This is a genomic window from Tardiphaga sp. 37S4 (assembly GCF_021044645.1).
In the GTDB taxonomy this organism is placed as follows: Bacteria; Pseudomonadota; Alphaproteobacteria; order Rhizobiales; family Xanthobacteraceae; genus Tardiphaga; species Tardiphaga robiniae.
In genome coordinates this window covers 5,130,648-5,244,581 of sequence record NZ_CP088008.1, presented here as the reverse complement: position 1 = coordinate 5,244,581, position 113,934 = coordinate 5,130,648, and the positions used below count along the sequence as shown (strand labels likewise).

109 protein-coding genes, 2 tRNA genes and 1 riboswitch (2 of these 112 running past the window's edge) are annotated in these 113,934 nt (G+C 61.1%); of the genes, 67 read left to right on the top strand and 44 right to left on the bottom strand.

The genetic code is table 11. The features are described from left to right. Positions 1 to 15 carry the end of a hypothetical protein gene (locus LPB73_RS24825; RefSeq protein WP_089266485.1) on the top strand. The gene continues 363 nt to the left of window position 1, outside the view, so the window shows 15 of its 378 coding nt (coding positions 364-378); its start codon lies beyond the left edge, outside the window; its stop codon occupies positions 13 to 15. A gap of 75 nt (positions 16 to 90) precedes the next feature. Here the strand turns inward: LPB73_RS24825 and leuB are convergent, their stop codons facing one another. Further along, the gene (gene leuB, locus LPB73_RS24820) at positions 91 to 1,203 is read right to left on the bottom strand and encodes a 3-isopropylmalate dehydrogenase (protein ID WP_231078547.1); all 1,113 of its coding nucleotides are present in this window, start codon (positions 1,201 to 1,203) and stop codon (positions 91 to 93) included. A 138-nt stretch (positions 1,204 to 1,341) separates the two neighbouring features. Here leuB and LPB73_RS24815 point away from each other — a divergent pair, with 138 nt between their 5' ends. Further along, the gene (locus LPB73_RS24815) at positions 1,342 to 2,529 is read left to right on the top strand and encodes a YbfB/YjiJ family MFS transporter (protein WP_231078546.1); all 1,188 of its coding nucleotides are present in this window, start codon (positions 1,342 to 1,344) and stop codon (positions 2,527 to 2,529) included. Here the strand turns inward: LPB73_RS24815 and LPB73_RS24810 are convergent. The 3 genes from LPB73_RS24810 to LPB73_RS24800 form a co-directional block, all read right to left on the bottom strand. Then, positions 2,516 to 3,298, bottom strand: a complete 783-nt coding sequence (locus LPB73_RS24810) for a molybdopterin-dependent oxidoreductase (protein ID WP_184512662.1) — start codon at positions 3,296 to 3,298, stop codon at positions 2,516 to 2,518. The genes LPB73_RS24815 and LPB73_RS24810 overlap by 14 nt on opposite strands. A gap of 11 nt (positions 3,299 to 3,309) precedes the next feature. Further along, the gene (locus LPB73_RS24805; RefSeq protein WP_231078545.1) at positions 3,310 to 3,945 is read right to left on the bottom strand and encodes a cytochrome b/b6 domain-containing protein; all 636 of its coding nucleotides are present in this window, start codon (positions 3,943 to 3,945) and stop codon (positions 3,310 to 3,312) included. Positions 3,946 to 4,200: 255 nt separating this feature from the next. Further along, the gene (locus LPB73_RS24800; RefSeq protein WP_093757927.1) at positions 4,201 to 4,788 is read right to left on the bottom strand and encodes a fasciclin domain-containing protein; all 588 of its coding nucleotides are present in this window, start codon (positions 4,786 to 4,788) and stop codon (positions 4,201 to 4,203) included. A gap of 408 nt (positions 4,789 to 5,196) precedes the next feature. Here LPB73_RS24800 and LPB73_RS24795 point away from each other — a divergent pair, with 408 nt between their 5' ends. Further along, positions 5,197 to 6,711 (top strand): malonate--CoA ligase, encoded by a 1,515-nt coding sequence (locus LPB73_RS24795; RefSeq protein ID WP_231078544.1) that lies wholly within the window; start codon positions 5,197 to 5,199, stop codon positions 6,709 to 6,711. A gap of 74 nt (positions 6,712 to 6,785) precedes the next feature. On the opposite strand, the gene LPB73_RS24790 is transcribed toward LPB73_RS24795, so the two are convergent. After that, the gene (locus tag LPB73_RS24790; protein ID WP_414716822.1) at positions 6,786 to 7,646 is read right to left on the bottom strand and encodes a cation diffusion facilitator family transporter; all 861 of its coding nucleotides are present in this window, start codon (positions 7,644 to 7,646) and stop codon (positions 6,786 to 6,788) included. A gap of 232 nt (positions 7,647 to 7,878) precedes the next feature. Next, positions 7,879 to 8,727 (bottom strand): sulfite exporter TauE/SafE family protein, encoded by an 849-nt coding sequence (locus LPB73_RS24785; RefSeq protein WP_231078543.1) that lies wholly within the window; start codon positions 8,725 to 8,727, stop codon positions 7,879 to 7,881. A 246-nt stretch (positions 8,728 to 8,973) separates the two neighbouring features. Between LPB73_RS24785 and sdhC the strand changes: the two genes are divergently transcribed. From sdhC to LPB73_RS24740, 9 genes are all read left to right on the top strand, one after another. Further along, the gene (gene sdhC, locus LPB73_RS24780; protein ID WP_231078542.1) at positions 8,974 to 9,372 is read left to right on the top strand and encodes a succinate dehydrogenase, cytochrome b556 subunit; all 399 of its coding nucleotides are present in this window, start codon (positions 8,974 to 8,976) and stop codon (positions 9,370 to 9,372) included. Further along, positions 9,369 to 9,770, top strand: coding sequence for a succinate dehydrogenase, hydrophobic membrane anchor protein (gene sdhD / locus LPB73_RS24775; RefSeq protein WP_231078541.1), 402 nt, complete (start codon positions 9,369 to 9,371; stop codon positions 9,768 to 9,770). The genes sdhC and sdhD overlap by 4 nt, the downstream gene beginning before the upstream one ends. A gap of 3 nt (positions 9,771 to 9,773) precedes the next feature. Continuing rightward, on the top strand, positions 9,774 to 11,612 hold the full coding sequence (gene sdhA / locus LPB73_RS24770) for a succinate dehydrogenase flavoprotein subunit (RefSeq protein WP_089266499.1): 1,839 nt from the start codon (positions 9,774 to 9,776) through the stop codon (positions 11,610 to 11,612). A gap of 24 nt (positions 11,613 to 11,636) precedes the next feature. Continuing rightward, complete coding sequence (locus LPB73_RS24765) at positions 11,637 to 12,419, top strand: succinate dehydrogenase iron-sulfur subunit (RefSeq protein WP_068737894.1); 783 nt, start codon at positions 11,637 to 11,639, stop codon at positions 12,417 to 12,419. 203 nt (positions 12,420 to 12,622) lie between these two features. Continuing rightward, positions 12,623 to 13,639 (top strand): ABC transporter substrate-binding protein, encoded by a 1,017-nt coding sequence (locus LPB73_RS24760; protein ID WP_231078540.1) that lies wholly within the window; start codon positions 12,623 to 12,625, stop codon positions 13,637 to 13,639. A 30-nt stretch (positions 13,640 to 13,669) separates the two neighbouring features. Beyond that, the gene (locus tag LPB73_RS24755) at positions 13,670 to 14,458 is read left to right on the top strand and encodes an ABC transporter ATP-binding protein (protein WP_231078539.1); all 789 of its coding nucleotides are present in this window, start codon (positions 13,670 to 13,672) and stop codon (positions 14,456 to 14,458) included. After that, positions 14,455 to 15,228 carry an ABC transporter permease gene (locus LPB73_RS24750; protein ID WP_093757930.1) on the top strand — a complete coding sequence of 258 codons (774 nt, stop codon included), beginning with the start codon at positions 14,455 to 14,457 and terminating at the stop codon, positions 15,226 to 15,228. Before LPB73_RS24755 ends, LPB73_RS24750 begins: the two co-directional genes overlap by 4 nt. Positions 15,229 to 15,327: 99 nt before the next feature. After that, positions 15,328 to 17,457 carry a hybrid sensor histidine kinase/response regulator gene (locus LPB73_RS24745; RefSeq protein ID WP_231078538.1) on the top strand — a complete coding sequence of 710 codons (2,130 nt, stop codon included), beginning with the start codon at positions 15,328 to 15,330 and terminating at the stop codon, positions 17,455 to 17,457. A gap of 50 nt (positions 17,458 to 17,507) precedes the next feature. Continuing rightward, positions 17,508 to 19,481, top strand: a complete 1,974-nt coding sequence (locus LPB73_RS24740; protein WP_231078537.1) for an ABC transporter ATP-binding protein/permease — start codon at positions 17,508 to 17,510, stop codon at positions 19,479 to 19,481. Between the two features lie 37 nt (positions 19,482 to 19,518). Here the strand turns inward: LPB73_RS24740 and LPB73_RS24735 are convergent, their stop codons facing one another. Further along, entirely contained in the window at positions 19,519 to 19,905 is a 387-nt protein-coding gene (locus LPB73_RS24735; RefSeq protein ID WP_089266507.1) for an MAPEG family protein, read from the bottom strand. A 148-nt stretch (positions 19,906 to 20,053) separates the two neighbouring features. Here LPB73_RS24735 and LPB73_RS24730 point away from each other — a divergent pair, with 148 nt between their 5' ends. The 3 genes from LPB73_RS24730 to LPB73_RS24720 all read left to right on the top strand — a co-directional run bounded on the left by LPB73_RS24730 (position 20,054) and on the right by LPB73_RS24720 (position 23,019). Next, the gene (locus tag LPB73_RS24730) at positions 20,054 to 20,539 is read left to right on the top strand and encodes a pyridoxamine 5'-phosphate oxidase family protein (RefSeq protein ID WP_231078536.1); all 486 of its coding nucleotides are present in this window, start codon (positions 20,054 to 20,056) and stop codon (positions 20,537 to 20,539) included. Next, positions 20,540 to 20,779: a hypothetical protein gene (locus LPB73_RS24725; protein ID WP_089266509.1), complete on the top strand. Its 240-nt coding sequence runs from the start codon at positions 20,540 to 20,542 to the stop codon at positions 20,777 to 20,779. 197 nt (positions 20,780 to 20,976) lie between these two features. Next, a complete protein-coding gene (locus LPB73_RS24720) occupies positions 20,977 to 23,019 on the top strand; it encodes an OmpA family protein (protein ID WP_231078535.1) in 2,043 nt (680 codons plus the stop codon). 263 nt (positions 23,020 to 23,282) lie between these two features. On the opposite strand, the gene LPB73_RS24715 is transcribed toward LPB73_RS24720, so the two are convergent. Together LPB73_RS24715 and LPB73_RS24710 are read right to left on the bottom strand one after the other, a co-directional pair. Beyond that, a complete protein-coding gene (locus LPB73_RS24715; RefSeq protein ID WP_231078534.1) occupies positions 23,283 to 25,037 on the bottom strand; it encodes an alkaline phosphatase in 1,755 nt (584 codons plus the stop codon). Positions 25,038 to 25,146: 109 nt separating this feature from the next. Further along, on the bottom strand, positions 25,147 to 25,785 hold the full coding sequence (locus LPB73_RS24710; protein ID WP_231078533.1) for a TetR family transcriptional regulator: 639 nt from the start codon (positions 25,783 to 25,785) through the stop codon (positions 25,147 to 25,149). 90 nt (positions 25,786 to 25,875) lie between these two features. Here LPB73_RS24710 and LPB73_RS24705 point away from each other — a divergent pair, with 90 nt between their 5' ends. Beyond that, positions 25,876 to 26,538 carry an O-methyltransferase gene (locus tag LPB73_RS24705; protein ID WP_231078532.1) on the top strand — a complete coding sequence of 221 codons (663 nt, stop codon included), beginning with the start codon at positions 25,876 to 25,878 and terminating at the stop codon, positions 26,536 to 26,538. Between the two features lie 85 nt (positions 26,539 to 26,623). Here LPB73_RS24705 and argG read toward each other — a convergent pair whose 3' ends face one another. The 7 genes from argG to LPB73_RS24670 form a co-directional block, all read right to left on the bottom strand. Next, complete coding sequence (gene argG, locus LPB73_RS24700; protein WP_231078531.1) at positions 26,624 to 27,961, bottom strand: argininosuccinate synthase; 1,338 nt, start codon at positions 27,959 to 27,961, stop codon at positions 26,624 to 26,626. Next, positions 27,958 to 28,761 carry a phosphatase PAP2 family protein gene (locus LPB73_RS24695; protein WP_231078530.1) on the bottom strand — a complete coding sequence of 268 codons (804 nt, stop codon included), beginning with the start codon at positions 28,759 to 28,761 and terminating at the stop codon, positions 27,958 to 27,960. Before LPB73_RS24695 ends, argG begins: the two co-directional genes overlap by 4 nt. Before the next feature lie 45 nt (positions 28,762 to 28,806). Then, positions 28,807 to 29,283 (bottom strand): hypothetical protein, encoded by a 477-nt coding sequence (locus tag LPB73_RS24690; protein WP_231078529.1) that lies wholly within the window; start codon positions 29,281 to 29,283, stop codon positions 28,807 to 28,809. Between the two features lies 1 nt (position 29,284). Continuing rightward, the gene (locus LPB73_RS24685; RefSeq protein WP_231078528.1) at positions 29,285 to 30,244 is read right to left on the bottom strand and encodes a DUF2971 domain-containing protein; all 960 of its coding nucleotides are present in this window, start codon (positions 30,242 to 30,244) and stop codon (positions 29,285 to 29,287) included. Positions 30,245 to 30,251: 7 nt separating this feature from the next. Further along, positions 30,252 to 31,430, bottom strand: a complete 1,179-nt coding sequence (gene rlmN / locus LPB73_RS24680) for a 23S rRNA (adenine(2503)-C(2))-methyltransferase RlmN (RefSeq protein ID WP_089266898.1) — start codon at positions 31,428 to 31,430, stop codon at positions 30,252 to 30,254. Positions 31,431 to 31,633: 203 nt separating this feature from the next. Beyond that, positions 31,634 to 32,251, bottom strand: a complete 618-nt coding sequence (locus tag LPB73_RS24675; RefSeq protein ID WP_176454685.1) for an invasion associated locus B family protein — start codon at positions 32,249 to 32,251, stop codon at positions 31,634 to 31,636. Between the two features lie 202 nt (positions 32,252 to 32,453). After that, positions 32,454 to 33,293, bottom strand: a complete 840-nt coding sequence (locus LPB73_RS24670; RefSeq protein ID WP_231078527.1) for an SDR family oxidoreductase — start codon at positions 33,291 to 33,293, stop codon at positions 32,454 to 32,456. 119 nt (positions 33,294 to 33,412) lie between these two features. On the opposite strand from LPB73_RS24670, the gene LPB73_RS24665 reads away from it, so the two are divergent. Next, positions 33,413 to 34,387: an NADPH:quinone oxidoreductase family protein gene (locus LPB73_RS24665; RefSeq protein WP_231078526.1), complete on the top strand. Its 975-nt coding sequence runs from the start codon at positions 33,413 to 33,415 to the stop codon at positions 34,385 to 34,387. Positions 34,388 to 34,408: 21 nt separating this feature from the next. On the opposite strand, the gene LPB73_RS24660 is transcribed toward LPB73_RS24665, so the two are convergent. Both LPB73_RS24660 and LPB73_RS24655 read right to left on the bottom strand, forming a co-directional pair. Then, positions 34,409 to 34,792 carry a YkvA family protein gene (locus LPB73_RS24660; RefSeq protein ID WP_231078525.1) on the bottom strand — a complete coding sequence of 128 codons (384 nt, stop codon included), beginning with the start codon at positions 34,790 to 34,792 and terminating at the stop codon, positions 34,409 to 34,411. Between the two features lie 81 nt (positions 34,793 to 34,873). Further along, complete coding sequence (locus LPB73_RS24655) at positions 34,874 to 35,197, bottom strand: 4a-hydroxytetrahydrobiopterin dehydratase (protein ID WP_256461208.1); 324 nt, start codon at positions 35,195 to 35,197, stop codon at positions 34,874 to 34,876. Between the two features lie 200 nt (positions 35,198 to 35,397). Here LPB73_RS24655 and LPB73_RS24650 point away from each other — a divergent pair, with 200 nt between their 5' ends. Then, positions 35,398 to 36,816 (top strand): TAXI family TRAP transporter solute-binding subunit, encoded by a 1,419-nt coding sequence (locus LPB73_RS24650; RefSeq protein ID WP_089266522.1) that lies wholly within the window; start codon positions 35,398 to 35,400, stop codon positions 36,814 to 36,816. 60 nt (positions 36,817 to 36,876) lie between these two features. On the opposite strand, the gene LPB73_RS24645 is transcribed toward LPB73_RS24650, so the two are convergent. Beyond that, positions 36,877 to 38,325, bottom strand: coding sequence for a PepSY domain-containing protein (locus LPB73_RS24645; RefSeq protein WP_231078523.1), 1,449 nt, complete (start codon positions 38,323 to 38,325; stop codon positions 36,877 to 36,879). A 2-nt stretch (positions 38,326 to 38,327) separates the two neighbouring features. Then, positions 38,328 to 40,604, bottom strand: coding sequence for a TonB-dependent receptor (locus LPB73_RS24640; RefSeq protein WP_231078522.1), 2,277 nt, complete (start codon positions 40,602 to 40,604; stop codon positions 38,328 to 38,330). 101 nt (positions 40,605 to 40,705) lie between these two features. Beyond that, positions 40,706 to 40,895: riboswitch (cobalamin riboswitch) on the bottom strand. A 145-nt stretch (positions 40,896 to 41,040) separates the two neighbouring features. On the opposite strand from LPB73_RS24640, the gene LPB73_RS24635 reads away from it, so the two are divergent. Next, positions 41,041 to 42,594 carry an alkaline phosphatase D family protein gene (locus LPB73_RS24635; RefSeq protein ID WP_231078521.1) on the top strand — a complete coding sequence of 518 codons (1,554 nt, stop codon included), beginning with the start codon at positions 41,041 to 41,043 and terminating at the stop codon, positions 42,592 to 42,594. A 232-nt stretch (positions 42,595 to 42,826) separates the two neighbouring features. Continuing rightward, positions 42,827 to 44,650: a translational GTPase TypA gene (typA, locus tag LPB73_RS24630; RefSeq protein ID WP_089266528.1), complete on the top strand. Its 1,824-nt coding sequence runs from the start codon at positions 42,827 to 42,829 to the stop codon at positions 44,648 to 44,650. Positions 44,651 to 44,843: 193 nt separating this feature from the next. Here the strand turns inward: typA and maiA are convergent, their stop codons facing one another. Continuing rightward, positions 44,844 to 45,509 carry a maleylacetoacetate isomerase gene (gene maiA / locus LPB73_RS24625; protein WP_231078520.1) on the bottom strand — a complete coding sequence of 222 codons (666 nt, stop codon included), beginning with the start codon at positions 45,507 to 45,509 and terminating at the stop codon, positions 44,844 to 44,846. A gap of 93 nt (positions 45,510 to 45,602) precedes the next feature. Between maiA and LPB73_RS24620 the strand changes: the two genes are divergently transcribed. Then, positions 45,603 to 46,856, top strand: a complete 1,254-nt coding sequence (locus tag LPB73_RS24620; protein WP_231078519.1) for a flavin monoamine oxidase family protein — start codon at positions 45,603 to 45,605, stop codon at positions 46,854 to 46,856. Positions 46,857 to 46,864: 8 nt separating this feature from the next. Here LPB73_RS24620 and LPB73_RS24615 read toward each other — a convergent pair whose 3' ends face one another. Further along, positions 46,865 to 47,275 carry a thiol-disulfide oxidoreductase DCC family protein gene (locus LPB73_RS24615; protein WP_231078518.1) on the bottom strand — a complete coding sequence of 137 codons (411 nt, stop codon included), beginning with the start codon at positions 47,273 to 47,275 and terminating at the stop codon, positions 46,865 to 46,867. A 34-nt stretch (positions 47,276 to 47,309) separates the two neighbouring features. Continuing rightward, the gene (locus LPB73_RS24610; protein WP_231078517.1) at positions 47,310 to 48,194 is read right to left on the bottom strand and encodes an alpha/beta hydrolase family protein; all 885 of its coding nucleotides are present in this window, start codon (positions 48,192 to 48,194) and stop codon (positions 47,310 to 47,312) included. Positions 48,195 to 48,473: 279 nt separating this feature from the next. Between LPB73_RS24610 and LPB73_RS24605 the strand changes: the two genes are divergently transcribed. The 3 genes from LPB73_RS24605 to LPB73_RS24595 all read left to right on the top strand — a co-directional run bounded on the left by LPB73_RS24605 (position 48,474) and on the right by LPB73_RS24595 (position 51,154). Then, positions 48,474 to 48,983, top strand: coding sequence for a GNAT family N-acetyltransferase (locus tag LPB73_RS24605; RefSeq protein ID WP_068737851.1), 510 nt, complete (start codon positions 48,474 to 48,476; stop codon positions 48,981 to 48,983). A 103-nt stretch (positions 48,984 to 49,086) separates the two neighbouring features. Further along, entirely contained in the window at positions 49,087 to 49,641 is a 555-nt protein-coding gene (gene ppa, locus LPB73_RS24600; RefSeq protein ID WP_089266533.1) for an inorganic diphosphatase, read from the top strand. A 31-nt stretch (positions 49,642 to 49,672) separates the two neighbouring features. After that, entirely contained in the window at positions 49,673 to 51,154 is a 1,482-nt protein-coding gene (locus LPB73_RS24595) for a M20 family peptidase (RefSeq protein WP_231078516.1), read from the top strand. On the opposite strand, the gene folD is transcribed toward LPB73_RS24595, so the two are convergent. From folD to LPB73_RS24580, 3 genes are read right to left on the bottom strand one after another with little or no spacing between them, the layout of a single operon-like run. Next, positions 51,151 to 52,035: a bifunctional methylenetetrahydrofolate dehydrogenase/methenyltetrahydrofolate cyclohydrolase FolD gene (gene folD, locus LPB73_RS24590; protein ID WP_231078515.1), complete on the bottom strand. Its 885-nt coding sequence runs from the start codon at positions 52,033 to 52,035 to the stop codon at positions 51,151 to 51,153. The genes LPB73_RS24595 and folD overlap by 4 nt on opposite strands. After that, on the bottom strand, positions 52,032 to 52,379 hold the full coding sequence (locus tag LPB73_RS24585; RefSeq protein ID WP_231078514.1) for a DUF167 domain-containing protein: 348 nt from the start codon (positions 52,377 to 52,379) through the stop codon (positions 52,032 to 52,034). Before LPB73_RS24585 ends, folD begins: the two co-directional genes overlap by 4 nt. A gap of 15 nt (positions 52,380 to 52,394) precedes the next feature. Further along, a complete protein-coding gene (locus tag LPB73_RS24580) occupies positions 52,395 to 52,685 on the bottom strand; it encodes a YggT family protein (protein WP_068737841.1) in 291 nt (96 codons plus the stop codon). 196 nt (positions 52,686 to 52,881) lie between these two features. Between LPB73_RS24580 and LPB73_RS24575 the strand changes: the two genes are divergently transcribed. Continuing rightward, positions 52,882 to 52,957 (top strand) — tRNA-Ala (locus LPB73_RS24575). Positions 52,958 to 53,068: 111 nt separating this feature from the next. Here the strand turns inward: LPB73_RS24575 and LPB73_RS24570 are convergent. The 4 genes from LPB73_RS24570 to LPB73_RS24555 all read right to left on the bottom strand — a co-directional run bounded on the left by LPB73_RS24570 (position 53,069) and on the right by LPB73_RS24555 (position 57,629). Beyond that, complete coding sequence (locus tag LPB73_RS24570; RefSeq protein ID WP_089266539.1) at positions 53,069 to 53,848, bottom strand: SDR family NAD(P)-dependent oxidoreductase; 780 nt, start codon at positions 53,846 to 53,848, stop codon at positions 53,069 to 53,071. Positions 53,849 to 54,059: 211 nt separating this feature from the next. Next, positions 54,060 to 54,539 carry a TerB family tellurite resistance protein gene (locus LPB73_RS24565; RefSeq protein WP_089266541.1) on the bottom strand — a complete coding sequence of 160 codons (480 nt, stop codon included), beginning with the start codon at positions 54,537 to 54,539 and terminating at the stop codon, positions 54,060 to 54,062. 157 nt (positions 54,540 to 54,696) lie between these two features. Continuing rightward, on the bottom strand, positions 54,697 to 56,106 hold the full coding sequence (locus tag LPB73_RS24560; protein ID WP_089266543.1) for an adenylate/guanylate cyclase domain-containing protein: 1,410 nt from the start codon (positions 56,104 to 56,106) through the stop codon (positions 54,697 to 54,699). A 137-nt stretch (positions 56,107 to 56,243) separates the two neighbouring features. Then, positions 56,244 to 57,629, bottom strand: a complete 1,386-nt coding sequence (locus LPB73_RS24555; protein WP_231078513.1) for a cytochrome P450 — start codon at positions 57,627 to 57,629, stop codon at positions 56,244 to 56,246. A gap of 210 nt (positions 57,630 to 57,839) precedes the next feature. On the opposite strand from LPB73_RS24555, the gene LPB73_RS24550 reads away from it, so the two are divergent. Next, on the top strand, positions 57,840 to 58,670 hold the full coding sequence (locus tag LPB73_RS24550; RefSeq protein WP_089266546.1) for a hypothetical protein: 831 nt from the start codon (positions 57,840 to 57,842) through the stop codon (positions 58,668 to 58,670). 235 nt (positions 58,671 to 58,905) lie between these two features. On the opposite strand, the gene LPB73_RS24545 is transcribed toward LPB73_RS24550, so the two are convergent. Beyond that, on the bottom strand, positions 58,906 to 60,282 hold the full coding sequence (locus LPB73_RS24545) for a hydrolase (RefSeq protein ID WP_231078512.1): 1,377 nt from the start codon (positions 60,280 to 60,282) through the stop codon (positions 58,906 to 58,908). A gap of 163 nt (positions 60,283 to 60,445) precedes the next feature. Here LPB73_RS24545 and LPB73_RS24540 point away from each other — a divergent pair, with 163 nt between their 5' ends. Next, positions 60,446 to 62,131, top strand: a complete 1,686-nt coding sequence (locus LPB73_RS24540) for an MFS transporter (RefSeq protein WP_089266903.1) — start codon at positions 60,446 to 60,448, stop codon at positions 62,129 to 62,131. A gap of 69 nt (positions 62,132 to 62,200) precedes the next feature. Here LPB73_RS24540 and LPB73_RS24535 read toward each other — a convergent pair whose 3' ends face one another. The 3 genes from LPB73_RS24535 to obgE form a co-directional block, all read right to left on the bottom strand. After that, positions 62,201 to 62,422, bottom strand: coding sequence for a cysteine rich repeat-containing protein (locus tag LPB73_RS24535; protein ID WP_068737829.1), 222 nt, complete (start codon positions 62,420 to 62,422; stop codon positions 62,201 to 62,203). Positions 62,423 to 62,559: 137 nt separating this feature from the next. Beyond that, positions 62,560 to 63,690, bottom strand: a complete 1,131-nt coding sequence (gene proB, locus LPB73_RS24530; protein ID WP_092140564.1) for a glutamate 5-kinase — start codon at positions 63,688 to 63,690, stop codon at positions 62,560 to 62,562. A 51-nt stretch (positions 63,691 to 63,741) separates the two neighbouring features. Next, positions 63,742 to 64,791, bottom strand: coding sequence for a GTPase ObgE (gene obgE, locus LPB73_RS24525; RefSeq protein WP_093757957.1), 1,050 nt, complete (start codon positions 64,789 to 64,791; stop codon positions 63,742 to 63,744). Between the two features lie 162 nt (positions 64,792 to 64,953). Between obgE and LPB73_RS24520 the strand changes: the two genes are divergently transcribed. Then, positions 64,954 to 65,871, top strand: coding sequence for a DMT family transporter (locus LPB73_RS24520; protein ID WP_231081244.1), 918 nt, complete (start codon positions 64,954 to 64,956; stop codon positions 65,869 to 65,871). Between the two features lie 46 nt (positions 65,872 to 65,917). On the opposite strand, the gene LPB73_RS24515 is transcribed toward LPB73_RS24520, so the two are convergent. From LPB73_RS24515 to LPB73_RS24500, 4 genes are all read right to left on the bottom strand, one after another. Then, a complete protein-coding gene (locus tag LPB73_RS24515) occupies positions 65,918 to 66,508 on the bottom strand; it encodes a GNAT family N-acetyltransferase (RefSeq protein ID WP_231078511.1) in 591 nt (196 codons plus the stop codon). Positions 66,509 to 66,641: 133 nt separating this feature from the next. Then, complete coding sequence (gene rpmA / locus LPB73_RS24510) at positions 66,642 to 66,914, bottom strand: 50S ribosomal protein L27 (protein WP_068737821.1); 273 nt, start codon at positions 66,912 to 66,914, stop codon at positions 66,642 to 66,644. Between the two features lie 80 nt (positions 66,915 to 66,994). Further along, positions 66,995 to 67,489 carry a 50S ribosomal protein L21 gene (gene rplU / locus LPB73_RS24505; RefSeq protein WP_089266555.1) on the bottom strand — a complete coding sequence of 165 codons (495 nt, stop codon included), beginning with the start codon at positions 67,487 to 67,489 and terminating at the stop codon, positions 66,995 to 66,997. A 466-nt stretch (positions 67,490 to 67,955) separates the two neighbouring features. Beyond that, entirely contained in the window at positions 67,956 to 69,119 is a 1,164-nt protein-coding gene (locus LPB73_RS24500; protein WP_231078510.1) for a mandelate racemase/muconate lactonizing enzyme family protein, read from the bottom strand. Between the two features lie 130 nt (positions 69,120 to 69,249). Here LPB73_RS24500 and LPB73_RS24495 point away from each other — a divergent pair, with 130 nt between their 5' ends. Beyond that, positions 69,250 to 70,143, top strand: a complete 894-nt coding sequence (locus LPB73_RS24495) for a LysR family transcriptional regulator (RefSeq protein ID WP_231078509.1) — start codon at positions 69,250 to 69,252, stop codon at positions 70,141 to 70,143. Positions 70,144 to 70,240: 97 nt separating this feature from the next. On the opposite strand, the gene LPB73_RS24490 is transcribed toward LPB73_RS24495, so the two are convergent. Then, entirely contained in the window at positions 70,241 to 71,581 is a 1,341-nt protein-coding gene (locus LPB73_RS24490; RefSeq protein WP_231078508.1) for a TadE/TadG family type IV pilus assembly protein, read from the bottom strand. Between the two features lie 245 nt (positions 71,582 to 71,826). Here LPB73_RS24490 and LPB73_RS24485 point away from each other — a divergent pair, with 245 nt between their 5' ends. Both LPB73_RS24485 and LPB73_RS24480 read left to right on the top strand, forming a co-directional pair. Beyond that, positions 71,827 to 72,921 (top strand): ROK family protein, encoded by a 1,095-nt coding sequence (locus LPB73_RS24485; protein WP_120287815.1) that lies wholly within the window; start codon positions 71,827 to 71,829, stop codon positions 72,919 to 72,921. A 301-nt stretch (positions 72,922 to 73,222) separates the two neighbouring features. After that, positions 73,223 to 73,312, top strand: a tRNA-Ser gene (locus LPB73_RS24480). A gap of 121 nt (positions 73,313 to 73,433) precedes the next feature. On the opposite strand, the gene LPB73_RS24475 is transcribed toward LPB73_RS24480, so the two are convergent. The 3 genes from LPB73_RS24475 to LPB73_RS24465 form a co-directional block, all read right to left on the bottom strand. Then, on the bottom strand, positions 73,434 to 73,925 hold the full coding sequence (locus LPB73_RS24475; protein ID WP_231081243.1) for a GNAT family N-acetyltransferase: 492 nt from the start codon (positions 73,923 to 73,925) through the stop codon (positions 73,434 to 73,436). Between the two features lie 33 nt (positions 73,926 to 73,958). Further along, positions 73,959 to 75,062 (bottom strand): GlxA family transcriptional regulator, encoded by a 1,104-nt coding sequence (locus LPB73_RS24470; protein ID WP_231078507.1) that lies wholly within the window; start codon positions 75,060 to 75,062, stop codon positions 73,959 to 73,961. A gap of 169 nt (positions 75,063 to 75,231) precedes the next feature. Continuing rightward, on the bottom strand, positions 75,232 to 75,747 hold the full coding sequence (locus LPB73_RS24465; protein ID WP_231078506.1) for a prolyl-tRNA synthetase associated domain-containing protein: 516 nt from the start codon (positions 75,745 to 75,747) through the stop codon (positions 75,232 to 75,234). Positions 75,748 to 76,022: 275 nt separating this feature from the next. Here LPB73_RS24465 and LPB73_RS24460 point away from each other — a divergent pair, with 275 nt between their 5' ends. The 15 genes from LPB73_RS24460 (at position 76,023) to LPB73_RS24390 (ending at position 91,617) form a co-directional block, all read left to right on the top strand. Further along, on the top strand, positions 76,023 to 77,276 hold the full coding sequence (locus LPB73_RS24460) for a sarcosine oxidase subunit beta family protein (protein ID WP_231078505.1): 1,254 nt from the start codon (positions 76,023 to 76,025) through the stop codon (positions 77,274 to 77,276). Positions 77,277 to 77,292: 16 nt separating this feature from the next. After that, positions 77,293 to 77,586 carry a sarcosine oxidase subunit delta gene (locus LPB73_RS24455; protein ID WP_231078504.1) on the top strand — a complete coding sequence of 98 codons (294 nt, stop codon included), beginning with the start codon at positions 77,293 to 77,295 and terminating at the stop codon, positions 77,584 to 77,586. Continuing rightward, positions 77,583 to 80,573, top strand: a complete 2,991-nt coding sequence (locus tag LPB73_RS24450) for a sarcosine oxidase subunit alpha (protein WP_231078503.1) — start codon at positions 77,583 to 77,585, stop codon at positions 80,571 to 80,573. Before LPB73_RS24455 ends, LPB73_RS24450 begins: the two co-directional genes overlap by 4 nt. Then, positions 80,566 to 81,135, top strand: coding sequence for a sarcosine oxidase subunit gamma (locus tag LPB73_RS24445; RefSeq protein WP_092145248.1), 570 nt, complete (start codon positions 80,566 to 80,568; stop codon positions 81,133 to 81,135). Before LPB73_RS24450 ends, LPB73_RS24445 begins: the two co-directional genes overlap by 8 nt. Before the next feature lie 29 nt (positions 81,136 to 81,164). Further along, a complete protein-coding gene (locus LPB73_RS24440; protein WP_231078502.1) occupies positions 81,165 to 82,538 on the top strand; it encodes an L-serine ammonia-lyase in 1,374 nt (457 codons plus the stop codon). Between the two features lie 9 nt (positions 82,539 to 82,547). Beyond that, the gene (gene glyA, locus LPB73_RS24435) at positions 82,548 to 83,837 is read left to right on the top strand and encodes a serine hydroxymethyltransferase (protein WP_231078501.1); all 1,290 of its coding nucleotides are present in this window, start codon (positions 82,548 to 82,550) and stop codon (positions 83,835 to 83,837) included. Positions 83,838 to 83,901: 64 nt separating this feature from the next. Then, complete coding sequence (locus LPB73_RS24430; RefSeq protein WP_283805465.1) at positions 83,902 to 84,030, top strand: hypothetical protein; 129 nt, start codon at positions 83,902 to 83,904, stop codon at positions 84,028 to 84,030. A 102-nt stretch (positions 84,031 to 84,132) separates the two neighbouring features. After that, positions 84,133 to 84,984: a formyltetrahydrofolate deformylase gene (gene purU, locus LPB73_RS24425; protein WP_231078500.1), complete on the top strand. Its 852-nt coding sequence runs from the start codon at positions 84,133 to 84,135 to the stop codon at positions 84,982 to 84,984. 265 nt (positions 84,985 to 85,249) lie between these two features. Then, entirely contained in the window at positions 85,250 to 86,434 is a 1,185-nt protein-coding gene (locus LPB73_RS24420) for a branched-chain amino acid ABC transporter substrate-binding protein (RefSeq protein WP_175369500.1), read from the top strand. Positions 86,435 to 86,456: 22 nt separating this feature from the next. Next, on the top strand, positions 86,457 to 87,368 hold the full coding sequence (locus LPB73_RS24415) for a branched-chain amino acid ABC transporter permease (protein WP_068737795.1): 912 nt from the start codon (positions 86,457 to 86,459) through the stop codon (positions 87,366 to 87,368). Beyond that, entirely contained in the window at positions 87,365 to 88,531 is a 1,167-nt protein-coding gene (locus LPB73_RS24410) for a branched-chain amino acid ABC transporter permease (RefSeq protein ID WP_231078499.1), read from the top strand. The genes LPB73_RS24415 and LPB73_RS24410 overlap by 4 nt, the downstream gene beginning before the upstream one ends. Next, complete coding sequence (locus tag LPB73_RS24405) at positions 88,528 to 89,316, top strand: ABC transporter ATP-binding protein (RefSeq protein WP_231078498.1); 789 nt, start codon at positions 88,528 to 88,530, stop codon at positions 89,314 to 89,316. The genes LPB73_RS24410 and LPB73_RS24405 overlap by 4 nt, the downstream gene beginning before the upstream one ends. Continuing rightward, positions 89,313 to 90,032, top strand: coding sequence for an ABC transporter ATP-binding protein (locus tag LPB73_RS24400; RefSeq protein WP_089266582.1), 720 nt, complete (start codon positions 89,313 to 89,315; stop codon positions 90,030 to 90,032). Before LPB73_RS24405 ends, LPB73_RS24400 begins: the two co-directional genes overlap by 4 nt. 78 nt (positions 90,033 to 90,110) lie before the next feature. Then, the gene (locus LPB73_RS24395) at positions 90,111 to 91,088 is read left to right on the top strand and encodes a dipeptidase (protein ID WP_231078497.1); all 978 of its coding nucleotides are present in this window, start codon (positions 90,111 to 90,113) and stop codon (positions 91,086 to 91,088) included. 1 nt (position 91,089) lies between these two features. Further along, complete coding sequence (locus LPB73_RS24390; RefSeq protein WP_120287829.1) at positions 91,090 to 91,617, top strand: 4-vinyl reductase; 528 nt, start codon at positions 91,090 to 91,092, stop codon at positions 91,615 to 91,617. Between the two features lie 38 nt (positions 91,618 to 91,655). Here the strand turns inward: LPB73_RS24390 and LPB73_RS24385 are convergent, their stop codons facing one another. Further along, positions 91,656 to 92,900, bottom strand: a complete 1,245-nt coding sequence (locus tag LPB73_RS24385) for a hypothetical protein (RefSeq protein WP_231078496.1) — start codon at positions 92,898 to 92,900, stop codon at positions 91,656 to 91,658. Here LPB73_RS24385 and LPB73_RS24380 point away from each other — a divergent pair. The 13 genes from LPB73_RS24380 (at position 92,868) to LPB73_RS24320 (ending at position 103,987) form a co-directional block, all read left to right on the top strand. Beyond that, entirely contained in the window at positions 92,868 to 93,383 is a 516-nt protein-coding gene (locus tag LPB73_RS24380) for a hypothetical protein (protein WP_231078495.1), read from the top strand. The genes LPB73_RS24385 and LPB73_RS24380 overlap by 33 nt on opposite strands. Positions 93,384 to 93,728: 345 nt before the next feature. Continuing rightward, a complete protein-coding gene (locus LPB73_RS24375) occupies positions 93,729 to 94,391 on the top strand; it encodes an RNA polymerase sigma factor (protein WP_231078494.1) in 663 nt (220 codons plus the stop codon). Positions 94,392 to 94,527: 136 nt separating this feature from the next. Further along, complete coding sequence (locus LPB73_RS24370) at positions 94,528 to 95,352, top strand: flagellin (RefSeq protein ID WP_089266590.1); 825 nt, start codon at positions 94,528 to 94,530, stop codon at positions 95,350 to 95,352. A gap of 64 nt (positions 95,353 to 95,416) precedes the next feature. Continuing rightward, positions 95,417 to 97,102, top strand: coding sequence for a flagellar filament capping protein FliD (fliD, locus tag LPB73_RS24365; RefSeq protein WP_120287832.1), 1,686 nt, complete (start codon positions 95,417 to 95,419; stop codon positions 97,100 to 97,102). A 2-nt stretch (positions 97,103 to 97,104) separates the two neighbouring features. Continuing rightward, the gene (locus tag LPB73_RS24360; protein WP_120287833.1) at positions 97,105 to 97,500 is read left to right on the top strand and encodes a flagellar protein FliS; all 396 of its coding nucleotides are present in this window, start codon (positions 97,105 to 97,107) and stop codon (positions 97,498 to 97,500) included. Positions 97,501 to 97,693: 193 nt separating this feature from the next. After that, complete coding sequence (locus tag LPB73_RS24355) at positions 97,694 to 97,960, top strand: hypothetical protein (protein ID WP_120287834.1); 267 nt, start codon at positions 97,694 to 97,696, stop codon at positions 97,958 to 97,960. Between the two features lie 345 nt (positions 97,961 to 98,305). Next, the gene (locus tag LPB73_RS24350) at positions 98,306 to 98,968 is read left to right on the top strand and encodes a flagellar hook assembly protein FlgD (RefSeq protein WP_093757242.1); all 663 of its coding nucleotides are present in this window, start codon (positions 98,306 to 98,308) and stop codon (positions 98,966 to 98,968) included. 21 nt (positions 98,969 to 98,989) lie between these two features. Beyond that, positions 98,990 to 100,258, top strand: a complete 1,269-nt coding sequence (flgE, locus tag LPB73_RS24345; protein WP_231078493.1) for a flagellar hook protein FlgE — start codon at positions 98,990 to 98,992, stop codon at positions 100,256 to 100,258. After that, positions 100,255 to 100,539, top strand: coding sequence for a hypothetical protein (locus tag LPB73_RS24340; RefSeq protein WP_231078492.1), 285 nt, complete (start codon positions 100,255 to 100,257; stop codon positions 100,537 to 100,539). Before flgE ends, LPB73_RS24340 begins: the two co-directional genes overlap by 4 nt. 4 nt (positions 100,540 to 100,543) lie before the next feature. Further along, positions 100,544 to 101,002: a flagellar protein FlgN gene (locus tag LPB73_RS24335; protein ID WP_231078491.1), complete on the top strand. Its 459-nt coding sequence runs from the start codon at positions 100,544 to 100,546 to the stop codon at positions 101,000 to 101,002. Positions 101,003 to 101,029: 27 nt separating this feature from the next. Continuing rightward, positions 101,030 to 102,799 (top strand): flagellar hook-associated protein FlgK, encoded by a 1,770-nt coding sequence (flgK, locus tag LPB73_RS24330; protein ID WP_231078490.1) that lies wholly within the window; start codon positions 101,030 to 101,032, stop codon positions 102,797 to 102,799. A gap of 14 nt (positions 102,800 to 102,813) precedes the next feature. Then, entirely contained in the window at positions 102,814 to 103,725 is a 912-nt protein-coding gene (locus LPB73_RS24325; protein ID WP_231078489.1) for a flagellin, read from the top strand. 40 nt (positions 103,726 to 103,765) lie between these two features. After that, on the top strand, positions 103,766 to 103,987 hold the full coding sequence (locus LPB73_RS24320) for a helix-turn-helix domain-containing protein (RefSeq protein WP_349768815.1): 222 nt from the start codon (positions 103,766 to 103,768) through the stop codon (positions 103,985 to 103,987). A 128-nt stretch (positions 103,988 to 104,115) separates the two neighbouring features. Here the strand turns inward: LPB73_RS24320 and LPB73_RS24315 are convergent, their stop codons facing one another. Further along, on the bottom strand, positions 104,116 to 104,799 hold the full coding sequence (locus LPB73_RS24315) for a LuxR C-terminal-related transcriptional regulator (RefSeq protein ID WP_184512786.1): 684 nt from the start codon (positions 104,797 to 104,799) through the stop codon (positions 104,116 to 104,118). A gap of 642 nt (positions 104,800 to 105,441) precedes the next feature. Here LPB73_RS24315 and LPB73_RS24310 point away from each other — a divergent pair. The 8 genes from LPB73_RS24310 to LPB73_RS24275 form a co-directional block, all read left to right on the top strand. Continuing rightward, a complete protein-coding gene (locus LPB73_RS24310; RefSeq protein ID WP_231078487.1) occupies positions 105,442 to 106,242 on the top strand; it encodes a LuxR C-terminal-related transcriptional regulator in 801 nt (266 codons plus the stop codon). 557 nt (positions 106,243 to 106,799) lie between these two features. After that, complete coding sequence (locus LPB73_RS24305; RefSeq protein ID WP_089266608.1) at positions 106,800 to 107,522, top strand: sugar phosphate nucleotidyltransferase; 723 nt, start codon at positions 106,800 to 106,802, stop codon at positions 107,520 to 107,522. Positions 107,523 to 107,598: 76 nt separating this feature from the next. After that, positions 107,599 to 108,735: a DegT/DnrJ/EryC1/StrS family aminotransferase gene (locus tag LPB73_RS24300; RefSeq protein ID WP_089266610.1), complete on the top strand. Its 1,137-nt coding sequence runs from the start codon at positions 107,599 to 107,601 to the stop codon at positions 108,733 to 108,735. A 56-nt stretch (positions 108,736 to 108,791) separates the two neighbouring features. Beyond that, complete coding sequence (locus tag LPB73_RS24295) at positions 108,792 to 109,442, top strand: sugar transferase (RefSeq protein ID WP_231078486.1); 651 nt, start codon at positions 108,792 to 108,794, stop codon at positions 109,440 to 109,442. Between the two features lie 5 nt (positions 109,443 to 109,447). After that, positions 109,448 to 110,455 (top strand): SDR family NAD(P)-dependent oxidoreductase, encoded by a 1,008-nt coding sequence (locus LPB73_RS24290; protein WP_231078485.1) that lies wholly within the window; start codon positions 109,448 to 109,450, stop codon positions 110,453 to 110,455. Between the two features lie 119 nt (positions 110,456 to 110,574). Further along, positions 110,575 to 111,744 carry a hypothetical protein gene (locus LPB73_RS24285; RefSeq protein WP_349768795.1) on the top strand — a complete coding sequence of 390 codons (1,170 nt, stop codon included), beginning with the start codon at positions 110,575 to 110,577 and terminating at the stop codon, positions 111,742 to 111,744. Further along, positions 111,722 to 112,996, top strand: coding sequence for a polysaccharide biosynthesis/export family protein (locus LPB73_RS24280; RefSeq protein ID WP_231078484.1), 1,275 nt, complete (start codon positions 111,722 to 111,724; stop codon positions 112,994 to 112,996). Before LPB73_RS24285 ends, LPB73_RS24280 begins: the two co-directional genes overlap by 23 nt. A 191-nt stretch (positions 112,997 to 113,187) precedes the next feature. After that, on the top strand, positions 113,188 to 113,934 hold the 5' portion of the coding sequence (locus tag LPB73_RS24275) for a helix-turn-helix transcriptional regulator (protein WP_231078483.1). The gene runs 45 nt beyond the window's last position; only the first 747 of its 792 coding nucleotides appear in the window; it begins with the start codon at positions 113,188 to 113,190; its stop codon lies beyond the right edge, outside the window.

Sequence of the window (113,934 nt, the reverse complement as noted above, 5' to 3'; positions counted from 1 at the left end):
TTCCCGCTCTACTGAGCGCGGCGACATCCAAATACGAAAATGCCCGGCTCAGCCGGGCATTTTTTGTTTGTGGGAGAGGTTCGAGCGCGCTTAAGCGTGCAGCGTCTGCAATTCCTTCAGCAGTGCTTCACCCATGCCGGATGTGCTCACCACGGTTGACCCTTCCGACTTGATATCGGCCGTGCGTAGTCCCTTTGCCAACACCGCGGCGATGGCCTGGTCGACCTTGTCGGCCAACTCACCCATGTCCAGCGAGTAACGCAGCGCCATGCCGAACGAGGCGATCATCGCCAGCGGATTGGCCATGCCCTTGCCGGCAATGTCCGGCGCCGAACCATGCACCGGCTCATACATTGCCTTGCGCTTTTTGGTCTTGGCATCGACTTCGCCGAGCGAGGCCGAGGGCAGCATGCCCAATGAGCCGGTCAGCATCGCTGCGATGTCGGAGAGCATGTCACCGAACAGGTTGTCGGTAACGATGACATCGAACTGCTTCGGCCACTTCACGAGGTTCATGCCGCCGGAATCAGCGAGCTGATGCTCGAGCGTGACGTCCTTGTATTCGCGGCCATGCACCTGGGTGACAACCTCGTTCCAGAGCACGCCCGACTTCATGACGTTACGCTTCTCCATCGACGTCACCTTGTTCTGACGCTTGCGGGCCAGATCGAAAGCGACGCGGGCGATGCGCTCGATTTCATAGGTGTCGTAAACCTGCGTATCGACGGCACGCTTCTGGCCGTTGCCGAGATCGGTGATGGTCTTCGGTTCGCCGAAATAGACGCCGCCTGTGAGCTCGCGCACGATCATGATGTCGAGGCCCTCGACGACCTCACGCTTCAGGCTCGATGATTCCGCCAGCGCGGGATAGCACACGGCTGGGCGCAGATTGGCGAACAAGCCGAGATCCTTGCGCAGGCGCAGCAAGCCGGCCTCGGGGCGATGCTCATAAGGCACGCTGTCCCACTTCGGGCCGCCGACGGCGCCGAAGATGATGGCATCGGCGGCATCCGCCTTGGCCATTGTGGCATCGGTGATAGGGAGCTTGTCGGCATCATAGGCGGCGCCGCCAACCAGGCCGTTCCCGATCGTGAATTTGGCGATGCCCTGGGCATCGATCCAGTCGATCAGGCGCTTCACTTCGGCCATCACTTCAGGGCCGATGCCGTCGCCGGGGAGAAGCAGCAATTTGTGCGTTGCCATATTCAAGTGCCCTTGCAATCCGTTACTGATTGCCGCGAGTGCTAAGACGTCATTGCAGGAATGGCAAGACAGTGTTGCCGAAGGGATGATTGCGGGTGCCGTGAAACCTGCGACATTGCTGACGCAGCGGAGATCCCCGTGACGTCATCTGTGCCTTCCCCGGCGCGCCCTAACCCGGCGTGGCTGATACTCGTCCTGTCGCTCGCGCCGGCCATCGGGCTCGGCATCGGCCGCTTTGCCTATTCGCTGGTGTTGCCCGATATGCGCGACAGCCTGCAATGGTCCTATTCGGCGGCCGGCTTCATGAATACCGTCAACGCCGCGGGCTATCTCGCCGGCGCACTGGTTGCGGCCGGGCTCGGCAGGCGCTTCGGTCTGATCGCGGTGATTCAGGGCGGTACGCTTGCTTGCATCCTGTCGCTCATCGTTTGCGGCGTCACCGTGGATTTTACGCTGCTCAGCATCGCGCGGCTGGTCACCGGTTTTGGCGCGGCGGTTTCGTTCGTGGCCGGCGGCGCGCTCGCCGCCACCATCGGCCTCGCTTATCCCGAACGGTCGTCCTATCTGCTCAGTCTGTTTTATGCCGGGCCAGGTATGGGTATCCTCCTGTCCGGTCTGATCGCGCCGTTCGTGCTGCAGGGCTTTGGTCCGGGCTCCTGGTGGATCGTGTGGTTGGTCCTCGGTCTCGTATCGGTCGTGATCGGCCTGCCGCTGTTGCGCCCGCGCATCGATGCGGCTGATGACACGTCAACGGACGACAAGGCGCCGCTCGCGATCCGCCCGATGTGGATTTACCTCATTGCCTATTTCATGTTTGGCGCCGGCTATATTGCCTACATGACCTTCATGATTGCCTATGTGCGCGATGGCGGCGGCAGCGCTTTGGCACAAAGCGCGTTCTGGTGCCTGATCGGCGTCAGCTCGTTCGCGTCGCCCTGGCTGTGGCGTAATGTGCTGGCGCGTGGCCAGAGCGGCCGCGCCATGGCAATCATTCTTGGCACCAATGCGGTAGGCGCAGCGATGCCGCTGCTCGGGCATTCGCCTGTGGTGCTCGGCATCTCCGCCGCCATTTTCGGCGTTGCATTCTTCGCGGTGGTTGCGGCAACCACGGCCTTCGTGCGCTTCAACTATCCTCGCGCGGCATGGTCGAAGGCCATCGCGGCGGTGACGATCGTGTTCGGCATCGGCCAGACTCTTGGTCCGATCGCGGTGGGTGCCATTTCGGACGCGACCGGCAGTCTCACATCCGCTCTTGTGGTCTCAGCAGCGACGCTGGTGTTCGGTGCGGTGCTGGCGATGTTCCAGAAGCCGATCAGCTCCCGCTGAAATCGTTATAGCCCTGATCTTCCCAATAGCCGCCCTTGTAGTCGTTGGTGACTTCCATCGCGACGACGTATTTCGGATTCTTGAATCCGAGTTTGGTCGGTACGCGGATCTTCATTGGGAAACCATAGGCCCGCGGCAGAAGCTGATTGTCGAACTTGAAGGTCATCTGCGTCTGCGCATGCATCGCCGTGGGCATATCGAGCGAGCTCGCATAGTCCTCGGCGCAGCGAAAATGAACCCACTTCGCATTGGTGTCCGCGCCGACCAGTTTCAGGAAGTCGCGCAGCGGCGTGCCCTGCCAGGAGCCGATGGCGCTCCAGCCTTCCACGCAGATATGGCGGGTGATCTGCGATACTTCCGGCAGCTTGTGCAGTTCATCCAGCGTCCAGGACCTCTTGTCCTGCACCAGACCGGAGACTTCGAGCTTCCACTCCTTGCCGTCCACATTCGGTGCGTCGTCCTCGGCGTAGAAGGCGTTGAACGGGAACGGACGCTTGATGTCTTTCTCGGAATAGGTCGGCGCCAGCGTGTTCGGATTGAAGATTCGGGCCTGAACCATGTCGTTGAACTTGGACATATGCGTCAGCAGGTTTTCAGCCGAGAGACTGTCGCTCACATCGCAGCCGGTGAGCAGCGTTAACGCACCGAAGCTTGCGCCCGACGCGATGAAACGGCGGCGCGACAGGTCGGGCATTAGCTTCGTGGCGTCCTTGACGAGGAGATCCTTGTCGACGCCGGGAATGATGAGGGAGCGAATTTTTCTGATCATGGTCGTGTCCCTCAGCGTCCGATAATCATTGCACGCAAACTCTTCGGCACGATCAGGGCCAGAGCGATATGGATGACGAGGAAGCCGACGATGGCCGCCATCATGAAGAAATGCACATAGCGGGCAGTGTCATAGCCGCCGAACAGCGCAGTAAGATATTGCAACTGGACGGGCTTCCAGATCGCGAGACCCGACAGCACGATCAGAATGCCGACCACAATGATCCCGGTATAGAGCAGCCTCTGCACCTGATTGTAGGTCGAGAGATCAGCGTGCGAGAGCTTGCCGGTCAGCGCAGCCTTGGTGTCGTCGAGTACACCCTTCGCCGAGATCGGCAGCAGCTTCTTGCGGAAGCGTCCGGTGACCATGCCAAGAGTGAGATAGACGAGGCCGTTGATCACCAGCAGCCACATGGCGGCGAGGTGCCACATGATGCCGCCGCCGAGCCAACCACCCAGCGTAATGGATGATGAGAATGTGAAATTGAACAGCGGCGAGGCGTTGTAGATCTGCCAGCCCGACATGATCATCAGCACGATCGCGACAGCGTTGATCCAGTGCACGACGCGCACCCAGGCGGGCTGGATGACTTTGGTGTTCGTAACCTTGGTTGCGGCGTGGTCGCCGGCGGCTGTGATGCTCGACATAGGCATATCCTGGCTGAGCAGTGGTTCGATTGGTGCTCGGTGACGCGAGTTATTACCAGCTATACGGCATAACCGGTCGTTCGTTACGGCGGCTCCTGTAACAACCCCGGTCGGGCCGGCTCATATCGATCACAAAAAAGCGAGCCGGGCTGCCCCGGCTCGCTCCTTTTGCGCCCCTCGGTATCCTTCGGGGACGCGCGCGCATCCAGTGGGGACAAGTCAGGATGCGCGAACTTGTTGCGCAGAAGCCGGAGATCAGGCTTTCGGCATCAGGACAGTATCGATGACGTGAATCACGCCGTTCGACTGGTTGACGTCGGCGATGGTTACAGTCGAGGAACCGCCCTTGGCATCGACGATCATCACCTTGCCGCCCGAAGCCTTCACGGTCAGCTCTTCGCCTTCCACGGTCTTCAGCTTCTGGCCGTCCTTGAGGTCGGCGGCGTTCAGCTTGCCGGGCACCACGTGGTAGGTCAGGATCTTGGTGAGGGTCGCCTTGCTCTCAGGCTTCACCAGCGTATCGACGGTACCAGCCGGCAGTTTGCCGAAGGCGGCGTTGGTCGGTGCGAACACCGTGAACGGGCCCTTGCTGGAGAGGGTATCGACCAGGCCGGCGGCCTTCACGGCGGCGACCAGCGTAGTGTGATCCTTCGAGTTGACGGCGTTCTCGACGATGTTCTTCGACGGATACATCGGCGCGCCGCCGACCATGACGGTCTTCTCGCCCGACATTTCGCTCTTCATCATCTTCTTGTCTTCGGCCTGCGCGGGGGCAAGCACGGCGCCAGTGATGGCGAGGGTGCTGAATGCGATGGCCGACAGAAGTGCAATGCGCTTGGACATGGATCGTCTCCCGAGTGATGTAAGTGACCAGCGATCTCGCTGGTGCGATGAATGGCATCAACCGCGGCAATCCCCTGGAGGCCAGATTGCGCCGTCGATGCCCGAGTTACGCGAGGTCTCGGGACCAGTTTCAGGCTATATTTTTCGGCGCCGTTGAAACTTTTACGGGCGCATCCCGTTCGCGCGAGGCAACAACGCGTTCGATGCATCGCGTTTGATACAATCACGCGCGGAAACCGCGGCGGGATGACGCGACCCAGGGGGCCGATCCACCAGATATGGGGGCGATCCCCATGGGGCATGCGTTGCCTAGATATGGCCATTCTTGCTAAGGAACGGGACAAATGACGCGATCGTCAGGCTAGCTGCACCGGTCGCTCCCGCACTCCTGCACCGCGTGACCTTGCCATGAACGCCAACCTGTTTTCTCGCCTGTTCGACAAACTCGACGATGCCTCACGTCTCGCGATCGAGACGCCCGAGGGCAAGCACATCAGCTATGGCGACCTGATCGCGCTGGCGGGCCAGATGGCCAATGTGCTGGTGGCTCGCGGCGTCAAGCCGGGTGACCGCGTCGCGGCGCAGACCGATAAGTCGGTGCCGGGCCTAGTGCTGTATCTGGCGACGGTGCGGGCCGGCGCGGTCTATCTGCCGCTCAACACCGCCTATACGCTGAACGAGCTCGATTACTTCATTACCGACGCCGAACCGTCGCTGGTGGTGTGCGATCCCTCCAAGGCTGAAGGCTTCGCCGCCATTGCGGCCAAGGTCGGTGCGAAGGTCGAGACGCTGGGCGCCGACGGCAAGGGTTCGCTGACCGATGCGGCAGCGAAAGAGAAGCCGGACTTCAGCACGGTCGAGCGCAAGAACGAAGATCTCGCCGCGATCCTCTATACGTCGGGCACCACCGGCCGCTCCAAGGGAGCGATGCTGAGCCACGACAATCTGGCGTCGAACTCGCTGAGCCTCGTTGAATACTGGCGTTTCACCAAGGACGACGTGCTGATCCACGCCCTGCCGATCTATCACACGCATGGTCTGTTCGTGGCGAGCAATGTGACGCTGTTTGCGCGCGCGTCGATGATCTTCCTGCCCAAGCTCGATCCGGAACTCATCATCAAGCTGATGGGCCGCGCCACCGTGCTGATGGGCGTGCCGACTTTCTACACGCGTATCCTGCAGTCGCCGAACCTGACGAAAGAGACTTGCTGCCACATGCGGCTGTTCATCTCCGGCTCCGCGCCGCTGCTGGCCGATACGCATCGCGAATGGTTTGCGCGCACTGGCCACGCCGTGCTCGAGCGTTACGGTATGACCGAAACCAACATGAACACGTCGAACCCCTATGACGGCGAGCGCGTGCCTGGCGCTGTCGGCTTCCCGCTGCCCGGCGTGTCCGTACGCGTCACCGATCCGGAGACGGCCAAAGAACTCGCGCGCGACACCATCGGCATGATCGAGGTGAAAGGGCCGAATGTGTTCCAGGGCTATTGGCGGATGCCGGAGAAGACCAAGGCGGAGTTCCGCGACGACGGGTTCTTCATCACCGGCGACCTCGGCAAGATCGACGCCAAGGGCTATGTCCACATTCTCGGCCGCGGCAAGGATTTGGTTATCTCGGGCGGCTTCAATGTCTATCCGAAGGAAATCGAAAGCGAGATCGACGCCATGCCCGGCGTGATAGAAAGCGCCGTGATCGGCGTACCGCATGCAGATTTCGGCGAGGGCGTCACTGCCGTGGTCGTGAGCGACAAGAAGACCGCGATCGACGAGGCCTCCGTGCTCAAGGCGCTGGATGGCCAGATCGCCAAGTTCAAGATGCCGAAGCGCGTGATCTTCGTCGACGATCTGCCGCGCAACACCATGGGCAAGGTGCAGAAGAACGTACTGCGCGATAGCTACAAGGATATCTACGCGAAGTAGGTCCCCGCGCGGTCCCTCATGGTGAGGAGGCGCGCAGCGCCGTCTCGAACCATGAGATGCTGTGTGGCCATACCCTAGATCACATGCTCCGGCGCGAGTGCGCAGGCCGAATTCGGATCCATCTCGATCTGGATCGTCGCGTGCTCAATGCCGAAGTCACGCTTCAGGCGCGCGGCGACTTCCATCAGATAGGCGTCGCCGGGTGCGCCTGACGGGATCACCATGTGACAGGTCAGCGCCACTTCGGTTGTGCTCATGGGCCAGATATGCAGGTCGTGCACCTGCGCGACGCCGGGGCATTGTTCGAGGTAGCCGCGCACGGCAACGGGGTCGATGCCGCGCGGAACGGCGGCGAGCGACATCGCAGTGGAGTCGCGCAAGAGGCTCCAGGTGCCCCAGACGATCAGCACACAGATGACGAGGCTGGTCAGGGCGTCGATCCACAGCCAGCCGGTAAACATGATGGCGATCGCGGCAATGACCACGCCAACCGAGACGGCAGCGTCGGCGACCATATGCAGATAGGCGCCACGAATGTTGAGGTCGCTGTTGCGGCCCGAGGCAAACAGCCACGCGGTCACGCCGTTGATGACGATGCCGATGGTGGCGACGATAATCACGGTGACCTCGGCTACCGGTTCGGGATTGAACAGTCTTAGCACGGCTTCCCAGGCGATGGCACCGACGGCAACCAGCAGGAACACCGCGTTGAAGAGCGCCGCCAGAATTGAAGAACCGCGCAAGCCATAGGTGAAGCGCGGCGTCGGCGCGCGCTTTGACAGCACAGCTGCGGTCCATGCCGCGATCAGCCCGAGCACATCCGAGAGATTGTGCCCGGCATCGGCCACGAGCGCCATCGAGCCGCTGGCATAGCCGTAAATCGCCTCGATGACGACGAAGACGGTATTGAGGCTGATGCCGATGGCAAAAGCCATGCCGAAATTAGCGGGCGCATGCACATGTCCGCCGGGACCGTGGGAATGACCGGCGTGATCGCCTTGCGCGTGGTCGTGGCCGGCATGGTCGTGTGTGTGACCGTGGTCGTCATGATCGTGATGTGAGTGCGCCATCGGTGTTCCGTCGTGTGGTCTGACGGCATCCATAGCAAGTTGTGATCCGGATACTATTACGGTAGCTGTTGTGCGTCGGCCGCTCTGATTTACGGGGTCATATTAGAGCGATGACAAACCGGCTGCCGACGATGAATAGATAAATTCCAAACGCCATTTCCAGCGCGCGCTTCGACATCGCATGTGCCGCCTTCACGCCGAGCGGCGCCACCAGCAGGCTGGTCGGCATCACCAGCAGCGCGCCGATCAGCGAGACATAACCGACAGTGAAGGGAAGCTGCAGCGCTGCGACATCGGGAAAGCGCGCGGCGGCCGGCCAGCCGGCATAGATGTAGCCGATGGCGCCGGGGATCGAGATCAGCACGGCGAGTGCTGAGGATGTCGCCACCGCCTGATGGATAGGCCGGCCATAAAAGGTCATCAGCAGGTTCGAGAACAATCCGCCGCCAATGCCCATCAGCGTGGAGAGAAGACCGACGAAGAAGCCGTAAATCTTCATCAGTGGGCCGTCGGGCAAGTCGTGGCCGAGCTTCCAGCCGTCGCGCGCGAGCAGCAGCCGTGCCGCCGCGGACCAGGCAACGGCAACGAAAACGATCTTGAACAGCCGCTCCGGCGCATAGCGGGCGGTGACACTGCCGATGACGACGCCGATCAGGATCGGCCACCACCACTTCCGCAGGATCTCCATGTCTACGGCGCCGCGGGCCATATGGGCACGGAAGGACCGGATCGAGGTCGGGATGATAATGGCCAGCGAGGTGCCGATACAGAGCGGCATCCGTACTTCCAGAGGCACTCCGGCGATGCGGAAACACTCGTAAAATACGGGGACCAGGATGGCGCCCCCGCCTATCCCGAAGACACCTGCCAGGAAACCGGCCAGTGCGCCGACGGCAATAAGAAGCGCCGCCAGTTCGACAATCTCGGTTACATTGAGCCCAGCCATTCCCGCTCCGATTGCCATTTGCTATCGCATCATGAAGTTCTCATGAATCGCGCTTCACCAAGGCTGTCAGCAACAAGCCCGGCACCTGTCAATACCCGCAAATGCAAGGCTCATTTGAAGCTCTGAACGATTGTTCGGAGTATGTCATTTCGCGATTGCACTGGTTGTTTTGAGTTCGTAAATAGAATTGCTCTACGCGATCCCCAATCGGGCACCGTCTGCCCATTAACCTGTCAAAGTTGCTAAATGACCGCTCGGATCGAACGACCCCTTTCGCCGCATCTCCAAGTGTACCGCTGGACCCTGACGATGGCGCTGTCCATCGTCCATCGCGCTACTGGCGTCGCCTTGTATTTCGGCACCTTGCTTCTTGTCTGGTGGCTGATCGCCGCTGCGTCCGGCCCAGCCGCCTATGCCCATGTGCAGGCCTTCACCGGCAGCATCATCGGTCGCCTGATCGCATTCGGCTACACGTGGGCGCTGATCCATCATGCCATGAGCGGCATCCGCCATCTGGTCTGGGATCTCGGTTACGGTTTCAAGCCATCCGAGCGTGAATGGCTCACCTGGGCCGCATTGATCGGCGGCATCGGCATCACCATCCTGCTCTGGATCGTTGCCTACGCGATCGGAGGCGGACGATGAGCGGTTCCAACTCTCCGAAGTCGGTGCGCACGCCGCTCGGCCGCGTCCGTGGTCTCGGCTCCTCGCATTCGGGCACATCAGACTTCTGGCGTCAGCGCCTGACTGCAGTGGCCATGCTACTTCTGTTGATCCCTGTGATCTTCATCGTGATGTCGGTTTTCAGAAGCAATCAGGCCGGCGTCGCGCAGGTCCTTGGTTCGCCGATCGTGGCCATCGTCATGTTGCTCTTCATTGTTGCCAGCGTCTGGCACATGAAGATCGGCATGCAGGTCGTGATCGAAGACTATGTCCATGACGAGAAGATCAAGCTGATCTCGATCATCGGCAACAATTTCTTCTCTGCCGCTGTGGCGCTGGCATCGATCTACGCCATCCTTAAACTTTCATCCGGAGTGTAGCGCATGGCCGTCAACGGCACTGGCGCGAACGGCGTTGGCGGCCCCGCCACCAACGGCCACGCCTATCCCATCGAAGATCACACCTATGACGTCGTTGTCGTTGGCGCCGGCGGCGCCGGCCTGCGCGCGACCGTTGGCTGCGGCGAAGCTGGCCTGCGCACCGCCTGCATCACCAAGGTGTTCCCGACCCGCTCGCACACGGTTGCAGCACAGGGCGGCATCTCCGCCTCGCTCGGCAACATGCACGAGGATAACTGGCGCTGGCACATGTACGACACCGTGAAGGGGTCGGACTGGCTCGGCGATCAGGATTCCATCGAATATATGGTGCGCAACGCGCCCGATGCCGTTTACGAGCTCGAACATTGGGGCGTGCCGTTCTCGCGCACCGAAGACGGCAAGATCTATCAGCGCCCGTTCGGCGGCATGACCATGGATTACGGCAAGGGCCAGGCCCAGCGCACCTGCGCGGCCGCCGACCGGACCGGTCATGCCATGCTGCACACGATGTACGGCCAGGCGCTGCGCCACTCGGCCGAGTTCTTCATCGAATACTTCGCCATCGATCTGATCATGGACGATCAGAACGTCTGCCGCGGCGTCATCGCGCTCAAGCTCGACGATGGCACGCTGCATCGCTTCAAGGCGCAGACCGTCATTCTCGCCACCGGCGGCTACGGCCGCGCTTACGCCTCCTGCACTTCGGCGCATACCTGCACCGGTGACGGCGGCGGTATGGCGCTGCGGGCTGGTTTGCCGCTGCAGGACATGGAATTCGTTCAGTTCCATCCGACCGGCATTTACGGTTCGGGCTGTCTCGTCACCGAAGGCGCGCGCGGCGAAGGCGGTTATCTCGTCAATGCCGAAGGCGAGCGCTTCATGGAGCGCTACGCACCGTCGGCCAAGGATCTCGCCTCGCGCGACGTGGTTTCGCGCGCCATGACCATCGAAATCCGCGAAGGCCGCGGCGTCGGCAAGAAGAAGGATCACATCTTCCTTCATCTCGACCATCTCGATCCGAAGGTGCTGGCCGAACGTCTGCCGGGCATCTCCGACTCGGCGCGCATTTTCGCCGGCGTCGATGTAACCAAGGAGCCGATCCCGATCGTCCCGACGGTGCACTACAATATGGGCGGCATCCCGACCAACTATCACGGCGAAGTCGTCACCAAGAAAGACGGCGACGACAATGCGGTGGTGCAGGGCCTGATGGCCGTGGGCGAAGCTGCCTGCGTGTCGGTGCACGGCGCCAACCGTCTCGGCTCCAACTCGCTGATCGATCTCGTGGTGTTCGGCCGTGCGGCCGCGCTGCGCTGCGCTGAGAAGCTGACGCCGAATGCCAAGCAGCCCGACCTGCCGAAGGACTCGGCCGACCGCGCGCTTGGTCGTCTCGATCACTACCGCTATGCGAAGGGTGGCACTTCGACCGCGAAGATCCGCGAGAACATGCAGCATGTGATGCAGACCAACTGCGCCGTGTTCCGCACTGGTGAAGTGCTGAACGAAGGCAAGGAGTTGATCCACAAGGTGTATGGCGGTATCGGCGATATCGCCGTGTCTGACCGGTCGCTGGTGTGGAATTCGGATCTCATCGAGACCCTCGAATTCGACAACCTGATCACTCAGGCCATCGTCACCATGGACTCGGCTGCGAACCGCACCGAGAGCCGCGGCGCGCATGCGCGCGAGGACTTCTCGGATCGCGACGACAAGAACTGGATGAAGCACACGCTGGCGTGGATCGATGGGGGCGGCAAGACCACCATCGATTATCGCCCGGTGCACGACTACACGATGACCAACGACGTTCAGTACATCGTGCCCAAAGCGCGCGTGTACTAATGATGACAGCGAAGGCTTGAGAGAATGGCTGAGTTCGCACTTCCGAAGAATTCCAAGATCACCGGCGGCAAGGAATGGCCGAAGCCGGCCGGCGCCACGCAGACGCGCGAATTCCGCGTCTATCGCTGGAATCCGGATGACGGCAAGAACCCGTCGGTCGACACCTATCACATCGATACCAACGACTGCGGTCCGATGGTTCTCGATGGTCTGATCTGGATCAAGAATAACATCGATCCGACGCTGACCTTCCGCCGCTCTTGCCGCGAAGGCGTCTGCGGCTCCTGCGCCATGAACATCGATGGCCAGAACACCTTGGCCTGCACCCGTGCGATGGACGAAGTCGACGACGGCGCCATCAAGGTCAATCCGCTGCCGCATCAGCCCGTCGTGAAGGACCTGGTGCCGGATCTCACCAACTTCTACGCCCAGTATGCGTCGATCGAGCCGTGGCTGAAGACCACCACGCCGACCCCGCAGAAGGAATGGAAGCAGAGCCATTCGGACCGCGAGAAGCTCGACGGCCTCTACGAATGCATTCTGTGCGCCTGCTGCTCGACCTCGTGCCCGAGCTATTGGTGGAACAGCGACCGCTTCCTCGGTCCGGCTGCCCTCCTTCAGGCCACCCGCTGGGTCAAGGATTCCCGCGACGAAGCCACCGGTGAACGTCTCGACAATCTCGAGGATCCGTTCCGGCTCTATCGCTGCCACACCATCATGAACTGCGCCAAGGCGTGCCCGAAGGGTCTCAACCCCTCCGAAGCTATCGCCGAGCTGAAGATGAAGATGGTCGAGCGTCAGGTCTGACGTTTTAAGGATCCGGGTTTGCCGATCAGGACACCGGTCTGCGCAAGCAGGCCGGTGTTCTTTTTTGCTCACGATTTAAGCATGTTGCCTCCTCGAACCCGATCCCTCGGAGCCGCGGCGCTATTTCTCGTTGAAAAGGGGACTCGCCAAGGTTGGCACGGGCTGTGCTAGCCTGTGCCTGATAATTGATCAGGGGAGTTTTCATGTTTCGTCAGCTGGGTTTGAGCGTCATGGCGGGTGCAGCGCTGCTGGCGTCTGCGCTATCCGCGAGCGCCGACACCGATGTCAAATTCGCGCTCGACTGGAAATTCGAGGGTCCGTCCGCGCCGTATTTCGTTGCGCTCGACAAGGGCTACTACAAGGCCGAAGGCCTCAACGTGACCATCGACTCCGGTCCAGGCTCGGTCGCCGGCATCGCGCGGGTCGCGGCGGGCACCTATCCGATCGGCTTCTTCGACATCAATTCGCTGGCGCGCTTCCGCGACCAGAATCCGGACAAGGACGTCAAGGGCGTCCTCATGGTCTATGACAAGCCGCCCTTCTCCATCGTCAGCATTGCGAAGTCGGGCATCAATTCGCCCAAGGATCTCGAAGGCAAGATCCTTGGCGCGCCGGCGCCGGACGGTGCCTTCGCGCAGTGGAAGGCCTTCGTCAAAGAGAACAAAATCGACGACAGCAAGGTAAAGATCGAGAATGTCGGCTTCCCGGTACGCGAGCCGATGCTCGCTGACGGCAAGGTCGATGCGATCACCGGCTTCTCGTTCTCGTCCTACTTCAACCTGATGTCCAAGGGCATCGCCGAAAAGGACATCAAGGTAATGCTCATGTCCGACTACGGCATCGTGCTCTATGGCAATGCCATCATGGTGAACCCCGAATTCGCCAAGGCCAATCCGAAACTCGTTGCCGGCTTCGTGCGCGCGACCGTCAAGGGCATCATCGACACCATCAAGGACCCCGACACTGCCATCAAGTCGGTGATGAAGCGTAACGAGACCGCCGACGAGAAGATCGAACTCGCCCGTCTCAAGATGTCGCTGAAGGACAACTTTGTGACACCGTGGGTGAAGGCCAATGGCGTCGGCGGCATCGACGAGAAGCGCATGACGGACGCTATCGATCAGATCGCCGTGACCTACGAGTTCAAGAATCCGAAACCGAAGGCGGGGGATCTGTTCACGTCGGAGTATCTGCCCCCGGCCGACGCACGCAAGTTCTAAGCGTCACGACAGAAGGCCAGGTCGTCGCGCATGGAAGCGTTCGTAGATATCGATGGCGTCACGCTGAAATACCGTGGCGCGTCGGGTGACATTGTCGCGCTTCAGGATGCGACGCTCAAAGTCCAGCGCGGCGAATTCGCCGCGGTGGTCGGCCCCTCCGGCTGCGGCAAGTCCACTTTGATGCGGCTTGTCACGGGCCTGCACAAGCCGACGGCCGGCACTATCGCCATCGACGGCAAACAGGTGACAGGCCCGGTCAAAATGGCCGGCATGGCGTTCCAGAACGCCAACATGCTGCCGTGGCGCAAGGTGATCGACAACGTCCTGCTGCCGCTGGAAATCGTAGAACCACATCGCTCGCAGTTTCGTTCCAAAAAAGTGGAGTTCCGCGCCAAGGCCGAGCAGCTTCTGGCTACCGTCGGTCTCGCCGGCTTCGGCGACCGCTATCCCTGGGAGTTGTCCGGTGGCATGCAACAGCGCGTGTCGCTGTGCCGCTCGCTGATCCACGAGCCGGCGCTGCTGATGCTCGATGAGCCCTTCGCCGCCCTCGACGCGTTCACGCGTGAGGAACTGTGGTGCGTGCTGCGCGATCTCTGGCAACGACTGGGCTTCACGGTGATTCTGGTGACGCACGATCTGCGCGAGGCGGCGTTCCTCGCCGACAATATCTACGTCATGAGCGCGCGCCCCGGTCACATCGTCCAGATCAAGCCAGTGGATTTCCCGCGCCCGCGCGATCTGCAGGTGACCTATGAAAAGGAGTTCGGTGACATCGTAATGGAGCTGCGCATGAAGATCGCACAGGTGCGCCAGTCATGAACCCGCGGACTCTCGAGAAGCTTTCGCCCTGGCTCTTCACCATTGCCATCTTCCTGGTCTGGGAGCTGGCTTGCATCGTCTTCAAGGTCAACACGTCGGTGCTGCAGCCGCCATCGGCCGCCTTTGCGGCGATGTTCAAACTCTGGCGTGTGTTTCTCTATCATTCCTGGGTCACGCTCTGGGTGACCATGGTCGGATTTGCCCTGGCCGTCGGCTTCGGCATCATCCTCGGCCTCGTGGTGGGCTGGTCGCGGGCGATCTATCGCGGGCTCTATCCGGTCATGATCGGCTTCAACACCATCCCGAAGGTTGCCATCGTGCCGCTGCTGATTCTGTGGTTCGGCATCGGCGAAGTGCCGGCAATCGTCACCGCCTTCCTGATTTCGTTCTTTCCGATCGTGGTCAATATCGCCACGGGTCTGGCGACAACCGAGCCGGAACTCGAGGACGTGTTGCGGGCCCTCGGCGCTGGCAAGCTCGACATTATGCTCAAGGTCGGCATTCCGCGTGCGCTGCCATATTTCTTTGGCTCGCTGAAGATTGCTATCACCCTGGCATTCGTCGGCACTGTTGTGTCGGAGACGCTCGGCGCCAATGCCGGGCTCGGCTACCTGATCGCGCTGGAGGGCGCCAGCTTCCGTATGGCGAATGTCTACGCCGCCTTGCTGCTGCTCGCCTTTGAAGGCGTGCTCATGTACGCGGTCTTCGCGGGGATCGAGCAGCATTTCACCAAATGGGCCTTCCGGTCGCAAATGAGCGCGGCCGGCTAACGCCACAGGACCTCCTCCCGGCTACGGCGGGTTCCCGCCCGCGGAGCGGTTGGTGAGACACCGCCCTTGCGCTAGACTGCAGGGAGTCGGGCAGGTGCTGTGAAGACCGAACACCAAAATTCGTTGAGAACGCTGCAATGGATGATGGCCGCTTCGCTGGCCCTTCCGCTTGCACTGTTTTTGTTCGCGGCGGCGACATCGTGGGTGTCGACCCGCGAGATCGCCGACCGCGAGATCGAGCGTGCGCTCGATGTGGCGCATGAACACGCTTTAAAGGTGTTCGAGACGATCGACCGCAGCCTGTCCGAAATGAACGAGATCGTACGCGGTAAATCCGACGACGAGCTGCGTGCGCAATCGGACCAGATGGCGGGCCGGCTAAAGCAACTCACCGATGCGCTGCCGCAGTTGAAGTCGGTCTGGGTGTTCGACAATAAAGGCCGCGCGCTGGTCAACAGTCTGGATCTGACGCTGCCGGATCTCGATTTCTCTGATCGCGATTATTACAGGGTCCATATCGCAGGTGATGCCGGCACGTTTATCGGTCAATCATTGTTGCCGCGGCCGCCCTATCAGGGCGCGGCGTTCTTTGGTGTGAGCCGCAGGCGGGTCTCGGCCGACGGCAGCTTCGCCGGCGTGGTGCAGGCCTCTGTCTTTCCGGAATATTTCGATCGTTTCTATGCGCGCATCGGCCACGATGCCGGGAGCTTCTTTGCGCTTGGTCTCACCGATGGTTCGATACTGGCACGATATCCGCAGCTCGATCGTGAGGTGCGTCTCGATCCCAAGGGGCCCGTGGGTCGCACCCTGTCGGCCCATCCTGCTGGAGGACTGGTCACGCTTGTCTCGCCCGGCGACAATGTCGAGCGCCGTATCGGCTATCAGCAGCTCGCCGGCTATCCGGTCTATGTCGCGGCAGGTCTTGAGACGTCAGCGATCCGTGCGCGCTGGCTGCGCACCATCAGCTATCATCTGATCTTCGGCGTTCCTGCGACGGCATTGCTGTTCCTGTTGCTGGCATTCGCGATCCGTCGCACCCGCCGGCTCAATTTCGAAGCGATGAAACGGCGTGAGGCCGAAGAAGCGCTGAAACATGGCCAGCGGCTCGAAGCACTCGGCCAGTTGACTGGCGGCGTCGCGCATGACTTCAACAATCTCCTCACCGTGATCCGCTCGTCAGTCGACTTGCTGCAACGGCCCGATCTCTCGCCGGATCGTCGTGCCCGCTACATTGCAGCGATCTCCGAAACAGTGAATCGCGCCGCCAAGCTGACAGCGCAATTGCTGGCCTTTGCGCGGCGCCAGACGCTGAAGCCTGAAGTATTCGACGTCGGCCAATGCGTGCATTCGGTGAGCGAGATTATCGGCACGCTGACGGGCGCGCCCATCGAGATTATGACCCATGTGCCCGATGAGGCGTTGTTTGTGGATGCCGATATCGGCCAGTTCGAAACCGCGTTGATCAACATCGCGGTTAACGCGCGCGATGCCATGGCGGGCGAGGGGCGGCTGACGATCGCCGTCAGCGCGGCAGAGCAAGTCCCCGTTGCGCTTGCCCTGAGGTCTGACGGCTATGTGGCGATCTCGGTATCCGACACCGGCAGCGGTATTCCTGCCGATCAGTTCGAGCACATCTTCGAGCCATTCTATACGACCAAGGAAGTCGGGCAGGGCACAGGCCTCGGACTTTCGCAGGTGTTCGGCTTTGCCAAACAATCCGGCGGTGAGGTCGTGGTCGCCAGCGAAGTCGGCAAGGGCAGCACTTTCACGCTTTATCTGCCGCGCGTCTCCGGCGACAGCATCGCGCCGGCGCTGTCGGCGAGTGAAGCGCCCGTCGTCGATGGCCACGGCATGTCGGTGCTGGTCGTGGAGGACAATCGCGACGTCGGGACTTTTGCGACCGATGCGCTGAGCGAGCTTGGCTACACCACGGTGTTGCGGCCGAACGCTCACGAAGCGCTCGTCGAACTCGCCCGTCATGCCACGCACTATGACGTCGTGTTCTCCGATGTCGTGATGCCTGGAATGACCGGCATCGAACTGGCGCAGGAGATTCGAAAACTCTATCCGGATCTGCCGGTGGTGCTGACCTCCGGCTACAGTCACGTGCTTGCGCAGAACGGTACCTTCGGGTTCGAGCTGCTGCATAAGCCCTATTCGATCGAGCAATTGTCGCGGGTGCTCACCAAGGCCGGCACCTGGCGCAAGGCTCAGCGCGAAGCCGTCTGAGCCGCCGGGAACTCCAAGGAACCTTTTGATTTCCTTGGCGTTATCGCGCCATGAGCAAACATTCAGTTAACGAAGCCAAGCCTGCATCCGACGCGTCCGATCTGAAGGGGCCGATTGTCGGGGTCGTTGGCGAGGACGGCAAGCATATCGAGCCGCCGCCGCCTGAAGTCGTGGAGCCCGATCCGGACCTGACGCCGGAAGAGGCCGAGCAGGCACGCAAGGACTATCTGCTGACGCGATTCTGGATCAGCGCGCGTGGCTTCTGGGGCAAGTCGGGCGACAGACTAGCCTGGGTGTTCTCGGTCGGGCTGCTGCTGCTCATCGTCGCCAATGTGGCGTTTCAATACGGCATCAATGTCTGGAACCGCGCGATCTTCGACGCCATCGAGAAACGCGATGCGGCCAGCGTGTTTCATCTCACCGGCGTGTTCTTTCCGCTCGCCATCGGCAGCGTGCTCCTTGGCGTCGCGCAGGTCTATGGCCGCATGGGCATCCAGCGTCGCTGGCGCGCATGGCTGACCAATTCTGTGGTGTCGCGCTGGCTCACCAGCGGCCGCTATTATCAGCTCAATCTCGTCGGCGGCGATCACCAGAATCCCGAATATCGGATCGCCGAGGATCTGCGCATCGCGACCGACTCGCCTGTCGACTTCGTCTCCGGCGTCATCGCGGCATTTCTCTCCGCCACCACTTTCATCGTCGTGCTGTGGACGATCGGTGGTGCGCTGACGCTGACTGTAGGCGGCAGTCTCATCACCATTCCCGGCTTCCTCGTCATTGCCGCGATCATCTATGCGGCCATTGCGTCCGGCTCGATCATGGTGATCGGCCGCCGCTTCGTGCAGATTTCCGAGGACAAAAACCAGGCCGAGGCCGAGTATCGTTATGCGCTCACTCGCGTGCGCGAGAACGGCGAGAGCATCGCGCTGCTCGGCGGCGAGGAAGAAGAGCGCGACGGGATCGACAAGACCTTCGGCAACGTCCTCAGGCAATGGGCGCGTCTTGCCGGACAGCATATGCGCACCACGCTGGTGTCGCAGGGCTCGAGCCTGATCGCGCCCGTTGTGCCGCTGCTGCTGTGCGCGCCGAAATTTCTCGACGGCAGCATGTCGCTCGGTCAGGTGATGCAGGCGGCGTCTGCCTTCACCATCGTGCAAAGCGCATTCGGCTGGCTGGTCGACAACTATCCGCGCCTTGCCGACTGGAACGCCTGCGCGCGCCGCATTGCCTCGCTGATGATGTCGCTGGACGGCCTCGAACGCGCTGAACTCGGCGACGGTATCGGTCGTATCAAGCGCGGCGAAACGACGGATGAGACGATGCTGAGCCTGCATGATCTCTCCGTGACGCTCGATGACGGCACTGCCGTCGTCGGCGATGCCGAAGTGAAGATCGAGCCTGGCGAACGTCTGCTTGTCGCGGGCGAGTCCGGCACCGGCAAAAGCACGCTGGTGCGTGCCATTGCGGGCCTGTGGCCATGGGGCGGCGGCAGCGTCAATTTCCATCCGGACCGGCGGCTCTTTATGCTGCCGCAGAAGCCCTATGTGCCGTCAGGCACCTTGCGCCGCGCAGCCGCCTATCCCGCGGCGTCGGAGGACTGGACCGTCGAGCAGATCGGCGACGCCCTCGACAAGGTCGGGCTCGGCCATCTCAAGGAGAAGATCGAGGAGGATGCGCCGTGGGACCAGACGCTGTCCGGCGGCGAGAAGCAGCGTCTCGCTTTCGCACGGCTGTTTTTGCACCGCCCTGATATCATTGTGCTGGACGAAGCGACCTCGGCGCTGGACGCGAAGAGCCAGGACAAGATGATGGAGCTGCTCACCAAGGAGCTGCCCAACGCCACGGTGGTATCTGTCGCGCATCGCGTCGAGCTTGAAGCCTTCCACAGCCGCAAGATCGTGCTGGAGCGCCGCAAGGGCGGCGCCAAGCTGGTCAGCGACATCGATCTCATCCCGCGCAAGGGTAAGCGCCGTCTGCTCGGCCGCTTCCTGCGCCAGCGCAAGCCGGCCAGGAGCGCGGCGTGACACCAGGCGCTATGAGGCGCTTGCTGCGTGTTTCAACTTAGAAGAAGTTGATCTTCAGCGCCGGCGACAGGAAGATCGCGATATTGGCGAAGAGGCCGCCGGCATAGGCGGCTGAGCGCAGCGACGATTTATCCGCGATGTACAGCAGCGCGTGCGCAATCCGAAACGCGAGATAGAGCGCGGCCAGCACGCTCACGGTCGTCGCCGATGCGCCAAAGTTCAGCGCTGCGACGACCGAGACTGCGTAGAACGGGAAGCTCTCGAAGGCATTCTGATGCGCGGCATAGGCGCGGCGTTTGGCACCTGAGAGGTTCTCGGCGCTGTCGCGCGGCGCGCTGTTATCGCGCGATCCCGCTTTGGCATAACCAATAATGATCAGCGGCAGCAGTGCAGCAATCAGAATGCTCCAATAGGCGAACGGCATCGAAATCCCCCAGGTCAAATAGTATGGCCAAACTGCGTCTTGATGGGCGGTTCCTGTTCCGCTGTCAAACCCGCCTTCATCCGGCCCGTTGTCGCGGAACATCGCATCGATCGCGTCGTTGTTAGTTCAGCCCCAACGGAGACAGATGATGGCCAATGACGATACCCGTGATATCGAACGCACCTGGGAATTGATGAAGAAGATTGGCTTCGCCATGCTGGTGACGCATGATGGCGACAAGCTACGAGCGCGCCCGATGGCTGCCTATGTGGATCGCGAAGCCGATGCGGTCTACTTCCTCAGCGATGCGCGCAGGCACAAGGATGATGAGATCAAGCGCAATCCGAACGTGAATCTCTCTTTCGCAGATGCGAGCGATCAGAAATATGTCTCGGTGAGTGGCACTGCTGCCGTCTCGAACGATCGCGCCAAGATCAAGGAGCTGTTCACCACCTCCGCAAAGGCGTGGTGGGACAGCGCAGAAGATCCGAATATTCGCGTGCTGAAGTTCACGCCTGACGATGCCGAGTTCTGGGATTCGCCGGGCACTGTGATCAGCTATGTAAAGATGGCCGCTGCGGCTGTAACTGGTACGCGCCCGGACATCGGCACCAACCGTAAGGTCGCAATCTAGATGCCTAAAGACGATTCACCCGGCATCGATCCCGTCGAGGACCCACCGATCAAGCCCGGTCAACCCTCCGAACCGCCGCAGGAGAGCCCGCCGGGCAATCCGCGGCCCGAGGTACCGCCGCCGGTGCGCGATCCCGGTGAGCCGTCGCGACCCGAAGAGTTGCCTGGAGATGTGCCTGATGAGATGCCGGTGCCAAATCCTGATATCAATCCGGGTCAGCAGCCGCCTGCAGTGATGTAGCGAACTACAGATCGATGGCCTGAACGCGCAATGAACAAAGCGCGTTTGGGCCATTGTCGTGTCGAAAATAAAAACGAATTTGCATTTGCCTGTCGCCACATTCCGGCCCAATGCATATCAGTTGATCAATGTGCCGATTTGTTCGGCCGACAAAAATCAGTTTGTTGAAGATCCTTATCCGGGGCCCAAGGTCTATCATGACAAAACTTCGTCTCGTATTACTGGCCACGACGACGCTCGGCGTTGCGCATATCGCAGCGACCGCTGCTTATGCGTCGAGTGTCGATGCGCCGATCGTGCTCGCGCAGGCCGCACCTGCTGCGCCTGAAGGTGAGCCCAAGGCTCCCCCGAAGGCACCACCCAAGGCTCCGCCAGCTGCTGCGCCTCCCGCCGCTGCGCCGCCGGCCGCACGCCCTGCGGCGCCACCGCCGCCGCCACCGGCTCCCCCTGCTGCGCGTCCCGCGCCTCCGGCACCTCCTGCTGCGCCGCCGCCTGCGGCTGCACCTCCGCGCGCGGCACCGCCGCCACCCCCACCACCTGCGGCCGCTCCGCCGCCGCGCCCAGCTCCGCCGCCGGCTCCCGTCGCGCCTCCGGCCCCGCGCGCCGCACCTCCAGCGCCCACCGCTGCGCCTGTAGCTCCGTCCGCGCCAACGCCGCCCGCTGCGCGTCCCGAACGTCGCGAGCCCGGCGAAGGACGTCCTGAGCGCCGTGAACCCGGTGCCACGCCGCCGGCCGGCGCACGTCCCGCGCCTGCAACGCCACCGGCCGCGGCGCCAGCGACACCGCCTGCAGCAACTCCGCCTGCCGCGCGTCCGGCACCTGCTGCTGCGCCGACACCGGCTCCAACACCGGCAACGCCGCCAGCGGCTGCGACTCCCCCTGCGGCAACGCCTCCTGCTGCAGCACCGGCGCCGTCGGCAGCTCCGACTGCGCCTGGCACACCGCCTGCTGCGGGTGCGCCTCCGTCGGGTCGCCCCGGTGGTCCTGATGGGCGTGGTCCTGACGGACGAGGTTCGGATGGTCGCCGTGGTCCTCCTGGTGGTCCGGGCGCAGGCGCGCCCGGTGCACCCGGCACGCCGCCCAACTCTGCTGCGCCCGGTGTCGCGCCGAACGCGACGGCACCCGCCGCAGCGCCGGCCGCCAGCACTGCTGCACCTCTCGTGGTCGCCCCCGGTGGCGGCAACATCAAGGTCGTGCAGCCGCCCGCACCGACCGTAACGGCACCGATCCCTCAGGCGCCGCCGCCGGCAGCAGCGCTGACGCCGATCGCACCAGGCGCTGCCCCCCAGGGGCCGCGCAACATGGGCGATTTCCGCGGCCAGCGCAGCGAGCGCCAGGAAGGCGGTCGTACGATCATCACCGAGCCTGGACGCATCATCGTGCAGGATCCCAGCGGTCAATCGTTCATCCGCCACAACGAGGTCGATCGCTTCCGCTACGGCGCGCGTGACATCCGTACGGACCGGGTCGGCGGTGAGGATCGGACCATCGTGATCCGTCCCGACGGCTCGCAGATCATCACGGTGGTCGGCCGCGACGGCCAGCTGCTGCGACGTATCCGCAGGGACCGCGAGGGACGCGAGATCATCATCATCGATAACTCGTTCCGCGGTCCGCGCGGCCCCGGCGGTCCGGGTGGACTCGGCTTCTATGTCGATCTGCCGCCGCCGATGATCCGGATTCCGCAGAACCGTTACATCGTCGACTACGATCAGGCCTCGCCCGATCTCGTCTACGATACGCTGATCGCGCCACCGGTGGATCGCATCGAGCGCCGCTATACGCTCGATGAAATCCGCTACAGCCCGATGGTGCGCCAGCGCATGCCGTCGATCGATCTGGACTCGATCAACTTCGAGCTAGGCTCGTGGGATATCCCGCCGGATCAGGCCTCGAAGCTGCAGGTGATCGCAGATGGTCTCAACCGGGCGATCTCGCGCAATCCACGAGCGGTGTTCCTGATCGAGGGTCACACCGATGCGGTCGGCTCCGACGTCGACAATCTGTCGCTGTCGGATCGCCGCGCCCAGTCGGCGGCAGAATTGCTCACCCAGCAATTCCAGGTGCCGGCGGAAAACCTGACGTCGCAGGGTTATGGCGAGCAGTATCTGAAGATCCAGACCGACGGTCCGGAGCGCCAGAACCGCCGCGTCACGATCCGCAACATCACGCCGCTGTTGAACGGCGGTCAGGCGTCGCTACCCCCGCCGCCTCCAGGTACCGCGCCGCCGCGTCGCTGAGCGGTTTGATATGAAAGAAAATGGCCGGGAGCGATTCCGGCCATTTTTGTTTTGATAGTACGCTGCTGCCAATGGCTTCCCTCCCTCAAGCGGCATAGCCGCGCAGTGGGGAGGGGCGGCCGATAGGCCGGGATGGGGTGTCTCCGCAATTGAGAGCGCCGTGTGCTGCGCCACCCCACCCGTCACGATACTCGGCTGGACGCTCGCATCGCGCCACCCTCCCCATTGCGCGGCTGAGCCGCTTGAGGGAGGGAAAGACGCTACTACTTCGCCGCCAATCCCAACGCATCCGCCATCACGCGAAACACTTCCGTATTGTCCATCGAACCCTTCACACGGTCGCTGCCGGGGCCGGTGGCGGTGAGGATTACGTCCTCGCCGGAATGCACGCTGGCGCCCATCATGGCCGGCAGATTGCCGAGCCGCAGCATGCTGCCCGGCGCATTCTTGTATTTCTCGTTGGCCTTGAAAGTGCCGGGCTCTTCGCCCTTCTCGGTCGGATCGTTCGGGTTGTCGAGCTTCGGCCGCAGCGTCTCATAGTGGTCCGGCAGGCTGGCCGACATGATCGCAAGCCGCCGGCTGACATCGACGCGCGATGGATAGCCTTCGGCGTCCGGCGCGGGATAGTTCGGGAAACCGGCCTTCTCATAGACGCTAAGCCGTTCGCGCAGCGGCAGGTTCGACTCCTTGCTCATGTCGTCATTGACGGTGCCGACCAGGCTGTTGGGATGGCTGTGGTCGGAGACGACGAGGATGAGCGTATCGTCGCCGCGCTTGGCCGCCCAGTCGCGCGCCAGCTTCACGGCATTGTCGAGCATGATGACGTCATAGACGGCGCGGTCCATGTCGAGCAGATGCGCGTATTTGTCGATCAGGCCCGACTCGACCATCAGGAAAAAGCCGTTGTCGTTACGCGATAGCACCTTGAGCGCGGCATGCACCTGCTCGGTCAAATCAGGCTGCTGCGGAAATTTCTTCACGCCGCCGCCGCCGAGGAACTTGCGGTCCAGCACGCCATCCATATTGCCGGGCGTGAACAGGCCGAGCAGCTTGCGCGTCTCCGGCTTCTTGGCGAGGCCGTTCAGTTCGGGCGCGGTGGTTGCAACCGAATAACCGGCATCGCGGAAGCGCGCGACATAGTCGACGTCATCCTTGCGCTTCGAGGTGGCGGCTGCCTGCGGCAGGAAATTCGCTGCGCCGCCGCCCATCAATACGTCCGGCTTGGCCGCAAGGAACTGCGCGACGATCTCGTCATAGGCCGCGCGGCGGCGGGTATGCGCGATCATCGCGGCGGGCGTCGCGTCCTCGACCTCGGTATTGGTGACGATGCCGATCGCCAGATCGAGCTTGCGCTTCGCGAGGCTGGTGATGGTTTCGACCTGCGGGTCGTCGAATACATTCGCCGTGCGATCCGCATAGACGCCCATCGCATTGGTTGCGGTCTTGTGGCCGGTGGAATAGGCGCTGGCCGAATTCGCGGAATCGGTGATGATGGAATCGGAGCCCGCCGTTGCCACCATCGCCATATGCGGCATGTCGTCCATCGCGAGCTTGCCGCGGCTCTTGCCTTCGGTGATGCCCTTCGAAAGAATTCTGGCGCCGACGCGGTGCGCCAGCGACATACCGTCGCCGATAAACAGGATCACATTCTTCGCCTTGCGCGGGCCGGTATCGTAGACGTTCCACGTCACCGCGCGGCTGCGTACGCCGTCGCTGACTTCGATCTTGTAAGTCCCGACTTTGTCGAGCGTCACGTCGCGCAGCAGCAGCGCGGACTGATCCTTGCCGTCTTCCCTCGCGATGTAGTCCGCGGATTTGCCGAACGCTGCGGTCTGATCGGCGCCGTTGATCGTCACCTTGATGTCGGTGACCTGAACGAGTTCGGGAAACTCGACCTTGAAGTCGAATTTCGCGCTCGCGAGGATATCAGCGCGGTCGAGCGGGTAGATCGCCTGTGCTGGCAGCGAGGTGCTCGTCAGTAGCAGCGTCGCAGCGGCCGCAATAAAGGTTCTCGTCATGATGAATATTCCCCCTGAGGCGCCCGGCTTAGGGCGCTGGCCTGCATTACGACAGTTGGATGACTGGCAGGTGACGTGCGGCCGTGCCAACGGAACGGAGGCCAAAATGCTAGGTCTCATAGTTCGCGGAGCTCTCAAGATAACTGCAAAGCATATCTGCCAGGCCTTGCGCAAAAAATTCGATCTCGGCCGCTGATCGCGGGCGGATGGAAAAGTCCTTTCCTACTCCGCTCAAGGTCGAGGTGATGACATCGACGACGAGCGATCTCCTCTCCTCGGTCGCCGCTGGCAGTGCATGCGCGATGAAGGACGCGAATGTGCGTCGTCCTGCCGCTTTGGCCTTGCGGGATTCCGGAGCATCCCGATAGAGCGGCGCCGCGCCATCGAGCGCATGGCGAATGTCGGCTTCGTCGCATTCCGATTTGATGAAGGCATGGACCAGTTTGCGAAGACGCGCAGATGGCGATGCACTTTCATCCTCCAGAATCTGGCGGAGCATGTCGTTGGTGTCTCGCCATTCGTCGCTCTGCAAACGAAACAGGATCGACGCCTTGTTCGGGAAGTATTGATACAGCGATCCGACGCTGACACCGGCCTTCTCCGCCACGCGTGCGGTGGTGAAGCGGTGAAATCCTTCTTTCGCCAAAACCTGAATAGCAGCTTCGAGAATGGCGCTGACCAGCTCTTCGGAGCGAGCCTGTTGCGGCTGCTTTCTCGAATGAATCGAAGGACTTGTACGCCGGGCCATCTACGGCCTCCGCAATGCGATTAGCGAATGCGAATAAATATTCGTATTTGCAGGAGGACGCAATCAAGCGTCTCTTTTGCAGGAAATATCATGACCACACTCACGACGGATCCCGTCGGCCCCCTTCTCAAGCGTCTGTTTGAAGAAGCGGATGCCGCACGGTCCCGCACCAGCCAGGCCGTCGCCGACCTGTCTGAGGACGATCGGCAGCGGATGATGCAGAGCAAGACCGACTATGTCGATCTGTACAGCCGGTTCAGGGACGTCCCGCTTGCCGTGTCGCCCGCGACCGGTGCGCTGCTTTACATGCTGGCGCGATCGACCAGTGCTCGATCAATCGTCGAATTTGGCACGTCATTCGGGATCTCGACGCTGCATATGGCGGCAGCACTGAACGACAACGGCGGAGGCCGCCTGATCACGAGCGAATTCGAACCCTCGAAGATCGTCATCGCGCGGCAGAATCTCGCCGAAGGCGGCCTGATCGATCTCGTTGAATTCCGTGAAGGCGATGCGTTGCAGACATTGCGTGCCGATCTGCCCGATAAGATTGATCTGCTGCTGCTCGATGGCGCCAAGGCGCTCTATCCGGAAGTGCTTGCGATCGTCGAAAGCCGTCTCCAGCCCGGCGCTTTCGTCATCGCTGATAATGCGGATTACAGCCCTGATTATCTCGCTTATGTCCGCGATCCCGCGAACGGCTACCTGTCGGTCCCGTTCGGTAATGACGTCGAACTGTCGATGCGCGCGTAGCGATGAAGGTGCCAGACCTAGACGCGAGAGTAGGATGGGTTTTGCTTACGCTCAACCCATCCTACGCGTCACAACGCCACGGTCGTCAGTTCTTGTCGTTGTCCAGCTTCGGAATGTTCGAACCCTCACCGGCCGATAGCAGACCCGTCTTCGCATAGAGATCCAGCTTGGCGCGGGTATCGGTGATGTCGAGATTGCGCATGGTGAGCTGGCCGATGCGGTCGGCTGGCGTAAACGGCGCATCCTCGACCTTCTCCATGCTGAGCCGCTCCGGCGCGTAGGTCAGGTTGGGGCTCTCGGTGTTCAGGATCGAGTAGTCATTGCCGCGGCGCAGTTCGAGCGTCACTTCGCCGGTGATCGCGCGCGCGACCCAGCGCTGCGCCGTCTCGCGCAGCATCAAGGCCTGGGAATCGAACCAGCGGCCCTGATAGAGCAGCCGCCCGAGCTTCATGCCGCTCATGCGATACTGCTCGATGGTGTCTTCGTTGTGGATGCCGGTGACAAGACGCTCATAGGCGATGTGCAGCAGCGCCATGCCTGGCGCTTCATAGATGCCGCGGCTCTTGGCCTCGATGATCCGGTTCTCGATCTGGTCGCTCATGCCGAGGCCATGGCGGCCGCCGATGACATTGGCCTCGAGGAACAGCGCGACAGGATCGGAGAAGGTCTGACCGTTCAGCGCAACGGGCTGGCCATCGACGAACCGCACCACGACCTTCTCCGCCTTGACGGCGCAATCGTCGCGCCAGAACGGAACGCCCATGATCGGGTTGACGATCTTGATGCCGCTGTCGAGCTGTTCGAGATCCTTGGCCTCATGCGTCGCGCCGAGCAGATTGCTATCGGTCGAATACGCCTTCTCGGCGCTCATCTTGTAGGCGAAGCCGTGGGCGGTCATGAAGGCCGACATTTCGGCGCGGCCGCCCAGTTCGTCGATGAATTGATCGTCGAGCCAGGGCTTGTAGATCTTCAGCTCCGGATTGGTCAGCAATCCGTAGCGGTAGAACCGCTCGATATCGTTGCCCTTATAGGTCGAGCCATCGCCCCAGATATTGACGCCGTCTTCCTTCATGGCCGAGACCAGCATCGTGCCGGTCACGGCGCGCCCGAGCGGCGTGGTGTTGAAGTAAGCGATGCCGCCGGTCGAGACGTGGAACGCGCCGGATTGAATGGCGGCGATACCTTCGTGGACCAGCTGCGTGCGGCAATCCACGAGGCGCGCTTTCTCGGCGCCAAACTCCATGGCCTTGCGCGGAATCTCGTCGTAGTCGGCTTCGTCAGGCTGCCCGAGATTGGCGGTATAGGCGAAGACCTTGGCGCCCTTCTGCTTCATCCACAGCAGCGCAGCTGACGTGTCGAGGCCGCCGGAGAAGGCGATGCCGACATTTTTGCCCTTGGGCAGGCTCTTCAGGATCGTAGTCATCGAACGTCCAATCGGGCAATTTCGGTTGAATTGGGTGCGGGACCGACCTCGCGACCGCGCAATTTCTGCCGCCAGCGATAGCCCGGCCAGGCAAAGCGCGTCAACGCAGCATCAATCTCCTCGTCGGTCTTCCGGGTCGAGGGCCAGCGGTAAATCCATCCGTGAATCAACCAGATGACCAGGAATGAGACGAGGCCGGCGATGGTCACGTCGGTAAAGAAGTGGCCGCCGAAGGCCATCCGCCAGCCCGAGGTGGCGATGCCGAACACCGTCGCTGCCACATAGGCATAGGGCCGCACCGACGGCGGCGCGAGCGCGGCGGGGGCGTAGGTCCAGAACGCCGTGGCGCCCTCGCCCGAGAAGAACGAGCAATTGCGCCCGCATTGGCCGGTCGGATCCCACCAGGCCTTGAACTGCCAGGGACCATTGAATTCCGAGACCATTACCGGCCGCGGCCGACCCCAGAAGGTCTTGAAGGTCAGATTGGTCAGGACCCCGGCCGACATCAGCATGGTGAGGATCAGGAAGGCCACGGTGCGGCCCTTCACCAGCAGCGGTCGGTTGGGCCAGATCAGCTTCACGATCAGGGCGAGGATCGAGGGGGCGACGAAAGCCCAGGCAATCCACATCGCTGCATCGCGGGCGAACTGCGCGTAGGGCAGCGCAGTCGTAGGGAAGCGCCTCGTTTCGGGATCGTAAAACAGCGCTCCGAGCTTAAGGTCGAGTTCGGGCCAGACTCCGAAGACAATGGCAATGACGGCAAACAGCCCAAGCGCGATGAGGAGTCCGGTCCGGTTCATGGCGGGCGGTTTAACCGAGGCAGGAGTTGAAGGAAAGGCAGCGCATTATGGGCCGGCCGCGACATCGGGCTGCGGAGGCGCGCGCCGTGGCTGCCGCCAGGCGCCGGCGTTGCGGCCAGCGATCACCCAGTAGATCAGCCCAGCGATGATGCCCGCGCCGGTCATGACTTCGAGATGCCTCCGCACAATGCCGTCGAAACTCATCGTGGCAGGGTCATAGGGGATCAGGCCGAGATAGCAGGCGAGCCCGACCGCCGCGCCGCCGAGCGCATAGACGATGACGCTGCGAATGTAGAAAGCCTCAGTAATGAGGACGACGAGCATCGCCGGGATCAGCGCAAAGCCGCTGATGAAGATGAAGCCGAAGCCCAGCAGGATGTTGATCGTGTTTGGATCGATGACGCCGGTATCGAGTGCGCTGAGTTCCGGAAACAGGATCGAGAACACCACGATCGCGCCGCCGACGAGACAGGCGGCGCAGAAGCCGAGAAAGATGACGAACAGGCGGCCGATCAGCGCCATATCAGCCCGACACTCGGGTAGAAAGAAAGGGGATCTCAGACAAACGGATCTCGGCATCAAGGCCTGTCGCCTCAAACAACATTTCCAATGCGTCTTGCTGCATCTTTTGGTTCGGATGAGGTCCTACGATGACGGCCTTAATGGGCAGAGTATTATTAAATTCCGTGACTTCCAAATAAGGCACGACCGCACCTCTCCTAGCTCTAAAGCGGATTGGCTTCGCGATGCCCTTAAATTTTGGCTCTAACGTAACTCGCTTCGTTCGCACTGGGGCAAGAACCATTCGATATTCGCGTTCCTCGCAGAACCCGCGATGCTTCAGAAACGGTGCTATATGAATAAAATCTCGAACCGCTTCATCTATGTTCTTTCGCCCCGTGATATCACTAATGTCAGCTTTCCCGAATAGCCGCGCGATCATCGCGCCCGCTACGCCATGAAATTTCTTAGGGTCGAACAGTTTCTCAAAGTCGCTGTAGAGCACATCCGCCGTCTTGGACGCTCCGTAAACATATCTGTCGTTCTCGGCATTCATAGCGATGTCTATGCCGCTTTCATCGAATTCGATTGCAAATCCCCCTCCGTCTGAATAGCCGCGCCATTGGCTGAGCAGGCCGTGCCTGAAATCGTCGCTCTCGGAGGAATGTCTGCAGAACGATATTATGAAGAAAGGACTTATTCGATCGATGACGGTCTCGATTGAATTTAGCATGGCATCCGCTTGGGTCGCGTGACCGGCGCGTCCATACTCATCATAGAATTCTTTTTTTAGCAGACCGCGCTTGACGAGCTTCGGAGTGATGTCTGCAATTTCGACCTCCAAAATCGGTCGTATGAGGTCTCGAATGATTGCAGCTTCGGTTAGGTCATTGAGGCAGCGGTAATGTGTCGCGAACAGAGACTTCGATTGAAGTATCCCCGTCAAACCAGAGGCGTCGGTATAGTGAAAGATCGACGCCATCGTTTCATCAGTCCGTCATCGCCATCGCGCGCAAAGCCTGACGCTCGCGCGCCGACAGTTTCTCGGTCTCCGACTTCAACTGGCCGCAAGCGGCGAGAATGTCGCGGCCGCGTGGCGTGCGCACCGGCGAGGAATAGCCGGCATTGAAGATATATTCGGAGAACTTTTCGATCTGGTCCCAGTCGGAACATTCGTAGCGCGTGCCGGGCCACGGATTGAACGGGATCAGATTGATCTTGGCATGGATGCCCTTGAGCATCTTGACCAGCAGCTTGGCGTCCTCGAGCGAGTCGTTGACGCCTTTCAGCATCACATATTCGAAGGTGATGCGCCGTGCGTTGGACGCGCCGGGATAATCGCGGCAGGCCTGCATCAGTTGTTCGAGCGGATATTTCTTGTTCAGCGGCACCAGCTCGTTGCGGAGTTCATCGCGCACCGCATGCAGCGAGATCGCCAGCATGACGCCGATCTCGTCGCCGGTGCGCTTGATGTTCGGCACCACGCCGGAGGTCGACAAAGTGATACGCCGTCGCGAAATGCCGATGCCTTCATTGTCCGACACGATCAGCAGCGCGTCGCGCACCGCATCGAAATTGTAGAGCGGCTCGCCCATGCCCATCATCACGATATTGGTGACGCGGCGGTTGCCGTCTGGCGTTTCCCTGTCGGCCCAGTCGTTGAGGCGGTCGCGGGCAACCATGATCTGGCCGACGATTTCGCCGGCCGTCAGGTTGCGCACCAGCCGCTGGGTACCGGTGTGGCAGAACGAGCAGTTCAGGGTGCAGCCGACCTGCGACGAGACGCAGAGCGTGCCGCGGTCGGTTTCGGGGATATAGACGCACTCGACCTCGTGGGCCTTCTCGCCGGCGGTACCTGAAGGCAGCCGCAGCAGCCATTTCCGGGTGCCGTCATTGGAGATCTGCTCGACCACGACCTCGGGCCGTGCCACCGTGAAATGCTTCTCGAGGTCTTCGCGCATGCCTTTGGAAATACTGGACATTTCGGCGAAGGTCTGGACGCCCCGGACATACATCCAGTGCCAGATCTGTTGCGTCCGCATCTTGCGCTGGGCCGGCGCCACGCCGATGGAACCGAGCTTTTCCGCGATTTCCGTGCGCGACAGGCCGATCAGCGACGGCTTGGCCAGTGGCACATAGGTCTCGGTGGCGATCTTCTCCAGCGGCATCTCGCCCGCGGGCAATGCGCGGGAAGCGTCGATGGCGGAGCCGGCCTCGGCTGAAACGGGGGTCATGGCGTTCGATCTATGATGTCGCGGGAAATCAGGCCTTAAACAGGCCGACCTCAAATAAGCTTTTCGCGCCCGAATGAAAAGGCGCGAAATGCGGCAATATTAACGGCGACAAGGATTTAGCCGGTGTTTGGCGGCAATTACCGCCGGCAATCCTGCGCCAGCCGGTCCAGCGCCTGGGCCAGGCCCTTCAGCGAAAACGTGTCGGTGGTCTCGGTGCCCTTGGCGGAGACGCCCTTCACGGTCACGTCGGCCGCCTTGCGCAGGGCTTCCACCATGCGCTCTTCTTCGGCGGCATTCTTGATCCAGAGCCCGTCGCCCTGCGTATACATCGCATAGCGCGCGCCGCCGACTTCCAGCGTGGACTCGGAGCCCGGCTTCAACTGATAGCCGATCATGATCGAGACTTCGTTGGTCACCTTCTCGGCCGGGCGGGTCGAGACGAAGGCGTAAGCGGGATCGCGCGGGCGGTTCGCCGGATTGGTCTTTGACGACGCCGGCTTGGCCAGAGCAAAGCAGACTTTCTTGCCGTTCGGTGTCGCGGTGTAGGCGCCCCACGAGCCGAACTGTCCGACCAGCGTGGGCTCGGCGCCACCCGCTGCAGCAGGCGCCGCGGCTGCTGGCTTTGCCGGTGTGGGCGCTGCCTTCGGTGCGGCGGCCTTGCCTTTCGATGCAGCGCTCTGCGCCTGCGCAAGATCGGAGATACCGACCATCGCTATACTCATCGACACAACTGTCAGGAATCGCCGCACGGACATCAAGTCTCGATCCTCTATCATTGTGACTGGAAGATGGCTCGCAACAAGACGGCTTTACCAAGACGATCTGGAATCGCTGACGTCACGATGTCTGCCATATCCGCAAATCGCTTTCTTGAAAAGGCAGACGCGACTCCCGCAAGGATAGCAGTCCTTGCCTTGCTGCGCGCTGACGGCGCAGGAGTCATCCTCAGTTTTCTGCTCAGTTTTTTGCACGCGCCGCACGCTGCGCTGCCCACTGCGCATCGCTCCACTGCAGCAGATCCTCTGCGCCAGATGCGCGCAGGTGTGCGCCCCCATCCTGCACCACCATCTCGCCATTGATATAGCCGGCCTGATCGGAAATCAGGAAGCTTGCGAGATTTGCGAGCTCGCTGTGTTCGCCGACGCGGCCGAGCGGGTTCTGCGCCGCAGGGCCGCTGTCGCGTCCCTCGGGCCGCAGCTGCCCGGTCGCGCCGGTGGTGGGGAACGGGCCGGGCGCGATCGCGACGGTGCGGATGCCTCTGGGTCCCCACTCCACCGCGAGCGACTTCGTCATTGCAAGGATTCCAGATTTGGCCATCGCCGATGGCACCGTGAAGGCGCGCCCGGTGATCGTGGATGTCGAGAGGATGCTCAGCACGACGCCCTTGTGGTGTCCTGCGATCCAGCGTCGTCCGGCTTCAAGGGTGCAATACATGGCGCCGTGCAGCGTCGGTGCGAGGATCGCATCGGCGGCGCGGGCAGAGAGGTGCTCGCTCTGTGCGATGAAGGTGGCCGCGGCATTGTTGACGAGGACGTCGAGTGGCCCGTCGCGCCAGATTGTCTCCATCATCGCCTCGACCGCCGCTGCGTCACGAATGTCGCAGGTGAAGGTGCTGACCTTGGCGCTGAAGTCGGTACGCAGTTGTGCTGCAGTTTGTTCGAGCTGTTCAAGTCGGCGACCGCAGATGATGAGCTCGGCACCCAGCTCCGCAAAGCGGCGACTCATGGACGCACCGAGGCCGGAACCGCCGCCGGTGACCAGAATGCGCTTGTTGGCGAGCAGCGTTGTTTCGAACATGGGACGGTTCCTCGGTTGGCCGCGTGGCGGAATTACCTTTTCTCGAATCAGATTGTAGCGCGCCGTCAAATCCGGCATGACTCCCTTCAACTGTCTCAAGCCGAAGGTCAGATGATCAGATGAAAGCCATTCTCTGCTCGCAATTCTGCGAACCCGATGATCTCGCTCTCGCCGATATCGATGATCCCGTTGCCGGTGACGGTCAGGTCGTTATCGCCATCAAGGCGGCGGCGCTGAATTTCTTCGACATCCTGATGATCCAGGGCAAATACCAGATCAAGCCGCCGTTCCCGTTCTCGCCGGCTGCGGAAGTCGCTGGTGTGATCGAGAGCATCGGCAGCGGCGTGACCGGCCTCAAGGTTGGTGACCGTGTGGTCGCATCTGTGGGCCACAATGGCGCCCGTGAAAAGATCGCGGTGCCTGCGGCATCCGCCGTGAAGATTCCCGACAATCTCGATTTCGATCGCGCTGCCGGCGTGATCATCACTTACGGCACGGCGCTGCATGCGCTGGAAGACCGCGCCAGCCCGAAGCCCGGCGAGACGCTGGCCGTGCTCGGCGCCGCGGGCGGCACTGGGCTCGCGGCCTGCGAACTCGGCAAGCTCTTGGGTCTCAAGGTCATCGCCTGCGCATCGTCGGACGAGAAGCTGGAATTCGCCAAGAAGCACGGCGCGGATATTGGCCTGAACTACGCGACCGAAGATCTGAAGGAAGGTCTGAAGAAGCTGACGGACGGCAAGGGTGTCGACATCATCTTCGATCCGGTGGGCGGCAAATATGCCGAAGCATCGCTGCGTGCCATCGCCTGGGAGGGCCGCTTCCTGGTGATCGGCTTCGCTGCCGGCGACATTCCGAAGATGCCGCTTAATCTAGCGCTGCTGAAGGGCTGCGACATCCGCGGCGTGTTCTGGGGCGCCTGGGTACGGCAGAATCCCGAAAAGAACCGCGCTAACCTGGAAAAGCTGGTGAAGTGGGCCGCCGAAGGGAAGATCTCATCCCATGTCGACAAGACTTTCCCATTAGCCAAGACAGCCGATGCGTTGAAGGTACTGGCGGGCCGTCAGGCCATGGGCAAAGTGATCCTTCATCCATAAACTGAATGAGGCGGACGCGGATTACGCGTCCGTTTCACCCTTCGCCAATCCACGTGCGATGGCCGCTCTGGCGGCTTCGCGGTGGTCCGCGTTGATGTGGCTCGCCACCATGCGCAAGGCGGTGGCCAGCACCGCGGCATCATCAGTGAATCCCAGAACGGGCAGCATGTCCGGCACGAAATCGAATGGCAGCACGAAATACGCGATGGCGCCGAGCAGCGCCGCCTGGACATGGCGCGGTGTCTGCCGGTCGAAGGCGCAGTAGTAAGCCGCCAGCAAATCTTCGGCGAAAGGCAGCTTGACCGCCAGTCGCTTGAGCTTGTGCCAGAACTGCTTGCGTACGCTTTCGCGGTCTTTGGCCAGTTCATCGGCTGGCTCGAAGCCCACGCTGTGGTCGGTTGCCATCGGCAATGTCCTCACGGCTGGAGTTTGCAGCCTTTCCGGTAAATGGTGATCCGGCTCCGGCGTCGCAACATTCAGCAACGCTCAGGAGTGGCCGAGTTGCCCGGCGATGGTATTCATGGCCCTGGCCAGATCGACGTCGCGCTTGGTGACGCCATCGGCGTCGTGGGTGGACAGTACTACCTCCACTGTCTTGTAAACATTGCGCCATTCCGGATGGTGGTCGCTCTTCTCGGCGACCAGAGCGACCCGCGCCATGAAACCGAAGGCCTCGTTGAAATCCTTGAACGTAAAGGTCCGGGCGATGGCATCGCGCCCGGAAACCTCGCTCCAGCCCGAGAGCTCCTTGAGCGCCGCCTTGCGGGCCTCGGCCGAGAGTCGTTCCACCATGCCAACCTCCTGCTTCACTTGAACTTTACTCTAACGCCCGGTGACACAGTTGGGATCCATGCCACAATAAGGCAGCAAATGCCGCGCATGCAGGAAAGTAACCAATCGCGCCGGTAACCATGCTGCCGGTGGAACGGCGCGTCGACCTGAAACTTTGCTACATTGTCGCTCGAACCCATTTGGCGCAGATGAATTTGAAGCGATTGTTTTCCAGATCCATGGCAGACGGTCCCGATGTTATCGGGCCGATAGGGCCGCCGTCACCGCGGTCGATCCGGCGCAAGATGACGCTGATTACGCTGGCCGGGACTCTGGCGATCGTTGCTGCCGTGGCTGGCGCTTACTACTTCGCCATGAAGCCGGTACCGCTGCGGATCGCCGTCGGTCCGCCGAACAGCGACGACGTCAAGGTGGTGCAGGCGCTGGTGCAATCGTTCTCGCGCGATCACTATACAGTCCGGCTGCGACCGATCCTCACCGAAGGTGCCACTGCCAGCGCCAAGGCGCTTGCTGATGGCAAGGCCGATCTCGCGATCATCCGCGGCGATCTGGAAGTGCCGAAGAATGCGCGCGCGGTCGCCACGCTGCGCAAGAACGTCGCTGTGATCTGGGTGCCGCCGGCCGCCAAGGGCAAGAAGTCCGGGCCGAAGATCACCAAATTCTCGCAGCTCGCTGGCCGCCGTGTCGGCGTGATCGGCAAGACGCAGGCCAACGTCAACCTGCTGAACATCATCCTGCGGCAATACGGCGTCGATCCGGCCAAGGTCACCATCGTGCAGTTCTCGACCACCGAAGTGGCCGAAGCGGTGAAGGACCAGAAGGTCGATGCGTTCATCGCGGCCGGTCCCGTGAACAGCAAGATCACCAATGATGCGATCCAGGCCTCGAGCCGCGATGGCACGCCGACCTTCCTCGCGATCGATTCGGCTGAAGCCATCGCGCAGAATTTCCCGATGTATGAATCATCGGAAATTCCTGCAGGCGCCTTCGGCGGCGCGCCGGCGCGGCCGGACGATGACGTCAAGACCATCAGCTTTTCGCATCACATCGTGGCACGGCAGAGCCTGTCGGATGTGACCATCGCCGCCTTCACGCGGCAGCTGTTTGCGATCCGTCAGCAGATCATCAATGACTTCCCGCTGGCGGCGAAGATCGAGACGCCGGATACCGATAAGGATGCGGTGATCCCCGTGCATCCCGGCGCGGCCGCCTATGTGGATGGCGAAGAAAAGACCTTCCTCGATCGCTACAGCGATTACATCTGGTGGAGCCTGATGGGGCTCTCGGCGATGGGCTCGATCGGCGCCTGGTTCGCCAGCTATCTGAAGAAGGATGAGCGCAACGTGAATGTGTCAGAGCGCGATCGTCTGCTCGACATGATTGCCGCCGCGCGCAAGAGCGAGTCCCTCGAAGAGCTCGATACGATGCAGGCGGAAGCCGACGATATTCTGCGTCATACGCTGAATTGCTACGAGCATGGTGCCATTGAGGAAGGCACGCTGACAGCCTTCAATATTGCGCTCGAGCAATTCCACAACGCCGTCGCCGACCGCAAGGCGCTGATCGGCATGATCCCGCCGGAGCCGATGAATCCGCCGGAGCAATTGCGTCAGCCGCCGCGGCCGCTGGCGGTCTAGAGTCTTTCGTTTTGACGCGTTTTCTTCACGCGAACCGGGACCACTTCGCTTGAAAACGCTTTAGCGCTTGAGATAGCGCCAGCCGATCACGACGCCGCTCGCCGAGACGATGGTGCCGAGAATCGACAGCAGCCACACCACGATGTCCCAGGCCGGGCGATACATCAGCAGCAGCTGAAAATCGAAACTGTGCAGCGCATTGAACAGCCAGCGATAGGTACGCCGGCTTGAGTCGACGCGGCCGAGAATGTCGCCGGTGACGGGACTGATGTGAAACCAGGTCTGCGCGTCGTCATCGAATTTGGCGCGCAACACCGGCAGCTCGCGGTCATTGTGATGTGCGTACCAATAAGCGTCGTATTTTCTGAGGCTTAGCCGGTTTTCGATCCGCGAATCCGGAAGCAGTTTTGTTGCGGCGTTCCAGAGGCGGTCTTGCGGCAGTCTTGCGATTTCGCCGCTTGTCGGATTGATCGCCATTTTCGTGCCGTCGCGCTTCGCGACGATCATCAGCGGCATGCCGTCGATCCATACGAAGCGCGCTTCGACCGCGGCCTTGTCCGCCGGTGCGCGAATGGCCGCAGCGATATCAGGCGCGTCATGGCCGGCATAGCGTTGCAATACCTCGCGTGGCGTATTGCGGTCGGCAAAAACGCGGCCGGGATCGAGCGACAGCCAGCCCGAGAACATCCAGGTCAGCACGAACAGGCCCGCGATCAGTCCGGTGACGTGATGCCACGCCATCCAGCCGCGATAGGGCGTGATGTTGCCGTTCGCATAGCGTCGCTTCAGGCGAACGCGCAGAATACCGATCCAGATTCCGGTAACGCCGACGATCAAACAGATGCCGGAGATCCACAACACCACGAGCCGCCACAGCGGACCGTCCTTGCGCAGCAAGGTCGGATAGATCCAGTGCGGGATCGAGCCGAGCCAGTTCCAGACGCGTTCGGTGCGGTTGGTATCGAGCGCGATCTCGCCGGAGCGTGAGGAGACGTAAAGCTTGGTGCCGGCATCGTCGCCGAGGGTGATCAGATAAAATGGGCGTAGCGGATCGTAGCGCGCGGTGACGCTCCATTGATCGCGATCGACGATCTCGTCGAGCTGAGGCGACTTGCTGGCGGGATGATGCCCGGCAACGGCAAGTGCCTGCTGTTCGTTGACCTCGGTGATGGTACGGCCATCGACGGCGGAGATGGTTTGCCGGTTGCCGTCCCAGCCAGTCAACCGATACACCGGCTCATCGGCGATCATGTTCAATCGCAGTTCACGCGGATAGTGCGTGGTCTCAGCCTTCTTCATCGCCTCGTCGGGAGAGAGCGCCACTTTCTCCCAGACGATATCGGGCAATGCCGCCAGCCGCTCTTTATCGGAGAGGCCGGGAAACGCGACATACATCATCACCACGCCGGAGATGAACCACATCGCGAAGAAGAGACAGGTGACGATGCCGACCCAGCGGTGACCGATATACAGCCACCGCCGGAGTGTTCGTGTCAGTGTGCGTGGCACGCTCAGAACTTTACATTGACGGCGAGTTGAGCGGTGCGCGGTAGGCCGAGCAGCCACTGATTGGTGCCGCCCGATGTTGCATAAACCTCGTCGAGCAGATTGTAGACTCGGAACGACACCGTCGTATTGCGGTCGGCCTTCCACTGCACGCCGGCATTGACAACCTGATAGGCAGGACGCACGAGCGTGTTGGCGTTATCTGCATAGATGCGGCCGACGAATTGGACGCCCACATTTGCCGACCAGTCCGGTGCAAAGGCCCAGGTCGCCCAGATGTTGGAGACGTTCTGCGGCACATTGGCCGGCACGTTGCCGGCGTAGTTCACCGCAACGCCGCCAACTGACTGCACGAAGTCATCATATTTCGCGCGCAGGAAAGCGGTATTGGCATCGATGCGCCAGCCGTGGTCGAGGGCGAGGCCGACCGAAGCCTCGACGCCGCGCGACGACTGCTGGCCGACCTGGACGACCATTGACGGCAAGTTCGGATCGCGCGCCAACAGGTTGTTTTTGACGATCTGATAGCCGGCTAAGGTCCACTCGCCGCGGCCACCCCAGAACGATTGTTTGACGCCGATCTCGACCTGCTTACCTGTCGCTAGTTCGAAGTTCTTGTTTGTCGCCGCCAGCGAGACTAGTCCGCCAACCGGATCTACGGCTGTAGAATATTGGCCGTAGAAGGCCAGGTCCTTGATGGGCGTATAGACCGCTCCGGCGCGCCAGCTGGTCGCTGAGAAGGATTTCTCGAAACTGTTACCGGGGGTGACGTAGTCGGTGCGATTGATAGTCGGCTCGTCCTGCCGGATCCCAGCGATCAGAGAGAGTTGTTCCGTGATCGACAGACGGTTCTCGGCGAATAGGCCGTACTGGTTGGTCGTGGTGCTGAAGCCCGGAACCGTTTGGGTCGTTGTCGCAGCGAAGGAGCCAGGGAAGAAATCGGTGAGCGACACCGACGACGTGCCGCCATAGGGCGAGTTGTTGGTGTGTTTGAAGTCGATCTGGTTGACGTCGAAGCCGGCGACAAATTCGTTAACCATGCCAAAGATATGGCCGCGGAACGTCGCGTCGAAGCGGTCGCCGATCTGCTGCTGGTCGTGGAAGATCTCGATATAGTCGCTGCGATTGATGCGGCCCGTTGCGGCGCTGAAGTTGTAGGTCTCGACGTCTTTCCAGTGCCGCTGGCTGTTCAGGTAGTACAGGGTGTTGCGCAGCGTAATGCTGTCTGTCACCTGCCACTCGGTCTTCACCTGGTTCCAGCTGTCCTGATAGCGGATGCTGCTGTCGCCGACATTGTAATTCCTGAAGCGCAGGGACTCATCGAGCTTGCCGTTGATCAGCGGTGTGCCGAAATAGCGCGACGGGCTGCGATCGCCGTAATCCGTAGAGATCGTCCAGGTGATGTCTTCGGTCTGCTTGATCTGGACGGCGGCATGCACTTCGACATTGGAGGTGTTGTCACGATCGACCCAGCCGTCCGACATGTTGCCGGTCGCGGTGATGCGATAGGCGACATCCTTGTTGATCGGTCCACCGCTATCCACTGCAATGCGCCGGGTCATGTTGCTGTCGAGCGAGATTTCGGCCTGATTGCGCGGCACCCAAAGCGGCAGTTTCGAGATGACGTTGATGGCGCCGCCGACGGCACCTTCGCCATACATCACCGATGCCGGGCCGCGTAGCACCTCAACGCGCTCAGCTGACCAGGTATCATAGGGGAAGGTCAGTGTGCCCGAGCCGACATAGAGCCGTGTGCCGTCATACAGAGTCATCACGGTGCCGTTGCCGGTGAAGCCGCGGGTGTTGAAGGCGATGCTGCCATTGCCCGGCGCCGGGCTTGCGGTGAAGCCGGTGGCGTTCTGTGTCACGGCGTCAATCAGGTTCTGCTGGCCGCGTTCGGCCATGGTTTCCGCCGAGATCACTTCGACGCTGGCCGGCGTCTGCAGGCGCGTGAGGCCGAGGCGGCTGCCGGTGGATGTAGTGCCTGTGAGGTTGAGCGTCGGCGCTGCGAAGACAGCGCCTGTCGGCGTGGCAACCGGCGCGCCGGTATTGGCAGCGACATTGCGCTGTTGCCGCGAGCGCGTAGCGCGCGATGCATTGCCGTTCGTGGCGCGGCGTGCGCGCTGAGGCGTCGCTGACGGCTGAACGACAACAGGATCGAGCGTCTGGCTCGACTGTGAGGTTTGCGACCAGCTTTCGCTCGGACACAACAAGCAGGAGAGAGCAACAGAATAAAGAAAGGGAGTATGTCGCTTCAATGCGACGGGAGAAACGGAGGTCATGAACAGGACTCGCGGTTACGTGGCACGTCACCGCAAACCAAGTCGCCCCGCCCAAACAGGCAGTGTGACTTCCACCAGGACACCCCGCCCAATGTGCTCGCGTGTGACCACGACTGGCGGCAGGTCTCCTGGCTCGCGGGTCAATGCCTGTCGCCGCCTTCCCAGGTGAACACCCAGTGGCTCTTGGCGCAGGCTCGCCGCTTACAGTTGCGGGGGCAGCCGCGGAATCGGGGGATCCCCCTCACCGCATTCCCTTTTGATCCCCGAAGGGAACCGTCGCGTTCACGTTAAGGTGAAATTTCCAAATGTGTCAATCAAGCTGCCAGCCATTCGCAACTTGCTTTGGCGGGTGTTGATATTGCGCATCACCTGTCATCGCAGCGTCAAGTGTTCTGCCTAGCACCACGGGTGCCAGAGCCAGGATCAGGAGTTCGCCATGGCGCTACGTATCTCCCGCCGTCGTTTTCTCGCGCACTCAGCCGCAGCAGGCGCGAGCTTCCTTGCGATGCCCTATCTCAGCCGCGCCGCCGATCGCCCGATGGTGTCGCATGGCATTCAGTCCGGCGATGTCGGGATCAATAGCGGTATGATCTGGTCGCGCGCCGATCGACCGGCGCAGATGATGGTGGAAGTCGCCACTACCGAATCCTTCAGCAATGCGCGCATGTTGCCGGCTATCACGGCGCTGCCCGAGAGCGATTTCACGGCGAAGCTGCTGCTCGATAATCTGCCGGCCGGGCAGGATATCTTCTACCGCGTCAAATTCCGCGATCTCTCGCATACCGAGATCGTCGGCGAGCCGGTGATCGGTCGCTTCCGCACCGCGCCGGCGGATCGCCGCGATGTGTCCTTTGTTTGGGGCGGCGATGTCGCCGGACAGGGCTGGGGAATCAATGCCGAGGATGGCGGCATGGTCACCTATGCCACCATGCGCAACCACAACCCGGATTTCCTGATCCATTCCGGCGATACGATCTACGCCGATGGTCCGATCCTGCCTGAAACGAAACTGCCTGACGGCACGATCTGGAAGAACACCATCACGGTGCCGGAGAAGGCGAAGGTCGCCGAAACGCTCGATGAATTCCGCGCCGCGCACAAATACAATCTGCTCGACGACAATGTTCGCGCCTTCAATGCGCAGGTGCCGATCTTCGGCCAGTGGGACGATCATGAAGTCACCAACAACTGGTCGCTCTCGAAGCAGTTGCCGTCGTCTTACAAGGAGCGCGACATCACGCTGCTGGCTGCGCGCGGCGCCCGTGCCTTTCACGAGATGTATCCGATCTCGGTCAATCCGGCCGAACCCGGCCGCGTCTATCGCACGCTCAATTACGGCCCGCATCTCGATGTCTTCATGCTGGACGAGCGCAGCTATCGCGGGCCCAACGGCCCGAACCTGCAGGAGAGCTATGGTCCCGATGCGTATTTCATCGGTCCGGAGCAGATGGCCTGGCTGAAGCGCGCATTGATGGCCTCGAAGGCGACCTGGAAGGTCATCGCCTCGGATATGCCGATCGGCCTCGTCGTCTATGACAACGCCGCCGACAAAACCGGGTCTGAGGCCATCGCGCAGGGCGACGGACCAGTGCGGGGCCGCGAGCTGGAAATCGCCGATATCCTGCGCTTCATCAAATCGGCCGGTATCCGCAACACGGTCTGGCTGACCGCCGACGTGCATTACACGGCGGCGCATTACTACAATCCGGAAAAGGCGCAGTTTCAGGATTTCGAGCCGTTCTGGGAGTTCGTTTCGGGCCCGTTTCACGCCGGAACCTTCGGCCCGGCGGCGCTCGACAATACCTTCGGTCCCGAGGTCCGTTTCGTGAAGGCGCCGGGGCCCGATAAGCAGAATTTGCCCCCGTCGGCCGGCATGCAGTTCTTCGGTCACGTCAAAATCGACGGCCAAAGCGGCCAAATGACCGTTACCTTGCGGGATCGGGCCGATATGGCCCTTTGGGCCACGGTTCTGGACCCGAAATTGGGCTAACCATTTGGCAGATTCGCATTGTTTTTCGGCGATTTCCCCCTATATTGCGCCGCAACGCGTCCGAGTACCCGGCCCCTTCTGGCCGGGTTTGCTTTTGGAGGGATTGCCCCAGCGCGTTTTCAGACGAGGCAGTTATCGAACGCGCTCGAGCGCAAGGCATAAGCCTTTTGTTGTCGAGCATGTCTTGTTGAACCCGCTCAAGGGCACCCAGACCGTAACCAGAAGAAGACCTATGAACCTTCGCAACATTGCTATCATCGCCCACGTTGACCACGGCAAAACCACTCTCGTGGACAAGCTGCTGCAGCAGTCGGGCACGTATCGCGACAATCAGCGCGTCCAGGAACGCGCGATGGATTCGAACGACATCGAAAAAGAGCGCGGCATCACCATTCTCGCCAAGTGCACCTCGGTGCTGTGGGATGAAGTCCAGATCAACATCGTCGACACCCCGGGCCACGCTGACTTCGGCGGCGAAGTCGAACGCATCCTGTCGATGGTCGATGGCGTGATCGTGCTCGTCGACGCCGCTGAAGGCCCGATGCCGCAGACCAAGTTCGTGGTCGGCAAGGCGCTGAAGCTCGGCCTCAAGCCGATCGTCGCGATCAACAAGGTCGACCGTCAGGACGCCCGCATCACCGAAGTCGTCAACGAAGTGTTCGACCTGTTCGCAGCGCTCGACGCCACCGACGACCAGCTCGATTTCCCGATTCTGTACGGATCGGGCCGCAACGGCTGGATGGCCGACAGCCCGGACGCGTCGCATGATGTCGGCATGAAGCCGCTGTTCGATCTCGTCATCAAGCATGTCGCGCCGCCGGTGGTCGAAGAAGGTGCGTTCCGCATGCTCGGCACCATCCTCGAAGCCAACCCCTATCTCGGCCGTATCATCACCGGCCGCATCTCGGCGGGCTCGGTGAAGCCGAACCAGGCCGTCAAGGTGCTGTCGCGTGACGGCAAGGTCGTCGAAACCGGCCGTATCACCAAGATCCTGGCCTTCCGCGGTCTCGAGCGCCAGCCGGTGGAACTCGCCGAAGCTGGCGACATCGTTGCCATCGCCGGCCTGCCGAAGGGCACTGTCGCCGATACCTTCTGCGATCCGTCGGTTGAAATTCCGATCCAGGCGCAGCCGATCGATCCGCCGACCGTGTCGATGTCCTTCATCGTCAACAACTCGCCGCTCGCCGGCACCGAAGGCGACAAGGTCACCAGCCGCCTGATCCGCGACCGCCTGTTGCGCGAAGCCGAAGGCAATGTCGCGCTCAAGGTTGTCGAATCTGCCGATCGCGACGCGATGGAAGTGTCGGGCCGCGGCGAATTGCAGCTCGCGATCCTGATCGAGAACATGCGCCGCGAAGGCTTCGAACTGTCGGTGTCGCGTCCACGCGTGGTTCTCACCAAGGACGAAAACGGCAACACGCTGGAGCCAGTCGAGGAAGTCGTCATCGACGTCGATGAGGAATTCTCCGGCGTGGTCGTTCAGAAGATGAGCGAACGCAAGGCCGAGATGATCGAGATGCGTCCTTCGGGCGGCAACCGCCTGCGTCTGGTGTTCTACGCGCCGACCCGCGGCCTGATCGGCTATCAGGGCGAACTCATGACCGATACCAAGGGTACCGCGATCATGAACCGTCTGTTCCACGACTACCTGCCCTATAAGGGCGAGATCGCCGGCCGCCGTAACGGCGTGTTGATCTCCAACGACCAGGGCGAAGCGGTGGCCTACGCCATGTTCAAGCTGGAAGATCGCGGCCCGATGATGATCGAGCCGGGCTGGAAGGTCTACAAGGGCATGATCATCGGCGAGCACACCCGCGAGAACGATCTCGAACTCAACGTTCTCAAGGGCAAGCAGCTCTCCAACATCCGCACCACCTCGAAGGATGAAGCGGTGCGTTTGACGCCGCCGATCCGCATGACCCTCGAAAAGGCGCTGGCCTATATCGAGAGCGACGAGCTGGTCGAGATCACCCCGAAGTCAATCCGCCTGCGCAAGAAGCATCTCGATGCCAACGACCGCAAGCGCGCCGAAAAGACCAAGGAAGTGATCGCGTAAGCGAGAGCATTCTTTGACTGGTTACGAAATGCCCGGCGAAAGCCGGGCATTTTTGTTTGGTGCGATGCCTTCACTCCGCCCCTCATGGTGAGGAGGCGCGCAGTGCCGTCTCGAACCATGAGTTGGTGTCGCGCCGACGCTCGTGGCCATCCTTCGAGACGCCGCTGCGCGGCTCCTCAGGATGAGGGCGGAGTCAATTTGCCGGCGCTCCCACCTGCTTCAACGGATCGGCCTTCGCAAACGCGTCCATCGCCTCGCAGGTAGCGACGATGCGATTGATGGTTGGAATACCTGCAATCTCGATCTTCAGCACCTTCATGGTTGCGGTGATGCTGAGCAGACAGATGTCGGCGATGGTCACCTCGTCGCCATGACAGAAGCGGCCGGTGGCGGGCTCGCTGGCGAGGCGATTCTCCACGGCGACGAGGCCCGTGGTGAACCAGTGCACCAGCCAGGCGCGAACTGCGGCATCGTCGAAGCCGGCGGTGATGGCGAGATATTTGCGCACACGCGGCGTAATGAGCGGGTGGGTGTCGGCGGCCAGCATCGCGGCGATCGAACGCACGCGGGCGCGGCCGTGTGGATCGCTCGGCAGCAGCGGCGGGGTCGGATGGATCTCGTCGAGGAATTCCAGGATCGCCAGCGACTGCGTCAGCGGCAGGTGGCCGGGCTCGATCAGGGCCGGAATCGCGCCGAGCGGATTGATCTTGAGGAACGCGTCGCCGCGCTGCTCGCCCTTGTCGAGGTCGATCACGCGCTCGTGCGCTTCCAATCCCTTCAGGTTGAGCGCCACGCGGACGCGATAGGTCGCGGACGTCCGCCAGAAGCCGTAGAGTTCAAAATCGTGTGGGGCTGTCATGCATCTTCTCCGAGGGCAGCGGTGGCTTGAATAATTCAAGCAAGCCTTTATCCCGTTGTCACCCGTTTCCCATCCGCTGTGAATACCGACGCGATGACCAGACTGCCTTCCGAAGTAGATGTCGCCATCATCGGAGCCGGCGCTGCCGGCCTCGGCGCCGCGCGTATGCTGGAAGGTTCCGGGCTCTCCGTGATTGTGCTGGAAGCGCGCGACCGGATCGGCGGCCGTGCCCATACGATCATGGCGGCCCCCGGCATTCCGTTCGATCTGGGCTGTGAATGGCTGCACTCCGCCGACAAGAATGACTTCGTCGGCATCGCGAAAGAGCTCGGCTTCGCCGTGGACAAGTCGCGCCCGCCGTGGCGCGATCAGGCTTATGACGTCGCCTTCTCAAAGGCGAAGCGCGATGAGTTCTTCGCCGCGATCGACGCGTTCTATGAGCGCGCCGAGGAGGCCGCAGAAAACGAGATCGATGCGCCGGCGGCGACATGCCTTGAGCCCGGCAATCCGTGGAATCCGATGATCGATGCGGTCTCGACCTATATCAACGGTTTCGAGCTCAAGGATGTGTCGCTGCACGACATGGATGCCTATGAGGACACGGACATCAACTGGCGCCTGCCCGATGGCTACGGTGCGCTGATCGCGGCCTATGGCGCGCCATGTTCGGTAGCGCTGAATACCGAAGTGACACTCATCGATCATTCCGGTGCGCCTATCCGCATCGAGACGTCGCGCGGCACGCTCCGTGCAGCGAAAGTCATCGTCTGCGTGCCGACCAATCTTATCGCCAACGAGAATTTCTGTTTTACGCCGCCTTTGCCCGGCAAGGTCGAGGCCGCGGCCGGCCTGCCGCTCGGCGCCGACAACAAGGTAATGCTGGCGCTCTCCGACGCGGAGAAGTGGCCGTCCGATATCGGGTTGCGCGGCGCCGCCCTGCGCACCGGTGTCGGCAGCTTTCATCTGCGCCCGTCCGGCCGCCCCTGCATCGCCGGCTTCTTCGGGGGCAGGTTCGCACGCGACCTGGAAGACGCCGGCCAGGGTGCACTCGCCGCGCAAAGCATCGACGAGATCGTGGCGCTGCTCGGCTCAGACATCCGCAGCAAGCTCACGCCGCTCGCGGAATCCCGCTGGGGACATGATCGCTTCGCGCAAGGCGCCTATTCGGCGGCAAAGCCCGGCCATGCCGATGCGCGCGCGGTTCTCGCGGCGCCAGTGGATGGCAGGCTGTTCTTTGCCGGCGAAGCGACATCGCCGAATTTCTTCTCGACGGCGCATGGGGCGCGAGAGAGTGGAGAGCGGGCGGCGAAGGACGTGATGGCTACAGGCAAGCAGAGCAAAGCGTAGACGCTCGCTTACTCTATCACCCTCGCCCTCATCCCCGCGTCCGGCACGATACACGCCTCGGTCTTTCCGAAGATACGATAGCGGTTCGTTGCGATCAGGCTGTAGACCGGATTGCGCAGCGCCTTCGGCACGGCGAACAGCATGCGCACCCATTGCCAGCCGGGCAGGGTCGACAGCACCGTCAGCGCCGCATCGGATCTGACATAAGCCACGCCGCCATGGATCACCGCATTGGTGTCGGGATCGGCGGGATCGATGCCGAAATGGCGGGCGAGGCGGCTGCCATAGTCGGACTGGATCGGGGTGAAGCGAAAGCGATGATCAGTGTCGCGTTTGGCGACGAACTGGATCCAGCGCGAGCAGAAGATACAGACGCCGTCATAGAGGATGACGTCGTCGTCGGGCCAGGGCTCGGTCACTGCACTGTCCACTCCGGTTGCGCAGGTTTGCGCGTCATCGCTTCCTCGCCGTGATGGCCTTCAAAGCCTTGTCCAGCGCAGCACCATAGATGTCGTCACCGCCGTCGCTTTCCGCAAGCCAGTGGCCTTCGTTGTGGAAGGCCGGCAGTTCATGAAAATCGACTCTGTCGCCGCCTTTGCGAAACGCATCGGCGAGCTGACGTGACAGGGCCGGCGAAAAATAGCTGTCATTGCGCGCAACGAGCCAGATCACTGGTGTGTGCGCCGTCTGTCCGAAGGTTGCGGCAGCGGCGATCAGGCGCTGCGGCGCGCAGACGTCATTCGGCCGGTCATTGGCATGGCCGCCGCGTCCGGGGGCAAAGGCAATGATCGCTCTGACGCCTTGCGGATTGGCGCCGGCCATGGCGAGCGCGCCCCAGCCGCCCGCGGAATGGCCGACGACGATCGTACCGTCGCTGCGAATGAAGGGTTGTTTGCGAATGTCAGTCATCGCTGCGGCGATACTATCCGCCGTGGCGCGGCCGGCGCCGAGATAGTCGGCATTGTCGCAGCCGCCCTGGTCTTCGAGATAACGCCCGCCGGTTAAGCCATGGCCGGGGCGCTCGGGCACCAGCACGGCGTAGCCACGCCCAACGAACCAGGAGGCCAGTGCGCGATATTCCGGTTGCGGCATCTGCGCGCGGCGCAGCGCATTCTGCGTGGTGGCATGCGCAATGACAGCGAGCGGGAACGGGCCATTGCCGGGTGGGCGGAATAGCACCGCGCGGGAACTGGTATTTGGATCGGGCGACGCTACCGACCAGACCTGCCGGCGATGCGGCGCTTCTTCCGGGGCCTGCGCGCCTGATGTCTGGGCTGCGGCAGTAGCGGCGCTTCCGAGCAATGCAGCCAGCAGGCAAAGCGCTTGGACGTGTTTCATGAGCGCTCAGGGACTTTCGTGCGGACGCAATGCCTGTCGAACTCTACACGCCGCGAATCACATTGATGCAGTTGTGCACATCGATACGCGTGTGCAACTGCGACACGACTCGCGCGATACGTGCCAGCAGTGGAAAACATGGCGTTCGGCGCGCATTGGATGCAGCTCTGTCCTTTTTCGATACAACTCTTTCGGTAAACTGATGCTGAAAATCCACACGTTAACCGATAATTAACGATGGACCTTGAAGAGCGCCCGCCGACTTGCTTTGATCCCCTCATGAGCACAACCCTGATCGAGGTTCGGCCGGCCAAAGCTGCGGATGCAGCCGCGGTGGCGTCCACCCATGACGAAGCCTGGCGCGCGGCCTATCAAGGTCTCATCCCGGGCCCCGAATTGGAAAAGCTGATCAACCGCCGCGGTCCCGGCTGGTGGGATTCGGCGATCCGCAAGGGCAGCCGCGTCAGCGTTTTGTGCTTCGGTGACAAGGTCGCCGGCTACGCCAATTACGGTCGCAACCGCGCCCGCAGCCTGCAGTTCGAAGGCGAGATCTACGAACTTTACCTGCGTCCGGAATTCCAGGGCCTCGGCTTCGGCCGCCGGCTGTTCGCCTCCGCCAAGCGCGATCTCGTGCAGAGCGGGCTGAAGAGCATGGTGATCTGGGCGCTGTCGGACAATGAGGGCGCCACGGAGTTCTACCGCGCTCTGGGTGGCCGTATGGTGGCCCGTTCCTCGGAGCGTTTCGGCGCAAAATCGCTCGATAAAGTGGCATTCGCCTGGACGAATTAAGCCATTAAGCCGGTTCATGATTTTCTGGTCTCGCAGGCGTTGAATCCGGGCTCTCGCTCGGCTACGCCTGTCGCAACCTGCCCTATGAAATCTGGAGTGTTTGATGCGTCTTGACGCAATCCCGCTCGGCGCCAAGGCGCCGCATGAAGTGAACGTCGTCATCGAGGTCCAGGTGGGCGGCGAGCCCATCAAATATGAGATGGACAAGGAATCCGGCGCACTGTTCGTCGATCGCTTCCTCTACACCCCGATGCGCTACCCGGGGAATTACGGTTTCATCCCGCACACTTTGTCCGGCGATGGCGACCCCTGTGACGTGCTGATCGCTAACACCCGCGCCATCGTGCCGGGCGCCGTGATGAGCGTGCGTCCCGTCGGCGTGCTGTTGATGGAAGACGAAGGCGGCCTCGATGAGAAGATCATCGCCGTGCCGACCTCGAAGCTGACCCAGCGCTACGACAAGGTGAAGAACTACAGCGATCTGCCTGAGATCACGCTGCAGCAGATCCAGCACTTCTTCGAGCACTACAAGGATCTCGAGCCCGGCAAGTGGGTGAAGGTGGTGCGCTGGGGCGACGCCGCCGATGCGCAGCGCCTGATCCTCGAAGGGATCGAGCGCGCCAAATCTGCAAAAGAATCGGCCGCCAAGACCAAGTAACAGAGACCGGCGTAGCAGAAGGGGACTTCCGATGCGCCGATGGATCAAACTGCTCCGAACGGCCGCGCTGATCGTCATCGCGGCCGTTTTGCTGCTCGCGGGCATCGTGCTCGTCAAGACATTCAGTGGAGGATCGCGGCAGCTTCAGGTGACCGCGGCGGCGAAAGCGCCGGTCAATGAGCAGGCGGCGGCAGAGCGACTTGCGGAAGCAATACGCTTCCCGACCATCTCCAATTTCCTCAATCCCGATCAGGCCGCCGAACCGCTGCGCGCGATGCAGGCGCATCTGGTGGCGAGCTTTCCGGCCTTCCATGCCGTGGCGAAGCGCGAACTCGTCGGCAACTACAGTCTGCTCTACACATGGGAAGGCAGCGATCCTGCCTTGAAGCCGATTGCGCTGCTGGCGCATCAGGATGTCGTGCCCGTCGCACCGGGCACCGAGAAAGACTGGCAGCAACCGCCGTTCAAGGGCGTCGTCGCCGATGGCTTCATCTGGGGCCGTGGCTCCTGGGACGACAAGGGTAATCTGTATTCAATCCTCGAGGCCGCCGAGGTGATGGCGAAGCAGGGTTTCCGCCCCAAGCGCACCATCTATTTCGCCTTCGGCCATGACGAGGAAGTCTCCGGCACCCGCGGCGCAAGGGCGATCGCGGCGCTGCTGACGTCGCGTGGCGTCAAGCTCGACTTCGTGCTCGATGAAGGCCTTTTGATCACCGAGGGCATTCTCAAGGGGCTCGACAAGCCGATGGCGCTGATCGGCGTCGCCGAGAAAGGCTATGCGACGCTGGTGCTGACCGCGCATGGCACGCCCGGTCACTCGTCGATGCCGCCGCGCGAGACTGCCATCGGCATGATGAGCGCGGCGCTGACGCAGCTCGAAAACAAGCGCCTGCCGATGCAGATCCGTGGCACCGTCGGCGAGATGTTCGACACCATCGCGCCGGAAATGAGCGGCTTCAACCGCGTGGTACTGTCCAATCTGTGGCTGTTCAAGCCGCTGTTGCTGCGCGAATTCGAGAAGAGCGGTCCGACCGAGGCAACGGTGCGCACGACCACGGCGCTGACGATCTTCAAGGCCGGCGAGCAGGACAATGTGCTGCCGGGCAATGCGGAGGCCACGGTGAATTTCCGGCTGTTGCCCGGCGATACGCAAGCTAGCGTCACCGAACACGTACGCAGCGCGGTCAGCAACGACAGGATTTCCATCGCGCCGTTCCCCGGCAATACCGATCCGCCCCCGGTGACCGGGACCGCGAGTCCTTCTTATCGCGCGCTCAATCAGACCATTCGCGAGATTTTCCCGGATGCGCTGGTGGCACCGGGCCTGATGGTCGCGGCAACGGATTCGCGGCACTATACGAATGTGACGGACAACATCTTCCGCTTCTCGCCGGTGCGCGCGACGTCGGAAGACCTCAAGCGTTTTCACGGCACCAACGAACGGCTGAGCGTCGCGAATTACGCAGACATGATCCGGTTCTATCGACGGTTGATCGAGAATACGGCGAACTAAACCGCCGGCGCTGCGAGCTTGTGAATCGCACAGGCCGCGCGCAGCGTGTTCACCAGCAGGCAGGCAACGGTCATCTGGCCGACGCCGCCGGGGACCGGCGTGATCGCGCCGGCGGTCTTCAGCGCTTCCTGATAGGCCACGTCGCCGACGAGACGCGTCTTGCCTTCGGCACCGGGCAGCCGATTGATGCCCACATCGATCACGGTCGCGCCGGGCTTGATCCAGTCACCGCGCACCATTTCAGGGCGGCCCACTGCCGCATAGACTAGATCGGCCTGCGCGCAGAGCTTGGCGAGATCGCGCGACTTCGAATGCGCGATGGTCACGGTGGCGTTTTCATTGAGCAGCAACTGCACCAAGGGACGGCCGACCAGATTGGAGCGCCCGATCACGATGGCATTCATGCCTTCGAGTGATTTGTGCACGCTCTTGGTCAGGATGATGCAGCCGAGCGGCGTGCAGGGGGACAGTGCGGGCATGCCGCTGGCGAGGCGTCCGGCATTGATCGGGTGCAGGCCGTCGACGTCCTTGGCGGGATCGATGGCATTGACGACGGCGTCGGTATCGAGACCCTTGGGCAGGGGCAGCTGCACGAGAATGCCGTGGACGGTGGGATCGGCATTCAGCTTCTGCACCAGCGCGATCAGATCGGCCTGTGCGACATCAGCCGGCAGCTTGTGTTCGAAGGAGGCCATGCCGGCTTCCTGGGTCTGCTTGTGCTTGCTGCGCACATAGACCTCGCTGGCAGGATCGCTGCCGACCAGCACTACGGCGAGGCCAGGCGTCACGCCATGCTCGGCTTTGACGCGCGCGACTTCGGCGGCGACGCGGCCGCGCAATTCGGCGGCAATGATCTTTCCATCGATGATGCTGGCGGTCATGTGTCGGTCCTGTCGTCTGTATCGTCGGGCGTTGCTGCAGTGATCTTGCGCAGCATCGCGCCCAGTTTCGTCGGGTCGCCGTCGACCGCGATCTGCTTCACGCGCGACGTGGTGCCGGACAGCACGCGCACATCTCGCTTCGGCACGCCGAGCCGCTTGGCAAGCAGTTCGGTCACCGCGCGGTTCGCCTCTCCGCCCTCGGCGATGGCGCGCACCCGCACCTTCACCACCGAGCGGCCATTGGCCATCGTCTCGATTCCGTCGATATCGTCTCGGCCACCCCGCGGCGTCACGCGAACGGCGATGCTGACACCGTCAGTCGCGTAGCGCCAGGGATCTGCCACGAAGCCGGCGGCCGATCAGAAGACGCTGGGATAGATGTAGTAGGTGATCACCCGCTGCAGGAACATGATGATCAGGATCAGGATGATCGGCGAGATATCGAGACCGCCGAGGCTCGGCAGCATCCTGCGGATCGGCGCCAGCACGGGCTCGGTGATCCGGAACAGGAATTCGGCGATCGCGGAGACGAACTGGTTGCGGGTGTTGACGACGTTGAAGGCGATCAGCCAGGACAGGATCGCCGAGGCGATCAGCAGCCAGACATAGAGATCGAGAATGATCAGCACGATATCGAGAACGGCGCGCATGGCGGGGATGGCTCGCGGGTTAGGTCGCGGATTCGACTGTCCGCTAAATATCGGTTCAGCCCCCCTCAAACAAGGGAAGTTCCGGGCGAAAAGTGCCGGAAAACCGCGCTTTTGCGACGTTCTTGACTTGCCGTTAACGGGGATTGTAAATGGCGCCGATTGCTGACCGGATCGCATGGGCGACCCGGTTCGTATCGGGGCCATAGCTCAGCTGGGAGAGCGCGTCGTTCGCAATGACGAGGTCGGCGGTTCGATCCCGCCTGGCTCCACCATCCTTCGCTTGCTTCGCAAGCTCCGGCTCGGCAAGCCACCCTCCCGACCATAAAAAGCGAAGCAAACGAAGGATGTCTCGCCGAAGCCCGCAGGGCGTAGGCAGACCGGCTTCACACCCGTCTCAACTGCAACCTTGCCACCGCCCCCGCGATGAAGCCGCGCGGAAAAAGCCGCAGCAGCAGCGGCACGATCTTGATGCCGAGGCCGGGGAAAACTGTGCGCTTATTGGCCATCAGGCCCTGATAGCCCAGCAGGGCGACGTCAGCCGCCGAGACATTGAGGATCGCCGAGTCGAGGCCCGGCGTGAATCCGGCGCGCGCCTGGAATTCCGAAGGCACCGGACCGGGGCACAATGCGGTCACGCGCACACCCTTGGAGCCGAGCTCCTGACGCAGCGCTTCGGTGAAGGACAGCACATAGGCCTTGCTGGCGTAGTACACGGCCATTCCGGGACCCGGCAAAAAACCCGCGATCGAGCTGAGATTGAGAATGCCGCCCTTGTTGCGGATCAGGCTCTCGGAAAAGCGCAGCGACAGATCCGTCAGTGCGCGCACATTGACCTCGAGCATGCCGAGTTGCCGGTCGCGGTCCATGTCGATGGCGCGACCGAACATGCCGAAGCCGGCATTGTTCACGACGTACTCCACCTCGACATCGGCAGCAGCGAGGGCAGCCGCGATCTGGGCGCAGGCGTCGCGCTGTTCTAGATCGCAGGGAATGATGATGGGCGCAGCACCGCCCGCAGCAGTGATTTCAGCGGCCAGCGCATTCAGGCGCTCGGCACGGCGTGCAACCAGAGCGACGCGATGCTTGTTCGCAGCGAAGATGCGCGCGAACTCGGCGCCAATTCCGGCCGAGGCTCCGGTTATCAACGTCACGCGCTCAGTCACAATAAGGTACTCTTAAAATACGTGAGGACGATTTGCATGCGTCTACAGGCGTAATAGGGATACCCGTGATGTGCAAGTCGGAATGACCACCGGAGTACCGCAGGACCTCCAGTTCCCGAGCGTGTAGCAGTGGCATGAATTATCGGGGACCGCGCATTAAACTTTGGTTATGCGTCGTGGTGCCGTCATTTGCCGGTCAGGCTGCGCCTGCTCAGACAGTCGTATCCGTTGTGGCCGTACCGCCCGCCACGCGTCGTTTGAGCTCCATCCGGTCACGTGATGAAACTGCGAGCAGGTCGGCTGCGCGCCAGACCACATTTTCCTCGAACTCACTGACGCGGCCGTCAGCATAGACCAGCTGCCACATCATCTCGACGAGACGGACACGACCGGGCTCGTCGACCACGCGCATGATGACGCTTGTAAAGTGATAGAGATCGACGGCCTCGCCTTCGACGAGGGTGGCAGCCGAGATGAGCCTGTCAGCCGTGCCTGGATCGAGCTCGAAACGCGACTCGATCAGGCTGTGCAACTTGGCTCTCTCGATAGCTGAGGGCTCCCCGTCCAGCGAGATGACGTGAAGCATCAGTGCCGTGGCGGCAAGACGGAAGCCGGTATCGTCGAATGCCTGATTTCCGTGCGCATCGGGAGACACCACGTCGGCAATGAATTGGCGCAGTTTTTCGAGCATTATTCCTTGAACCAGATGATCGAGCGGGCTGCCATGCGGCGAAAGCGCTCGTGCTTTGTGGCGCGAAAATGGAACGCGCGCAATGCGGCCGGGTTCCCGAAGCGCTGATGACAGTTAAGTAACGATTGAGACGATCGGTAGTTTACGGGATCTCGTGTCACGGAATCTCATAGACCACGATCTTGTCGGCGATGCCGCGCAAGGCGGCGTGCTTCTGGATCGGCGTGATTTCGGCCTTCCTCAGGATGGCTTCCACGGCCAGCGCTGATATCACCGGGCTGGTGACGTGGATCGCCTGCGAGGTTGACAGGCCCTGCACCCTGGCAGCGATATTGACGGTCTGGCCAAAGTAATCCTGCCGCTCGTTCAGCATCACAGCGAGGCAGGGCCCCTCATGGATGCCGATTTTGACCACGAGGTCCTTGGTGCCGCGCTCCTCGTTCAATCGCTCCATCGCGGCGCGCATGCGCAGACCTGCGGCCAGCGCCTGTTCGGGCCGCGTAAAGGTCGCCATGACGGCATCCCCGATGGTCTTCACGACGGCTCCCGCTTCCGACGCAATGATCTCCAGCAGTGCGTGGAAATGCGCACGCACCAGATCGAAGGCTGCGAGATCGCCGACGCGCTCGTACAAGGCCGTCGAGCCCTTGAGGTCGGTGAACAGGAAAGTCAGCGAGGTAATCTTCAGGCGCTGATCGATGTTAAGGTTGTCGGCCTTGTAGACATCGCGAAAGGTCTGGTTGGTGAGTATCCGCTTGGCCGTGAGGAACGGTTTGCGCTTGCCGATCAGGTGATGGAGGCCCTCGGCCGCGACAAATACCGATGGCAGCACGCGCACCTCGGTCTGGTTCTCGAGGGACAATCGCAACGGTCCGGGTTGCAGCGTGATGGTGCCGGTCGGTGTATGCTGCCGGTTGTAGATCAGCGACAAATGCTGTCGTTCCTTGGTCGGCTCGCCCTGCACGTCAATGAACTGCGCGGCATGGGTTACCGGCTCAAATACGATGACGAATTCCGACGGCAAGTGCAGCGACATCACCGCTTTTTCATGTGCCGGCAATTCCATTGCGTCCAGTGTCACTTCATCGGTGAGTGACGCAAACGATTCCTGATTGAGATCGACGCCTGAGCTCCAGAACACCTGCTTGAAGTATTCCCAGAGCGGCAGCGTATTGGGGTCGTGTGCAGCGATGTGCCTGACGCGCGGTGCGACCGTGAACGCCACCTCGACCTGCTCGTCAACCGACGCTTCATAGCCGCAGGCGCAGAGCCCGCAATGGTAGTCGTCATGGCGCAGCGATTTCAGCGTGCTGTGGGCGTCGAGGACGCCGCTGCAGCCCGGGCACAACACATTCCAGGTCAGGTCGAACAGGCCGAGGCGGGAGGCATGCAGGAAGCCGGAAATGACGCGCTCTTCGTTCAGGCCGCGGCGTGCCGCAAAATCCAGCACGTTGATACGATTGAGTTCGTGGTCCGCGCCGTCGCGGATCAGTTGTGCAATGGCATCGGCTACGGCCGGATCGGTCGCCTGGTTCAATGTCGCGAATAGTGCCTGAACATCACTCATGGCATCAGTTTAGGCCAAATAGTCGCTACGTCCAAGACAGGGCTTTGACGCAACACTTCAACTTGTCGTTCCGCCTAAGTGCCATGAGCGCGCGCGGGGGCGGGGAAGACGTGAGGAGAGGGCGTGCTAAAATAACGTCAACGCCGCTCAATGCGGAACATTGGCGAGCGATCCGGTTGTGTCGTCACCACGCCGATAGGCATGACGGGCGCTTTATCCGGTAGCTCGACGCGGATAGCGCCGATGATTTTCGCCAGCGCCAATGTGGCCTCGACAAGCGCGAAATGCGCGCCGATGCAGACCCGGGCACCGACGCCGAAAGGCAGATAGGCGAAGCGGTCCGGCGGTGTCGCGCCGGGCATGAAACGGGACGGCATGAAGGCGTTGGGCTCGTGCCACAATTTCTCGTGCCGATGCAGTAGCCAGGGCGCGATCAGGATCACGTCCTTGCTGGCGACGGACTGGCCAGCCAGACGATCAGGGCCCGCGGCGGCGCGTGCGATCAGGAAGGCGGGCGGATAGAGCCGCATGGTCTCATCGATCACCGCGCGGGTGAACTTCAGATGCTCCATGTCGAATGTGCCGCTCGCGCTGGCGGCACGGGCTTCGGCCGCGACCTGCTCCTGGGTCGCCGGGTCCAGCGTCAGCATATACAGCGCCCAGAATAGCGCCGTTGCCGTCGTCTCATGGCCGGCGAGGATCATCGTCGCCACCTGATCGCCGAGCTGCCCATCGGTGAAGGATGCGCCGGTTTCCGGATCGCGCGCGGCCACCATCAGGTCGAACAGATCGCGCGGCGCGTCGTCGTTCTTGCCGGCGGCGCGACGTGCGGTCATCAGCTCGCCGACGAATCTCGTCCAGCGTCTGCGAAAGAAGGCGCGCGAGATATCCTGCGGCGTCGGCCAGCCCAGCGGCAGCAGCAGATCGAGGAAATGCGGCCGTGCCAGGTTCATGCCGTATTCCATCACGAAGTCGCGCAGCTTCGCGCCATGCTCGGCCATGCCGAAGGAGAACATGGTGCGGCCTGCGATCTCCAGCGTCATCCGCTGCATGATCGCGCGCAGATCGACCGGCTTGCCCACGGCGCGATGCAGGTCGGCCAGCGTGTCATCGACCGCCGAGATCATGTGCGGCACCAAAGTCGTCACCGCGCGCGGCGTGAAAGCGGGCGCCAGGGTGCGGCGCTGGTGTTTCCAGGTGCGGCCTTCGGCGAGCAGCAGGCCCTCGCCGAGCATCGGCCGCAGCACGCGGAATGCAGCGGGCGTGCGGGTATAGTTCTCGTAATTGTCCACCAGCACATGGCGGATCGCGTCGGGATCGTTGAGGATGAAGCTCGCGTGGCCGAAGAAGCGGCCCTTGACGATGTCATCTTCATAGGCGCGCTGACCCCAGGTCTCGATGGCGCTGCGGCGCATTGCCGACATACGCCCTAGCGCACCCATGTTTTCGGGCGCACGTGGCGGGCTCGGCGGCACCAGGGGCGCTCGCGCAGAGGAGAAATCGTAGACCTCGGCAATGCTCACGATGGGCCTCGCAATTGATCCAGGGACCGGAGCGTCTCGTCATTATAGCAGGCGTCCATCCGCGCGCCATGGAGGCCTCGATGGAAAGCGTGGCCGCAACGCACGCATCGACCAATATTGCGGTCCAGCGGGCGCATCCCTCGGAACGATACTCACGCATGCACATTAGGGAGGCAGTGGCTCCATATCGGACCGGCCTGAGGATTTAAAATGATCGATACCGTTGTCGTCCAACCCAATGTAAGCGTCGACGAACCGCAAACCTCCGGCGTATCGTGGGCTGCGGTTGCAGCCGGTGCCGTGGTTTCGCTCGCACTGACGCTCGTCCTGATTGCCTTTGGCACAGGTCTCGGTCTGTCTGTCGTGTCTCCGTGGGCAAGTTCCGGCGCCTCCGCGACCACGTTCAAGATCACGACCGGTATCTACCTGATCGTCATCGCGATGATCTCGTCATCGCTCGGTGGTTATATTGCCGGCCGTCTGCGGTCGCGCTGGATCGGCGTGCATTCGGACGAAGTCTACTTTCGTGACACCGCGCATGGATTCCTGGCCTGGTCGTTCGCGACGGTTTTGGGAGCGATCCTGCTGGCATCTCCAGCAACCACTTTGCTGAGCGGAGCCGCGTCGGGTGTTGCTGCCGGTGCAACCGCTGCTGCAGCCCAGTCAGGTCCGAGCGATGGCTACCTGGATTCGCTGCTGCGTCCGACGACGCCGTCGGCCGATGGCACCAGCGCGGAAGCGCGTGGTGAACTGTCACGTGTGATGGCTGCCAGTTTCCGTGGTGGAGATCTCAAGCCTGCCGACCGCAGCTACGTCAACAAGGTTGTCGCCAGCCGCACCGGTCTGAGCGAGGCAGATGCCGACAAGCGCGTCACTGAAGTCATCAACGATGCGAAGACCGCGGTGGATGCCGCACGCAAGGCCGCGATGCAGCTCGCATTCTGGCTCACGGCGTCGCTGCTGATCGGCGCCTTCTCCGCCAGCCTTGCCGCGACGGAAGGTGGCGGGCTTCGTGACGGGACCTGGAAGAAGCGTCGTTAACCCCAATCAAAGGAGACAACCATGCCCATTCTTCTGTGGCTACTCGGAATCCCGCTTCCCCTCATCATCCTGGTACTATTGCTGCGATAACAGAATAACGAAAGTGCCCCGCACATGGCGGGGCTCTTTGCGATTTCGAACAATGCCTCACGCGATCTAATCGGAGACGCGCAGGAAAGTCAGCAAAGCGGTTATATAGAAAGCCAGACCGCTGAGGCGCGCGAGTTGGCGTGATCTACTCGGTGAATTCCGCCACCGTGATCCGGTTTTCCGACGCCGGCCAGGCGCGCGCCACGATCCGCTCCTGATTGAACAGCGCCGCCACCGGACGTCCAATGTCCGTGGCCGGAAGGCGGATAGTCGAGAGCGAATCCGTGGGCACGCCGGCTTTCACGTCGGCCGGCTCCTTGCCGTCGAGCAGCACGACATCGCGCGGTAATCCAAAATAGCCACGGACGCGCGACATCGACACCACTGCACCGGCATTGGCATCGGTGGGTCCCAGCGGCCGGCCGGCGCGTAGATGCACGACCTCGGACGAGCGGGGGAATGGCGAGCGATAGGAATGCGTGATCGGCGCTCCGGCCGATGTCAGCACGATCTCAACAGGCCAGGCCGGATCGACCCGAACGGGACCCCAGCGGCCATCGGCGGATGTGCGGGCCGAATGGAGCGCTGCCCCGATCCGCTCGCCAGTGTCCGGCGCCACGCGGTACACCTCGACCAGGGCATCCGCGACCGGCCGGTTGGTGGGCACGCCGCCGGGCGTGCCGGTGACGAGACCGCTGATTTTCACCTCAGCTTCCGGCGCGATATCGATCCGCACGGGCTCGCGGCCGACGATAAATTTGTAGATCTCGCGGAAGGCGCGAGGGTGAAAGCCCGTCTCGCGATGATCGATGGCGCCGAGGACGAGATTGGTGGCGCCGCGCAGCGCCGGACCATCGGCGGTGACGCCGGTGGCCACGCCCGGCTTGCCGAGCAGGCGACCGTCGGCCTGCGCATATTTGTCGATGCCATCGCTGCGGAGGGTGAGGAAGGCGGTACCTTCAGTCACCTCAGGGCCTTCGCCGGGATTGAGGCTCTTGAGGAACGGGCTGCGGCCATTGAATTCGCTGCCGGGACTATCGGTCCCGTCGAACACGCCGTGATTGGGGGTGCCGCATAGGACGGCGTGGCTGACATCGGCGCTGCCGCCATTCTTGATGTAATTGCGCACCGCATTGCCGCCGCGCGAATTGGCGACCAGCGCCACTTTCGCAGCACCAGTGCGCTTTTTCAGTTCCGCGATGGCTTCGCCGAGTTCGCGGCGCTGGTCTTCGGTGGAGGAGCGGCCCTGCTGCGCCACAGCATCGTCGGAACGCGCCAGCGGATCGGTGAAATTGAGCGCCATCAGGCGGTTGCGCGGGATGCCATTGGTTTCCATGCGCCAGATCTGCGTCATCCAGAGCGCCGCGTGGTCGCCATTGCCGTGGACGAACAGGATCGGGGGAATGTCGGAACCCGCAGTCGTGCCGGGGCCGGTCTGTGCTGCGGCCTCGAAACGGAGCGCATGGGCAGCCAGCGGCAGCATCGCTGCGCCCGTGAGTATGGTCCGTCGCGACAGCGCCATGGTTGGTCTCCCTCTATCTGCACACGTCCGGTGCTTGCCACTGTGATAGCGGAGCAGGCACTGGACAGACAACGCGTTTCGCAGGCATCAACTTGATGTGCCCGCGGGGAATCAGACCCGCATGGCCCTGCAGTCGCTATCTGCAGCAGACGACGGGACGATGATGGCCGAAGCAGCGAAACCAGTGGTTCTTCCCTCCGACGGCATTGCCGCCCCGCTGCGGTTTGCGGTGTTCCGGCGGATCTGGCTCGCCAGCCTGCTGTCCAATCTGGGCCTGATGATCCAGAGCGTGGGCGCTGCCTGGGCCATGACGCAGATGACCGCGTCGGCCGACAAGGTGGCGCTGGTGCAGACCGCCTTGATGCTGCCGATCATGCTGATCTCGATGCCGGCGGGCGCCGTGGCCGACATGTATGACCGCCGTGTCGTGTCGCTGGCTTCGCTGGTGCTGTCGCTGGTCGGCGCCTGCGTACTGACCATGCTGGACTGGACCGGTCACATCACGCCGAACATCCTGCTCGCCTTCTGCTTCATCATCGGCAGCGGCATGGCGCTGTTCGGACCGGCCTGGCAATCCTCGGTCGGCGAGCAGGTGCCGCCGGAGGTACTGCCATCCGCCGTGGCGCTGAACGGCATCAGTTACAATATCGCGCGCAGTTTCGGCCCGGCGATCGGCGGCATCGTGGTCGCCACCGCCGGTGCCGTCGCAGCCTTCGCGGCCAATGCGGTGCTGTACATCCCGTTGTTGGTGGTGCTGTTCCTGTGGCGTCGCAAGGTCGATGTGTCGCGGCTGCCGCGTGAGCGGCTGAGCCGGGCCATCGTGTCCGGCGTGCGTTACATTGCTAATTCGCCGTCGATCAAGATCGTGCTGACGCGCACGCTGATCACCGGCATCTGCGGTGGTTCGGTCTCGGCGCTGATGCCGCTGGTTGCGCGCGACCTGCTGCATGGCGGCGCGCAGACCTACGGAATCATGCTCGGAGCTTTCGGCATGGGTGCGGTGATCGGCGCAATGAATATTGGGCATGTCCGCAAGCATCTGAGCGGCGAAAGTTCGATCCGGGCCTGTGCGCTGATCATGGGCGTCGCGATTGCCGTCGTCGCGGTCAGCAGCGAGCCGGTCATCACGGCGGCGGCGCTGGTGGTGGCCGGCTCGGTCTGGATGCTGGCGGTCGCGCTGTTCAATATCGGCGTACAGCTCTCGGCGCCGCGCTGGGTTGCCGGACGTTCGCTCGCCGCCTTTCAGGCTGCGATTGCCGGGGGCATCGCGATTGGCAGTTGGGGCTGGGGGCATCTCACAGACATGGTCGGCGTCGAAGCGGCATTGCTGGTGTCCGGCGGAGCGATGTTTCTCTCGCCGCTGTTTGGCCTGTTCCTACGGATGCCGCCGACCGGCGCGCGCGACGAGGATGCGGAGCGTCTTGAAGATCCGGAAGTGCAGCTGCAATTGACCGCGCGCAGTGGTCCGCTGGTGGTGGAGATCGAATATCGCGTGGATCAAGAGAATGCGCGCGCATTCCACGGCGTGATGCAGGACGTGCAGCTCTCGCGCCAGCGCAACGGCGCCTATGGGTGGTCCATTGCGCGCGATATCGCTGATCCCGAACTGTGGACCGAACGCTACCACTGCCCGACCTGGCTCGATTTCCTGCGCCAGCGTAATCGTTCGACGCAGTCCGAGCGCGCTTTGTATCAGCGCGCTGCGGACTATCATCTGGGGCCGGATCCGGTTCGCGTGCGTCGCATGCTGGAGCGGCCGTTCGGTTCGGTGCGCTGGAAGGACGATACGCCCGATCGCGCAGCGACCGAGGTGCTTCCTGTCGCGACGCCGGCCGGCAGCAGCGGTTAGAGCTTCTTAATCTTGACGCGTTTTCCTGACGCGAACCGGTGCTCACTTCGCTCGAAAACGCTAGTCGCGCTATTGATTATTCTCGGCGAGAACTTTCGCGCAGGCCTTGCTGAGCTTCGAACGGTTTTCCTTGAGGCAGCTGAGCACGACCATGTCACCATCGTTCATCTTGGCGCGGCAGAAGCGCGAGACGTCGCGTGAGCAGGCCGACTGATTGGCTGATGTGTTACCGCCCTGCGCGAAAGCGGACGTTGCGATCAGCAGGAACGGGATGATCAAAAGTCGGGTCATGAAATGGGCCTCCCTAAAAATTGGCTATCTGATTCTATGGCGCGCAACGAAGTACGCGGGAATGGCGCAATGATGGCGAGCGTCCGGGGCCAAGTTTACGGATTGCGCGTTACGTCATTCAGGCGAAGCGTCGCTGCTTAACTTCGTGATCCCGAAATCACGAGATCGTCGCGATGGATCATTTCGGCGCGGCCGCTGATCCCAAGAATAATCATCACGTCCGGAGATGAGCGGCCTTTGATCTTCTCAGCATTGTCTGCGTCATAAGCCACGAGGCCGCGGCCAATTTCGTGCGTGTCCGGTCCGCGCACGATAACGGCGTCGCCGCGTGCGAAGTCACCTTCCACCTTGATGACGCCGGCAGGCAGCAGACTCTTGCCGGCACGGAGTGCGGCGACAGCACCTGCATCAATGGTCAGCGTGCCCTTCGGTTCCAGCGATCCCGCGATCCAGCGTTTGCGCGCTGTCACGGGATTGGCAGGCGTTAGGAACCAGGTGCAGAGGCCGCCATCGGCGATCTTTTGCAGCGGATGTTCGACCTTGCCGGACGCGATGATCATATGCGTGCCCGCGGTGGTCGCGATCTTGGCAGCTTCGATCTTGGTGTACATGCCGCCGCGCGACAATTCGCTCTCGGCAGCGCCCGCCATGCCTTCGATCTCGGCAGTGACGCTGTCGACGATGGGAATCAGCTTCGCATCGGGATTGGCGCCGGGTGGTGCAGTGTAGAGCCCGTCGATATCCGACAGCAGCACCAGCAGATCGGCGGATGCCATGGTCGCGACGCGCGCCGCGAGGCGATCATTGTCGCCATAGCGGATCTCGTTGGTCGCCACAGTGTCGTTCTCGTTGATGACCGGCACCGCGCGCCATTCCAGCAGTTTGCCGATGGTCGAGCGCGCATTGAGGTAACGACGACGTTCCTCGGTGTCCTGCAGCGTCACGAGAATCTGTCCGGCACCGATGCCGTGATGGCCCAGTACTTCCGACCAGATGCGCGCCAGCGCGATCTGCCCGACGGCAGCGGCGGCCTGGCTCTCTTCCAGTTTCAGCGGACCGCGCGGAAGCTTGAGGCGGCTGCGGCCGAGCGCGATCGAGCCTGATGAGACCACGAGGACGTCGCGACCGTCCGCATGCAGCTTGGCGATATCGGCGGCCAACGCCGCAAGCCATTTGGCCCTGACTTCGCCGGCCGCGGAATCGATCAGCAGCGACGAGCCAACCTTGACGACGATACGGCGAAAGTTCTTCAGCTCGGGGCGCGACATGATGTGGGCTTTGGCAGTGCGTGTGATGCTTGGACGGACGTCAGAGGCAGATCAGCTCGTCGCCGGCGCCCATGGCGCAGACTGCGCTGCGCTCTTGGCCTTGTCCGACACCGGCGCTTCGCCGATCACCGCGACCAGCGCCCGCAAAGCTTCCGGCACGCCTTCGCCCGTCGCGCCTGAGATCAGCAGCGGCGTTTGCTTCGCAGCGCGCTTTAGCCGGTCCCTCTGCTTCTTCAGCTCGTCCGGCTCGACCGCATCGATCTTGTTGAGCGCGACGATCTCGACCTTGTTGGCGAGGTCGCCCTCATAGGCATCGAGTTCGGCGCGGACGGTCTTGTAGGCCTTGCCCGCATGTTCGCAGGTCGCATCGATCAGATGCAGCAAAACACGGCAACGCTCGACATGGCCGAGGAAGCGATCGCCGAGGCCGGCGCCCTCATGCGCGCCTTCGATCAGACCGGGAATGTCGGCCAGCACAAATTCGCGCGCGTCGACATCGACGACGCCGAGCTGCGGATGCAGTGTGGTGAACGGATAGTCCGCGATCTTCGGCCGTGCAGCGCTGACCTTGGACAGGAAAGTGGACTTGCCGGCATTGGGCAATCCGACGAGGCCCGCATCCGCGATCAGTTTCAGCCGCAGCCAGATCCAGCGCTCTTCGCCGGGCTGACCGGGATTGGCATTGCGCGGGGCGCGATTGGTAGATGACTTGAAATGCGCATTGCCGAAGCCGCCATTGCCGCCTTCGGCCAGCACATAGGTCTCGCCGAGCTTGGTGAAGTCGTGGATTAGCGTCTCGCGATCCTCATCGATGATCTGCGTGCCGACCGGAACTTTGAGCGTGATCGGCTTGCCATTGGCGCCATGGCGGTCCTTGCCCATACCATTGGTGCCGCGCGGCGCCTTGAAGTGCTGCTGGTAGCGATAGTCGATCAGCGTGTTGAGGCCGTCGACCACTTCGATGATGACATCGCCGCCGCGGCCGCCATTGCCGCCGGAGGGACCGCCGAATTCGATATACTTCTCGCGGCGAAAGGCCACGCAGCCGTTTCCGCCGTCGCCGGAGCGAATGTAAACCTTGGCTTCATCGAGGAATTTCATGGCGTATCCGTATCGCAGGGGGGTGGTCGCGGCAACCACTTCATCGTCGGCGCATCGTGAAAAGCCCTTATTTTCGGGCCTTGCTGCGCATCTGGTGGCGTCCTAAACGACAACATCGCGCCGTTAACCAAGCCGCACCCAGAAGCTTACCTAAAGGCTCATATAGGCATGTTTGCGACCATTTCGACCGCAGCCGACAATCGTGCCGCCCGGCTGGCCGGTATCGGCCTGATGCTCCTGGGCATCAGCATGTTCTCCTGCGGCGATGCGATCGGCAAATTCCTCGTCGGCACCTATTCGGTCGGGCAATTGATGCTGCTGCGGGCCTGCGCGGCACTGGTGCTGCTGGCGCCGTCGATCTGGCGGCATCGTGCGGACTTCCTGCAGCTCGATCGGCCGGGTCTGCAGCTCATTCGCGTGGTGCTGTCGACACTGGAAGTCGCGGCGTTCTTCTGGGCGGCGGCCTATCTGCCGCTGGCGGATGTCATCACCTATTATTTGGCCTGTCCGATCTTCGTCACCGCGGGCTCCGCGATCTTTCTCCGCGAATCTGTCGGCTGGCGGCGCTGGAGCGCGATCTTCGTCGGCTTCTGCGGTGTACTGATCGCGCTGCAGCCCTCGGCGCAGACGGTGACATGGCCGGCGCTGATCGCGCTCGGCGGCAGCCTGTCCTTCGCCGCGCTGATGCTGATCACCCGCTCGCTGCGTTCCGCGCCGGACGTCGTGCTCGCGACGACCCAGTTTATCGGCACGTTTACTTTCGGCGCCGTATTCACGGCGTTCGGATGGGTGACGCCCGATCTGCGCGATCTCGGCCTGTTCTTTCTGGCGGGCGTTGTCTCGGTCTGCGCGCTGCTCTGCGTCAATCGCTCGCTGAAGCTGGCGCCGGCGAGCACTGTGGTGCCGTATCAGTATTCGATGATCATCTGGGCGGTGATCTTCGGCTATCTCGTGTTCGGCGAATTGCCGTCGTGGGCCACGCTGATCGGTGCGGCGGTCATCATCGCAGCAGGGCTCTATATCTTCCTGCGCGAGCAGCAGCTCGGAAAGATCGCCGACGAAGTACCGCCAGCGGTGTGAACTTCTTTTCCCTCTCCCGCAAGGGGAGAGGGGAAGTAAGAGTCGTTCACCGTCGCGTCGACGTTCCCCAGTTCTTCAGCGAACTCCACACGCCCCGGGTGAGGCGGAAGCAATCCACCGGCGTCGATGAGCCGATGGCCTCGAAGCGGTGCAGTTGAACGCCGCTCCACTGGAAGCCGCACTTCTCCAGGATGTTGCGCGACGACGGATTGGCGACGCGCGCGCCCGAGATCAGGTGATCGATATCGAATTCGTCGAATGCGTAATCGATCGCGGCACGTGCGGCCTCGGTCGCAAAACCCTGGCCCCAGTGATCGACGCCGAGCCAGTAGCCGAGCTCGGGCGATTCGGCTTCGCGCCAGTCGATTCCGACCATGCCGATGGGACGACGATCGAGTTCGATCAGGAACACGCTGTCGCTTGCCGTGCCGCTCAGCGAATTGACGAAATCGACTGCGTGATCCTGCTGATACGGGAAGGGCAGGCGACGCGTCATCTCGGCGATGCGGCGATCATTGGCGAGAAGCGCGATGGCTTTTACGTCCGCGAGTGTCGGCTTGCGCAAGGCCAGCCGTTCGGTCTCGAGGACGCAGCCTCTGGTTTCTCTCAACGTCGGCGTCGGAATATCCTGCAACATCTCGGGCTCCTGTGTGCGCCCCGAAGCGACGCACCAAACGAAAAGGGGAGGCCGGTTTCCCGCCTCCCCTGGAGCCCAATTCTGGCGCTCCGCCGGTTCAACAGGACCCGGCGGACTCCAATGTGTCCACCGTTTATTCGGCCGCGGCTTCAGTAATCGGGAGTACCGATACGAAAGTGCGGCCGTTCGATTTGGCGCGAAACTCCACGTGGCCTTCGACCTTGGCGAACAGGGTATGGTCTGTGCCCATGCCGACATTAAGGCCGGGGTGCCAGGTCGTGCCGCGCTGCCGCGCAATGATGTTGCCGGGAATCACGCGTTCGCCGCCGAACGCCTTCACGCCGAGGCGCTTGCCAGCCGAATCGCGGCCGTTGCGCGATGAACCGCCTGCTTTTTTATGAGCCATAGCCCGTCTCCGATCTCGATAAGTTCTAGATCAATTCCTTGAAGGAATTGTCTCACAGATTCTCAACTTTTCGCAGCGGCTTATTCCGCGGCGGGCTTTTTCTTCGCAGCCGGCTTCTTGGCTGCAGCAGGCTTGGCGGCGGCTGCCTTCGGAGCAGCGGCCTTCTTCGCCGGCGCCTTCTTGGCAGGAGCTTCGTCGCCATCAACCGGAGCGGTCACGACCGGCTTCTCACGCTTCGGACGAGGTCCGATCGTCGGCGCCTTGCCGTCGGCCAGGATCTCGGTGATGCGGATCATCGTGAGTTCGTCACGGTAGCCACGCTTGCGCTTCGAATTCTTGCGGCGGCGCTTCTTGAAAGAGATGACCTTGGGGCCGCGCTTGTGATCGAGCACTTCGGCCGCAACCGACGCGCCGGCCACCAGAGGCAGGCCGAGCACAGGCGTATCACCGCCCAGCACGAGAACTTCACCAAGCTGCACGATCGTTCCGACATCGCCGGCGATCTTGCCAATCTCGAGCACATCATCCGGAACGACGCGGTATTGCCTGCCGCCGGTTTTGATGACTGCGAACATCGTTATATTCCTTCGTGTTCGATCCCATCCTCGGATCAGATCCGGGACGGCTTCTTGTTCAGTCGATAAGGGTTCACCGCGACTTCCAGGAAGTCGCGCATCTTTGCGTTTTTGGTCGACGTTGCGACCCCACGCAAAAACAATCGGCGCCAAGCAAAGCTTGCGCCGAAGCGTGCTTTATAGAGGGTGAAGGTGGAGAGTCAAGGAAAGACGGGCGAAAAGCGAGCCAAAAACAGAGTCTTGGGGGATGGGTCGGTGCCTGCGATGGAGCGTACCATTTAACCTGCCGCCCCGTTTTTCGGACGCCTGCCTTCAGTCGTCATGCCCGGGGCGCGCGAAGCGAGCTTCGCTACATGACCCGGGCATCCATCTTCGGACGGAATGGCGGAAAGGTGGATAGTCGGGTCAGGTCCGGCCATGATGGAGTTTTGTTTTCCAAATCAGAGGCTTAGCCTCTCGGTCGCCCTCACGACGCCAGGCTGCGCATTTCCTTGATCAGGTCGGACTTGCCCTCGAAGCCGATGCCCGGGAGTTCCGGCATGGTGATGTGGCCATCAATCACCTTCACGCCATCCGGGAACCCGCCATAGGGCTGGAACAGGTCCGGATAGGACTCGTTGCCGCCGAGGCCGAGGCCTGCGGCGATGTTGAGCGACATCTGGTGGCCGCCATGGGGGATGCAGCGGCGCCAGGACCAGCCGTAGCTCTTCAGCATGTCGAGCGTGCGGAGATATTCGACGAGGCCGTAAGACAGCGCGCAGTCGAACTGCAGCCAGTCGCGGTCCGAGCGCATGCCGCCATAGCGGATCAGGTTGCGCGCGTCCTGCATCGAGAACAGGTTCTCGCCGGTGGCCATTGGGCCGCGATAATGCTCGGCGAGCTTTGCCTGCAGCTCGTAATCGAGCGGATCGCCGGCTTCCTCGTACCAGAACAGGTCGTATTCGCGCAGTGCCTTGGCGTAGGCGACGGCCGTGTCGAGATCGAAGCGGCCATTGGCGTCGACAGCGAGTTTAGCCCCTGCTGGAAGCAGTTTCAGCACATGCTCGATGCGCTTGCAGTCATCGGCGAGCGGCGCGCCGCCGATCTTCATCTTCACGACATTGTAGCCGCGATCGAGATAGCCCTTCATTTCCGAGGCGAGGCCTTCGAGACCCTTGCCGGGATAATAGTAACCGCCCGCGGCATAGACGAAGACCTTCGGGTCAGCGGTGGTGCCATAGCGTTCGGCGAGCAAACGGAACAGTGGCTTGCCCGCGATCTTGGCGACCGCATCCCACACCGCCATGTCGATGGTGCCGATCGCGACCGAGCGCTCGCCGTGGCCGCCCGGCTTCTCGTTGGTGAACATGGTGGCCCACACCTTGTGCGGATCGATATTCTCGCCCGAGGCGTCGATCAGGCTGTCGGGTTTGGCTTCCAGAATGCGCGGCGCGAAGCGCTCGCGGATCAGGCCGCCCTGACCGTAGCGGCCGTTGGAGTTGAAGCCGTAGCCAATCACCGGCTTGCCGTCGCGGATCACGTCGGTGACCACGGCAACCAGGCTCAGCGTCATTTTACTGAAGTCGATGAAGGCGTTAGCGATAGGGGAGGCAATCGGGGCAGTACGCTCCCGGATGTCGACGATGCGCATGAGGCGCTCCTGCGGCTGGGGTGAGACGGGCTTGCGGAGAGGCATACGCCTCTCTTAGCCATCTCTGAAATGGTCAGTTTTCATCTAAGAAGTTCCAAGATAAGATGGCTGGTACCATCCCGGACGTCCCATGCAAAGCTTCGATCCAATTTCACTCCGCCTGTTCATCGCTGTCTGCGAGGAGCGCAATATCGCCAATGCCGCAAAGCGCGAGGCCATCGTGCCCTCAGCGGTGAGCAAGCGTATCAGTCAGATGGAGCAAGAAGCTGGCGTCCAGTTGCTCGAACGCGGTCGCCGCGGCGTCACCGTGACGGCGGCGGGTGAAGCGCTGTGTCGCTATGCACGGGAGTCGTTGCAATTGCTCGACCGGATGCAGGCAGAACTCGGCGCCTTCGCCGATGGCGTGCAGGGCCACGTACGGGTGTTTGCCTCGAAATCGGCGGTGGCGCAGGTGCTGCCCGAAGACATCAGCCTGTTTGCGAAGCGCTATCGTGACGTGCGCGTTAGTCTCGAAGAGCGCGAGATCTGGGAAGTCGTGCGCGGCGTCGAGGAAGGGCGCGCCGATATCGGCGTGTGCTGGAATGCCGTCGACCTGCGCGGTCTCAGGACGTTTCCCTATCATCGCGATCAGCTCGCGGTAGTGGTGCATCCCGATCATCCGCTTGCGAAACGCACGTCAGTATCGTTCGAGGACACGATCGACTTCGAGCACGTCGACATCGTCGCGCGGAGCATCATGCAAACCATGCAGCGCAGTGTCGCGGCGGCAGCCGGCAAGCAGATGCGCTACCGCATTCAGGTTTCCACGGTGGATGCCGCCTATCGCATCGTCGCCGCGCAACTGGCTGTCGCGATCATCCCGCAGGAAGAGGCCTCCACGATCCAGCAAACGCTGGGGCTGAAAGTCATTCCGCTCAGTAATGATTGGGCGAAACGGCAATTCATCGTGGCGGTGCGCGACAAGGGCCTCAGCCGGCCGGCGCAATTGCTACTGGATAGCCTGAAGGAGAGCGCGAGCGAATGAGAATTCGCCACGACTGCGGTGTCGTACATGATCTTGAAGATGGATCGCGCAATCGATGTCGCGGAGCTGAGACCGACTTGCCTGGTTGTTGCGCGAGCTAACGGCTCACGCGCGCATCGGCGACGGCACGCTGAAACAGCGCTGTCATCGCGTCCGAGATGCCCTGGGTTGGGCTGACTTCAAAATAGAAGCCCGGCGAAGCGCAGCTCTGCATATTGCTGGCGATCTGGCTGTTGGGCGAAGGTCCGTAAGGGCCAGCGTTGAACGGTGCGATCCAGCTATTGTACCAGGCGTTGGTCGGAAGTGCGAGGTAGGTCGTGTAGAGCACGGCAATCTTGATGCCGCGATTCTTCAGCGTGGTGCAAAGCGCCGGATTGATCGGCGACTGGCATCGTCCACCAGTCGTCGGTTTCAGGCAGTTGCCGGGATTGTATTCGTCAGCCACGCCATCGGATACGAAGAAGAGATATTTGAGCGGTGCACCGGCTGTACCGGCTCCGGGGGCGCTGATGGCGGTGTTGATCGCCGGGAATATAGCGCTGTAGCCGGTGTCCTGATCGTTGTTGTCGTTCTGGCCGTTCACCGTCATCAAGTCGATGTTTCCGGCCGCCGTCTTCGCACTTGAGAGGCTGGACGACAATGTGAACAGGGCTCTCAAACCGGACGTCGAGGCGGCCGCGCCGAAGTCGTAGATCGCCATGCGGAACTGGTTGGAATAGGTCTGCGTACTGGCCGCGGTATCCATCAACTTCTGGGTGGCTGTACGCAGCACGTCGATGCGCGTGATCACGCCAAGTGTCTTGGCGAGTTTGTAGTAGTTGTTGCTGTTGTTGAGGTCGTGGCAGGCAAAGGCGCAGCTGTCCGACGTATTCTTGACCATCAGAGCCACGTCGGCCGGTGTTGCGCCGACGCCCATGGATGGCGAATTGTCGAGCAGCAGGTAGAAATCGATGTAATTCGGCATCGTCGCCGTCGCGACAGAACTGCCGGTGACGGTCATTTTGGAAAAGCCCATGACGGATGTGAGACTGGTCGGCACATCCGCCGAGAATTGCATAGTGGCCGTCACGACGCCGTTGGCGCGATTGACGGTCGCTGTCGTGCTGGTCAGCGTGAAGCCGGTCCTGCCTGATGTGTTGCCCTTGAAAATATTGATTGCGTCGACGTCGCCCCCGGGGACGGCGCCGTCCGCCGCCATCGAACCTGCGGTAATGAATGCAGCAGACTTCTGCACGATGGAGCCGACGCTCGCAGTATCAAGGGCGGCTTGCAGTTGAGATCTGATCTGTAGTGCACGCGTATAGTCGACCGCGGCGCCAACCATGGAAATAAGGGGGATGCATGTGATCGCGAATATGATCGCGACATTGCCGCGCCGGTCGCGGCGAAAACGATCGGTTAGCCCAAGGAATGATAGCCCGAGGAATGACTTCAGCATGAATACGCACCCGTATGAATGCAGAGATAATTACCTGAGCTGATAAATTTACTGTTAGGTCGATCGCAGAAAGGTAGTGGCTTGGGTTGCTGCCCTGTTGGTTAGTTAAGGATGTTCTACCGGTATCATTGAAACCGGCTCGCGCGACCGACGCAAAAGGTGAGCGGTACGATCATCCCGGCGGGGCGATGAAACAAACCGGCTCCCGGAGCATTGTCATGCGGTTCTAGTCTGGCAGGGGCAATATGGCTGAAGACACAATGACGACCGTCGGCATCGGCAATCACGGTGCCAAGCGGCTGCCATCCGTTGACGTGGATACGTTCAACATCGAGCTGAAGGACGACAACGGCTTTCTCGGTGACCGCGCCAGCAAGGGCGCTTTTCAGCGCATACTGGATGATCTCAGAAAGCCATTGAAGAAAAACGGCGACGATCCGCTCGGCAAAAAGGCTGCCAACGAGATCAGTAAATCCAGCCTCGACGAAATCCTGCTTGGCGACGATGTGGCCGCGGCTGCGCTCGTCCATGGTGCGATCGAAGAATTCGCGCGGGAGCTGGCTTATGTCACGCAGCGCTTCTTCAAGACGAAGGCCTGGGCAGATACGGAATGCATCGTGGTCGGCGGCGGTTTCCGCCAGAGCCGTGTCGGGGAACTTGTTATTGCGCGTACGGACATCATTCTCAAGGCCGAGGATCTCAAGGTTACGTTGGTGCCGATCCGTTTTCATCCAGATGAAGCCGGCCTGATCGGTTGCCTGCATCTGGCGCCGTCATGGATTTTCGAAGGTTACGACAGCATTCTTGCGGTCGACATCGGCGGCTCCAACATCCGTTGTGGCGTGGTCGAAACCGCATGGAAGAAATCGAAGGATCTCTCCAAGGCTGCGGTATGGAAGTCCGATCTCTGGAAACATGCCGATGATGAGCCGACGCGTGAAGGCGCCGTCAAGCGGCTAGTGAAGATGCTGAAGGATCTGATCTCCGCCGCCGACAATGAAGGCCTCAAGCTGGCGCCGTTCATCGGCATCTCGTGCCCGGGGGTGATCAACGAAGACGGCACCATCGCGAAGGGAGCGCAGAATCTTCCGGGTAATTGGGAAAGCAGCAAGTTCAACCTGCCGGCCTTGCTCGCCGAAGGCATTCCCACAATCGGGGATCACGATACTGCGGTGCTCATGCACAATGACGGCGTTGTCCAAGGCCTCAGCGAAGTCCCTTTTATGCAGGACTTCGAACGATGGGGCGTGCTGACGATCGGAACGGGGCTGGGCAATGCTCGCTTCACCAACCGCAAGAAAGAGAAGGACGACAAGAAGGCGAAGAAAGACAAGGATTGAGCAGGACCATTGAGCGTCCCGGTGCCGCCTCGGCCAATGGCCGAGTGCATGCATCCGTCGGCGAATCATCCTTGCGCCGCCATGGCTCGTCATGCCGCGCGTCCAACCATAGCGTGCGTTGCCGCTGCGAATCTGCAACGAAAAGGCTGGCTTCCTAGTCTACGCGCCAGCCAGAGCCAGCTTTTGCGGCTCTGCGGGCAATTGGGTGCGGATTTTCCGCTCTGCGCGTCTTGTCTGGCCCGCCATCCTCGCCTAGAACTCCGCGCAACCACCCACGGGCGACCGTGGGTCTTGGCGCCTTGGAGAGGTGGCAGAGTGGTTGATTGTACCGCACTCGAAATGCGGCATGGGTGCAAGCCCATCGGGGGTTCGAATCCCCCCCTCTCCGCCAGCCAGATAAAAATCGCAATGAAATCAATGGGTCATGGGAAGTAAGAGGCTTTTGCCTCCCGTTTGGTGCACACGGGTGGTACGCATGGCTCTATCTATGCCTTGTGCGCCTCGCGTTGCCGTCATTGAGCGTCAAGCTTACGAAACATCACGAGCGCATCAACATATTCGCCAGTCGGAAGCCGAAAAGCCTCAGGCAGCCGCCCGACAATCGCGAAGCCGAGCGTGGTCCAGAGTTTCACCGCACGTATATTGTTGCTCACGACACAGTTGAATTGCATCGCGCGAAATCCGGAGCTTCTGGCATAGTCGAGCGAGTATAGGCACATATTGCGCGCCACACCGCCGCCTTGCGCGCTCGCCAGCGTCATGTAGCCGCAATTGGCCACGTGGCTGCCACCACCGTCCTGGTTGGCGCGCACATAATAAGATCCCACGATCTGACCTTGGCGCACGGCAACGAAGGTTCGTTTATCCGGACCGTGCCAGTAGGACAAAGCATCGTCCTTCGTCATCAGGGGGTCCAGGGCGTAGGTCGTGCCTGCACGGATGGTCGGCTCGATGACCGACCAGATGTCTGCCCGGTCTGCCGGCTCAGCCGGGCGAATGACCAGGTCGTCGGAGTGTATGACCATAACAAGTGCCGCCTAAGCCGGACTGAATATACGCCGACCTTCGCCGGCATCTTGCCCGTGGGATTGACCGATTATTCTGCGGCGTTCCTCGGACGGGTTGGTATTGAAGGCGGCCTTGAACGCCTTGCTGAGATGCGAACCGTCGACGAAGCCGGTTTCGGCGGCGATTGCGGCCAGCGATAGGTCGGTCTTCAACATCCACCGTGCATGTTTCAGGCGCAGCCGCAGATATGTCGCCTGCGGCGACTGTCCGGTTTCCTCTTTGAAAAGGCGCTCCAGTTGCCGCGTGCTCAGACTGACCTTGCCGGCCAGTCGCGCGACAGACAGCGGCGCTGATAGGTTCTGCTCCATCATTAACAGCGCGCGCGAGATCCGTCCGTCGGTCTCGGCAAATTCGGTCGGTGGCGCCGATTGAGCCGAGGATCCGGGTTTCATGCGATCGATCAGCATGATGTGGAGCGCTTTCTGCGCGCTCGACAGGCCCATGCGTTGTTCCACGATATGGGCGGCGAGGTAGGCAACGCCCATGCCGCCCGAACACGTGATGCGGTTGCCGTCGATGACGAAGAGCTGGTCGGCCACCGGGAGTGTCTCGCCGAATTCCTCCAGGAAATCGCGATAGTGGTACCAGCTGATGCAGCACTTTTTCTGGTTGAGAAGGCCTAGACGCCACAGCACGAAACTGCCGGTGCAGACGCCGATCAGATCGACCTTGGTGTTCGCAGCCTCCAGCAGATAGCGCTTGATCTTGTCATCGATCTGCGGGCCCTGATGCAGCAGGCCGCCCACGACGACGACATAATCGAGCTCGCGCGGATCGAGGAACCGGGAATTCGGATACATCAGCAGACCGCAACTCGAACGGATCGGCTCGTCGGTGTCGGCCATGATGTGCCACTGGCAGCGGATCGGCCGACTGTTGTCGCCCTCGTCGGCGGCGAGACGCAGCACGTCCACGAAGCTGGCCAACGCAGTCAGCGTGAAATTCTTGGTCAGAATGAAGCCAACGCGCAGCGGACGGACCTTTGGTTGCATCACCCCTGCCTTCGCATTCACCATATGGTCGAATGGCAATCCGGGTGGTCGCCGCGAGACGATGCTCCAAAACGGACCCATGTCGCATCATTACATACCTCCAGCGCGCCGGGGCAGGCATTTGCGACGGACTGATCCTAAAAATACATTGCCGCGCGCGCAAGGGCGGCGAAGCGTCTCGCTTGGCGTGCGACGTTGGGGCGTCGGCTGGGAACCGGAAGCCCAGGTCGGCCGGTTCGGCGCAGGAGGGTCAGCCGGCTGACGGCGGTTCTTCTGGCGTCGCGAACTGCGCTTCGCGGCCGATCGCAGCAAGAAATGCGTCGAGTGCACCGACCGACAGCGATGTCGTGCGGCTGTTGATGACGGGGTGGCAATTGATGCGCTCCGCCGACCGTAAGCGCGCATCGATGACGGGAGTGACCGCCTGATTGGCATCGTTGTAGAGCGCCAGAATCGAGACCGATCCCGGTTCGATCCCAAGCAATTCCTTCAGGGCTTCCGCGCTTCCAAATGACAGCCCGCCCTTGGCGCCAATCGCCTTTGCCAGCGACTTCAGGTGAACGGTCGCGGCTTCGTCGGTGACGAACAGGAAGAACCGCTTCTTGCCGTCGCGGAGGAACAGGTTCTTGGTGTGAATGCCGGGAATGTCGCCGCGTAGCGCACGCGACTCTTCCACCGTATGCACGGGCGGGTGTTCGAACGTCTCCACCACGATCGACTTGTCTTTGAGATACTGAAGAATCTCGTCGCTGCGTTCGATGCTCATTCTGCGTGTCCTTGATCGTCGGGGCGGGACTGCGCGCGCCCGGGGCATGCCGTCCTGTCTACATGGCAGCGATCCGTGTCGCATGGATACGCCGCGAATTCGAGACCCTGGCGAGCGAAGCCGGGCGGCTTGTCGCAAATCTACGTGTTTCGTGTCGGGGCTTTGCAAACCTGCGGCGTTCCGATGTCGCTCTGATCCAACATGATTGGCGGGCTGATGCTGGCCGCGAAGCGGCAGCGAGTTGTAGGCTCCGTCCAATCACAACGTGGACAGCCATGCAGAAATTTTCAGCGCTTTCATTACTACGGGCAGGGCTGACCGGTCATGCCGGCTGGCAGCGACAGTGGCGGTCGCCTGAACCGAAGCCGGGCTATGACGTCATCATCGTCGGTGGTGGTGGCCACGGGCTTGCAACGGCCTACTATCTGGCCAGCCGCTACGGCGTCAAAAACGTTGCCGTTCTCGAAAAGGGCTGGATCGGCGGCGGCAATACCGGCCGTAACACCACGATCATTCGCTCGAACTATCTGTTCGACGAAAGCGCCGGGATCTACGAGCACGCCCTCAAACTGTGGGAAGGGCTGTCGCAGGAACTGAACTACAATGTCATGTATTCACCACGCGGCGTTCTGATGCTGGCGCACAACATTCACGATGTGCAGAGCTTCAAGCGACACGTTCATGCCAACCGTCTCAACGGCATCGACAATGAATGGCTGTCGCCGGAGGAATGCAAAGAATTCTGTCCACCGCTGAATGTCGGTGGGTCCATGCGCTATCCGATCCTCGGCGGCGCGCTGCAGCGCCGCGGCGGCACGGCGCGCCACGACGCTGTCGCCTGGGGCTATGCCCGCGCTGCTGACGCGCTCGGCGTGGATATTATCGAGAATTGCGAAGTCACCGGCATCCGCCGCGCGCCGACCGGCGAGGTGGTGGGCGTCGATACGACGCGCGGCAGCATCAATGCGAAGCGCATCGGCGTCGTCGCGGCCGGCAATACCAGCACGGTGATGAACATGGCCGGCGTGCGTCTGCCGCTGGAAAGCTTCCCGCTGCAGGCGCTGGTCAGCGAGCCGGTCAAGCCGATCTTCCCCTGCGTGGTGATGTCGAACACGATCCACGCCTATATCTCGCAGTCGGACAAAGGCGAGATGGTGATCGGTGCGGGAACGGATGTCTACACGTCCTATACACAGCGTGGCGGTCTGCACATCGTCAATCATACGCTGGATGCGATCTGCGAACTGGTGCCGGCGTTTCGGCGCCTGCGCATGCTGCGCAACTGGGGCGGCATCGTCGATGTCACGCCGGATCGCTCGCCGATCGTGGCGAAGACGCCGGTATCCGGGCTGTACGTCAATTGCGGCTGGGGCACCGGCGGCTTCAAGGCGACGCCGGGATCGGGCGAGGTGTTCGCCAGTACGATCGCCAAGGATGAGCCGAACAAGATCAATGCGCCGTTCACCATCGAGCGATTCCGCGATGGCGCTGTGATCGACGAAGCGGCTGCGGCCGCCGTGGCGCATTGATAGCGGGGAAAACGAGATGCTCTTGATCAATTGCCCCTATTGCGGGCCGCGCCCGGAGGCCGAATTCGTCAACGGCGGGCAGGCGCATATCGCCCGCCCGGCCAATCCGATGAGCCTCACTGACGACGAGTGGGCCGCCTATCTCTATATGCGTGACAACACCAAGGGGTTGCATCACGAGCGTTGGCGGCACGCCAATGGCTGCGGCCGTTTCTTCAATGCCAGCCGCGACACGACCACGGACATCATCAAGCGCACCTATCGCATGGGCGAGCGCCCCGAAGCCGAACATCAGGGTGCCAAGCCATGACGGGTACATATCGCGTGCGGCGCGGCGACGTCGCTGAAAGCCGCAACGCAATTCATTTCACGTTCGACGGAAAGTCGTATCAGGGTCTGGCCGGCGACACGCTGGCCTCCGCGTTGATCGCCAATGGCGTGCATCTGGTCGGCCGTTCGTTCAAGTATCACCGGCCGCGCGGCTTCGTTTCCGCCGGTTCGGAAGAGCCGAATGCGCTGGTCGGTGTCGGCGCGACCCAGTCGCGCTATACACCGAACCTGCTCGCGACCCAGGTCGAGATCTATGACAGGCTGGTGGCCGAAAGCCAGAATCGCTGGCCGTCGCTGGAGACCGATGCCGGCTTCCTCAACGAATATTTCTCGGCCTTCCTGCCGGCTGGTTTCTACTACAAGACCTTCATGTGGCCGCGCACGGCCTGGAAGAAGCTCTATGAGCCGGTGATCCGTCGGATGGCCGGTCTCGGCAAGGCGCCGGCTGAGCCGGATGCCGATCGCTATACGCAGGTGTTTGCGTATTGCGACGTGCTGATCGTCGGCGCCGGACCTGCGGGTCTTGCCGCAGCGCTCGAAGCCAGCAACAGCGATGCCACCGTGATCCTGTGCGACGAGCAGGCAGAGATGGGCGGCTCGCTGCTGTCCGATCGTTCGGCATCGATCGACGGCATGCAGGCCGCCGAATGGACCCGCGCGGCGCTCGATGAATTGCGTAAGCGCCCCAATGTGAAGCTGATGTCGCGTACGACGGCGTTTGGCTGGTACCCGCACAATTTTGTCGGTCTCAACGAGCGCGTCACCGATCATCTCAGCAATCCCGCGACGAACCAGCCGCGTGAGCGGCTCTGGCAGGTCAGGGCCAAGGAAGTCGTGCTGGCGGCTGGCGCAATCGAGCGGCCGCTCGTCTTCACCGACAACGACCGGCCGGGCATCATGCTGGCCGATGCTGCCCGGACCTATGTGAATCGGTACGGCGTGGTGCCGGGCAAGCAGGTGGTCGTGTTCACCGCCTGCGACAGCGCCTATCGCGCGGCTCTGGACCTCAAGGCAGCCGGCGCCAGGATCCAGGTGATCGTGGATCTGCGCAAGAGCGCGTCGGGCCATTGGGTCGACAAGGCACGCGCCGAAGGCATCAAGGTCCGCTCCGACAGCATCGTTCGCGGCACGTCAGGCTGGCTGCGGGTAAAGTCGGCGCAGATTTCCAACGCGCAGGGCGGCGATGCCGAGACGGTGGCTTGCGATCTCATCCTGATGTCCGGCGGGTTCACGCCGTCGGTGCATCTGTTCTCGCAGAGCCGCGGCAAGCTCAGCTACAGCGAAGAGCTGCGGGCCTATGTGCCTGGCGAGTCTGTCGAGCGCGAGCGCTCGGTCGGGGCGTGCAAGGGACTGTTCGCGCTCGAAAGCGTCATCGAAAGTGGCGCCAAGGGTGGCCGGGACGCTGCGGCCAAGGCCGGCTTCTCCCCGCGCGGCGAGCGCAGCTATACGGTCTCCGCGCAGTCGGTGGGTGCCGATGCGTTCATCGGCTCCGTGACGACCGATCATCAGGCGGAAAAGCGGGCCTGGGTCGATTTCCAGAATGACGTGACGGCCAAGGATGTCCGGCTCGCGACCCGCGAAGGGTTCCGGTCGATCGAGCACGTCAAGCGCTATACGACCACCGGCATGGCCACCGACCAGGGCAAGCTGTCCAACATGAACGCCCTCGGTGTCGTGTCGACGCAGATCGATGTCGCGGTGCCGAAGGTCGGCTTGACCACGTTCCGGCCGCCTTATACGCCGACGACCTTCGGATCCTTTGCCGGCCAATCGCGTGGTGATCTGTTCGATCCCGTGCGCAAGACCAGCATCCATGCATGGGCCGAAGCCCAGGGCGCACGGTTCGAGGATGTCGGCGTCTGGAAGCGCGCCTGGTATTTCCCGCAGGTCGGCGAGGACATGCATGCTGCCGTCGCGCGCGAATGCAAGGCGACGCGCGAGTCGGTCGGCATCTTCGATGCCTCAACGCTCGGCAAGATCGAGATCGTCGGCAAGGACGCCGCCGAATTCATGAATCGCATGTACACCAATGCCTGGACCAAGCTGGAGCCCGGACGGTTGCGCTATGGCGTGATGCTGCGCGAAGACGGCTTCATCATGGATGACGGCGTCGTCGGCCGCATGGCGACGGATCGTTTCCACGTTACCACGACGACCGGCGGCGCGGCCCGCGTGCTGTCCATGATGGAGGACTACCTCCAGACCGAATGGCCGGATCTCGAAGTGTGGCTCACCTCGACCACCGAGCAGTGGTCGGTCATTGCCTTGCAGGGACCGAATGCGCGCAAGGTGCTCGAGCCGCTGGTCGAGGGCGTCGATCTGTCGGCCGATGCCATGCCGCATATGAGCGTCCGCGAAGGACGTATCTGCGGCGTGCCGACGCGGCTGTTCCGCGTGTCGTTCACCGGCGAACTGGGCTTCGAGGTCAACGTTCCCGCCGGCTACGGCCGGGCGGTCTGGGAAGCGATTTTTGCGGCGGGGAAACCCTACGGGATCACGCCCTACGGCACCGAGACCATGCATGTGCTGCGCGCGGAGAAGGGCTACATCATTGTCGGTCAGGAAACCGACGGCACGGTGACGCCCGATGACGCCGGCCTCGGCTGGGCCGTCGGCAAGGCGAAGCGGGATTTCGTCGGCAAGCGCTCGCTGTCGCGGCCGGCGCTGGTCAGGGAAGACCGCAAGCAACTGGTCGGGTTGCTGACGACGGACCCCAAGGTGGTCCTCGAAGAGGGCGCCCAGATCGTGCTCGATCCCGCGCATCCCATTCCGGTGCCGATGATTGGACATGTCACCTCCTCCTACTGGAGCGCGACGCTGAACCGTTCGATCGCGCTGGCACTCGTTCGCGGCGGTCGCTCGCGGATGGGTGAGGAGCTCTCGATCCCGATGCCGGATGGCGTGATCAAGGCGAAAGTCGTCGACTCGATATTGTTCGATCCGAAGGGGGAACGTTTGAATGCTTAGTCCTGCGATCATGCGTTCGAACGCGTTGTCCCCAATGCAGTCATCCGGCACCACTGCTGCGTTCGCCACGACGCTCTCGATTCTTCCCGATGCGGCGAAGTTGGTATTTCGCGGCAAGACCGAGGCGATCGAAGCTGCCGGGGCGCATTTTGGCGTCAAACCGAGCCTTGAGGCCTGCCGCTTCGCGGCTGTCGGCGGCCGGTCGGTCTATTGGTTGGGGCCGGACGAATGGCTGTTCCAGGCGGTGAACGAGAATCCGATCGAGGTATTTGGCGGGATGTCGGTAGCGCTGCAGGGGCAGGCCTGCTCGCTGGTGGATGTCAGCCATCGTTCGGATGGCATCGCGGTTGCAGGTCCAACGGCGGCGCTGGTGCTGAACCATGGCTGCCCGCTGGATCTGTCCCTCAAGGCGTTCCCGGTCGGGATGTGCACGCGCACGGTGCTGGGCAAGGCATCACTTCTGCTGTCACGTTCTGAAGAGCACGTGTTCCACGTGGATGTATGGCGTTCGTTTGCGCCCTATGTCTGGCAATTCCTCGACGAAGCGCGAAGCCTGTCCTAGCAGCCCGGCTGCGCCCTGGAGACCGCGCGATGATTGGAACGTTCGATCTCTTCAAGATAGGCATCGGGCCGTCGTCGTCGCATACGATGGGACCGATGAAGGCCGCGGCGCTGTTTGCCAGCCAGCTTGCGGAGCGCGGCCTGCTGAAGGATGTCGCGCGCGTGAAGGTCGAGCTGTTCGGCTCGCTGGCCTGGACCGGTCGCGGCCATGGCACCGACAAGGCGGTCGTTCTCGGTCTTGCTGGCAAGTTTCCGGAAACGATCGATCCGGAAGAAGCGGAGACGCTGGTCGATGACGCCCGCGCGGCGGGCACGCTGCGGGTTGCCGAGCGGCGTAACGTTCCGTTCGATTTCGCCAATGACATCATCTTCGACGGCGTGACCGAGCCGCCAAACCATCCGAATACGCTGGCACTCTCCGCTTTTGGGGGGGACGGTAATCTCCTTCACGGCGAGCGCTGGTGCTCCGTTGGCGGCGGCTTTGTCGTTCCGGAAGCGCAGGTCGGCGTCGTCGGCATTGTCGAGGACGTTCCTGTCCCGCATCCTTTCAGGTCTGGCAAGCAGCTGCTTGAGATCGGTGCGAAAACCGGTCTGTCGATTGCGCAGATTGTCATGGCCAACGAGATGTCGTCGCTACCGGCGGAGGAGATCGAGCAACGGCTCGATCGCATTATCCAGGTGATGATGGACTGCATCGATCGCGGCATGACCAAAGAGGGGCAGCTGCCGGGCGGGCTGAACGTCAAGCGCCGCGCGCCCTCGCTGCATCGGCGCCTTGTCGCCGCTGCAAGCTCGAACAGCCGCGCCCAGCATGAGGTGATGGATTGGGTCAGCCTGTATGCTATCGCGGTCAATGAGGAGAATGCGGCCGGCAGCAAGGTGGTGACGGCACCGACCAACGGCGCGGCCGGCATCATTCCCGCCACACTTCGCTATTTCCGCGACCATTGCCGCGAGGCGTCACCTGAAAACATGCGCGTGTTCCTGCTGACTGCCGCCGCCATCGGCGCGCTGTTCAAAATGAATGCGTCGATTTCCGGCGCGGAGGTCGGCTGCCAGGGCGAGGTCGGCTCGGCCTGTTCGATGGCGGCGGCGGGGCTTGCGGCCGTGCTCGGCGGCACCAACGAGCAGATCGAGAACGCTGCCGAGATCGGCATGGAGCATCACCTCGGCATGACCTGCGATCCGATCGGCGGGCTGGTGCAGGTGCCATGTATCGAGCGCAACGCCTTTGGTGCCGTGAAGGCGATCAATGCGGCGTCGCTCGCGCTGCAGGGCGACGGCACCCATGTGGTGCCGCTCGACAAGGTGATCGCGACGATGCGCGAGACCGGGCGCGACATGCAATCGAAATACAAGGAGACCTCACTGGGAGGTCTCGCTGTCAATCTGGCAGAATGTTGAGGAAAGACCATGACCCAAGCCGAACGCGAGGCATTCTTCACAACCGATCTCGCCCAAGCAGATCCGACCATCTCGTCGTCGCTTGCCGGAGAACTCGGCAGGCAGCGTGACGAGATCGAACTGATCGCGTCCGAGAACATCGTATCGCGTGCAGTGCTGCAGGCGCAGGGCTCGGTGCTGACCAACAAATATGCCGAAGGCTATCCCGGCCGGCGCTACTATGGCGGCTGTCGCTTCGCCGACGAAGTCGAGGAGGTTGCGATCGAGCGCGCCAAGACGCTGTTCGGCTGCAGCTATGCCAATGTGCAGCCGAATTCCGGGAGCCAGGCCAACCAAGCAGTGTTCATGGCGCTGATGAAGCCCGGCGACACCTTCATGGGCCTCGATCTTGCGGCAGGCGGTCATCTCACCCATGGCGCCAAGCCGAACATGTCGGGCAAGTGGTTCAACGTCGTCAGCTATGGCGTTCGCCGCGACGACTGCACCATCGATATGGAGCAGCTCGAGAAGCTGGCAGTGGAGCACAAGCCGAAGGTCATCGTCGCCGGTGGCTCGGCCTATTCGCGGTTCTGGGATTTTGCTGCGTTCCGCCGCATCGCGGATGCGGTCGGTGCCTACCTGTTCGTCGACATGGCGCATTTTGCTGGCCTCGTGGCGGGCGGCGCCCATCCGTCGCCGTTCCCGCATGCGCATGTGGTGACCTCGACCACTCACAAGACGCTGCGCGGCCCGCGCGGCGGACTGATCCTGACCAATGACGAGGACATCGCCAAGAAGATCAATTCGGCGATCTTCCCGGGATTGCAGGGCGGGCCGCTGATGCATGTCATCGCCGCCAAGGCCGTGTCGTTCGGCGAAGCGCTGCAACCATCGTTCCGTCAATATGCGGCCGACGTCGTCGCCAATGCGCACGCGCTGGCGGACACGCTCTCAAAGGCCGGCTATCCGATCGTCACCGGTGGCACCGACAATCATCTGATGCTGGTCGATGTCCGGCCGAAGAACCTGAATGGCAAGCTCGCCGAGGCGGCGCTCGGGCGAGCGAACATCACCTGCAACAAGAACGGTATCCCGTTCGATCCGGAGAAGCCGACCATCACGTCGGGCATCCGGCTCGGCTCACCGGCCGCGACGTCGCGCGGCTTTGGCGTCGGTGAATTCGAAGAAGTCGGCAAGCTCATTGCCGCCGTCCTGGATGCGAATTCCGGTGCGCCAGACCAGGGAGCGCCGGAGGTCGAGGCAAAGGCACGTGGCCGCGTCGCCGAGCTGGTTGCGTCGTTTCCGATCTATCGGTCCTGATCAGGCCGCTTGATGGAGCGTTTCGGAGACGGGCGGGCCGACGGGATATTCATCCAAGGGCTGAATGTTCACGCGCGCCAGCGCCGTGCGTGTCACCGTCCACAAGCCGCAGGCGCCGATCACGGCGATCTTCGAAGGTGTCGGCAAAAGGCTGACGCGACACCGCGCCGACAGGCATCGTCAGATCGCGTGATGCAGGGCGTCCGCCGTCCCGCTGTGCGGCAGCCACACCGACATGTTTCCAGTCCATGGCGATCGCAGCCGCGCGATTGATCCCACCACCGAGACAAGCAAGATGACGAAGAAGAACTGGATACTGACCTTCTATTGCCAGGATCGCCCGCGTATCGTGTCGACCGTCGCGACGGCGATTTCCGATGTCGACAGCAACATCCTGGAAAGCGCGCAGTTCTGGGACCGGACGACCAACCGCCTGTTTATGCGCATTGCTTTCGAGACGCCGGATGCGGTCAGTCGAAAGATACTGGAATCTGTGCTCAATCCGGTGTTGTCTCGATTCGAGATGAACGCTGTTCTGGTCGATGCAGCGTCGCGTCCCCGGGTGATCATCATGGTCTCCAAGTCGGACCATTGTCTCGAGCAGCTGCTGTATCAGGTCAAAGTCGACTGGCTGAAAGCCGAGGTCGTCGCGATCGTGTCAAACCACCGCGACTGCGAAGCGATCGCCGAGAAGGCGGGGATCCCGTACTATCACTGGCCCGTCAGCAACGAGACCAAGCCAGAGCAGGAGCGGCAACTCTATGAACTGTATCTGAGGGAAGGCGCCGATCTGGTCATTCTTGCACGTTACATGCAGATCCTGTCGGACGATCTGTCGAGCAAGCTCTATGGTCACGTCATCAACATCCACCACTCCTTCCTGCCGAGCTTCAAGGGCGCGCGGCCCTATCACCAGGCCCACGACAGGGGCGTCAAGATCATCGGCGCTACCGCGCATTACGCGACGCCGGATCTCGATGAGGGCCCGATCATCGAACAGGAGACCGAACGGGTGACGCACGCGTCGTCCTCGGACGATCTCGTCGCCGTTGGGCGCGACATCGAGTCGCGAGTGCTGGCGCGCGCTGTGCGGCTTCATCTCGAGCGTCGTGTCCTTTTGAATGGACGCAGAACGGTGGTGTTCTAGCGCCCGGAATGCGACGACGAATGCTCGTTTGAAAAGCATCGACAGGCCAAGATTTGATCTTCGCGATGAATTTTGCAGCGCAGCGGAAATCATTGTGTTTGCTACGCAAAATAGTCCGACGAGCAGTCGGCGCGCGAACCAAGAACCGGCAGTCGATATTCGGTAGTTATGACGCAATTCTACAAGCAACAGCGCGCGTGCATCCTATCTGCCGCATTCGCGGACCACTAGCGTTGCAGGCTGGATCAACCTGGAAGGATCAGCGATGGGGACGATTAGCAAGCGTGGTTTGGCCGCATTGGCCGTTGCGAGCGTGTTGCCACTGGCCTTTGGCAGCTTCAGCGCGGCCTTCGCCAAGGACAAGGTGAAGATTGCTTTCGTGGGTCCGCTGACCGGCGCTATTTCGCCTCACGGTATTGGCGGACGCAACTCGGCCGAACTGGCCGTGAAGCTGATGAATGCCGAGCCCAACACCAAATATGAGTACGAGCTCGTCGTGCTTGACGACGAATGCAAGCCCAACGTGGGCGTGCAGGTCGTCACCAAGATCGCGTCCGATCGTTCGATCATTGCCGCGATCCCGCATTACTGTTCCGCGACTGCGATTGCCACCGTCGATATCTTCAATCGCTTCAAGATGCCGATGGTCGTGTGGGCGGCAGTGCTGCCCGAAATTACCTATGCCAAGAAATATCCGGAAGTGCACCGCGTCAGCGGCATCCTGATCGGCCAGAACCGCATCGGCGCGCAGTTCATGAAGGCACGCGGCTACAAGAAATTCGTGTCCTTCGCCGACTCCACCGACTACGGCAAGTCGATGAACAAGTACTTCACCCAGTTCACGCTCGAGAACGGTAATGAAATCCTGGGCAGCTTCTCGGTCCCGCCGGATCAGCAGGATCTGTCGGCCGAGCTGACCAAGATCAAGGAGCTCAATCCGGAGGTCATCTATTTTGGTGGCCTGACGCCGCTCGGCGCGCGCCTCCGCACGCAGATGGCCAAGTTCGGCATCAACGCGCAGTTGGAGGGCAATTCCGGCATCATGGGCGACGCGTTCGTTAACGCCGCTGGTCCGGAGCTCGCCGAAGGCACGCTGACCTTCTTCGACAGCCCGCCGCTGTCCAAGATGCCGGGCGGCAAGATGTTTGCGGATGCCTACAAGGCCGCCGGCTATTCCGAACCGCCGGAAGCTTACGGACCGTTCGCCTATGTCGCCACCCGTCTGGTCATGGAGACCATCGAGAAGGTCGGGCCGGATCGCGCCAAGGTCACCGCCGACCTTGGCGATGTGAAGGACCGTCCGTCCATCGTCGGTCCGGTCACCTTCGACGACCATGGCCAGAACATCACGCCGCTGACCACGAGTTATGTCGTCCAGGACGGCAAGTGGGTGGTCTGGGAAGAAAGCGAATACGTGTCCGGCAAGCGCAAGCTCAAGAACCTGCCGTAAGCGCGGATCGTCGGGACATCCCATGGGTATGATCGGTCAACACCTGCTGAACGGCTTGATGCAAGGAACGATCTATGGCCTCGTTGCCATGGGGTTCACCATCTTCTTCGGCGTCATGAACGTGATCAAGTTCTCGCATGGGGACGTGCTCACGCTCGGCGCCTTCGGAGGCCTCGTCGCCGTCTGGGCGGCGAATGCGCTGGGACTGTCGGTGCCGCTGCAGTTCATTGTCGCGCTGTGCGTGGCAATGGCACTGACCGCGGTGGTCGGCGCCGGCATCTCGCATTTCCTCATCATGCCGCTGCGCAATGCGCCGCCGCTTAATATGCTGCTGATGACGATGATGGTCGGTACGGCCATCCGTGAAGCCATCCGGCTGTTCTTTCCGAACGGCACCAATCCGCAGCGCTTTCCGGAACTGCTGCCGGCCGGTGGTTTCAATATCGGTCCGTCGTTCTTTCGCACCGACGCGATTATTCTGATCATTGCCGGCGCCGCCTCGATCGGCGCCGTTTACTGGATTATCAACCACTCCAAATTCGGCCTCGCGATGCGGGCGGTGGCCGAAGATACCGAAACGGCACGTGTGATGGGGATCAATTTCGGTCGCATCATCCCGCTGACCTTTGCATTGGGCTCCATCACCGCAGGCTTCGCCGGCATGATCTATGCGCTGTATTACAGCGAGATCAATTATAGCATGGGCCTGCTGCTGGCCGTGATCGGCTTCACGGCTGCGATCGTGGGCGGTCTCGGCAATATCTGGGGCGCGATCATCGGCGGCTATCTGTTCGCGGGGCTGCAGACTTTCGTCGTCGCCGCGATGCCGTCGATGAGCGACTACAAGAACGTGTTTGCTTTCGTGCTGATCATCGTCCTCATCACCTGGAGGCCGACCGGGCTTCTCGCCGAGCGCGGGAGCGAGCGGGTATGACGCCGACCTCTCGGATGCTTGCACGGGTGCCGGTGTGGCCGCTTTTTGTCGCTGTGGCCTTCGCTGCAGTGGCGCTCACTGCGCTGGTCCTGATCGAAAACCAGAAATTGCTCGGTGCCGCATTGGCGATTACGGCTGCGGTCTGCTTCTGCGCCGCTCGGTTCGGAGGCGTCGCCGCGACGGAAGTCGCCGCTTCGGAAAATCCCTGGCTGCTGCGTGGCCTGATAACGGTGGCCTCGCTCGCTGTCATCTTCGTGCTGCGCGACGACAATTTCGGCCTGCTGATGCTGGCAACGGTGCTGATCTACGCGACGATCTGCCTCGGCCTCACTGTGCAGATGGGCTATGCTGGCCTGACCAACTTTGCAGCCGCGGCTTTCGCCGGCACCGGCGGATATACCGCAGCGATGCTCGGACGGCAGGGCGGTCTGCCCGATGCGCTGGTTTTGGTCTGCGGCGGCTTGGTCGCGGTCTTCATCGGCTCGCTGCTCATCCTCCCGGTGCTGCGCACCCGCGGACATTACGGTGCGCTGACGACCATGGCGTTCGGCGTGATGTTTAATGTCTTTCTCGATGCGAATGACTTCTTTGGCGGTCCGCAGGGCCTGAAGCTACCCGGTATCAATCTGTTCGGCTGGGACTTCACCAATGACATCCATATCTTCGGCCTCGTGCTGTCGTCCTATGTGAACTACGTGATCCTGACCGGTATTCTGACGGCGCTGGCGATGATCTTTGTCGGACTGCTGGACCGCTCATGGGTCGGTGTCTGGTTCGATGTGGTGCGCCTCGATGAGACCGCAGCATCCGTTTTCGGACTAAAGATAGCTTACTGGAAAGTGCTGGCATTCACGATCGGCAACTTTTTGGCCGGCCTGATGGGGGCCGTCTATGCGAAAATGACGGGGTTCATCGCGCCAGCGAATTTCACATTCGGCGACTCGCTGGTGATGGTGTCCATCGTGATCCTGGGCGGCATTGGCAATCGCTGGGGTGTGCTGCCGGCGGCGCTGATCGTCGTCCTGCTGCCCGAAAAGCTCCAGTTCATCCAGGAATACCGGCTCATCTTCTACGCCGTCCTGGTCATCGCGATTCTGACCATGCGTCCGGACGGCCTCGTGGCGCGCCGGGTCCGGAAACTGCATACAGAGGCAAGCGCATGACGAGCTTGTCCAACGACGTGCTGCTCGAGAGCCGCGGCTTGACGGTCCGTTTCGGCGGCCTGTTCGCACTTAATGAGTTGAACATTGACGTCCGCAATGGCGAAGTGCTCGGACTGATCGGGCCGAACGGCTCCGGTAAGACCACGTTCCTCAATGTGATCAGCGGCGTCTATTCCGCAAGTGCAGGCAAGATCTTGCTGGGTGACATCGACATCACCCGCGAGAAGGCTCACAACATCTCGTCTTATGGCCTGTCGCGTACGTTCCAGCGATCACGCTTGTGCCTGTCGCTGTCGGTGTTCGACAATATTGCACTGGGTGCGCAGCGAACGCTGAATAATGGCCTTTGGCACAATATCGTGCAGCGGAAATCATTCGCCGCGGAAACGCAGAAGATCGCGGAAGAAGCTCGCGAGCTGCTGCGCGTCTTCAATCCTGCGCTGCCGGACAAACTGTTCGATCCGGCGATCTCGCTCGGCATGATCGATCGGCGCAGGGTTGAGATTTGCCGCGCATTGATCGGCAAGCCAAAGCTTGTGCTGCTCGATGAACCGTCTGCCGGCATGACCCATGACGAGACGGATCAGGTGGTGGATGAAATTCTCGGCATCCGCAAATCGCTCGGCGGGCTCACGATCATCATTGTTGAGCACGAGATGGGCTTGATCGAACGCGTCACCGATCGCTGTGTCGTGCTGAACTACGGCAAGAAGATCTGCGAAGGCAAATTCCGTGATGTCGCGGCCGATCCTGTGGTCCGCGAAGCCTATCTGGGGCAAGCATGAGCGGTCATCTCACAGTCGAGAACATCTTCACCGCCTATGATCGGGCCGACGTGCTGTCCGGCATTTCCATCGACGTGCAGCCGGGCAAGATCACCTGTATCCTCGGTTCCAATGGTGCCGGCAAGTCGACGCTGATCCGCTCAATCCTGCGACTGACGCCGCCGCGCGCCGGCTCGATCGCTTTCGAAGGCAAGACGCTCGATCAGATGGCGACCCACGAGATCGTCGGTCTCGGGATTGCCTGCATTCCCGAAGGGCGCCGGATCTTCGCGAAGATGACCGTCGAAGAAAATCTTCGGGTCGGCGCCTATCTCGTCAATGCGGAGAAGACGGTCAAAGCGCGCCTTGGCAAGGTGTATGAGGTGTTTCCGCGCCTGAAAGAGCGCGCCAAGCAGCTTGCCGGCACCATGTCCGGCGGCGAGCAGGCGATGGTGTCGATCGGCCGCGGGATGATGACGGATCCCAAGCTTCTGATCATCGACGAGCCATCGCTGGGTCTGTCTCCACTGTTCGTGCAGGAGAACTTCAACATCGTCCGCCGGCTCAACGAAACCGGTGTGACCGTCCTCCTGGTCGAGCAGAACGTCAACCAGACCCTCGCCATCGCCCATTACGGCTATGTGCTGTCGCAAGGCAAGATCATCGTCCAGGGCGACTCCGAGATGCTGGCAAAGAACGAGGAAGTCCAAAGCGCCTACTTCGGTGGAGCGCACTGATCAGAAAGAACGTCGCGCTAGCTGATATGGCTGCCGCATCATAACGAAAAGTCAGACTATCATCTGAAAGGAAACGTCATGTCCTCAACCATTCATGAAAACGCCATCGTCGTCGATGGATTGATCATCTCGGACTTCGGGCGTCCGGTCTTCGAGGACATGCGCAAGGGTGGATTGACCGCCGCCAACTGCACCTGCTGCGTCTGGGAAGGCTTCGAAGCCACCATGCGCAATGTGGTCAAGTGGAAGCGCTGGTTCGCAGACAACGGCGACATCCTCAAGCAAGTTTACACCACCGCTGACATCCTGAAGGCCAAAGAGGAAGGCAAGACCGGCATCATCCTGGGCTGGCAGAACGTCACTGGTATCGAAGATCAGATCGGCTATCTCGGTCTGTTCAAGGAGCTCGGCGTCGGTATCATCCAGATGGCCTATAACACGCAGAACCTGGTCGGTACCGGCTGCTACGAGTCCAAGGACGGGGGTCTGTCCGACTTCGGTCGCGAGGTCGTTGCCGAGATGAACCGCCTCGGCATCCTCTGCGACCTGTCGCATGTCGGATCGAAGACCAGCGAAGATGTCATCCTCGCCTCCAAGCAGCCGGTTGCTTATTCGCACTGCCTGCCAGCCGGCTTGAAGGAGCATCCGCGCAACAAGTCCGACGAGCAACTGCGCTTCATCGTCGATCACGGCGGCTTTGTGGGCGTCACCATGTTCCCGCCTTTCCTGAAGCGCGGTCCGGCATCGACTGTGGACGATTATGTCGAGGCAATAGAATACGTCATCGATATCTGCGGCGAAAACAGCGTCGGTATCGGCACCGACTTCACGCAGGGCTATGGCCAGGAATTCTTCGACTGGATCACCCATGACAAGGGATATGGCCGCCGCCTCACCAATTTCGGCGACGTCATCAATCCCGAAGGCATCAAGACCATCGGCGAATGGCCGAACCTTACCGCCGCCATGGAGAAGCGCGGCTGGAAAGCCTCACGCATCGAGGCCGTCATTGGCAAGAATTGGGTCAATCTCCTGAAGACTGTCTGGGGGGCCTGAGATGGGGAAGCCGCAGGTTGACATCAATGTCGATGACCAGACCGGGCGTTGGTCGGTCGACGCGACTAATATGATTCTGGTGCCGCAGCATTTTTACATGAACAACCACTTTGCCATCGAGGCGGCGGTGGGAGCTGCGGAGCTGGAGCGCATTCTGCGGCCGGCCGGCCATCGCTCGGCCTATTACTGGTGCGAGAAGGAAGCCGAATTCCACGGCATGTCCGGCGTCGATGTGTTCCGTCACTATATGCGCCGCATCACGCAGCGCGGATGGGGCCAGTTCGACGTGCTCGACGTGTCGCCGGAAATAGGGACGGCGACAGTGCGTTTGCGAAATTCAGCAATGGTTGATGGCGAGCGCCGCAACAGTGGTCGCAAGGTATGTTACATGTTTGCGTCTTGGCTTGAGGGCTCGCTCGAATATGTTGCCGCAAGTGCCGGTCGTGAGGTCAGGCTGCGGGCGCAGGAGGTCTATTGCGAGGCTGAAGGCGCTCACGATCATTGTCTGTTCAAGGTCGAGCCGGCTTAATTTACGCTGGGGACCTCTGTAACGATATTAGGACGCGCCTAGGCAGGTTTCCGAATAAAGATGTGGTCAGCCGTGCCACTTCGCTTCAGCTTGGCGCCGAGTGACGGATCGACCAACTGAATGGCGGAAGCAATCTTGCCCTCTGTCTCATCCTCTGACGTGTATTCCAGCGCATGCAAATCGTGCCTGGCGCGTCGGCGCTTGAGCGAGCTGAAGCAGTTCGGCCGCAGACGTTCCGATACGTCGGTCATCAGTGTCCACGCATAGTCCTCGATCTGGAGAACGGACCTGACTTCGTCGTCCCAGCCGCAGAGCACAATTTCCATCTGCGAAAATCCGCCGTTGTCGGCGGCAAACGCTGCTGCTGCTGCTTCCACTGACTCGGCGATATCCGTCGTGCTGCCTGCAAGGATGTCCCTGATCACGATTGTGATTAGCCCGTGGCCGCCGGCGGCGCCTTTCATGACGAGGTGAGCTTCCGGAGCCTGATGGCGTCCGAACCTGCGCCCTAACTGCATTTGTTCAGCGAATTTTTCCAATGGATGATCATCATTGTTACAGGCATGAGCGAGGATCGTGCTGTCGATACGCGGCTTCACATCATCTTTTCGCCAGTAGGTGTCCGGCAGCCAGACGGTTTCGATTTCCCGCTGCGCATTTGTGAGCGCCCATGCCTGATCCAGCAGGAAGGACTCCGGCAGATTGGGGTGGCTGCAGGTGAGGCGCCGCCAGATGTCGAGCAGCGCTTCGGCGCGCTCGGTCTGATGGAAGAACAGCGCGCCAGTATTCATCACCCCATTCGGGCGACGGTTGACTGCGAAGTCACAGCCCAGCGCCTGCGGGAGCAGTGGAAGATTGGCGAGCCGCGCCTGAGCGTCGATCCAGAACACCGGGCGGCATGCCTGGCTCCACTGCTCGATGATGAAATCGACTTTCGACGTGCCTTGCCGGGCCTTGCTGCAGTTCGGTGATATCTGCGTTACGACGTGATCGAGGCCCAACCGCTTCAGATCTGCAGCAAGGCCGGCATCCTCGCCCTGAATGTCTGAACTCTCGAATGACGAGATGAAAAGCGTATCCTGCTTTCGATATAATCCGGTCGGCACCGTGAGCGGCTTGACGCCGCCCCACCACACCTGATGCGGCGCATCCGCGCCCTCGGCGCCGAGTGACCCGTGTGCGTGTAATTTCGACTTCAGGCCGTCGAAGGCTGGGCTCTCGCCAACGAGCAAAATGACGATTGCATTCTCGTGCAGGGATTCGATCAGCGCCTGAACGCGCACAGCGTGCGTCGCTTCGAACACAATGACCGCAGCGCCAGGCTGAGATACGGCACTGACGCCATCCCAGTCGACAATGCCATGGCACCGGCTCGTTACCTGACGCAAGCGTGCAAGTTGAAGCGCGCCCAGTCGCGGCGGGCGCGCATGCTGCCGGAGGATATCGTCCAAGCTGTCGTTCATCGCCGCTGTCTCGTTCGTTTGAATGCTTTGACTGATACGAACGAGCTGACGTCGTCAGGCGGATATCTCTGCGATGCGTCGGCACAATATGCTTCTATATGTTTCAGGTCGGTGCGATTTGTTTCTACTGTGTGTATCTTCATTGCGCGTGCACATTGGATGCACGCGATCAATGTTCTGAAACAAAAAAGATCGCGATGCGCCGCAGATGAGCGCCGCATGCAAGCGTTTTTTCTTTTTCCGACGACGCAGTCCGCTATTTTCAAATTGCGATTCGGCAAGAATATCCCAGTGAAGGTGTGACGTTGCCCACTGCCGGATCCATCGCTGCAAAGTTGCCAGCATCAGTCTTCGATTGCTGAGTGATGTCGTATCGCTGCAGGTGTTGTCGTTGTGTGCGTAAGAATTCTTTGCATCACTCACCGCAGTCGATGCGATTTCTCGAGATGCTTTGATGAGTCGTTCCCATCAGGCCCGACGTGGCCGCAACAGCCAGTGTAGAAATTTCTGCCTAGTTCTAGGCAGCTTTTTCCCATCAAGTATTTGTAAAATAAGCAAAATTCATCGCCTGATCGTCGCGCGTCACCCGTTCAAGAGTGAGAGGTCGACCAGAACGGCCGTTTGTCGGCGGAGAAATGGGAGAAGGGCATGACGTACGCGCTCCAGATTGCAGACGCTGTCGAAACAATGCCGGTGCAGCTCGAAGCTGCGGAGGATTCTCTGATGCTCGACGCGTGCGAGCCCGCGGGCGATAGTGACGAAGAGCTGCTGGACAGATTAGCCGCAAATGACGAGATGGCATTCAGATGTCTTGTCGAGCGTCATATCGATCGTGCGTTTGGCGTTGCGCTTCGGCTTCTCGGCAGTCGCGCCGATGCCGAGGATGTGGTGCAGGACACGATGCTGAAGGTCTGGACGCATCGCGGGCAATGGGAGCACGGCCGCGCAAAATTCTCGACGTGGCTCTACCGCGTTGTCACCAATCGCTGCATCGACCTGCATCGTCGGCCACGTACCGACAATGTCGATGCCGTGCCGGAGCCAGCCGACATCAAGCCCGATGCGTTCAGTACGATGCAGCGTGATGAAGTGGCGAAATTGCTGGAGACGGCGATGCAACGTCTGCCTGAGCAGCAACGTGTCGCAGTGATCCTGTCCTACCATGAAAACATGTGCAATGGCGACATTGCCGAAGTCATGAACACGACTGTGTCCGCGGTCGAGTCGCTGCTCAAGCGCGGGCGGCAGCAGCTGCGCGAAATCTTGCGCCGCCACGAGCCGGACATCCTGCACTCGTTAAGCGATTGCTAACCATAAATATCCGGTCTCGAAATAAACCGCGCCTGAATTGTGAGGGCCATTCCGTTTAGCGAATGGACGGGGGCTGGCCTGCGTCCAGAGGTCCCCGATCGGTCCGCATCCGCGGCCACATTCAAGGAGCAATTTAATGCCCGTTATTTCAACCAACACCGCGGCCAATTCTGCAGTCCGTTACCTGAATATCAACTCGTCGCAGATGTCGAGCTCACTCTCAAAGCTGTCGAGCGGCTCGAAGATCACCCAGGCATCCGACGACGCCGCCGGTCTCGCGATTTCGACGCGCATTTCATCCGACGTCACCACGCTGCAGCAGGCCGCAACCAACGCCTCACAGGCGACCTCGATCCTGCAGACAGCGGATGGCGGCGCCTCGAACATCAGCGACATTCTCTCGCGTATGAAGTCGCTGGCATCGCAGTCCTCCTCGGCGACGGTGACCGACAGTAGTCGCGCCTATCTCAATTCGGAATTTACCGCATTGAGCGATCAGATTGACAGTATCGCGACCGGCACGCGCTATAGCGGGCAGAGCCTGCTGGATGGTACCAGCGCATTCGCCGCGGGTGCGTCCGTTCTGGTAGGCTCGACGTCGGCCGATACGATCACCGTGAAACTCGACGATCTCACCTCTGCCACGTTGGGTGTCGATACGCTCGATGTCAGCACGCAGGCCGGCGCCACTGCAGCCATCGACGCGCTCGACACTGCCATCGATACGGTCTCCGCCGCCCGCGCGACGATCGGTGCGCAGGAATCGCGCTTCAATTTCAGCGCCAGCTCGATCTCGACGCAGTCCCAGAACCTGCAGGCCGCTAATTCCGCGATCACCGACGTCGACATCGCAGCCGAGCAGGCCAAGCTGTCGTCTTCGCAGGTCAAGGTGCAGGCTGCGGTCGCCGCAGAATCGTCGGCGAACCAGATGCCGCAATATCTGCTGAAGCTGCTCGGCTAAGCCGCAGCAATCGCGAGCCGGCGGCAACGCCGGCTCGCACTCTCGTGCAGGAAAGTAAGGTGGCATGGCGACGGTGACGAGTTCGACTTCCGCGGCAGCAACCGCGGCCTTGGCGACGACCACCTCCGGCACGAAGACGACGACCAGCGTCGATTGGGACGCCTTGATCGAGGCGCAGGTTGCCACCAAGACGGCAGCCGCGACCACGATCCAGACCAGTATCACCGCGAATGAGGCCAAGATCTCGGCCTATCAGCAGTTGCAGACGCTGCTTACGACGCTGACGACCGACACGACCTCGCTCTCCAAGTCGATCGTCAATTCACTGTCGTCGAGTGCTTATGGAGCGCGATCGGCGACCATTACATCCACTGGCGACGTCAGCGCCAGTTCTGCCGTCTCGATGGCCATCAGCAACGGCGCGGCGACCGGCGATCACACGCTCACGGTGACCCAGATCGCCACAGCCCACAAGGTGATCGGCACCGCCGTCGCCGACAAGAGCGCGGATCTCGGTCTGACCGGCACTTTCTCGATCGGCCTGGAAGGCGGCACCAGTGCCGATATCTCGGTCACCAGCGGGATGACGCTGGAGGATCTCGTCGATACGATCAATGCACAGACGTCCACGACGAACGTCCAGGCCTCGATCATCCAGATCTCGAGCAATCAGTACGAGATGATCCTGTCTGCAACCAAGGATAATGCGGATATCACCACCAGTGTCGTGTCGGGCGACGATGTGCTCACGACCTTGGGCGTGACAGATAGTTCCGGCGCGTTCACCGACGTGCTGCAGGAATCGCAGCCCGCAATTTTCAGCGTCGACGGCATTACGCTGACGCGCGACACCAATAACATCACAGACGTACTGAGCGGCGTCTCCTTTAGTCTGCTGCAAAGCACGCCATCGGGATCGACAGTCAAGATCAGCATCGATGTCGATACAAGTTCGATCCAGACTGCATTGCAGCAATTCGTCACGTCCTACAACGCTGTGCGCGACTACGTAACCACGCAGCAGACGCTGTCGTCGAGTGGAACCGCAGACACGAGTGCGGTGCTGTTCGGCGACGGCACCATGCGTAGCGTCACGACGCAGATGGAGCAGGTCCTGAACTCCATCGTGGGCGATCTGTCGATGAGCGATCTCGGCCTGTCGTTCTCGGACACGAACGATCTTGTGCTCGATACGAGCACGCTCGCCACAACCCTGGCCGACAATATTGACGGTGTCATCGCGCTCCTCGCCACCAAGACCACGAGTTCGTCGGCGGCGCTCGCGGTTGTCAATACAAGTTCATCGCCGCCATCGTCCTTCGTGATGGATATTGCGGTCGATAGCTCCGGTGCATTGTCGGTCTCGGTGGGGGGAGACAGTTCGCTGTTTACCGTGTCCGGCCGAACGATCATCGGAAAGGCCGGCACGATCTATTCCGGCATGGCCTTCAGCTACAGCAGTACGTCATCGGCATCGGTGACCATCACGTCGACCATCGGGATTGCGGCGCAGATCAACGCGATCTCGAGTGCCGCATCGAACAAGACCAGCGGTTCACTGCAGGATCTGATCACCAATTTACAATCCCAGGATGACCGGATGCAGCAGCAGATCGATGACATCAACGAGCGCGCCGCGATCTATCGTACAATGCTGACCACCCAATACGCCAAATATCAGTCGGCGATCTCGTCGGCCAATTCCACCCTGGATTATCTGTCCGCCCTTCTCAACGCGTCGAGTGATTAGTCATGCAGCATCAAGCGAATTTTCAGGCCGCCCAGGCCTATCGACAGGCGGCGGTCGCGGTGCCGCCGTTGCGGGCGGTGGTCATGATGATCGATGGGGCGATTACGGCATTGCAGAAATCGGTGACGGCGTCCGAGGAGAAGAAATTCGAGGAGAGCCACGATCTGATGATCCGGGCGACTGCCATCCTGCGCGGGCTGAGCCATAACCTGAATTTCGATCGCGGAGGCGAGGTCGCGGAGGGCCTGCACACCACTTATCATACGCTGATCATGGCCTGCCTGCGGTCGTTCGGGCAGCCGAACGCGGCGCAGTGCTATGGCCGGATCATTGCGAGCCTGACCGAGCTTCGTGACGCCTGGATTGTCGTCGCCCGGAGTGCCGCGAAGCCCGCCTGATCAGATCGACACCGGCGGGCACGGTGAATTCATTGCACCTGCAGAGTTTAGGATCGTTCGATGTCTTTTTGTGGTTGAAAAGTCGGGGCAGCATTGCCTCGCGGCCCGGTCTGCCTTAGGACGCTGGCGTGCCAGTCCGAGCGAGGGCTGACATGCAACGTACGATCAGGTGCGTGCCGGGCGAGTTTCCAGAATGGACATTCCCGAGTTTGAAGACCTGTTGGGTCGGCACGGTGAAGACGTGTCAACCTGGCCAGATAACCGACGGGACGCCGCGCTCGCATTGCTGCGGACGTCGGAGCAGGCGCGTGCGGCGATGGCCGAGGCGCAATTGCTGCGCCGTGCCCTGCCATCGGGCGTCGTGCACGCGCCGGATGGCTTGGTAGACCGGATTATGCAGAAAGCTCGGCAATCCGATGTGGTTCCCGCGAAGCCGGCAACCAAGTCTGACAGCAAGTAGCTGACGCTTCCGCTGCGGTCGCTCTAATCCCGCCAGTGCTGCGGACAATTCCGTGCGCGACTGCTTCCCGTTTCGGCCGTCTACAAACCTCCCTCGGCCGTCCCAGCGGGCAATTTTTGCCGCGCCTGAGCGCCAATAGCTCGCGCCAAAAAATTTCAGAAAACCCCCGCGGCACAGCGCTTTCTTGTAACGGGGCGTGATGGCTCGCGGGCCGGAGCAGCCTGCAAAGAATCTTTGCCTGAACGGCCGAGACCACCCGTTTCAATAAGGAACGGACTTCACGAGCACTCTTCTCACTGACGCAATTCCGCAGCGCTACGCGCGCGGATACCGCCGGAGCACGCCATGACTGTAGCTGCAACGACGTCAACCACGACCACGACTGCCTCGACGGCGTCGTCCTCGTCGGTGACCTCGGCCATTACGTCGCAGCAATTTCTGAACCTGCTGGTGACCGAGTTGCAGAACCAGAATCCGCTCGACCCGACCAATTCGACCGACTTCATCAATCAGCTCACATCCTACGCCAACTTCGATCAGCAGCAGACGTTGAACAGCAATATGGGCACGCTGGTGTCGTCGCTCAACAGCCTGCTCACGCTGAACTCGTCGAACTATATCGGCCAGACTGTTACCGCCAAAACCGACACCGGCACGCTGAAGGATGGCCAGATCTCGTTTGGCTATTCGCTCGAGTCCGCCGCCTCCGATGTCACGCTGAGCGTCAAGGATTCATCCGGCAACACGGTGTGGACCGGCAGTGGAACCACGACCTCGGGCACCAACAGCTTCACCTGGGACGGCACGGCGACGGACGGCACTCAGCTGACCGACGGGGGCCAGTACACGCTCAACGTCTCGGCCACCGATAGCACTGGTCAGTCTGTCTACGGCTACACGACCGTCACCGGAAAGGTGACCTCGATCGACAACTCGTCCGGCACCCCGATGCTCAATATCGGGAGCACGTCTGTGAGCACCAGCAACGTCATCGGCGTCACTTCCTGAGTTTACTTTGGAGTACTGATTATGAGTCTATCCGGCGCGCTGTCTTCAGCCATCTCCGCTCTTAACGCCCAGAGCTCGGCTCTGGCGATGATTTCCGACAATATCGCAAACTCATCGACGGTCGGCTACAAGACAAACTCGGCATCGTTCGAGTCGCTGGTGACGGGTTCGTCCAGCGCATCGGCCTATTCGTCCGGCGGCGTGACGACGCTCTCGAAGTCCAATATCACGACGCAGGGCCTGCTGACGACAACGTCGACCTCCACCAACATCGCGATCCAGGGTAACGGCTTCTTTCCGGTGACGACGTCGCTGACCGGCGGCTCGACGCTCTACACGCGCAACGGCGGGTTCACTACGGATTCTGACGGCTATCTCGTCAATAACGGCGCCTATCTTCTGGGTTGGCGCACCGATGCGGCCGGCAATGTTATTGGCAGCGCCAGCAGCGGAAATCTCACGGCAATCGACACGAGTGTGGCGCAGACCAGCGGTAGCGCGACAGCGACCACCACCTTCTCGGCCAATCTGCCGGCGGATGCCGCGGTCGGCGATACGTTCACTACGTCGATGTCGGTCTACGATTCGCTGGGAACATCGAGCTCGATCCAGGTGACCTGGGCTAAGACTGCGGATAATACTTGGAGCGCCAGCTTCGGCCAGCCGACGTTGTCGTCGGATTCGACGACGACAACCGCGGCAGCCCCGACCAGCACCGTGTCGGTTTCTTTCAATACCGACGGTTCGCTGGCCAGCACCAATCCCAGTCCGGCAACGCTGGCGATCACTGGCTGGACCACAGGGGCGGCGGACAGCAACATTACGCTCAACCTCGGCACCGTAGGCGGCACCGATGGGCTGACGCAATATGCCTCCGGCCTATCCACGCCTGCGGTCAATATTACCCGCATCGAGTCCGATGGTCTGGCGTTCGGAAAGCTAAGCAACATCTCGGTCGGCGACAGCGGCATCGTCAACGCCACATATTCGAACGGCCAGACCATCGCGATCTACAAGATCCCGGTGGCGACCTTTGCCGCTGCGGATCAGTTGGAGGCCCAGAGCAACGGGCTCTATTCGGCGACGGCAGAATCGGGAACGGCTGCGTTGCAGGAATCCGGCACCAACGGCGCCGGCACCATTTTTGGCAGTGAGCTGGAATCCAGCACCACCGATACCAACGAGCAGTTCAGCAGCATGATCTCCGCGCAGCAGGCCTATTCGGCTGCGTCGCAGGTGATCACCGCCGTCAACAAGATGTTCGATACCCTGATCTCAAGCATGAGATGACCGCGATGGTGGCCGAGGCAGACGATGACGCGCTATTGCGGCGACTTGACCGGTTGCTGGCCGCCGCGCAGCAGATCGATCGTGGCGATCGGCGCATGATCCTGGCGCTGCAGGGCGATCTCAGCACGCTGCGTACCACTTTGCAGCAGCGCCGCGACGCGCTCGCGCAGAAACTCAACATCGCTGGCGCGCGCAGCAAAGCAGCGACGGCATATTCACGGATAGCCTCGCTCGGACGGCACGCCACGGCAGCCGCGCCCCATCTATCGATCACGGAGTAGCCACATGATGACTCGAAGCCCGCCGCTGCAGCCAGCGAGCGCCGATGACGGATCCCGCCTCGAGGATCTGGTCGAACTAATCGAACGCCTGATCGACGTCGTGACCGAAGAGAATATCGCTCTGGCGATGGGGCTGCCGGCCTCGCAGTCGCAGCACACGGCGATCAAGCTGGAGCTTTCGGAGTTGTTCGAGGCCTGGGTCAAGGAAGTCGGTCGCAAGAACATGCTGCTTGGCACCAGCGATCGCCAGCTGCAGGCGCGCGTCCTCACCCGGCTCGAACAGCTCAGCGTCGCGATGGACGAGAATGTTACCCGCCTGCGCGCCGCGATCGAGGCCAGCCAGCGCCGCATCGACGCCGTGATGGCCGCGATTCGGGAGCAGATATCCGACAGCGCGCCCTACGGCGCCAATGGTCGCATCAATGCGCAGTCGGCATCCTACGCACGCAACGTGCGAATCTGAACCAAGTCGTAATATGAGGTCGCCACCGTGTCGCTGGAGATAGCCCGCAGCATCGCCGTCAGTAGCCTGATGGCCAGTCAGGTCCAGATCAGCGTCGCCTCGTCGAATATTTCGAATGCTGACACCACCGGCTACACGGTCAAGACCGCCAATCAGGTCGCGACCACCAGTGGCGGCGCCGGGACCGGCGTGTCGATCACCGGGATCACCAGCAGCGTCGACAAATTGCTGTTCAAGTCCCTGATCTCTGCAACCTCGGAACTCGGCGCAGCCAACACCAACAACGACTATCTCAACCGGCTGCAGGCACTGTATGGCAGCACGACCGGTGCAGAAGACACCGGAACTTCGATCGCGAACACGCTGGCATCGCTGGAATCCGCCATATCGTCGCTCGCCGGCACGACCAGCAGTGCCTCGCTGCAAGCCAATGTGGTGAGTACGCTTGATAGCCTCGCATCGCAATTGCGCGAGACGTCTTCGGGAATTCAGCAACTGCGCGGCACTGCCGATGCCGCGATTTCCTCCGATGTCGATCAGGTCAATGCCAGCCTGCAGGCCATCGCCAGTTTGAACGCCCAGATCAAACAGGCGGCGGCCGCTGGCCAATCGACGGGCGATCTCGAGGATCAGCGCAATGTCGCGCTGCAGACCGTCGCGTCGAAGATGAATGTCAGCTATTTCATTTCATCGACGGGGGATATGCAGGTTTATACGGCGTCAGGCCAGACGCTCGTGGACAACAGCGCGCATCTGCTTAGCTTCACGGCGGCATCATCCGTTACGGCTAATGCCAGCTACTCGGCCGGTTCGTCCAGCGGGCTCAGCGGCATTTCCGTCAACGGCGTCGATGTCACTGCGCAGATCACATCTGGCGAAATCGGCTCTTTGCTCAGCCTGCGCGATAGCGTCTTGCCCGCAGCGCAGTCGCAGCTCGACCAGCTTGCCAATACGCTGGCAGACACCCTGAATGCCGCAAGCAATCAGGGCACGTCGTTGCCGCCGCCAACGACGCTGACCGGCACCACGACGGTCACGGCGGCGATTGCGCTGGATGCGACCGGAACGGTCCGCATTGCCGTTGCCGACCAGTCGGGAAGTCTGGTGTCCTATGCCGATCTCGACCTGTCGACCTATGCGACGGTGGGCGACCTGGTCTCGGCCATCAACGGCATTTCCGGCCTCAGCGCATCGTTCAATGCCAGCGGGAAGGTGGTGATCGCCAGTTCCAGCAGCAGCAACGGGGTCGCCATCAATGAGATGACGAGCGCCGTCGGCAGCAGCGGAATCGGCCTGTCCGACTATCTCGGCCTCAATGACCTCGTGACCGGAACCGGGGCATCCAACATCGCCGTGCGCAGCGACATCCTGGCCAATTCAGGTTTGTTCGCCGTCTCGATCCTCGATGCATCGGCAACGCTGACGACGGGCACCAAGGTACTCACCGCCGGCGCGACCGACGTGGTCGATGCGATCTACGCGGCACTCACGGATTCCCGTACCTTTGGCGCGTCTGGTGGGCTCGGGTCATCGACCGGTTCGTTTGCGGACTACGCGGCCACGGTCATCGCCAATGTCGCGTCGAAGGCAACGCTCGCGGCCACGACCTATACATCAAAGTCGACGGCACAATCGTCATTTGCCAATGCGCTGGCGTCGCAGTCGGGCGTCAATCTCGACGAAGAAACCGCGAAGATCAGCACATTGCAGAATCAGTATACGGCCGCGTCGCAGCTCATGCAGGTCATCAACGAGATGTTCTCATCGCTGCTCACCGCCGTGCAGAGCGCGAGCTGACGGGAACCGACTTGATGCAGATGCGCGTTGCCACCTTTGCGATTAACGACCAGATGATCGCATCCGCTTTGCGCACGCAAAGCACCATGGCCAATCAGCAGATCCAGGAGGCTTCGGGGCTGATCTCGTCGGATTTTGGCGGGTTGGGGTCATCGGCGCAGCAGGTGCTCAATCTTCAGGTCTCGGTGACCCGGGCGCAGTCCTATATCGATGCCGCCACGCAGACCAACAGCAAGATCCAGGTGATGTACTCGGCCGTCAATTCGGTGTCTGATCTGGTGACGCAGTTCCGGACCTTGCTGACCAGCGCATCGAGCGCTTCGAGCACGGACGCAGCCAGCGTGACAGAGACCGCGAAGAACATGCTGGAGCAGATGGCGTCGCTGCTCAACACGCAATACAACGGCGGCTATCTGTTCGGCGGTTCTGCCACCAAAACCGCGCCGGTGGATATATCGAGCGCGACCTATGCCGCAGCATCGTCGCCGTCCACCGCAGACACCAACTACTATCAGGGCGACAGCCAGCTCGGCGCTGTACGCGTCTCGGACAATCAGACGGTCTCTTACGGCGTCACGGCGGACAATACCGCTTTCGAGCAGATCCTACGGGCCATGAATCTGGTAGCGAGCAATTCGCCGCTTTCGACCGACACGCTCAATGAGGCGCTCGATCTGGCAGTCGATTCCATCGACAAGCTTGGCGTGGTGCAGACGCGGATATCCAACGCATCGGCCTCAATCGAGCGGGCCAGTGCCTACCAGACCGAGTATCAATCCTATGCCCAGACGCTCGGCAGCGATCTCACCAGTGTCGACGTTGCAGCGGTCACCGCCAAACTGTCGACCTATCAGGCCCAGCTTACGGCATCCTATGCCGCGATTGCCAAGGTTCAGAGCCTGAACCTGGCGAGCTATCTGCGATGATTTGGACGCGAGCGCGACCCTAAATGCGTCTTTCTAAGTTATCCTGTCCCAGCGCGTCGAGTTGGCCCGAAATCTTCTGATGAAGACCGATATGCCGTTGGCCGATGTTGCACAGGCTTGTGGCTTTGCCGATCAAAGCCACTTCACCCGCATCTTTTCCGCTGCGACCGGATTGCCGCGGGGCTTGGCGCCGCGCGACTGGCAATGCAGGTTCCTCAGCGATTTGCTGAAGAAGGCCCACCGATGTCGGGCAGGGTGGTGAAGCCACGCATCAGGGTCCTTTCGGCCTCCGCGATGGCGGCGAGGTGGATGTCGCCGACGAGGCTTGTGCGCCAATCAGTGCCCGTATCAGCGGGAAGTGGTGCACGGGTCAGCAGCGACTGCAGACGCTCAATCACAATGAACCGACAGAGCCCGATCCTCAAGAAAGCCCCCACGTTCGTTGTGCGATATGGCAAGCGCCGCAAGCACTGTCCGGTTGTTGATTTCAAGCTTCTGATAGATGTGATGGAGATGTTGCTTGATGGTGCCGTCAGCAATATTCAGCCGCCGCCCAATTTCCTTGTTCGACAACCCTTCAGAGACCAGGCGCATGATCTGACGCTCGCGCTCTGTCAGCACCGCCAGAACACTCTCCGTGATCGCGATACTCTTCTGTTCGGAGGGTATAACGTTATTGACCGCGGGAAGCGGCAATAGCCTTTGGCCAGCCGCGATCTCCCGCAAGGACTGCACCAGGGGTTCGAGCGGCATGTCCTTCAGGATGACACCGTAGGCGCCAGCGGCGGCCGATAGAGCCAGTTGGCGATCTTCAACGACAGCGGTGAAAAAGACGACCCGCGTTGAAAGCCCCTCGGAGTTGGCGATGGCAACGATTTCCAGCCCGGTCAGGCCTGGCATTTCGATGTCTATAATGGCGATGTCCGGCGTTAAATTTCGAATCGCTTCGATACAGCTCGGGCCAGTGCTGCAGCACGCGACAACCTTGAAGCCGTTTTGCGCTTCAAGCACGCTCGTCAAACCTTGCAGAACCACAGGATGGCGGTCTGCGATCACGACACTGGTGCAACGCATGGGCGGTCCTCAGCCTAGCCCCCCAAAACTTAAACTCCACGCAACCCCGGATATTCCCTTCTTAGCCTAATTTTCTGGAGGCTCAAATTCGTTACGCTACATCGCAACGCAACAAAGAAAACGCGTAACAACTTTGGGTGGACGTATCTGAAATGGTCACTCAAGGATAGATGTCCCGTATGACGAAGCACGCACTCCCTCTATGAAGTCTGCGGTGATTCCCCCGTTTACTATTATGAACGACATCCCTCAGTACCGGCCCATCGCCTATAACTAAAGGTATATAGGGAGATCGAGAATTCGCATCTAACATTCATAAAATCGTCGCAAACGAGAAGGGAGGCGTCTTCAATTCGACGACGAAATGCTTCTAAAAAGACAGAGTTTCTTGCCGACTGAAAATATTCCAATGCCAAAATTTCTGCCGAAGAAGCGGGCTTAACCGCCGACAGATCACCAAGAATGAGCTGAATTTCAATCGCTCAATTTTTTTTAAATCAGTTGCGTATGGTTGGGAGGATCGCGATGCGGAGGCAACAATCTTTTTTTACAATTCTCGTTGGGAAAAATACTTTACTCAGAGAAGGTCTTGCCAGGATTTTACGCTCAGCAAATTTTCGTATCCTAGCCTCAGTATCAAGCGTGGATGATTTGCTCCCGGGTCAACCGCAAGCACACCAGCCCCTGCTTCTTATTGCTCACACCGGCGATGATTTTGACGCCGCGATTGAACAAATCGAACTTTTCAGGGACTATCATCCGGGCGGGCGCATTGCGATCGTGGCCGATCATTATCGAATGGACGAACTGGCTTCTGCATTTCGGGCAGGTGCCAACGGCTACTTTGTCAACGTTATGACCTGCGATGTATTCATAAAATCCATCGAACTGATAATGATGGGTGAAACGATCTTTCCTCCGGCATTTCTATCATCTGTTCTTGCTCCCGAAGGCAGTCACCTGGGCGAGACGGGCGCGCGCGACCAAAACAAGACGCAGGCGATTCTTATCGCTACAGAAGATATGACCACGCCGCAGCTTTCTCCGCGGGAAAAATCAATTTTGCACTGCCTGATTGAAGGCGCCTCCAACAAAAGCATCGCGCGAACGATCCATATCGCCGAGGCAACTGTAAAAGTCCACGTCAAGGCGATCCTTCGCAAGCTCCGAGTCCAGAATCGGACACAGGCAGCGATTTGGGGGATGAACAACGGATCACTGGCAGAACCGGCAAACAGCAACTCTCCGCCTTTAGCTGGCGATTCGAACGGTCGGCTTTCAAATCCCGTTGCGATGATCTCCGAGATCAAGAAAAACGAGACGTCAGTGCCACTGGGTGTGATCAACCACGAGCCAAATCATATTGAGGTCTCGCGCATCGACGGTCTGATCCGTAAGGGCATCAACGGAAAGATCTGCGGCGCGGCACGAATCGGCAAATAGTCAGCGATTGTTGGCGTAGGCGAGCAAGTCGCGCCGACCGGTGGTTGTCGGAGCGTGGCGCTCGCGCCGGTGAACGATCGAACATGGATACGTGAGGCGCTGACGATCGCGCGTGTTCTTGCGACGCGCTTCAATAAATCATTCCACCGATCTTGGGCAACGGTTAGTGCGATGTCGCTCGCGCGCGTGAGGGATGCCGGCGTCAGTTTCTAACAGGCTTTCTGAAAAGCCGGCTCGTTGCGCTGTCGTCGTCATTCCAAGCGCGGCGATGTCAATCGGGCCTCGCGATATCGCGCGCCAGCGATGCAGCCGAAGTCCGGTTTGGTCTGTCTCGTCCCATCATGCGCCACTGCGAGCTGCAGCTTTGCCGCTGCAATACAGTGCTCGCGTGCAATCCAACTATCATTCCGACATCTCATGCAAACGCACGAAGACGCGTGGATAGTCAGCGTCTAGTTTTCTCGTCAATGGCATTCCGGTTTGGCCATCAACACCAGGTCGGGCTGTCGCGTTGATATGATGAACGATTGCGCGCTTCAGCAACACAGGAGGATAATATGAAGGCTGTCATTCAATGCGGCGGAAAGGGAATGCGCTTGCGTCCGCATACGTCCATCTTGCCGAAACCGCTTATGCCGATCGGATCGCGGCCCGTCCTCGAGCTCCTGCTCAAATGGCTCAGGCGAAATGGCATCAGAGAAGTCTTCATCACGACTGGATATCTGGGCCACCTTATTCGCAGTGTTTGCGGCGACGGCAATCAGTGGAACATGCAGATCGTTTACACGCAGGAAGTGGAACCGCTTGGAACGATGGGCCCGCTGTCACTTTTGCGAGAACAACTCGACACGCCGTTTCTGGTCCTCAACGGCGATGTGCTCACGGACCTGAATCTCAGTCAGTTCGTGAGCTGTCATCGCCGACACCAAGGTCCCCTCACCATCGCCACCGCCACACGCCCCACCAAGATGGACTTTGGCGTGATCGACGAGACGGGCGGTTGCGTCACCGGATTCCGCGAGAAGCCCGAACTGTCGCATCTCGTGAGTATGGGCATCTACTGCATGGATCCCTCGGTGCTGGACCGTATTCCGTCAGGTGTTCCATTCGGCTTCGACGACCTGATGGCCCAGATGCTGGAAGAGGAAATACCCGTGAACGTATTCAAGCACAACGGCATGTGGCTCGACATCGGGCGGGTGGACGACTTCCTCAAGGCTCAGGATATTGCATGGGACGAGCAGTCGCCCCCGGCATTCGTGGCAACCGTCGCGGCCTGACGAAGACGCTGCATGTCACGGCTGCTGCTCGTGCAATCTCAAACGTATCGCCGAATCCGGGATTGGAGATGAACACATGCTATTGGTATCAGAGCCAGTCCTGGGTCCGGACGAGCAAACAGCCCTAGCCTCTGTCATCGAGAGCGGCTGGGTTACGATGGGAGACCGGGTCCGGGAATTCGAACAAGCGTTCGCTCATCTTCATGAGGCCGAGGATTCGATCGCCGTCGGCTCGTGCACGGCAGCCCTCCACCTCATCCTGCACGCGCTCGGCATTGGGCCGGGCGACGAAGTTCTCGTTCCATCGCTGACCTTCGTCGCCACGGCCAATAGCGTTCTCTATGTGGGGGCGCGCCCCGTCTTCGTCGATATCGATTCGGCCGAGATTCCGTTGATGTCGCTGGATGATGCTGAAGCCAAATGCACATCGAGAACAAAAGCGATTATTCTCGTCCATTTCGCCGGTTACCTCGCGCATCGCGACACTTGGCAGTCTTTCGCTCGTCGCAAGGGCCTGCTCCTGATCGAGGATGCAGCTCATGCGCCCGGACTGCCCGCAGTGGGGACCTATGGCGAGGCGGCAGCATTCAGCTTTTACGGCAACAAGAACATGACGACCGCCGAGGGCGGCGCCATTATCGCCCGCAGCCGCGCTTTGAGGGAAACCATCAAGCGAGCACGGTCTCATGGCATGACAAGCAGCACGCGACAGCGCCTCACCAGTCGTCGTCCCGATTACGATGTTACGATCCTCGGATTCAACTATCGTATGGACGATTTGCGCGCTGCCGTTGGCCTTGCCCAACTCAAGAAACTTCCGGAATGGAATGACACCAGGCGACGCCTGTCACTGTGCTATCGTCAGTTGATGGCGGAGCATTGCCCAGCGGTGATGATACCCTTCGCGAATCCTTGGCCATCGGCGCACCATCTGATGCCGGTCGTCCTGCCGACGGCAACCGATCGGCAGCCTGTGATCGATCGGCTACGCAAGCGCGGCATACAGACTACGATTCACTATCCCGCCGTCCACCACCTGACATTCTACAGAGAACTCTATCCCGATACGTTCTTGCCGCGCACCGAGGAGTTTGCCCAACGGGAGCTCACGCTGCCGCTGCACCCCCGGATGAACCCGGCCGACGTGGAACAGGTAGTGAATTCCCTTGCAGCCGCACTTGGCACAGAGTTTCCATTAGGGGCAATCGCGTAGCCATGCGCGGAGCAGCGAACCAGCTCCTGGCGTCAACTCCTGCTACGCAGGTAGGCTTGCGGCGCGCCCTTGACATTCTGTTTGCCGGTGCTGCGACAGCCTCTCTCGCTCCTCTCTTCCTGATCGTAGCACTTGCTATCTGGATCGAAGGCGGAAGGCCGATTCTGTTCTCGCAACTTCGTCTCGGGCAAAATGGACGACCGTTCCGCATGTACAAATTTCGCAAGTTCAGGCCGGATTGCGACCGGCATGGATGTCCGCTCACAATGGAGGGAGACGGCCGCCTGACTAGGATTGGCCGCATCCTTGCCGCGAGCAAGCTGGACGAGTTACCGCAACTCTGGAACGTCTTGCGCGGCGACATGGCGCTCGTGGGACCGCGGCCTGAATCGCTCGCATTCTTCGACTGCTTTCACGGTGGCTTCGAGAAGCTTCTCGACCACAAGCCCGGTCTTGTTGGTCCGTGCCAGGTCATGTTTCGGCATGAAAGCAAGCTCTATCCCGCTGACGTTGCGGCTGTGGATTTCTATCGACAAGTTCTGTTCCCGACCAAGGCGAAAATCGATCTCGCTTATTTCCCGCGCCGAACACTGGCTTCTGATCTCGGCTGGATTGTTCGTGCGGCCTGGGCAATCGCGGTGGGATCGTGGACCGAATACACGCGGAAGAATCAATCGAGAGAATCTAAACAACAAACCGGACATTGACGGCCATGAATTACCTTGGTGCCAGAATTCTCGTCACGGGAGCCGACGGTTTCATTGGCTCGCACCTGACCGAAGCGCTTGTTTCGGCAGGGGCCAACGTTACCGCTCTTGCCCAGTACAATTCCTTCGATAGCCATGGTTGGCTGGACGACCTTCCGGATTCGACCCGAAAGAAAGTCAACCTGGTTCGCGGCGACATCCGCGATGCGGCTTTCGTCGGTCGTCTCGTACCCGGCCACGAAATCGTCTTTCATCTCGCGGCACTGATCGCGATCCCCTATTCCTACGTCGCTGCGCAATCCTATGTCGAAACAAACGTGCTCGGCACCTTGAATGTGCTTGAGGCCGCGCGGCAGTGCGGCACCGAGCGGGTCATTCACACGTCGACCAGCGAGGTCTACGGCACAGCCATAACAATGCCGATCGATGAAACTCATCCGCTGCAGGGACAATCGCCGTATTCCGCTTCCAAAATAGCCGCGGACATGATGGCAGGGGCTTTTGCGAAGTCGTTCGGCGTGCCAGTCGTCATCCTCAGGCCATTCAATACGTTTGGGCCACGACAGAGCGAAAGGGCGATCATCGCTGCCATCATACGGCAAGCGTTAGATCCTTCCTGCCCCGCGATCATGATCGGAGATGCAACAACCGTACGTGACCTTACATTCGTTGCAGATACCGCGGCCGCGTTCATGGCTGCCGGACTGGCCGAGGGCATCGAATACGGCCAGCCATATAACGCAGGTAGTCAGCGGGCGATCATGATCCGCGACCTGATTGATGTCATCGTCGATCTTACTTCCAGCGAAAAGCCTGTGCTTCAGGATGAGAAACGTCTGCGACCGACAAATTCGGAAGTGCGAGCGTTGCTCGCTGATTGCACCCGTTTCGTCCATGCAACGGGATGGTCACCGCAGGTCACGCTGCGGGAAGGGTTGGAGCGGACAGTTGACTGGTGGCGTTATCGCCTTTCGGGAAAGCAAGTCCGGCGGCAAAGGGATTTCATCACATGATGGCCCGGCTAAGTTATGCCCGAGCTCTCCTGTGCTGTGGCGCCCTTGTCTTGCTCGCTTCCTCAAGACCCGCCTCAACTGAATCGCTCGCAAACGCCCAATTCCTCCCGGCGCCCGCCATGGATCTGCCTGGCTATCTCGCGTCAACCGCCGACGCAACCCTCGGTACGACCTTTGTACGTGTGACCACGCCTGACAGTCCGATGGGAAACGGCATGGTTTGCAAGCGTTCCTACTGCACGCATCGCTATTCGAGCGCGCAGGCGTGGAACGCCGACCAGAGCCTGCTTTTGATTGTCAACGGCTGCAATGGCCTGTGCTTTCTTGATGGGCGCACCTATGCTCCACTGTTTCGGCGACAGCGCGGGGGTGAATGCGAATGGCATCCGCAAGATCCGGAGCTCATGATTTGTGTCGCCGGGCGTCGCATTTCGCGATGGGCGCCGCGAAGCAACGCCGAAGATGTAATTCTTGAGACGGAAGTATATCGGGAGCTTCAATTCGGCCCGTACAAGGGCAATCCCTCATGGGACGGCAACCGTATCGTGGTGCGCGCCATCAGCCAACAGGGCACGCTTGTCGCATTTGCGTTGGATATTTCGGATCGCCGGAAATTTCCTGATATTGAGCTGGCGCGAATTCCCGGCAAAAACAGCTATTGCGGAATCTCACCGCTGGGCAAGTACATATTCTGCCAGCAGTCTCTCATTGACTTCACAGATCAAGCATTTGTCTTCAGCATTGAGGGTGATCTCCTGCAGAGCTGGACAGAGCATCACCGGCCCGGCCACGGCGACATGACCGTCGATGCCGGCGGTGATGAAGTTTATGTCGGCATCAGTAAGTCGGCGCCCGACAAGTATCAGGTCATCAAACGGAGACTCCAAGACGGACAGGTCACGGCGCTCGCTCCCTATGGAGAAGCTCAGCATGCATCGATGCGAGCGATACGCCGTCCCGGCTGGGTCTTCATGAGTTATGCCGGCGCCGCGCTCGCTCCCGCCGGCGGCAAGAAAGTGGCACCGTTCGCTCAGGAAGTTATCGCACTTAAAATCGATGGCAGTGGCGCGTTTCGACGTATCGCGCATACGCGCAACGCTCCGCATGACTATTGGAGCGAAACGCATGGCTCACCTTCTCCTGATGGATCGCAAGTCATCTGGTCGAGCAACTGGGGGCAACGAGGCGGGCCGGTATTTGATTTTGTTTCCCGCATCGACTGGGCTGATCGAGACAGCGGAAACGACTTAGCGCAAGGAGGTCGTCATGAAGGGCAACAGGCGCAGTAAGACTTTTAGCTATGTCCCCATCAGCGTCTGGGCAGGGATCGTTGTCTTGGCAGGCAGCGACGGTTGCCTTGGAGCTCAATACAGCCTCGCGCCTGGCGATACTGTCGAGGTATCGGTCGGTGGAGCGCCTGAACAGCGCAATAGAGCTCAGATCCAGATTGACGGCACCATTGCTCTTCCCGGGGTCGGTACGGTGCCGGTTGCAGGTCTGACCCCGTCGGAACTTCAGACTCGCATGGAGACGCTGCTGCAGTCCAGGATTCTGCGTCAGCGCTCACCGGATGGGCGAGAGCAGGCGCTCGTCATCAAGCCTGGGGACGTGATCACGAGCGTCGTGGAATATCGACCGATCTACGTCACAGGCGACGTTCTCACGCCCGGACAGCTGGTGTATCGCGCGTCCATGACTGTACGCCAAGCCGTTGCAGTCGCCGGTGGCTTTAGCCTGTTGCGTTCTCGCGGTCAGGTCGGTGCTATCGATCCGGCGGATCTGTTGCGCGATTACCAATCTTTGTCGACCGAGTACATCAAAGAGTATATCCACGTGATCCGCACCAATGCGGAACTCCAGGGCAATGACAGCTTCGATCAGAAGATACCCAGCGAAGTATCTTTGCCGGTCTCCGTCATCGAGTCGATCATGCAATCCGAGTCGGCGTCGCTAAAGACCGCGCAAATCGACTATCGTAAGGAACGAAGCTTTCTGGAGGATGCAGTCAAACAATCGGAGGCTCAGCTCGTAACCCTCAGGAAGCAGCAGGACGGTGAGGAAAAGGGTGTTCAGGCTGATGAGGATGAGCTGGATCGGGTAGCCAAGTTGTTTGGCGCAGGATCATTGCCAAGCCCCCGTGTTACGGAAAGCCGACGCGCTCTTCTGTTGTCGTCGACAAGGCGTCTTCAGACGATGGTCGAAGTCATGCGGCTGCAACGTCAGCGCGACGACTTCGTGCGCCAGATCGAGCGGGTCGCCAATCTGCGAACCATCAATCTGTTGCGCGAGTTGAAGGATTCAACCGTTCGCATGGCGGACTTGCGGGTTAAATTGCAGGCGTTGAGTCAAAAATTGCAGCCTGTCGGCGGTGCGGGAGCACTACCTGTCGGAACCAGCGATCTCCGAGCAGAGGTAACGATCGCACGAAAGGTCGGCCAGCAGTGGAACAGGATCGTCGCATCAGTTGATTTCGATGTAGAGCCGGGAGATGTGGTCGAAGTTGCGCTGCGCCCTTCGGGAGTAGCCAGCGCATCTAACTGAGCCATTGGCACAAGCGGGGGTACCCACAAAGGATACCGCGCTTACGACCTCTGGCCGGACGCCTGCACAAAACTGCGCGCTGAGGCGCGCATCGCTTTTCCAGCCGACATTTCCTCCATGTCATTCAGACCGCTAGAGGCCCCACGAATAGTAGACTGCCTCAGCCAAATGTGCAGTCGGATTACCCCAACTTGAACATTTACATGGCTCATCGAAATTGGAATGCTTTCCCTCCGATCAATCCTTGTCATTCGATTGAAGTAGTAGGCGAAGGGAATGACGACATGTTGAATTTGAACCAGAGTGCCACATTGCCCGGCGCAATTGCATCGCTTCATCCCTGCAGGGAATCCATCTTCAACATTTCGAATCGTGCTCCCGCTATCCGGCCAGACGCTGACCCAGGCAACAAGCCCGACCTTGGCGAGCAACGTGACGTCCTACACGCGGTTTTGGCGCGTATTGGCTGCGGGCAAGTTCTGCTCAAGCGTGGCTGTGTGCTTGACGTGAGTGCAATCGGACGTGCGATATTGGAACGCGAATGCAACCTCACCACCAGCCCTGAAACGCTCTACAGCGCCGTCAAGCAGCTGGTGAACCGCGCGGGAGCCCAAATTCCCGTTGGCTCGACATCATGGCTCGCGACTTCCTTCAAGGAGGGCGTCACCAGCCTTGTAAGCCAGATGGTCAATGTTTGGACGGATGAAACCAGCACCATCATTCTGCTCGATCTCGACGCTCATCCGGAGCCGACGCCCCAAGCGCTCCGGTGTTTGTTCGGCTTCACAGCCGCGGAAACCCAGCTTGCAGTCGAATTGGCGCGCGGCCATAATTTGCTTGATATTGCTCGCGCCCGACGGCTGAGCCGGACGACGATCCGCTCACATCTGGCCTCCCTGTTCGTCAAGACACAGACACGGCGGCAGGCGGAGCTGGTT

Coding starts and splice junctions, on each gene's coding strand:
- LPB73_RS24785 (WP_231078543.1), bottom strand. CDS start 8,727: ATGGCTGGGCTCAATGTAACCGAGATTGTCGAACTGGCGGCGCTTCTT.
- LPB73_RS24565 (WP_089266541.1), bottom strand. CDS start 54,539: ATGCTCGAAAAACTGCGCCAATTCATTGCCGACGTGGTGTCTCCCGAT.
- LPB73_RS24495 (WP_231078509.1), top strand. CDS start 69,250: ATGCAAAGCTTCGATCCAATTTCACTCCGCCTGTTCATCGCTGTCTGC.
- LPB73_RS24610 (WP_231078517.1), bottom strand. CDS start 48,194: ATGAAACACGTCCAAGCGCTTTGCCTGCTGGCTGCATTGCTCGGAAGC.
- proB (WP_092140564.1), bottom strand. CDS start 63,690: ATGTCGCGCCCCGAGCTGAAGAACTTTCGCCGTATCGTCGTCAAGGTT.
- LPB73_RS24580 (WP_068737841.1), bottom strand. CDS start 52,685: ATGCGCGCCGTTCTCGATATCGTGCTGATCATTCTCGATCTCTATGTC.
- LPB73_RS24695 (WP_231078530.1), bottom strand. CDS start 28,761: ATGAACCGGACCGGACTCCTCATCGCGCTTGGGCTGTTTGCCGTCATT.
- LPB73_RS24290 (WP_231078485.1), top strand. CDS start 109,448: ATGAATTACCTTGGTGCCAGAATTCTCGTCACGGGAGCCGACGGTTTC.
- LPB73_RS24350 (WP_093757242.1), top strand. CDS start 98,306: ATGACTGTAGCTGCAACGACGTCAACCACGACCACGACTGCCTCGACG.
- LPB73_RS24705 (WP_231078532.1), top strand. CDS start 25,876: ATGACCACACTCACGACGGATCCCGTCGGCCCCCTTCTCAAGCGTCTG.
- LPB73_RS24685 (WP_231078528.1), bottom strand. CDS start 30,244: ATGGCGTCGATCTTTCACTATACCGACGCCTCTGGTTTGACGGGGATA.
- LPB73_RS24300 (WP_089266610.1), top strand. CDS start 107,599: ATGCTATTGGTATCAGAGCCAGTCCTGGGTCCGGACGAGCAAACAGCC.
- LPB73_RS24370 (WP_089266590.1), top strand. CDS start 94,528: ATGCCCGTTATTTCAACCAACACCGCGGCCAATTCTGCAGTCCGTTAC.
- LPB73_RS24790 (WP_414716822.1), bottom strand. CDS start 7,646: ATGGCTTTTGCCATCGGCATCAGCCTCAATACCGTCTTCGTCGTCATC.
- LPB73_RS24305 (WP_089266608.1), top strand. CDS start 106,800: ATGAAGGCTGTCATTCAATGCGGCGGAAAGGGAATGCGCTTGCGTCCG.
- LPB73_RS24485 (WP_120287815.1), top strand. CDS start 71,827: ATGGCTGAAGACACAATGACGACCGTCGGCATCGGCAATCACGGTGCC.
- LPB73_RS24445 (WP_092145248.1), top strand. CDS start 80,566: ATGCTTAGTCCTGCGATCATGCGTTCGAACGCGTTGTCCCCAATGCAG.
- LPB73_RS24400 (WP_089266582.1), top strand. CDS start 89,313: ATGAGCGGTCATCTCACAGTCGAGAACATCTTCACCGCCTATGATCGG.
- rplU (WP_089266555.1), bottom strand. CDS start 67,489: ATGTTCGCAGTCATCAAAACCGGCGGCAGGCAATACCGCGTCGTTCCG.
- LPB73_RS24750 (WP_093757930.1), top strand. CDS start 14,455: ATGAACCCGCGGACTCTCGAGAAGCTTTCGCCCTGGCTCTTCACCATT.
- LPB73_RS24550 (WP_089266546.1), top strand. CDS start 57,840: ATGATCGATACCGTTGTCGTCCAACCCAATGTAAGCGTCGACGAACCG.
- LPB73_RS24405 (WP_231078498.1), top strand. CDS start 88,528: ATGACGAGCTTGTCCAACGACGTGCTGCTCGAGAGCCGCGGCTTGACG.
- obgE (WP_093757957.1), bottom strand. CDS start 64,791: ATGAAATTCCTCGATGAAGCCAAGGTTTACATTCGCTCCGGCGACGGC.
- leuB (WP_231078547.1), bottom strand. CDS start 1,203: ATGGCAACGCACAAATTGCTGCTTCTCCCCGGCGACGGCATCGGCCCT.
- LPB73_RS24500 (WP_231078510.1), bottom strand. CDS start 69,119: ATGCGCATCGTCGACATCCGGGAGCGTACTGCCCCGATTGCCTCCCCT.
- LPB73_RS24660 (WP_231078525.1), bottom strand. CDS start 34,792: ATGGCAACCGACCACAGCGTGGGCTTCGAGCCAGCCGATGAACTGGCC.
- sdhA (WP_089266499.1), top strand. CDS start 9,774: ATGGCCGTCAACGGCACTGGCGCGAACGGCGTTGGCGGCCCCGCCACC.
- LPB73_RS24805 (WP_231078545.1), bottom strand. CDS start 3,945: ATGTCGAGCATCACAGCCGCCGGCGACCACGCCGCAACCAAGGTTACG.
- LPB73_RS24605 (WP_068737851.1), top strand. CDS start 48,474: ATGAGCACAACCCTGATCGAGGTTCGGCCGGCCAAAGCTGCGGATGCA.
- LPB73_RS24650 (WP_089266522.1), top strand. CDS start 35,398: ATGGCAGACGGTCCCGATGTTATCGGGCCGATAGGGCCGCCGTCACCG.
- LPB73_RS24640 (WP_231078522.1), bottom strand. CDS start 40,604: ATGACCTCCGTTTCTCCCGTCGCATTGAAGCGACATACTCCCTTTCTT.
- rlmN (WP_089266898.1), bottom strand. CDS start 31,430: ATGCCGCTGGAGAAGATCGCCACCGAGACCTATGTGCCACTGGCCAAG.
- LPB73_RS24420 (WP_175369500.1), top strand. CDS start 85,250: ATGGGGACGATTAGCAAGCGTGGTTTGGCCGCATTGGCCGTTGCGAGC.
- LPB73_RS24325 (WP_231078489.1), top strand. CDS start 102,814: ATGCAGATGCGCGTTGCCACCTTTGCGATTAACGACCAGATGATCGCA.
- LPB73_RS24455 (WP_231078504.1), top strand. CDS start 77,293: ATGCTCTTGATCAATTGCCCCTATTGCGGGCCGCGCCCGGAGGCCGAA.
- sdhC (WP_231078542.1), top strand. CDS start 8,974: ATGACCGCTCGGATCGAACGACCCCTTTCGCCGCATCTCCAAGTGTAC.
- LPB73_RS24675 (WP_176454685.1), bottom strand. CDS start 32,251: ATGTCCGTGCGGCGATTCCTGACAGTTGTGTCGATGAGTATAGCGATG.
- LPB73_RS24760 (WP_231078540.1), top strand. CDS start 12,623: ATGTTTCGTCAGCTGGGTTTGAGCGTCATGGCGGGTGCAGCGCTGCTG.
- sdhD (WP_231078541.1), top strand. CDS start 9,369: ATGAGCGGTTCCAACTCTCCGAAGTCGGTGCGCACGCCGCTCGGCCGC.
- typA (WP_089266528.1), top strand. CDS start 42,827: ATGAACCTTCGCAACATTGCTATCATCGCCCACGTTGACCACGGCAAA.
- LPB73_RS24410 (WP_231078499.1), top strand. CDS start 87,365: ATGACGCCGACCTCTCGGATGCTTGCACGGGTGCCGGTGTGGCCGCTT.
- LPB73_RS24810 (WP_184512662.1), bottom strand. CDS start 3,298: ATGATCAGAAAAATTCGCTCCCTCATCATTCCCGGCGTCGACAAGGAT.
- LPB73_RS24415 (WP_068737795.1), top strand. CDS start 86,457: ATGGGTATGATCGGTCAACACCTGCTGAACGGCTTGATGCAAGGAACG.
- LPB73_RS24635 (WP_231078521.1), top strand. CDS start 41,041: ATGGCGCTACGTATCTCCCGCCGTCGTTTTCTCGCGCACTCAGCCGCA.
- flgE (WP_231078493.1), top strand. CDS start 98,990: ATGAGTCTATCCGGCGCGCTGTCTTCAGCCATCTCCGCTCTTAACGCC.
- fliD (WP_120287832.1), top strand. CDS start 95,417: ATGGCGACGGTGACGAGTTCGACTTCCGCGGCAGCAACCGCGGCCTTG.
- LPB73_RS24755 (WP_231078539.1), top strand. CDS start 13,670: ATGGAAGCGTTCGTAGATATCGATGGCGTCACGCTGAAATACCGTGGC.
- ppa (WP_089266533.1), top strand. CDS start 49,087: ATGCGTCTTGACGCAATCCCGCTCGGCGCCAAGGCGCCGCATGAAGTG.
- LPB73_RS24280 (WP_231078484.1), top strand. CDS start 111,722: ATGAAGGGCAACAGGCGCAGTAAGACTTTTAGCTATGTCCCCATCAGC.
- LPB73_RS24515 (WP_231078511.1), bottom strand. CDS start 66,508: ATGTTGCAGGATATTCCGACGCCGACGTTGAGAGAAACCAGAGGCTGC.
- LPB73_RS24560 (WP_089266543.1), bottom strand. CDS start 56,106: ATGAGTGATGTTCAGGCACTATTCGCGACATTGAACCAGGCGACCGAT.
- LPB73_RS24545 (WP_231078512.1), bottom strand. CDS start 60,282: ATGGCGCTGTCGCGACGGACCATACTCACGGGCGCAGCGATGCTGCCG.
- LPB73_RS24795 (WP_231078544.1), top strand. CDS start 5,197: ATGAACGCCAACCTGTTTTCTCGCCTGTTCGACAAACTCGACGATGCC.
- LPB73_RS24800 (WP_093757927.1), bottom strand. CDS start 4,788: ATGTCCAAGCGCATTGCACTTCTGTCGGCCATCGCATTCAGCACCCTC.
- LPB73_RS24620 (WP_231078519.1), top strand. CDS start 45,603: ATGACCAGACTGCCTTCCGAAGTAGATGTCGCCATCATCGGAGCCGGC.
- LPB73_RS24670 (WP_231078527.1), bottom strand. CDS start 33,293: ATGTTCGAAACAACGCTGCTCGCCAACAAGCGCATTCTGGTCACCGGC.
- LPB73_RS24285 (WP_349768795.1), top strand. CDS start 110,575: ATGGATCTGCCTGGCTATCTCGCGTCAACCGCCGACGCAACCCTCGGT.
- LPB73_RS24390 (WP_120287829.1), top strand. CDS start 91,090: ATGGGGAAGCCGCAGGTTGACATCAATGTCGATGACCAGACCGGGCGT.
- maiA (WP_231078520.1), bottom strand. CDS start 45,509: ATGACAGCCCCACACGATTTTGAACTCTACGGCTTCTGGCGGACGTCC.
- LPB73_RS24710 (WP_231078533.1), bottom strand. CDS start 25,785: ATGGCCCGGCGTACAAGTCCTTCGATTCATTCGAGAAAGCAGCCGCAA.
- purU (WP_231078500.1), top strand. CDS start 84,133: ATGACGAAGAAGAACTGGATACTGACCTTCTATTGCCAGGATCGCCCG.
- LPB73_RS24725 (WP_089266509.1), top strand. CDS start 20,540: ATGCCTAAAGACGATTCACCCGGCATCGATCCCGTCGAGGACCCACCG.
- LPB73_RS24470 (WP_231078507.1), bottom strand. CDS start 75,062: ATGGGTCCGTTTTGGAGCATCGTCTCGCGGCGACCACCCGGATTGCCA.
- LPB73_RS24340 (WP_231078492.1), top strand. CDS start 100,255: ATGACCGCGATGGTGGCCGAGGCAGACGATGACGCGCTATTGCGGCGA.
- LPB73_RS24315 (WP_184512786.1), bottom strand. CDS start 104,799: ATGCGTTGCACCAGTGTCGTGATCGCAGACCGCCATCCTGTGGTTCTG.
- LPB73_RS24535 (WP_068737829.1), bottom strand. CDS start 62,422: ATGACCCGACTTTTGATCATCCCGTTCCTGCTGATCGCAACGTCCGCT.
- LPB73_RS24375 (WP_231078494.1), top strand. CDS start 93,729: ATGACGTACGCGCTCCAGATTGCAGACGCTGTCGAAACAATGCCGGTG.
- LPB73_RS24665 (WP_231078526.1), top strand. CDS start 33,413: ATGAAAGCCATTCTCTGCTCGCAATTCTGCGAACCCGATGATCTCGCT.
- LPB73_RS24740 (WP_231078537.1), top strand. CDS start 17,508: ATGAGCAAACATTCAGTTAACGAAGCCAAGCCTGCATCCGACGCGTCC.
- LPB73_RS24395 (WP_231078497.1), top strand. CDS start 90,111: ATGTCCTCAACCATTCATGAAAACGCCATCGTCGTCGATGGATTGATC.
- LPB73_RS24360 (WP_120287833.1), top strand. CDS start 97,105: ATGCAGCATCAAGCGAATTTTCAGGCCGCCCAGGCCTATCGACAGGCG.
- folD (WP_231078515.1), bottom strand. CDS start 52,035: ATGACCGCCAGCATCATCGATGGAAAGATCATTGCCGCCGAATTGCGC.
- LPB73_RS24430 (WP_283805465.1), top strand. CDS start 83,902: ATGTTCACGCGCGCCAGCGCCGTGCGTGTCACCGTCCACAAGCCGCAG.
- LPB73_RS24490 (WP_231078508.1), bottom strand. CDS start 71,581: ATGCTGAAGTCATTCCTCGGGCTATCATTCCTTGGGCTAACCGATCGT.
- argG (WP_231078531.1), bottom strand. CDS start 27,961: ATGACTACGATCCTGAAGAGCCTGCCCAAGGGCAAAAATGTCGGCATC.
- LPB73_RS24460 (WP_231078505.1), top strand. CDS start 76,023: ATGCAGAAATTTTCAGCGCTTTCATTACTACGGGCAGGGCTGACCGGT.
- LPB73_RS24690 (WP_231078529.1), bottom strand. CDS start 29,283: ATGGCGCTGATCGGCCGCCTGTTCGTCATCTTTCTCGGCTTCTGCGCC.
- LPB73_RS24355 (WP_120287834.1), top strand. CDS start 97,694: ATGGACATTCCCGAGTTTGAAGACCTGTTGGGTCGGCACGGTGAAGAC.
- LPB73_RS24465 (WP_231078506.1), bottom strand. CDS start 75,747: ATGAGCATCGAACGCAGCGACGAGATTCTTCAGTATCTCAAAGACAAG.
- LPB73_RS24730 (WP_231078536.1), top strand. CDS start 20,054: ATGGCCAATGACGATACCCGTGATATCGAACGCACCTGGGAATTGATG.
- LPB73_RS24450 (WP_231078503.1), top strand. CDS start 77,583: ATGACGGGTACATATCGCGTGCGGCGCGGCGACGTCGCTGAAAGCCGC.
- LPB73_RS24715 (WP_231078534.1), bottom strand. CDS start 25,037: ATGACGAGAACCTTTATTGCGGCCGCTGCGACGCTGCTACTGACGAGC.
- LPB73_RS24735 (WP_089266507.1), bottom strand. CDS start 19,905: ATGCCGTTCGCCTATTGGAGCATTCTGATTGCTGCACTGCTGCCGCTG.
- LPB73_RS24440 (WP_231078502.1), top strand. CDS start 81,165: ATGATTGGAACGTTCGATCTCTTCAAGATAGGCATCGGGCCGTCGTCG.
- LPB73_RS24595 (WP_231078516.1), top strand. CDS start 49,673: ATGCGCCGATGGATCAAACTGCTCCGAACGGCCGCGCTGATCGTCATC.
- rpmA (WP_068737821.1), bottom strand. CDS start 66,914: ATGGCTCATAAAAAAGCAGGCGGTTCATCGCGCAACGGCCGCGATTCG.
- LPB73_RS24540 (WP_089266903.1), top strand. CDS start 60,446: ATGGCCGAAGCAGCGAAACCAGTGGTTCTTCCCTCCGACGGCATTGCC.
- LPB73_RS24335 (WP_231078491.1), top strand. CDS start 100,544: ATGATGACTCGAAGCCCGCCGCTGCAGCCAGCGAGCGCCGATGACGGA.
- LPB73_RS24720 (WP_231078535.1), top strand. CDS start 20,977: ATGACAAAACTTCGTCTCGTATTACTGGCCACGACGACGCTCGGCGTT.
- glyA (WP_231078501.1), top strand. CDS start 82,548: ATGACCCAAGCCGAACGCGAGGCATTCTTCACAACCGATCTCGCCCAA.
- LPB73_RS24765 (WP_068737894.1), top strand. CDS start 11,637: ATGGCTGAGTTCGCACTTCCGAAGAATTCCAAGATCACCGGCGGCAAG.